We start from the raw sequence: 115343 nt of genomic DNA, 5'->3' as shown, positions 1-115343 counted from the left end.
GCGGCCTTGCCGACCTGGGCGTCGGACAGGAAGTCGGAGAGGAAGCCGAGGTCGATCTCGGCCACGGTGACGCCGGCATTGAAGCCGGAATGCGCCACCGAGATCGACATCATCGGCGTCCGGTCGGCGAACCAGGCCGGCGCATAGCTGACGCCGCGGGCGACGGTGTCGGTGAAGCGCATGTCGCGGGAGAGGTCGGCATTGCCGCCGGTCGTGGTCGACTGGCGCGAGACGCGCAGCACCTCGCGTCCCTCGCCGTTGAGTTGGAACAGCTGGTTGACGACCGAGACCTGGTGCAGCAGCGCGGCGTAGTCGGCGCGGCGTTTCTCCAGCGTGTCCTGGCTCGCCCGCGTCACCCAGCTGATCTGCCGCTCGAGCTCGGAGATCGACTGCTCGATCCGCCTTGCGGCTCCTTGCGCCTTGTCCTCGAGCCCGTCGGTCAGCTGGGTCTTGGTGGCGCGATAGGAGATCCAGGTCTCCATCGCGCCGTTGACGGCGAGCACGAACACGACGAGGCCGACGAGGGAGACGACGTATTTGGCGAACAGGCCCTCGCGCAGAAACCGTGTCTTGTCTTTCGCTCCCGCCATCGGATCCTCTCGCACCGTCCTCGACGCCGGCGCTACGGGCCGTACGGGCCCGGCTGCCCTTCTACCATAATTTGCGCCGATGGACCGTCCCGGACCGGCGGACCGGCCGGCGTGGTTACCCGTTATGGACGCCGGCGGAGGCCGAAATGGTGGTGAATTGTCGCAGCCTCATCCGTTCGGATGAAGCGGCGGCCGGGGAAGCCGATGTAAGGGACTGGCGTGGAGTCCAGCAATTTGGTCCGCCAATCATCGATTGTTAAAGAGCTGCCGCAGCACGTCGTTCATCGGCTGGCTGTCCTGCTGCGCCACCGCCGGGTCATCCTGGGCCGGGGGGCGGGAGAGGCCTGCGGCACCGGGTTGGTCGGCGTTGCCGGCAGGCTTCGGCTGCGGCTGGTGCCCGTCGCGGTGCCGGCGTTGGCGCCCGTGCCGCTGGAAAGCCCTTGCTGGATCAGGTTTCCGATCGCTTCGCCCAAGGGACCGCCGAGCAGATTGTTCTGTCCCGGCTGCTGGGTCTGCGGATTGGCATTGCCGGGAGCGGCACTGCTGCCACCCGGCGCGGCGGTCGCCCCGCCGAGGCCGAGATTACCGAGGCTGCCCAGAATATTGCCGAGTCCGGCGCCGTCGGGACCGAACAAGCCCTTGCCCATCTCGCGCAGCTTGGCGTAGGCGGCGTCCGGATTGTCCAGCATGCCGGCCATGTCAGGGTAGATCCGCGGCTGCGACCAAGCGCCGGTGATCATCACGGGGATGCCGAAGCCGACCGGCTCAGAGGCGCGGCCCTGGCCTTCGGTCGTCATCACCAGCTTGGGCTCGACACGAAAACCCATCATCTTGGTGTCGAGCGCGATGGTGCCGGCGCCGGTGACGCGCACCAGCGGTCCGATCAGATTGAGATCGGTCGTCACCGCCTGGCCCTTGTCGATCCGGAAGGACGCCGAGAGCTGCGACAGATCGGTGCTCTGTTCCTGGTTGCTGTTTTGGTTGTCCTGCCAGCCGGACAGCGTGCCCGACGTCAGCGAGCGGATCATCTGCGCGACGTTGATGCCCCGGATGGCGCCGTCCTGGAAATTGACGAAAGCCGTGCCCTGCATGTTCGCCATGAGCGCGCGCTGGCTTGGGCCGGCGCTGCGCAGCGCGAGCTTGGCCTGCAGCTTGCCGTCGATGCGGTCGAATTCGGCGAGGCCCTGGAGCAGCGGCAGCGCGCGCACGCCGACGAGATCGGAATGCATGGCAAAGCTCGGTGCGCCGGTGGTCGCGTCCAGGATCACTTCGCCCGAAACCTGGCCGCCATAGGCGCCGAGATTGGCGGTGCCCGCCTTCAGCACGCCGCCGGCGAGCTTCGCATCGAGCGCGAGCGGCGCGAAGCGCGCATCGCCGATCACGGCCTCGTTCGCGGAGATCCTGATTTGCGCGTCGACATAGTTGAGCCCGGACACGTCGATCGGCGCATTGCTCCAGGGTTGTCCCGACGCGCCGTCGGGCGTTTTCGCCAGCGGAATCGCCAGACGCTGGAAATCGAGATCGACCTTGACCAGCGGCTTGCTCGCGATGTCCACCGAGGCCCAGCCGTTGAAGGCGCCGTCGCCGAGCCGGCCGTTGACGCCGTTGATCATCACGACGTCGCCGTTCAGCCGCATCTCGGCATGACCGGTGAGCTGGGACTTCAGCACGTCGGGCATGTCGATGGCAAAATCCACGGGAACGGTCGGCCGGTCGATCGGCGGCGCGGGCGTCGTCGCCTTGATGTCGAACTTGGTCGGGTGCTCGCCGACGCGCGCGGTGCCGGTGATGTTGATCTTGCGGTCGCGGCCAACGATCGCGTCGGCATTGATGGCGCTGATGCGGCCCTCGACGCGATCGCGCACGCGTGCGAACGCGACCTCGCCGTCATTGACCTTGACGCGATCGATTCTCACGCCGTCGGCGCCGAGCGCGAGCGGCTTCGACGAGGCGCCGGCATTCGGCAGGCGCTCGCGCAGCAGCGGCTGGTAGAGCATGGGATGGGTGACGACGAGCTCGCTGATCTCAGGACGGCCCGACCACACGCTCGAGAGCGACATGTCGGCCTGTACGCGATCGACCGTGAGGCGCGTGATACCGCTGCGGTCCTTCGGGTCCTGCAGCGTGAGGTCGTTCAGCGTGACGTTCAGCGTCGGCCACAGGCTGATTTTGGTGCTGCCGTCGATCGACAGGCGATAGCCGGTCGCGCTCTCGACCCGCGACGCAATCGTCGAGGTCAGGAAGCCCGAGGGGATTCCGACCACCAGCAGGATTGCGATCACGATGATGACGGCGGCCACAGCCGCGCCGGCGAATTTCACTGCTCTCATGTCGACTTTCCAACGACGGACGAGCGGCATCGAATCCGGCAAAGTACCGTCCTTTGCATCCGTCCTTTGCGCCTGAGTTTATCCCCGGACGGGAAGCGGCTCCAAGCACGTAAAAATAGTCCGGGGGAGCTGCAAAGTTATGTGACTTATGACACACTTCCCCGGCGCGGTTTTACGCGATCCTGCTCTCGATGGTTCCAAGCGATTTGCCAAGGAGATTGGCCAGGTTCACTGGCCAAGGAAAGTTCACAAGGAAGTTGAAATGAGCAAGCAGGCCGAATTTGCGGTCATCCTGAAAATGAACGCGATGTTTGCGGATCTCGGCACTGACGAGCTCCAGCGGTTATCCAATCTCTGCCACACCCAGCATCTGGGTAACGGCGAGGTGCTGTTTCAGAAGGGCGATCCGGGCGACGCGCTGTTCGGCGTGCGCCGTGGCCAGGTCCGCATCGAGACCGGGGCCTCAGACGGCAGCCGGCTGACGCTGAATTTCATGGGCCCGGGGGATCTGTTCGGCGAGGTTGCGGTGCTGGACGGCCAGAGCCGCACCGCGGACGCGACCGCGGGCGAGGTCAGCGAATTGTTCGTGCTGCGGCGCGAAGATTTCCTTGCCTTCCTCGAGCGTGAGCCGAAGGTCGCGATCAAGATCATCGCACTGCTCTGCCAGCGCATCCGCTGGCAGAGCGAGCGCATGGAAGAATCCATGCTGCAGCCGCTGCCGGTGCGGCTGGCCCGGCGGCTCTGCGCGCTCGCGGCCGATTTCGGCTCCGAGGTGCACATCTCGCAGGAGCAACTCGGCGTGTTCGTCGGCGCCGCCCGCGAGAGCGTCAACCGCCAGCTTCAGGCTTGGCGCAAGGAAGCGATCCTCGATCTCCAGCGCGGCCGCATCCTGCTGCGGAACATGACCAAACTCACCGCGATCGCGCGGAACGAATAGGGTAGCAGCCGCGCTGCTTCCGCACGTATTGCAAAGCCAGCAACTTTGATGGCACGGGGCGACGGCATGCGGTCGCCCCGTCATCGTTGCCGAATCGACGGGTACCGTCTCGCTTCCGATTCTTACTCCGCCGCCGGATGCACGATGCTCTTCGGCGCTGGTAGCGCTCCCGCGGGCGCCGCGCCGACGGGCGGGGCCGCGTGGTGATCGCCGGTCTCGGCGTCCTCGCTGTGCACGACCAGGCGCTTGCCGAAGCGCCAGATCAGGGCGCCGAGGTCGTCCATCACCATGAACATCGCGGGCACGAACACCAGCGACAGGATGGTCGAGAAGATCAGGCCGCCGATCACCGCGAGGGCCATCGGCGAGCGGAACTCGCCGCCGGCGCCGACCGCGAGGGCGCTCGGCATCATGCCGGCGGCCATCGCAATCGTGGTCATCACGATCGGGCGGGCGCGCTTCATGCCGGCGTCGATCATCGCCTCGTCGCGCGGCTTGCCGGCGTGGATCGCTTCGATGGCGAACTCCACCAGCATGATCGCGTTCTTGGTGACGATGCCCATCAGCATCAGGATGCCGATCCAGACCGGCGTGGTGAGCTGCTTGCCGGTGACGAGCAGGGCCGCGATCGCGCCGCCGATCGAGAGCGGCAGCGAGAACAGGATGGTGATCGGCTGCAGGAAGGTGCCGAACAGCAGCACAAGCACCGCATAGACCATCATCAAGCCCGCCGTGATCGCGGTTGCGAAACCACTCGACAACTCGGCCAGGCTCTCGGCGTCACCCGAGGGATTCACCTTCACGCCCGGGGGCAGGCTCTTCTTCACCGGCAGATCGTCGATCATCTTCGTGGCATCGCCGAGCGCGGCGGAGCCGACGAGGTCGGCGGCGACGGTGGCCTGTCGCTCACGGTCGTAGCGGTTGATGCTGGTCGGACCCTGGTCGAGCTTGACATCGGCGATCACCGAGAGCGGCACGCCACCCTTCTCGCCGCGCTCGCCGAGCGGTACGCGCAGCTGTTCGAGCGTCTTGAGATTGCCACGCGCGGCATCCTCGAGCCTGCACGCGGATCGGCACCAGGCGGTCGCCGACATCGAACTTGGCGAGCGCGGGGCCGACGTCGCCGATGGTCGCGACGCGGATCGTCTGTGACAGACTCTCGGTCGAGACGCCGAGCCGCGCGGCGAGATCGGCGCGCGGCTCGACGCGCAGCTCCGGGCGCTCCAGCGAGGTTTCCGAGATCACATTGGAGATGATCGGAATCCGCTTCATCTGCGTCGCAAGTTCGCTCGCGACGTTGTTGACGATGTTGGCGTCGGCGCCGGTGACCACGAGAGCGATCGCGCGCAGCCCGTTTTCGTCGAGGAACCAGAAGCGGATGTCGGGAACGTTCTCCAGCTCCTTGCTGATCGAGAATTCGAGCTCGCGCTGGGTGATGTCCCGGTCGGCCTTGGGCACGTAGTTGATGATCAGGGCGGCGCGCCGGACTTCCTGGGTCCCCGGTGGAACGCGCCCGCCGTCGACGAAGATGCTCTTGACCTCGGGCCGCTTGCGCAGACGCGCGACGATGTCCTCGGTGACCTTTTCGGTATAAGCGAGCTGGGTGCCCGGCGGCAGTTCGAGGGCAAGCAGCGAGCGCGCGCTGTCCTGCGCCGGCAGGAAGCCCTGCGGCAGCAGCGTGATGCTCCAGATCGAGGCGGCGAAAACACCGAAGCCGATCAGCACCGTGATGAAGTAGTGTTTCACCGACCAGGCCACGATCCTGTGATAGGACCGCAACACGCGGCCGGGCGGCGGCTCCTCATGCGTATGGTGCTTGAGGAAGTAGGCGGCCAGCACCGGCGTGACGAAGCGCGCCGCGAGCAACGAGAAGAACACCTGCACCGACACGGTGATGCCGAACTGCTTGAAGAATTGTCCGGCGATGCCGGACATGAAGCTCGCGGGCGCGAAGATCGCGATGATGGTCAGCGAGATCGCGATGACGGCGAGGCCGATCTCGTCGGCGGCCTCGAGCGCGGCACGGTAGGGCGATTTGCCCATATTCATGTGCCGGACGATGTTCTCGATCTCGACGATGGCGTCGTCGACGAGGATACCCGTCGACAGCGTGATGGCGAGGAAGCTGACGAGGTTGAGCGAGAAGCCGAGGATGTCCATCGCCCAGAAGGCCGGGAAGATCGACAGCGGCAGCGAAATCGCGGCGATGATGGTGGCGCGCAAATCGCGCAGAAACAGCAGCACGATGACGACGGCGAGGATGGCGCCTTCGAACAGGGTCGAGATAGCCGCCTCGTAATTGCCCTTGGTGTATTCGACCGATGTGTCGATCACCTTGAGGTCGACGTCGGGATAGGCGGCCTTCAGTGCGGCGACGCGCTTCTCGACGGCCTCGGCGACCTTCACGTCGCTGGCGCCCTTGGAGCGCTTGATGCCCAGCGCGACGATCGGCTCGCCGTTGAAGCGGGCGAAGGTGCGGCGGTCGGCGATGGTGTCGGTGACGGTGCCGAGATCGTCGATCCGGACCTCGCCGCCGCCGAACAGCGGGATCATGGTGCCGGCGAGGTCGCTCAGCGTCTTGGCGCCGGCCAGCGTGCGGATCGCCTGGTCGTTCTTGCCGATCTCTGCGCGGCCGCCGGCGACGTCGACATTGGTGCCGCGCAGGCTCTGGCTGACGTTGACGGCGGTCAGCCCCATCGCCTGCAGGCGGTCGGGATCGAGCGAGACCAGGATCTCGCGCTCGACGCCGCCGATGCGCTCGACCTGGGCGACGCCGCGGACGCCCTGCAGCGCGCGCTTGACCACGTCGTCGACGAAATAGGAGAGCTGTTCCGGCGTCTTGCCGGGCGAGATCGCGGCATAGGTGACGATCGGCAGGCCGATGACGTCGACACGCTGGATCAGGGGCTCGGTGACGTTCTGCGGCAGGTTGGAGCGCACCCGCGTCACCGCGTCCTTGACGTCGTTGAGCGCGCGGTCGGTGTTGGTCTCCAGCGCGAACTGGATGGTGGTGACCGACAGGCCGTCGGTGATCTGCGAGGTGATGTGCCTGACGCCCTCGACGCCGGAGACCGCGTCTTCAACCGTCTTGGTGACCTGGGATTCGAGCTCGGCGGGCGCCGCGCCGAACTGCGACACCGCGACCGAGATCACGGGAATGTCGGCCGAGGGCAGCCGCGTCACCGCGAGCTTGGTGAAGGACACCCAGCCGAGGATCAGGAGGATGATGGAAAAGACGACCGACGGCAGCGGATTACGGATCGACCATGCCGAGATATTGAGAGCCATCAGCGTACCCGCGTGCGATCGAGTTCATCGGCGAACATGGTCTTGATCTGGTCGCCGTCATGGAGCGAAGAGCCGGCGTCGGCCACGACGATGTCGCCGACGGCGAGCCCTTCCAGAATTTCCGTTGCGCTGTCGGACGAGAGTCCGACCCGCACCTTGCGCGTCTCGATCGTGTTGCCCTTGACGACCTGCACCATGAGATGGTCGATCGCGGTCTTGGGAACCGCGACGCCGCAGCTTCGCTTGGCGTCGATGGAGGCGCGGGCAAACGTGCCTATCTTCAGCGATGGATTGTTGGTGACGCTGATGCGGACGCGGCCGAGCTGCGTGGCGCGGTCGATCTCCGGCGCAACCAGCCGGACCCGTCCGATCAGGTCAGGCGCGTCGTCGCGGCTGATGCGCACGGTCGCGCCGGGACTGAGCTTGGGCATGTGCACGGCGGGGACCTGGGCGTCGAGCTCGATCTCGTTGTTGACGGCGATACGGAACATCGGGCCGGCCTGCGGCGAGGCGGGCGCGCCCACGATGGTGCGAACTTCGGTGATGAGCCCCGGCGCAGGTGCCTTCAGTGAGACCGGGCCTTGCGGACCAGGCCGCTGCGGCTGGCCCGGGATCTGCGGCGGCGCCGTCAGGCGCGCCAGTTCCTGATTGTCGGTGACCATGGCGCCCTCTGTGACGAAGAGGTCGGTGACCCTGGAGCCTTCCTGGTCGGCGACGACCACGGCCTCGCGGCGCGGCACGAAAAAGCCGGTGACCCGCACCAGGTCGGAGAAGCAGGCATTGGTCGATTTCGTCACGATGACGAGCGCCTCGCCCGGCGTTTCCTTCGCCTCGGGGCGATGCCGATGCTCGAACAGATAATAGCCGACGCCGAGCGCAACGACGAACACTACGGTTCCGGCAGGCTTGAGATATTCGGAGACGTTCATCGCCGGATTGTCCTGGCCTGGCTCACGGCCATCCGCACGAGGCCTGCTGAGAGTGTTTCCCTGAAATGAAGCGGCGTCCCGCAAGGCTGCGGGACGCGCTCTGGCAGCAAGACTTTACACCACATCACGACTTGTCACTTCGATAGGATTGGGTCGTGCTTACTTCGATGCGGTGGTCTTGTTTTCCATGTTGACGACCTGCACGCGGCGATTGACCTCCGCCATCGGCTGGCTCGGGTCCTTCAGCTTGCTCTTGCCGTAGCCGACGGTGACCAGATCGGTCGCCGAGATGCTGTACTTGTCGACGAGGTAGCGCTTGATTGAATCCGCGCGGCGCTCGGACAAGTCCTGATTGTAGCCCTCGCCGCCGGCGGCGTCGGTGTGGCCGGCAACCACGAAGGTCGAGCCCTTCAGGTCGGGGCTGGTCAGCGCGCGGCCGAGCGCCTGCACCGAAGCCAGCGACTTGGCGCTGATATTGGCCGAGTTGTAGTCGAAGGTGATTTCGAGATCGATGTTCGGCTTGTCCTTGGCGGCCGAGGCGATCTCCTCGCGCTCGGTCGACGACAGCGAGCGCGTCGAACGGCCGCGCACGGACTGGATCAGCTTGGTCTCAACCGCGCTCGGCGCGGGATCGGCCTGCGGGGCAATCGAGAGGCCGCGGGTCAGCGGCTTCTTCGGCGGCGGCGCCAGCGCGCGGACGATCTCGTCCTCGGTGACGTTCTTGCTGTTGCCGTCGCCGGCGAATGCGGGAGAGGCCGGCAGCGACAGCGCGGCGCCGATGGCCATGATGGACAGGATTGCGGTAAGTCCTCTAGCAGCCGATCTCATTGCCAGTCCCTCCTGCGCAGCCGACCTGCGCGGTTCTAAAATTCCTGCAATAGGCCCCCCGAAAAGGCCGCCTGCGGCATCCGATTGTTAGTCTTCGCAGGGTCGCCGAGGGTTCGAGGCGTCGTCCGCCTCAATTCAAAAAATACTAACGTACTCCGTAGCTTGCAAATTCCTGAACGATGTTCGGGTCCATCGCCTTGGCATTGGCGATGTCGAGTGCGCCTTCCTGGGCCGAGCCGTTGCGCTGCTTGGCGATTCCTCGTCCGAACAGCGAGGAAGTCAGGCGCGGGTTGATCTTCAAAGCCGCATCGAAATCGGCAATGGCGTTCTTGACCGCGCCCGATTTCAGATTGACGAGCCCTCGGCTGTCCAGCGCATCGACGAAATTCGGTCGCAGCCGCAGGGCCTCGTTGCAATCCTTCAGGGCGCCCTGGAGGTCGCCGATCACGGTGCGGGTCCAGCAGCGGTTGTTGAGTGCCTCGACGTCCTTCGCGTTGATGCGGAGCGTGTCGTCGAAATCCTTGATGGCGAGGCTGTAGGCGCCCTTGCTGGCATAGACCTGGCCGCGCCGGTATAGCGCGTTCACGTCGTCCGGGTTGGCCGCGATCTTGGCTGTCAGGCCCTTGATGGTCGGGTCTTCCGACAGCGCTGCCGCGGTCGGCCCGCTATCCATGCTCGGAGCCGGGGCGGTCTCGGCCGGTTTCACCGGCGGTGGCGACGGGGGCAGGGCGGCCTCGATCTGCGGTTTCGGCGCCGGTGCCGGTGCGGGAGGAGGGATAGGCGCCGGTGCAGCCACCGTATCGGCCGGCTTCGGCGGAGGAGGCGGTGATGGCGGCGCGGGCGGTGCCGGAGGCGGGTTGTTGGCGACGACCGGCGGCGGGGGAGGCGGCTGCGTTGTCGCCGGTGGGCGCGATCCGCCGGCTCCCGGAATGAACGAGAAGTCTTCGGCGAGCGAGGAGGATATCCACGGCACTTGCTCGCCGCGGGAAGCGCGGGTGACGCCCATCTTGGTGCGGTTCAGCGTCTCCTCCGCCATCAGATCGGGGACGCGGATTTCCTTCAGAAGCTCCTGGACGAACAGGCTGTGGTCGCCGCCGGCGTCGGATACCACCGAAGCCAGCGCCGCCGAGTACATCACCAGCGTGCCATTAGGCGCGATCACCGGGGTCAGGCCGGCCGAGAAGCTGCGGAACCGGCGCTCGAACGGGTTGCGCCTGGAGGCGTCGATCAGCGCGATCTTGACGCCGGCGCCGCGGGTGTTGAGTTCGCCGAGCACGGTTTCGAGGCTGATGCCGTCGCGGCGCACGTCGGATTCGGTCCAGATCTGCGCATCGACCGGCAACATGTAGCTCTGGCGCGCCGACTGGATGCCGAAGCCGCTGAAGAACACCAGCGCCACCGAGCCCGGCTTGATCTTGCCGTAGAGCTTGTCGAAGGCGCGGCGCATGCCGTCGCCGGTCAGGTTTTCGCCGGTCTCGACGGAGAAGCCGTCGCGCTTGAGCTCGTCGGCGACGTCGCGGGCATCGTTGAGCGGTTCCTTCAGCGGGGCATCCGCATCAGGATATTTCGCATTGCCGATCACCAGCGCAAAACGGTCGCTGGCGGCCAGCGACGGCGCAGTCGGAACGAGCGAAACCAGCAAGGGCAGAAGAAAAAGGAAGCGAATTTTCATAATGAGCGCGGTCCAGCCAAAAAGGCGCCGTTACCAGCTTGCGCCGCGGCGACCTTAACTTACGCAATGTGCATTATCAAACCGGGGAAGTGGGGCGTCAACCGCTTGGAGATTCGGCGTTATCGCGACAATTGACCGCGATGCTCGGGAACGCTGCAAGGGGAATAAAAGAGGGATTGTCACTGTCGCGCTCGACACGATTGGGGTGGGTCTTGCGGCGGACTTGCGAGGGCCGCCAAATCTTGAGGCAGCTACGTTTTAGGGCCGTTATGGCGAATCCAGTGTGATAGGTCTCACATTTCGGCTCTGCCCTGGTCGCAACGCGCGGTGTTTGACCTTTCTGGCGGACAATGGCTTGGTGCGCGCGATCGTCCCGCAAGATCCAACTCAAGAAAAAGCAAGACCATGGGAAACGCCTACGAAATCTACGCCCTGCGCTATGCGACGATGACGCCGCGCACCCCCAGCATGAATTTCCTGGCGCCTGACCCGCATGACAGCGCGGCGCAGGACCTCGACTATTTCGTCTGGCTGATCCGCGGGCATGGCCGCGACATCCTGGTCGACACCGGCTTCAATGCCGAGGAAGCGAGCGCGCGGGCGCGCAAGCTGACGATGAATCCGGTCGACGCGCTGGAGCGCTTCGGCGTTGCGGCATCGAGCATTCGCGACATTATCGTGACGCATCTGCATTACGACCATGCCGGCAATCTCGACCGCTTCCCGAACGCGCGCTTCCATCTCCAGGAGCGCGAGATGGCCTACGCGACCGGGCGCTGCATGTGTTACGGACTGTTGCGACATCCGTTCTCGGTCGAGCACGTCACGCAGATGGTGCGCCATGTCTATGGCGAGCGTGTCACCTTCTATTCCGGCGACGGCGAGGTCGCGCCCGGCGTCACCGTGTACCGTGTCGGCGGCCATTCGGACGGTTTGCAGGTGGTCAAGGTCGAGACTGCGCGCGGGCCGGTGGTGCTGGCGTCCGATGCCGCGCATTACTACGCCAATCTGCAGCGGCGCAGCCCGTTTCCGATCGTCCTCAACATCGGCGACATGGCCCAGGGCTGGGAGACGATCGAGCGACTCGCCGGTCATCCCGATAGATTCATTCCCGGCCATGATCCGATCGTGACGGAGATCTATCCGCGCGCCAGCGACAAGGTCGACGCCTGGGCGCTGCACCTGCCGCCGTCGCGGTCGTTTGCGAAATGATGCGATAGCGTCATTCCGGGCTCGCCGCTTTGCGGCGCCCCGGAATGACAGCGGAGACTAATAAGCCTGCTTGGCGTCGGCCTCTTCGCTGGTCTGGATCAAATCGAGGCTGTCCTCGATCTTGCCGAGCAGAACCGTGAGCTGCTTGCGCTCTTGCGCGGACAGGCAGGCGAGGATCTCGTCTTCCCGCCGCAGCAATCGCGGGAACAGCTCCTCGTAGAGGGCGCGGCCCTTGGCCGTCAGTTGCAGGCGGAATTCGCGGCGGTCGGCCTCGTTCTCGACCCGCTCGATCAGCTTTTCGTGCAGCAGCGTCGTCACCGCGCGGCTGATGGTCGATTTGTGCGTGCGCGTGCATTGCGAGATGTATTGCGCACTGCAGGCATCGTTTCGGAAGCCGAGCGTGGCGATCACGCGCCAGGCCGGAATATCGAGGCCGTGGCGCTCCTGATATTCGACCGAGAGCGCGGCGCTCACCTCCGCGGCGAGCCGGTTGAGGCGGAACGGGACGAACTTGAACAGATCGAGCCGGGTTTTTTCTCGCGGCGATGCCTCGCGAGCCTGCCGTGTCTTCAGCGCGATGTCGCTGGATGTCCTCGCCAAGCAGAGCGCTCCGAATTCCCAGTTGACGGCCGGCCGGCTCCGGTCCAAAATAGTTGCACGTGAGACTATCTAGCAGATCAGTCTTCTTCTGACCAGAGCCGAGGTTAGTGTATGGCGCCCGCCAATACGGATCAGGCCAAAACCCAGTTCGGCTATCGCCGTCATCCCGACCAGGACCGAGCCGACCAAAATCCGGCGGAGCATCCGGTCGTGATCGTCGGGGCGGGTCCGGTCGGGCTGTCGCTGGCAATTGATCTTGCCCAGCGCGGCCAGCACGTCGTTCTTCTGGATGATGCCGACCGAATCGGCGAAGGCTCGCGCGCGATCTGCTTCTCGAAACGTTCGCTGGAATATTGGGACCGGCTCGGCGTCGGCGACCGCATGGTCGACAAGGGCGTAGTGTGGAGCGTCGGCCGCATCTTTCACGGCGATTCCCAGCTCTACCAGTTCAACCTGCTGCCGGAGGATGGTCACAAGCGGCCGGCCTTCATCAACCTTCAGCAATATTACGCCGAGGCCTATCTGGTCGACCGCATCGGCGATTTGCCCGCGATCGACCTGCGCTGGCGCAACAAGGTGACGGCGCTCGAGCAGCGCAACGACTCCGTTGCACTGACCATCGAGACGCCGGAGGGCGCCTATCGCCTGCACGCGCAATATGTCATCGCCTGCGACGGCGCACGCTCCTCGCTGCGGCAGATGGTTGGCGCCGAGTTCGCCGGCCAGGTGTTCGAGGACCAGTTCCTGATCGCCGACGTCAAGATGACCGCGGAGTTCCCGACAGAGCGCTGGTTCTGGTTCGATCCGCCGTTCCATGCGGGACGTTCGGCCCTGCTGCACCGGCAGCCCGACGACGTCTGGCGGATTGATCTCCAGCTCAATCGCTATGCCGATCCGGTCGTTGAGAAGAAACCCGAGAACGTGAGGCCGCGGATCGCACGCATGCTCGGCCACGACAAGTTCGAGTTCGAGTGGATCTCGCTCTACAAATTCCAGTGCCGACGGATGGACCGCTTCATCCACGGCCGCGTGATTTTCGCCGGCGATTCCGCGCATCAGGTCTCACCGTTCGGTGCGCGGGGCGCCAATTCGGGTCTTGAGGACGCCGAGAACCTGTCCTGGAAGCTCGATCGCGTGCTGCGCGGCAAGTCGCCCGCGAGCCTGCTCGAGAGCTACCACGTCGAGCGCAGCATGGCGGCCGACGAGAACATCCGCGAATCCACCCGCTCGACCGATTTCATGGCCCCGAACTCACACCAGGAGGCGCGGCTGCGCAAGGCCGTGCTGTCGTTGGCCAAGGAGACGGAGTTCGGCAAGCGCATGGTCAATGGCGGCAGGCTCTCGGTGCCGTGCAGCTATGACTCGCCACTGTCATCGCCCGATGCGGATGTGTGGTGCGGCGGACCGGCGCCGGGGCGTTCGATGCTCGATGCGCCGATTGCGGGCGAGAGCGCCTATTTGACGGATGAATTCAGCAAGGGCGGAACGGAGTTCACCTTGCTGTCGTTCAGCAATGGCGCGGTGATCGAGACGCCCGATGGCGTCAAGGATATCCGCATCGGCGGCGCGGGCGGACTGGCCGATCCCTCGGGCCTCGTCGCGAAGCGCTACGATGCCGAGCCCGGGGCAGCCTATCTGCTGCGGCCCGATGGCTACGTTGCGGCGCGCTTCCGTCATCTGACGCGCGAGCTGGTCGCGGCGGCGCTGTCGCGCGCCCGAGGCCTGAATTGAATGGCTTGAATTGAGGATCGGCATGCCGCTTTCCACCAACTCCAACTTCGCGCGACCTGACGACGCCTTTCGCGCCATCGTCGAAGCGCATCGCGGCCTGACCGATGAGCAGAGCGCGGATTTCGACGCGGCGCTGGTGCTGATCCTCGCCAACCATATCGGCGACCTCGACGTGCTCCGGGAGGCGATCGGGCTTGCAAAGCGCCGCATGATCGACGGCCAGCAGCAACAACAGCAACAACAATAACCTCGTGACCTAAGGATGAATTGATGGCGAAGAACTTCGCGTCCACCGGCGATCTCTCCGAGAAGAAAATCACCTTCTCCGAGATCGGCTCCGATCTCTACGCCTTCACCGCCGAGGGCGATCCGAACACGGCGATCATCGTCGGCGACGACGGCTGCCTTGTGTTCGATGCGCAGTCGACGCCGGCGATGGCCAACAAGGTGATCGAGCGCGTCCGCACCGTTACCGACAAGCCGATCAAATATGTCGTGCTGTCGCACTATCACGCCGTGCGCGTGCTCGGCGCCTCCGCCTACAAGGCACAGGGCATTGTGGCCTCGCAGGAGACCCATCGGCTGATCGCGGAGCGCGGCCAGCAGGATTGGGATTCCGAATATGGCCGCTTTCCCCGCCTGTTCCAGGATGCGGCCAGCATTCCGGGCCTGACCTGGCCGACTCTGACCTTCGAAGGCGAGATGTCGATCTATCTGGGCAAACGCGAAGTGCGCCTGATGCAGCTTGGCGCCGGCCACACCTCGGGCGACATCGTCGCCTGGGTGCCGGATGCCGAGGTCATGTTCTCCGGCGATCTCATCGAGTATCACTCGGCCTGCTATTGCGGCGACGCGCATTTGCGTGAATGGCCGCTGACGCTGAACGAAATCCGCAACTTCAATCCCAAGGCGATCGCGCCGGGTCGCGGCGATGCGCTGAAGGGCACAGCCACGGTGCGCGAAGCCATCGCGATGACGCGCGACTTCGTCACTTCGCTCTACGGCGCCGCCGAGATCTCCGTCGCCAGAGGCCGGACGCTGAAGGAAACGATGGCGGCGACGCGCGAAGTGATGGATCCGAAGTTCCACAGCTTCGCCATCTACGAGCACTGCCTGCCGTTCAACGTGTCGCGCGCCTATGACGAAGCGTCGGGGATCGACGATCCCGTGATCTGGACCGACAAGCGCGATCAGGAAATGTGGGCCGCCCTGCAAGGAGGAGGATAGTCATGAACATCAATACCTCGCCTGATCAGATCATCCGCAGTTCGGCGCAGGTCACGCCGGGCTACATGTCCGGCTTCGGCAACAGCTTCGAGACCGAGGCGCTGCCGGGCGCACTGCCGATCGGGCGCAACTCGCCGCAGCGCTGCGCCTACGGGCTTTATGCCGAGCAGCTGTCGGGCTCGCCCTTCACCGCGCCGCGCGGCAGCAACGAGCGCTCATGGCTCTACCGCATCCGTCCCTCGGTCAAGCACTCCGGCCGGTTCGAGAAGGCCGATGCCGGGCTGTGGCGTTCGGCGCCATGTCATGAATACGATTTGCCGATCGCGCAATTGCGCTGGGACCCGGCGCCGATTCCGAAGGAGGATACGACTTTCCTCCAGGGCGTGCAGACCATGACGACGGCAGGCGACGTCAATACGCAGGCCGGCATGGCCGCGCATGTCTATCTCATCACCAAGTCGATGGTGGACCAGCATTTCTACAATGCCGACGGCGAGCTGATGTTCGTGCTCCAGCAGGGAGACTTGCGCCTCGTCACCGAGTTCGGCCGCATCGACGCCGAGCCCGGCGAGATCGTGGTGATCCCGCGCGGCGTCAAATTCCGGGTCGAGATTCCGAACGGGCCGGCGCGCGGCTATCTTTGCGAAAACTATGGCGGTGCCTTCACGCTGCCGGAGCGCGGGCCGATCGGCGCCAATTGTCTGGCCAATGCGCGCGACTTCCTCACGCCGGTGGCCTATTACGAAGACAAGGATACGCCGACCGAGCTCTACGTGAAGTGGGGCGGCGCGCTGTTCAAGACGACGCTGCCGCACTCGCCGATCGACGTGGTCGCATGGCACGGCAATTACGCGCCTTACAAATACGATCTGCGCGCCTTCTCTCCGGTCGGTGCGATCGGCTTCGATCATCCCGATCCCTCGATCTTCACGGTGCTGACCTCGCCGTCGGAGACCGCGGGCACGGCGAACATCGACTTCGTGATTTTTCCGGAGCGCTGGATGGTCGCCGACAACACCTTCCGCCCGCCCTGGTACCACATGAACATCATGAGCGAGTTCATGGGCCTGATCTATGGCGTCTACGACGCCAAGCCGCAGGGCTTTGTCCCCGGTGGCGCGAGCTTGCACAATTGCATGCTGCCGCACGGCCCCGATCGTGACGCCTTCGAGCATGCCAGCAATGGTGAGCTGAAGCCGGTCAAGCTGACCGGCACGATGGCTTTCATGTTCGAGACCCGTTACGCGCAGCTCGTCACGGCGCATGCCGCCAAATCGTCCACGCTCCAGGACGATTACGCCGATTGCTGGAAGGGGCTGGAGAAGCGGTTCGACCCGAACCGGCCATAGATCCCTGTCGACTGATCTCCGTCATGCCCGGGCTTGTCCCGGGCATCCACGTGTTCAGGCAAAGAAAGATCGTGGATGGCCGGGACAAGTCCGGCCATGACGGTCTTATTCTCGGAGAATTCACGTGCCTCACCCCAACGATCCCAGCCTCCGCTCCTTCATCGACGTCGATGCCGCCTCCGACTTCCCGATCCAGAACCTGCCTTATGGCGTGTTCTCGACGGCGGCAAATCCGACGCCGCGCGTCGGCGTGGCGATCGGCGATCACGTGCTCGATCTCTGGGCGCTGGAGCAGGACTCGCGGCTCGATGTCGGTCCGCTAGGGGTGTTCTCGGGGCCCTCGCTCAATCCGTTCATGGCATTGGGCCCGAAGGTTTGGGCGAAGACGCGGACACGGATCAGCGAGCTATTGCGTCACGACCATCCGGAGCTGCGCGATAATGAAGAGCTGCGCAATTCGGCGTTGGTGCCGATGCGCGAGGCGAAGCTGCATCTGCCGTTCAACGTCTCCGGCTACACCGATTTCTACTCGTCGAAGGAACACGCCACCAATGTCGGCGTGATGTTCCGCGGCAAGGACAATGCGCTTCAGCCGAACTGGCTGCATATGCCGATCGCCTATAACGGCCGCGCCTCCACCGTCGTGGTGTCAGGCACGAAAGTGAAGCGGCCGCGCGGTCAGTTGAAGCCGCCGAACGTGGAGGTGCCGAGCTTCGCTCCGTGCAAACGGCTCGATTTCGAGCTGGAGATGGGCGTCGTGATCGGCCAGCCCTCGCCGATGGGCGGCATGCTCACGGAGCAACAAGCCGAGGAGATGATCTTCGGCTTCGTGCTGCTCAACGACTGGAGCGCGCGCGACATCCAGCAATGGGAATATGTGCCGCTCGGTCCGTTCCTCGCCAAGGCGTTCGCGACCTCGATCAGCCCCTGGGTGGTGACGCGCGAGGCGCTGGAGCCGTTCCGCCTTAAGGGGCCGGAGCAGGAGCCGGTGCCGCTCGACTATCTCAAGCAGGCGAGCTCCCAGAACTATGATGTCGAGCTCGATGTGTCATTGCGCCCTGGCGGCGCGAATGCGCCCACCAGCATCAGCCGCACCAACTTCAAATACATGTACTGGTCCTCGGTGCAGCAATTGATGCACCACGCCTCCAGCGGCTGTGCCATGAACGTCGGCGATCTCCTCGGCAGCGGCACGATCTCCGGCCCGGAGAAAAATCAGCGCGGCAGCCTGCTGGAGATCAGCTGGAACGGCACCGAGCCGGTCGAGCTTCCCGGCGGGGTCAAGCGTACGTTTTTGGAGGACGGCGACAGCCTCGTCATGCGTGGCGGGTGCCAGGGCAACGGCTATCGCATCGGGTTCGGCGAGGTCGAGGGGACTATTTTGCCGGCGGGGTAGGCCCTCGCTGCGCTCGCAATGACTGCGTGGAGAGAGTCTACCGCCTCTCGGGTGGTACATCGCGTATCCGCGCGCAATGCGCCGCGACATCCTCCACGCTGTATTTCAAATGCACGCGCTTGTCCGACGGCACCTGTTTCGTCGTGCATACGCCCGGCCGCCATTCCTGCATTGGCCGGATCGGGCGCGGCGCAAAGCCGCCACCGCAGTTCGGGCAGACGTTGGAGAGTTTTGTCTCCACGCAGTCCGCGCAGAACGTGCATTCGTAGGAGCAGATCCGCGCCTCCGTTGCCTCGGGCGGCAGATCGCGGTCGCAATATTCGCAGTTCGGTCGAAGCTGGAGGGCCATGGTTGAATCTCCGCAAGATGTCCTGATCATCGCAGACGACGTGTGGAGCGCGAAGGCCGTAGTTCCCTCGATTTCAGCCAGCCTTTAGATCCTTCAACGGCAGCCGCGAGCTCTCCTTCAGCCGGTCGAGCACGATCGACGAGCGCACATGCGCCACGCTCTGGTGCGGCATCAGCACATCGTTGACGAGGTTGGAGAGCCCCTTGAGGTCGCGCAGCACCGCCTTGAGCACGTAATCGGCGTCGCCCGTCAGGGAATAGGCCTCCTGGATCTCGTCGATGCGGTTGACCAGCGCGCGAAACCGCTTGGAATTGTCCGGCGAGTGGGTCGCGAGCCCCACCTGGATGAAGGCGATCACACCGAAGCCGAGCGCTTCGCTGGAGAGGTCGGCGTGGTACCCTGAGATCACCTTCTCCTCCTCCAGCCGCATCCGCCGCCGTGAGCACTGCGAGGCTGAGAGCCCTGCGATGTCGGCGAGCTCCTGGTTGGTGAGCCGGCCGTCATCCTGGAGCGCGGTCAAGATCTTGAGATCGAAGGCGTCTACCGAAATCATGCGTCATTTGTCCATTCAATGCACAGATCGTGCATAGGATAGCCCAAAAGCGCCCCATTTGCACGCTCCTTGCGCGCCCAATGAAGGATAGTTCATGGCTGCAGCAATTGGGAGAGCACCATGGGTCCGTTTCCGCACGATGCACCGCCGGCCACGATCACCGCCGACAATCCGATGGGCACCGACGGGTTCGAGTTCGTCGAATACGCCCATCCCAATCCAGAGGAGCTGCATGCGCTGTTCAAGCTGATGGGCTATGCGCCCGTCGCGCGCCACAAGAGCAAGCGGATCACGGTCTATCGCCAGGGCGACATCAACTATCTCGTCAACGAGGAGCCTGGCACTCACGGCTACGATTTCGTCGCCGCCCACGGCCCCTGCGCACCGTCGATGGCGTTCCGCGTGGTGGATGCGAAGGCGGCGTATGACCGCGCGATCTCGCTCGGCGCCGAGCCTGCCGATATTTCATCGGCGCAGAAGACGCTCGATGTGCCGGGGATCAAGGGCATCGGCGGCAGTCTGCTCTATTTCGTCGATCGCTATGGCGCCAAAGGTTCGGCCTACGATTCCGAGTTCGAATGGCTCGGTGCGCGCGATCCGCAGCCGGTCGGTGCTGGGCTGTTCTATCTCGATCACCTCACCCACAACGTCCATCGCGGCCGCATGGACGTGTGGACGGGCTTCTACCAAAAGCTTTTCAATTTCCGTCAGATCCGCTTCTTCGACATCGAGGGCCGCGCCTCCGGGCTGTTCTCGCGCGCGCTGACGAGCCCGGACGGCAAGATCCGGATTCCGATCAACGAGGACGCAGGCGATTCCGGCCAGATCGAGGAATATCTGAATATCTATCGCGGCGAAGGCATCCAGCACATCGCCTGCGGGTGCCGCGACATCTACGGCACGATCGAAGGCCTGCGTGCAGCCGGCTTGCCGTTCATGCCCTCGCCGCCAGAGACCTATTTCGAGCGGATCGACGCGCGCCTCCCCAAGCATGGCGAGGATCTCACCCGCCTGCAGAAGAACGGCATCCTGATCGACGGCGAAGGCGTGGTCGACGGCGGCCAGACCAAGGTGCTGCTGCAGATCTTCTCGGCGAACGCGATCGGCCCGATCTTCTTCGAGTTCATCCAGCGCAAGGGCGACGACGGCTTTGGCGAAGGCAACTTCAAGGCCTTGTTCGAATCGATCGAGGAGGACCAGATTCGGCGCGGGGTGCTGAAGGTGGATACGGCAGCTTAGGTCGCACTGCCGTAGAGTGGGCAAAGCGAAGCGTGCCCACCACGTCCTTCATAGCTTTGAAAAACGGTGGGCACGGCGCTTTGCGCCTTTGCCCACCCTACGCAATCCTTGCCGCAACTCGATCTATCGCTTCCACGCGTTCGTCAAAGCGCCGATCTCCGCTCCCTCCGACTCGCGCACCGACGACGGGGTTCGCGAGAACCTTGGGGCCGGCGCGGGTTGCTTCACGCCGTGGCGCTCGACGAAGACGTTGCGGGCGACCATGTGCGGATGCTCGGTCGCCTCAGACATGGTCAGCACCGGTGCGAAGCAGATGTCCGAGCCTTCCATGATCTTGCACCAGTCCTCGCGCGTCTTGCTCTTGAAGACGGCCTTCAACTTCTCCTTCAGCGCGGGCCAGGCCTTGGGGTCCATCTGCGCGTCGAAATCGGCATCGGTGAGACCCGCATGCTCGCGCAGCAGCGCGTAGAATTGCGGCTCGATCGAGCCGATCGAAACGAAATGGCCGCAGGCACATTCGTAGACGCCGTAGAAGTGAGCGCCGCCGTCCAGAAAGTTCCGGTTGCGGCCTTCGGTCCAGCGTCCCAGCGTTTTCATGTCGAAGAAGAACGACATCAGCGACGCCGCGCCGTCGCACATCGCGGCGTCGACGACCTGGCCCTTGCCGGACTTCTGCGCTTCGAGCAGCGCCGCGAGCACGCCGACGACGAGGTAGAGCGCGCCGCCGCCGAAATCGCCGACCAGATTGAGCGGCGGCACCGGGGCCTCCTTGGTGCCGATCGCGGCGAGCGCGCCGGTGATCGAGATGTAGTTGATGTCATGGCCTGCAGCGTTGGCGAGCGGGCCCTCCTGGCCCCAGCCGGTCATGCGGCCGTAGACGAGTTTTGGGTTGCGCGCGAGCACGACGTCAGGGCCGAGCCCAAGCCGCTCCATCACGCCGGGGCGAAAGCCCTCGACCAGCGCGTCGGCATTCGCAAGCAGGTCGAGCACCTGCGCGATCGCCGCCTTGTCCTTGAGGTCGAGCTCGATCACCTTGCGGCCGCGGCCCGCCACCGACTTCATGCTCTTCTTCGCGCCGACGCGGTCGAGCGTGACGACGTCGGCGCCCATGTCGGCCAGCATCATGCAGGCGAACGGGCCGGGTCCGATGCCGGCGAATTCGACGACACGGAACCCCGAAAGCGGGCCGGAGGTGCGGATGGAAGCGGTCTGGGCTGGTTTATCGAGCACGTTGTTGTTTCCTCGGGCCGCGGGCGTATGCCAGATGCTCTGGCAAATACCTCTGACGTTCCTCTGTGGGGCGAGTTAATTGGCTGATTAACTTTTCCCGCCTTCACGCCAGCGAGGCAAGCGCTTTTCATGCATGGGCGCATAATAAAAGCGGCGCGCATCGCTGCGCGCCGCGGAAGATTTGTGTTGAGACGCTAAGCCGAAACGTCAGCCGGCGGCGGTCACGGCGCGCTGCGCCATCACCTTGATGAGGTTGGCGCGGTATTCCGCCGTGCCGTGGATATCGGCCAGCAGGTTGCTCGCCGAAATGCTGACGCCATCGATCGCCGACGGCGACCAGTTCGCCTTCAGCGCCGCTTCGATCGCGGGCACCCGCATCACGCCGCTCTGCGAGGCGCCGGTGGCGGCAACACGAACCTCGCCTGACTTGGTCTTTGCGACGAAGACGCCGGTGAGCGCGAAGCGCGAGGCCGGATGCCGCATCTTCTCGTAGCCGGCCTTCTCCGGAACCGGGAACGACACGGCGGTGATGATTTCTCCGTCTTCGAGGGCCGTGGTGAACAGGCCCTTGAAGAAATCCTCTGCCGAGATCGACCGCTTGTTGGTCTTCACGGTGGCGCCGAGCGCGAGCAGGGCGGCGGGATAATCCGCGGCGGGATCGTTGTTGGCGATCGAGCCGCCGATGGTGCCGCGATAGCGCACCGCGGGGTCGCCGAGCACCGAGGTGAGATGGGCGATCGCGGGGATCGCCTTCTTCACGTCGGCATTCTGCATGATGTCGAAATAGGTCGTGCCGGCCTTGATGGTCAGCACGTCGCCCGAGAGCTCGACACCCTGCAGCTCCTTGATCTTGCCGAGGTCGATCACGTCGGAGGGGCTGGCGAGGCGCTGCTTCATCACCGGCAGCAGCGTCTGGCCGCCTGCGAGGAACTTTGCTTCGCTGCCCTTGGCGAACAGGCTGGCCGCTTCGTCGACGGAGGACGCGCGATGATAAGTGGTCTGGTACATCTTCCTGCTCCTCTCAAGCCGCGTGGATCGTGCGCCACACCCTGTCAGGGGTTGCGGGCATTTCCAGATTGTTCGTGCCGATCGCATCCGTGATCGCATTGATCACGGCCGCAGAGGCGCCGATCGCGCCGGCCTCACCGCAACCCTTGATGCCGAGCGGATTGCCCGGGCAGAGCGTCGTGGTGTGGGAGAGATTGAAGGACGGCACATCGTCGGCGCGGGGCATGGCGTAGTCCATGAACGAGGCCGTGACCGGCTGGCCGTTGGCGTCGTAGATCGCATGTTCCAGCAGCGCCTGCCCGATGCCTTGCACGAGGCCGCCATGAACCTGACCTTCCACGATCATCGGGTTGATCAGCCGGCCGAAATCATCGGCCGCGACGAAATTGACGAAGGAGGTCTTGCCGGTGCCGGGATCGACCTCGAGCTCGCAGATATACGTACCGGCCGGGAAGGTGAAGTTGGTCGGGTCGTAGAAAGCGCTTTCCTTCAGGCCCGGCTCCATCCCGTCAGGCAGATTGTGCGCGGTGTAGGCCGCGAGCGCGACCATCGGCAGTGCGATCGCCTTGTCGGTTCCCGTCACCTTGAACTCGCCATTCTCGATGACGATGTCGGCTTCGGAGGCTTCCAGCGCGTGTGCCGCAATCTTCTTGGCCTTGGATTCCATCTTCTCCATCGCCTTCAGGATCGCGGTGAGACCGACGGCCGCCGAGCGCGAGCCATAGGTGCCCATGCCGAACTGCACTTTGTCGGTGTCGCCATGGACGATCGAGACCTGGCTGATGGGAATGCCGAGGCGTTCCGAGACCAGTTGGCAGAAGGTGGTCTCGTGGCCCTGGCCGTGGCTGTGCGAGCCCGTGAGGATCTCGATGGTGCCGACCGGGTTGACGCGCACTTCGGCCGATTCCCACAGGCCGACGCCGGCGCCCAGGCTGCCGACGGCCTTCGACGGCGCGATGCCGCAGGCCTCGATATAGCAGGACACGCCGATGCCGCGCAGCTTGCCGTCGGCTTTCGCCTTGGCTTTGCGGGCAGCAAAGCCGGCATAGTCGATCGCCTTCATCGCGGCGTCGAGCGAGGCATTAAAGTCGCCGACGTCATAGGCCATGATCACGGGCGTCTGGTGCGGAAACTCAGTGATGAAGTTCTGCCGGCGCAGCGCGGTCGGATCGACCTTCAACTGCCGCGCCGCCGTCTCCATCAGGCGTTCGATCAGATAGCTCGCCTCGGGGCGGCCCGCACCGCGATAGGCGTCGACCGGCGTCGTGTTGGTGTAGACGCCGACCACCTCGGCATGGATTGCCGGGATGTTGTACTGGCCCGACAGCAGAGTCGCGTACAGGTAGGTCGGAACCGACGACGAGAACAGCGACATGTAGGCGCCGAAATTGGCGTAGGTCTTCACCTTCAGGCCCAGAATCTTGTTCTGGGCGTCGAACGCCATCTCGGCATGGGTCACATGGTCGCGGCCATGCGCGTCAGTGAGGAAGGCTTCGGTGCGGTCGCCGGTCCATTTGACGGGCCGGCCGACCTTCTTCGACGCCCACAGCGCCACCATCTCCTCGGGATAGATGAAGATTTTCGAGCCGAAGCCGCCGCCGACGTCGGGGGCGATCACGCGCAGCTTGTGCTCGGGGGCGATGTTGTAGAACGCCGAGAGCACGAGGCGGGCAACGTGCGGGTTCTGCGAGGTCGTGTAGAGCGTGAAGTGCTCTTCCGCCTCGTCGTAATCGGCGATCGCCGCGCGCGGCTCCATCGCGTTCGGCGCCAGGCGATTGTTGGTGACGTCGAGTTTCACGACATTGGCGGCCTTGGCAAAGGCGGCATCCGTCGCGCCTTCGTCGCCGATCACCCAGTCATAGACCTGGTTGCCGGGCGCCTCAGGGTGAAGCTGCGGCGCGCCGGCCTTGATCGCGGCGTGAACGTCGGCGACCGCAGGGAGCTCTTCATACTCGACGACGACCGCTTCGGCCGCATCGCGCGCCAAATTCTTGCTATCGGCGATCACGACCGCGACGGCCTGACCGACGAAACGCACCGTCTCCGGCGCCATCGCCGGCCATGCGCCCATCTTCATCGGGCTGCCGTCCTTGGAGGTGATGGCCCAGCCGCAGATGAGGTTGCCGACCTTGTCGTCGACGATCTGCTGGCCCGTGAGCACCGCGACCACGCCCGGCATCTTCAGCGCGGCGGACGAATCGATCTTCTTCACCTTGGCGTGGGCGTGCGGGCTGCGGATGAAATGGGCATGGGTCATGCCCTGCAGCTTGATGTCGTCGACGTAGCGGCCCTTGCCGGTAATGAAACGCTTGTCTTCCTTGCGCACGACTCGCGCGCCGATGCCTTCAACACCCATTGTCTGGTCCTCCCGACCGGAATTGTCTTGACCGCGCTTTCCCTCGAAAGCGGCAGCGGTTGTTCTTTTTCGAGGCGAGCCGCTTTACTCGGCCGCCTGCGAGACCTTCATGCGTCCGGCCGCGTCCAGCACGGCCTTGACGATGTTGTGGTAGCCGGTGCAGCGGCAGATATTGCCTTCGAGCTCCTGGCGGACGGTGGTCTCGTCGAGCTGGCCACCATGGCGGTGCACGATGTCGATCGCCGACATGATCATGCCCGGGGTGCAATAGCCGCACTGCAGGCCGTGATTGTCGCGGAAGGCGGCCTGCATCGGGTGCAGCTCGTCGCCCTTGGCGATGCCTTCGATGGTGGTGACGTTGGCGCCGTCGGCCTGGCCCGCCAGCATGGTGCAGGATTTCACCGCCTTGCCGTCCATGTGAACGACGCAGGCGCCGCACTGGCTGGTGTCGCAGCCGACATGGGTCCCGGTGAGGTTGAGGTGATCGCGCAGCAGGTGGACCAGCAGCGTGCGATCCTCGACATCGACAGCAACGGCCTTGCCGTTCACTGTCAGCTTGACTGTAGACACGGTGGAGTCCTCCCGGGATTGATTTTGATTGCTTCTAATTAGAGACAGCGACCCGGAACTTTGCAACTAGGATTTTGGTCGCCGCGGTCATTGAAAAGTCATTGATACCGCCGAGGGCGCCATGACATGCCGGTGGGATTGCCCGTCGGAACGACCACCGGTGGTGGGATGCCAGCGATCGGACCAGCCGGTAGGCCTTTGGCCGATGAACCCCTGGATTGCACGGGCCTGCCGAGTTTACTGCCCTTTATCCATTGTGCCCTAGTTTTGCGCATCCGGGCTTGGAGGCGGGCGCCCCCTGGCCACGGCTGAATAGAATAAATGGGGGTTGGGAATGTCCGGGCGTATCGCGTCGCCGTCGAAACGTACAATATTTCCGACTCTCCGGTTCCGCGCCAAGATCATTCTGGGCTTTGCCGTAGTGCTCGTGATCTCTGCCGGCAGCATGGCTTTCGCCTATTTCGGCTTCGAGCGGGTTTCGGCCGGGGTCGGGTCCTACCGCAGCAGCGTTTCGGAGGCTGACCTCGCCCGTAACATCGACCGCGAACTGCTGGCCTACCGCTCGGCCGTGAAATATTTCGTCGTCACCGGCAAGGAGGACGACGCCAAGGCGGCGCAGGACGCTCAGGCCAACCTGAAGAACGCCATCGACGAGGCCGTCAAGAGCGCCAAGCAGCCGGCGCGTCAGGATGGCCTCGACAAGCTCGCCAAGGAGTTCTCCAACTTCTCCTCGACGTTCGCAAAAGTCCTCCAGGCCAAGCGCGACAGCACGCTGCTGGTCCAGAACCAGCTCATGCGCAATGCCAACCTCTTGAAATACAAGCTCGACGACATCGGCAACAATGCCTCCGATTCCGAGGCCCAGGCGATCGAGTTCGGCACCAAGCAGGTCAACGCCCAGTTCCAGACCGCGAGCGCCGCGGCGACCAATTTCGTGCTGACGTCCGACCAGGCGATCGCGACCAGCGCGATGGCGCGGCTTAAATTCGTCGAGAACTCGCTCGGCGCGGTCTATTCCATGGACGACAAGATCGTCGCCGGGCTGAAGGACGCCAAGGCGCTGCTCGCCGCCTATCGCGAATCGCTGGAGAAGCTGATCGCAAACGCCAAGCTGGTCGATGGGCTCGTCACCGAGATGACCGGTTCGGCTGGTGCGATCCTCCAGGGCGCCACCGCCATGAAGGCGGACCTCGTCGCCGAGCAACAGCGGCTGGATTCCGAATCGGAAGCGACCATCGGGAAGACCGAGCAACTGGTGCTGATGCTGGCCTTTGGCGGTACGCTGCTCGGCGTGATCCTCGCCTTCCTGCTCGGCACTGGCATCTCGCGTCCGATGATCGCGATGTGCAAGGCGATGCGCGAGCTGGCCTCGGGTAATTTCGACGTCGTGCTGCCGGGATTGGGGCGCAAAGACGAGATCGGCGAGATGGCCGGCGCAGTCGAGGAGTTCAAGGTTCAGGCCGTCGCCAAGGCCGAGCGGGACGCTGCCGCCAGCGAAGCGCAGAACAAGGAGGCCAGCGCCGCGCGCCGCTCCGAGCTGATCCGCTTCGCCGATGATTTCGAGAGCGCCGTCGGTGCCATCGTTTCCAACGTCTCGGCCTCCGCCGTGCAGCTCGAATCGGCGGCCTCGACACTGACCCGTACCGCCGAGACCACGCAGAGCCTGTCGAGCCAGGTCGCCGACGTGTCCGAACAGGCGTCCAGCAACATGCAGTCGGTCGCGACCGCGACCGAAGAGCTCTCGGCCTCGGTCGAGGAGATCGGCCGCCAGGTTCGCGACTCCAGCCGCATTGCCGAAGCCGCCGTGGTGCAGGCCAAGGAGACCGATGGCCGCATCGGCAAGCTGTCGCACGCCGCCCAGCAGATCGGCGAAGTCGTCAAGCTCATCACCGCGATTGCCGAGCAGACCAATCTTCTGGCGCTCAACGCCACCATCGAGGCGGCGCGCGCAGGCGAAGCCGGTCGCGGCTTCGCTGTGGTCGCAAGCGAAGTGAAGTCGCTGGCGAGCCAGACTGCGAAGGCGACCGACGAGATCTCCTCGCACATCACCGGTATGCAGGGCGCCACCGCCGAATCGGTCGCCGCGATCAAGGAGATCGGCGCGACCATCGGCCAGATCTCGTCGATCTCGACCTCGATCGCCAGCGCTGTCGAGCAGCAGGGCGCGGCGACGCAGGAGATCGCGCGGAGTGTCCAGACCGTTGCGCAGGGTACCCAGACCGCGGCCACCGACATCGGCCAGGTCAACCGCGGCGCCGCCGAGACCGGCTCGGCCTCGGAGGAGGTCCTGAACTCGGCCAAGACCCTCTCCAGCGAGAGCACGCGCTTGCGTGCCGAGCTCGACCGCTTCATGGGCACGATTCGGGCGGCGTAATGCGCTGCGCCTGAAGTCGTTGCTGCTGCTTCCCGCTCCGCGGTCGTCCCGGATCTACCCTCCGCTCGTCCGGGACGACAGCGAAGAGGGTCTCCCCGCGTCACCTAACCGCAAGTTGCGGCGGCTAAATTTACCGCCGCTTATCCTTTGACCCTTACCGTGCGTACGAGTCGGGGAGCAGGCTGCTCCCAGGCTGCGCCTGGTTTTCCGCGAATGGAATGGGGTGGGGAATGTCCGCCAAGTCGAAGCCGAACAAATGGAAGCTGCTCACCTTGCGTTTTCGCGCAAAAATCATCCTCGGTTTCGTGGCGGTACTGGCCATCCTCGCCGTCAGCATGGCTTTCGCCTATTTCGGCTTCGAGCGAATCGCCGGCGCCGTGGCCTCCTACCGCACCAGCGTGGCCGAAGCTGACCTCGCGCGGACGGTCGATCGCGATCTGATCGCTTACCAGGGGCTGACCCGGGCCTACACGCTGACCGGCTCGGCGGATGACGAGATCGCGGCCAAGGCGGCGGAAGAGAATCTGAGGGGCGCCATCGCCAAGTCGACCACCGCGACCACCGGTGCGGCGCGCCGCGAACAGGTCGGCAAGCTGGATGCCGAATTCCAGCGGTTCACGAAGGTATTCAGCGAGATCATCACGCTGACGCGCGACAACAACAAGATCGCGGCCGACGAGCTCAATAGCGTCGGCAACAAGATCCGCTTCAAGTTCGACGATCTCGCCGATACCGCGGCACTCGCCGGCCTGGACTCGGTTCAGACCACGGCCAAGGACATTACCTCGCAATACCTCGCGGTCTCCACTTCGGTGAGCGCCTTCGTCGCCAAGCCGGAGCCGAAGACCGCCGACGGTGTAATCGCCCGCATCAAGTTTCTGGAGACCCTGCTGGTCTCGATCTATGCCAACGACCAGAAGATCACCGACCGTGTCACCGAGATCGGCAATCTGCTGAAGCAGTACCGCAGCTCCTTCTCGAAGCTGACCGAGAACGTCAAGGTCATCGTCAAGTTGAATGGCGAAATGACCAAGACGGCGTCATCTATCCTCAAGCTCTCGATCGAGCTGCGGTCGGATCTCACCGCCGATCAGCAGCGCATCGAAGCGAGCACCAATGCCACCATCAGCGATACCGAACATCTGATGCTGATGATGGCGCTCGGCGGTCTTGCCATCGGGGCTGTGCTCGCTCTGATGCTCGGCAACGGCATTTCGCGTCCGATGATCGCGATGTGCAAGGCGATGCGCGAGCTGGCCTCGGGTAATTTCGACGTCGTGCTGCCGGGTTTGGGGCGCAAGGACGAGATCGGCGAGATGGCCGGCGCGGTCGAGGAGTTCAAGGTTCAGGCCGTCGCCAAGGCCGAGCGGGACGCTGCCGCCAGCGAAGCGCAGAACAAGGAGGCCAGCGCCGCGCGCCGCTCCGAGCTGATCCGCTTCGCCGATGATTTCGAGAGCGCCGTCGGTGCCATCGTCTCCAACGTCTCGGCGTCGGCCGTGCAGCTCGAATCGGCGGCCTCGACACTGACCCGTACCGCCGAGACCACGCAGAGCCTGTCGAGCCAGGTCGCCGACGTGTCCGAACAGGCGTCCAGCAACATGCAGTCGGTCGCGACCGCGACCGAAGAGCTCTCGGCCTCGGTCGAGGAGATCGGCCGCCAGGTTCGCGACTCCAGCCGCATTGCCGAAGCCGCCGTGGTGCAGGCCAAGGAGACCGATGGCCGCATCGGCAAGCTGTCGCACGCCGCCCAGCAGATCGGCGAAGTCGTCAAGCTCATCACCGCGATTGCCGAGCAGACCAATCTTCTGGCGCTCAACGCCACTATCGAGGCGGCGCGCGCAGGCGAAGCCGGTCGCGGCTTCGCTGTGGTCGCAAGCGAAGTGAAGTCACTGGCGAGCCAGACTGCGAAGGCGACCGACGAGATCTCCTCGCACATCACCGGCATGCAGGGCGCCACCGCCGAATCGGTGGCCGCGATCAAGGAGATCGGCGCGACCATCGGCCAGATCTCGTCGATCTCGACCTCGATCGCCAGCGCTGTCGAGCAGCAGGGCGCGGCGACGCAGGAGATCGCGCGGAGTGTCCAGACCGTTGCGCAGGGTACCCAGACCGCGGCCACCGACATCGGCCAGGTCAACCGCGGTGCCGCCGAGACCGGCTCGGCCTCGGAGGAGGTCCTGAACTCGGCCAAAACCCTCTCCAGCGAGAGCACGCGCTTGCGTGCCGAGCTCGACCGCTTCATGGGCACGATTCGGGCGGCGTGAGCTCAGGCCAAGACTCATTCCCTACCGAAGGCCCGTTTCAGCTCCGTCTTCGCCCGTTCCAGCCGCGTGCGCTGCGCCTTTGGCAGCGTCTTGCCCGCGCGGTTGATGTAAAAGGTCAGCATTGACAGCGCCGAGCGGTAGGCGCCGGTCTTGCGGCGTGAGCTGCGCTCGGCCGAGTGCTTGAGCGAGACGGCGATCTTCCTCGCGCTGGTCAGCTTGAACACACCTTGCTTGAGGTCGAGCGCGTCGCTCTCCTTTGTCACGCGCTGCGACCAGCGCTTTGGCGCATCACGCTTCGTGCTCTTGGGGGCGTCGTGCTGCGACCTATGCTTGTCGTACGGCGCGCTGTCTTGTGTCCACCGCGCTTTTTCGAATGTGTCGTCTTTCTGACGTGAGCCATGCGTCAACTCCTTGCGGCTCGATGGAAAACAGGCGGCCTCCCGTGCCGTTCCTGGGGGAACCTGCCCTTGTCGCAGACGTTGTCGCAGGTGGCAGGCGGAATGCCGCACCCCGTGATCGGAACAACCCCGTCCACGTCATGTGACGCGGGGCCGTTTTCATTTGGTCAAACTCATAACGTGATAGAATTGCAGCAAAGCCCGGCGCTGAACTACGGATCTGACGTCTCGATGGCGGCTGTGGCCGATCGTATCATCGAGACCAGCATCCCTGCGCGGCTCGATGCGCTGCCGTGGAGCGGCTTTCATACCCGCGTCGTGCTGGCGCTTGGCATAACCTGGATTCTCGACGGGCTCGAGGTGACGCTGGCCGGTGCGCTCTCGGGCGCGCTGAAGCAGAGTTCCACGCTGCACTTCTCCAACCTCGATCTCGGTCTCGCCAACTCCGCCTATCTCGCCGGCGCCGTGCTTGGTGCGCTCGGCTTCGGCTGGCTCACCGACCGTATCGGCCGCAAGAAGTTGTTCTTCATCACGCTGGCGCTCTATCTGTCGGCAACGGCCGCGACGGCATTGTCGTGGAACGTCGCGAGCTACGCGCTGTTCCGCTTCCTCACCGGCGCCGGCATCGGCGGAGAATACACCGCGATCAACTCGACCATCCAGGAACTGGTGCCGGCGCGCTATCGCGGCTGGACCGATCTGGTCATCAACGGCAGCTTCTGGATCGGCGCGGCGATGGGCGCGGTGGCGGCCATCGTGCTGCTCGATCCCGGCGTGATCGGTCCCGATCTCGGTTGGCGGTTGGCCTATCTCATCGGCGCGAGCATCGGCCTCGTCGTGCTGCTGATGCGGATGTGGATTCCGGAAAGTCCGCGCTGGCTGATGATCCACGGCCATCCCGATCAGGCGCACGGGATCGTCGACGAGATCGAACGCTCGGTGATTGGGCACGATCAGGATGCAAGTGACGAACGCTTCGCCAAAATCCGCCTGAAGATGCGCGACCATACGCCGATCAGGGAGGTCGCGCACACGCTGTTCTCCGTCTATCGCAAGCGTGCGCTGGTCGGCCTCGTGCTGATGAGCGCGCAGGCGTTCTTCTACAACGCGATCTTCTTTACTTTCGCGCTGGTACTGACCGACTTCTACGGCATCAGCGCCGATCATGTCGGCTGGTATCTGCTCCCCTTTGCGGCCGGAAACTTCCTCGGCCCGCTGCTGCTCGGCCGCCTGTTCGATACGCTCGGTCGCCGCTTCATGATCATGCTCACCTATGGTGTGTCGGGCCTGCTGCTGGCGCTGTCGGGCTATCTGTTCTCGATTGGCGCGCTCAGCGCGCAGGGACAGACCATCGCATGGATGGTGATCTTCTTCTTTGCCTCGCCCGCCGCGAGCGCGGCCTATCTCACCGTCAGCGAGACCTTCCCTCTGGAAGTTCGTGCGCTGGCGATCGCGGTGTTCTATGCGGTGGGCACCGGTATCGGCGGCGTCGCGGGGCCCGCGCTGTTTGGCGTATTGATCGACACGGGATCACGCACCAGCGTGTTCGCCGGCTATCTGCTGGGGGCATTTTTGATGATCGCGGCCGCGATCGTGGCGTGGCGGTATGCCGTCGCGGCGGAACGAAAATCGCTCGAACAAATCGCGCGACCGCTCGCCTTTATGGAGTAAGCTCATGAAATCGGAACTGGCGGAAATGCCGATGGTCGACCAACAAGCCGGGCGCAATGACAATGAGAGGCCGGAATCGGTTCCGGTGCCGCATGCGCTGGTCCCGCATCTCCACGAGACCGCGATCCTACTCGACATCGACGGCACGCTGCTCGACCTGATGCCGACGCCGCGCGAGGTGTGGGTGCCGCCGGGCCTGTCAGAGACGCTGAGCCGGCTGACCGAACGCACGTCCGGCGCGCTGGCGATGGTCAGCGGCCGCTCGCTCAACGACATCGACCTGATCTTCGCGCCCGAGGTGTTTCGCGCGGTCGCAGGTCACGGCGCGGAGATGCGCCTGTCGGTGGGCAACGAGGTTGACGAGGTGAACGCGCCGCCGATGGACAAGGAGTTGAAGCGACGACTCGCGGCGGTCGCAAAGCTCAGCCCCGGGATCCTGCTCGAGGACAAGGGCTATTCGCTGGCGCTGCACTATCGCCTCGCGCCGCATGCGGAGAAGGCGATCTATGAAGCGGTCTCGCTGATACGTGCCGATCTGCCCAATGCGCCGATCGAGGTGCTGCCCGGCAAGTTCGTCTGCGAGATCAAGCATGCCGGTTTCACCAAGGCGACCGGCGTGCGCGAATTGATGAAGCATGAGCCGTTCAGGGGACGCCGCCCGATCTTCATCGGCGACGACGTCACCGACGAAACCGTGTTTGCGATCATGCCTGACATGAACGGCCTCTCCTTCTCGGTCGGCCGCCGCGCCATCGGCGTCAATGGCCACTTCGATGCGCCTAGCGATGTGCGCGCATTCCTGGCACGGCTGCTCGACGACACAAGGTTGGAATGAGGCGTCGTCACCCCGCAGCCATATTGTCGTTCGCGAAAGTTCCTGCCGGCGCGCAATTCCAGCTGCACATCTCGGGGCGGAAAAACCGCCTTTGTCGAGCAATATCGCCGGGTTCCCTCAATGGAAAACTGGTTCCAACGCGCGTGCCTGATTTTAGTTTCAATCGGTAGAAATGATGACAGGAACCATATTGATGAACGGCAGTTAAATGGGGTGGAATGAACAGGAGGGGACGACCTGTGAACTTGATCGTCGTTTCGAATCGAGTCGCGCGCGGTAAACCCAACGAGCCGATGACGGGCGGCTTGGCTGCGGCCTTGCTTCCCGTCGTGGAAAATTCAGGTGCGATCTGGGTGGGTTCCTCCGGCCGCGTGCGCGACGGCCATCAGAAAGAGCCGTTCGCCGAGATTGAAGCACTCGGCTCGGGCGCGATCGCGACGCTGGATCTGCCGGCGGCGCATTACGGCGGCTATTATGAAGGTTTCGCCAATTCGGCACTGTGGCCGGCGCTGCACTCGCGCAGCGATCTGATACGCGTCTCGCGCGACGACTATGTCAGCTATCGCGAGGTCAACGCGTTCATGGCACGCGCCTTGATGCGCTTCCGGAAAGACCAGACCGCGTTCTGGGTGCAGGACTATCATTTCCTGGCGCTCGGCGCGGAGTTGCGCAATCTCGGCGTCGATGATCCGATCGGCTTCTTCCTGCACACGCCTTGGCCCGTGGCTACGGTGATGCAGGGCGTGCCCAATCATCGCGAGCTGGTCACGGCGATGCTGGCGTATGATCTCCTTGGTTTCCAGACCGGCGAGGATTGCCAGAATTTTCTCGGCTATGCCGGCGGCGAACTTGGTCTCACCGTCGAGGATGGCGTCGTCATCTCGCAGAACGGCCGCACCCGTTGCGAAGTCTTCCCGATCGGCATCGATGCCGAGAAGTTTGCGCAATATGCCGCGAAGTCGGCCTCGCATCCGGACGTGTCGCGGTTGCGCCGCAGCCTGAACGGCGAACGGCTCGCGATCGGCGTCGACCGGCTCGACTATTCAAAGGGCCTCGTCAACCGTATCAGTGCGTTCGACCGGCTCTGGACCGAGCATCCGCAGTTCGCACGCAGCATCTCATTGCTCCAGATCGCCAACCCGTCGCGCGGCGCAATCGAGGCGTATGGCAATCTGCAGAACGACGTCGCCCGGCTCGTCAGCGACGTGAACGGCCGCCATGGCGAGGTCGACTGGACGCCGATCCGCTACCTCAACAAGGGTTTCAGCCAGGCCGTGCTCGCGGGGCTTTACCGCACCGCGCAGGTCGGCGTGGTGACGCCGCTGCATGACGGCATGAATCTGGTGGCCAAGGAATATGTCGCTGCGCAGAACCCGGCTGATCCCGGTGTGCTGGTTCTGTCGAAGTTCGCGGGCGCCGCCAACGAGCTTGACGCTGCGTTACTGGTCAATCCGCACGACATCGACGGAATGGCCCGCGCGATCGCGGTCGCCGCTGCGATGCCGCTGACCGAGCGCAAGATGCGCTGGGAAGCGATGATGAAGAAGCTGCGCGGCCACACCATCCAGCAATGGTCGGCGGATTTCATCGCGGAGCTGGAAAAGTGCCGGTCCGAGAAGGCCGCAGCAGCTCCGCTGGCCGGCCAGCCGCCGCAAGCACTGCGCTGGCTGAAGTCGGCGATTTCGGGTGTAAGGCTGATTTAGGTCCTTTCTCTCTTGCCCCGTTCTTACGGGGAGAGCGAGAACGAGATCCTCAATAGCAATAAGACACGCCGTCCAGGATCGCGCATTGCCGCTTGTTCGGTGCGTTCGGATCATCCAGTGGCACCATGCCCTTGCCCTGGCCGACCAACACGCCGGACCCGACATGCACCGAGCTCTTGTTGCCGATGATCACACTCTGATGCGGTGTCGAACTCGATCGCGTTCCGTCGGGCCAGAGAATGGCATCGCCCGAAAGCATCCCGCGCCTGCCGTCGTCGCAACTGACGTCGACGCCCTGCCGGGTGCAGACCTGCGCCAGCGCGGCCCCGGCGACGGCGGAGCAAAGAGCCGAAATCAAGCCCAGAGCAGCGATTGTCTTGCAGATGGTCACGGCGTCCCCGGTCGTGGTTGATGGCCTTCAGTGAATCGTCGCGCCATACCCGCCTCGGGTTCAGCCAAAGATCGGTTCCAGCGTCCCGACTTGCGTCATATATTCTCCTTAAAATACAAGATCTTACGGAAAATTCACCCGATTTCCCTGCGATCCCTTGCAAAATCACCGGCGCCCCTTCAAGAGAGGGCGCTCCGGAGAGATGGCCGAGTGGCTTAAGGCGCACGCTTGGAAAGCGTGTGTGCGGGAAACCGTACCGTGGGTTCGAATCCCACTCTCTCCGCCATCATGCTTCTGTTCAGCTTCGATCTTTCAGGCCGTCGGCACCGTTCCGCCATCAATGACATATTCGGTGCCTGTGATCGCACTGGCGCGTGGCGAAACGAGGAACGCGATGAGGTTGGCAACCTCGCGCGGGCTCGCCGGCCGACCGAGCGGGATGCCGCCGAGCCCCTGCATGACCATCGCTTTGCTGCTTTCGTAGTCCGTGCCCGCCTCCGCGGCGAGACGCTTGACGAAATGGACGGCAGCTTCGGTCTCGACCCAGCCTGGCGAAACGCGAACGACGCGGACTCCTTTGGAGTCACCTCCTTCGAGAGGCTCTTGCTGTAGGTGGAGAGTGCCGCCTTCGCGGCCGCATACGCGGTCGTCGATTGTGGAAGCGGCAGCTGATGTTGGATCGATGTCACATGGATGATGACGCCGGAGCCCTGCGCGATCATTGTTGGCAGCAGCGCGCGATCGAGCCGAACCGCCGGCATGAGGTTGAGATTCATCTCACGCTCCCATGCATCGTCGTCAATGACGGCAAAACCACCTGTCGGCGTGCTCGAACCGCCGACGACATTGACGACGATATCGATGCCGCCGAGCAGATCGAGAACGCCTTTGGCGACATTCGCACAGCCTTCGCCTGTGGTCAGATCTGCGGCAATGTAGCTGACGCCGGGCGCAGACGTCACCGGGACCGAGCGCGCCGTCGTCACGACGAGCGCGCCGGCCTGGTGCAGGATTTCGACAACCGCAGCGCCGACGCCTTTCGTGCCGCCCGTGACGAGAACACGACGGCCGCGCAGATCGAGGTCGAAATTCATGCCACGATCTCCAGATGGGCGATCTTGTCGCCTTCAAGAATGAAGCTGTAGCGCAGGTCGACCGGACTGCCGGGGAAGTTACCTGTGACGCGGCTCGTCACGATCGTCCTCTCCGTGTCCTCCACGACGGTAAAGGGCTCGCTGACATAGGTGTATTTGGTGGACGCTTCCGCCTTCCAGCGACGGATCGCCTCGCGGCCGGTGTGGGTCTTTCCCTCATCTTTCACGACGGCGCCCTCGGTGAAGCAATCCGCAATGCTGGCGCGCTCCGTGCGGTCGGCGGCAAAATAGGCGGCAATAGGCTGTGGCAAGGTGACGGACATGGAAACTTTCCTCATGGCGCGTGGGCCATCCCTGTGACGGCGTTGCACGGCATGAGAGCTCGTCCTAAACTTGCCAAATGGCAAGAACGGACGAAAAAGTAAGGTACTCACCCGAAGGTAAGCAGTCTTCCGGCTACACCCGCGAAACAGCGGCTGAAGGCGTTGAACAGGCATTGAAGCTGCTCGAAGGGCGATGGAAGCTGACCATTCTATTCCACCTTTTCGGTGGCAGGGTGCTGCGCTTCTCGGATCTCGAACGCGCCATCCCGGCGGTGTCCCAGAAGATGCTGATCCAACAATTGCGGCAGATGGAGCAGGGCGGCATCGTGCGCCGGATCGTCCACCATCAGGTGCCCCCAAAGGTTGAATACGCGCTGACGGATTGGGGGCAGGCGCTGTGCCCGGCGCTCGACGCGCTACTCACCTGGGCCGGACAGCGGAAGCCACCTGGCGTTACGAACGCGGACGGAAACGACAGGGACGGCGGATGACGCGCAGCGCGCCGCCTCACTTCACCAACCTCCACCTCCCATCCCCCGCACGCTTCAGCGCCGGATCGCTCACCTGCACCTGCTCCGCCAGAAAATCGATGAACGCGCGGACGCGCGCGGGCAGCGGTGCGGTGTGGCCGACATAGACGGCGTGGATGTCTTCGCGGTCGCCGGGATTGTAGTTTTGCAGCACAGGCACGAGGCGGCCGGCTTCGATGTCGGGGCCGATGTGGAAGAGGGCGAGGCGGGCAAGACCGACGCCGCCGAGGCAGAGGCGGCGAGCCGCTTCGCCGTCGCTCACGCGTGCGGCCGGCAACGGCACGGCTTCCTCGGAATGGTCGCCGGGCTTGAACGGCCAGCCGCGGATGCTGCGCGGAAAGGTCCAGCCGATGCCGCGGTGATCGGCGAGATCCGCCGGTGTCTTTGGCGTGCCCCAGCGCGCCAGATAAGCCGGTGCGCCGACCACGACCATGCGGCTACTGCCGAGCTTTCGCGCCACGAGTCGTGAGGCGCGCAATGGTCCGACGCGGATGGCGACATCGGCGCGCTCCTGCATCAGGTCGATGAGCGTGTCGGTCAGGACGAGATCGAGCGTGACGTCGGGATGCTGTTCGAGGAAGCGCGGGATCAGCGGCATCACATGCAGCATGCCGAAGGGGATGTTGCTGTTCACGGTGAGGCGGCCACGCGGCGCGGCGCCTGAAGCGGCTTCGCGCTCCGCTTCCTCCATCTCGGCGAGGATGCGCACCGCGCGCCGATAGAAGGCCTGGCCTTCCTCCGTCAGCGTGAGCTTACGCGTGGTGCGATTGATCAGCCGCGTGCCGAGCCGCGCCTCCAGCCGCGAGATCAGCTTGCTGACGCCCGACGGCGTCAGGCGCAGTTTTCGCGCGGCCGGGGTGAATCCGCCGAGATCGACGACGCGGACGAAGACGTCCATCTCGGCGGAGCGGTTGGTGTCGAGACGGGCCATGTTGAATTCACGTCACAAATGATTGGATTGCGGACATTCTAGTGGCTTTGCTGCGGCGCGGCTATCTGCGTGGCTCGTCTCATCCCTTGGAGCCACGCATGCCTCCCGCCGTCCTCGCCCTCACCGCCGGTGCCTTCGGCATCGGCACCACCGAGTTCATCATCATGGGCCTGCTGCTCCAGGTCGCCGCCGACATGCACGTCTCCGTCCCGGTCGCGGGCCTGCTCATCTCCGGCTATGCGCTCGGCGTGTTTGTCGGCGCTCCCGTGCTGACCCTGGCGACGCGGCGGATGCCGCGGAAGACCGTGCTGCTGGCGCTGATGGCGATCTTCACGCTGGGCAATGCCGCCTGCGCGCTGGCGCCGAACTACGAATTGCTGATGGCCGCGCGGGTGCTGACCTCGCTCGCTCACGGCACCTTCTTTGGCGTCGGCTCGGTGGTGGCCACCAGCCTCGTCGCGGAGGACAAGCGGGCCTCCGCCATTGCCACCATGTTCATCGGCCTGACGGTCGCAACCCTCCTCGGCGTACCCTTCGGCGCATGGTTCGGCCTGATGCTCGGCTGGCGCGCGGCTTTCTGGGCGGTGACGCTGATCGGCGTGGTCGCCTTTGCCGTGGTGGCCGCGTTCGTGCCCGGCCATGTCGGCAACGGTGACAAGCCGATCTCGCTCGCCGAAGAAGTGGCCGTGCTCGCCCGCCCGCAAGTCCTGCTTGGCCTCGCCATGACCGTGTTCGGCTTCGCCGGCCTGTTCGTCGTCTTCACCTACATCCAGCCGATCCTGACCCGCTTCACCGGTTTCTCGGAAGCTGCGGTGTCGCCGATCCTGCTGGTGTTCGGCGCAGGTCTTGCGATCGGCAATTTGGCCGGCGGCAAGCTTGCCGATCGCGGCCTTGCACGCGCCCTGATCGGCACGCTCGCGGCGCTCGCCATCGTGCTGCTTGGTCTTGCCGCCGTGCTGTCGGTCAAGATCGCAGCCGTCGCGCTGATCCTGCTGCTCGGCATTGCGGCCTTCGCGACGGTCGCGCCGCTCCAGCTTCGCGTGCTCGAAGCCGCAGGCCCCAGCGGCCGCACGCTGGCCTCCAGCCTCAACATTGCCGCGTTCAATCTCGGCAACGCGCTCGGTGCCTGGGCCGGCGGCGTCGCCATCGATCGTGGGTTCGGCCTCGCCACGCTGCCTCTGGTTGCGGCCGGCATCACAGCCATCGGCCTCGCGCTCGCGCTGTGGAGCCTTCAACTCGACCGGAGGCAGGCCGCCGTCGCTGCGTGCCCGGCGGAATAGCCGGCCGCGAATTTCGCCGGGGCACCGGCTGCCCGACAATTCGTCGCATTGGCGGCTGCCGCCAACGCGCCATGCAGAAACGCACCTGTACACGGTCGCGTGACCTTCATAACCTCCGCCGCGCAATTTCAGGAGATGCGACGTGGCGAAGAAGACGGCGACCAAGAAGAAAACTGCTTCGAAGAAAGCAGTGAAGACCTCGCGGAAGACGAGCACGGCCCGCAAGGGGGCTGTTGCGAAAGCGGCCCGGAAGACGGGCAAGCCCGCGGTGAAGAAGGCCGCAGCGCGAAAGCCGGCCGCGGCACGCCGCCCGAAGGGTCCGGCCTGGCAATGGTCGGCGGTGGAGACCGCGGCGGCGATCCGCTCCGGCGCAATCTCCGCGGTCGAAACCGTCGAAGCGCATCTCGAGCGGATGCGCACCGTCAATCCGAAGCTGAACGCGGTCGTCGTCGATCTCTCGGAGGAGGCTCTGGCCGCAGCGCATGCGGCCGACAAGCAGCGCGCCAAGGGCGGCGAACTCGGCTTGCTGCACGGCGTGCCCATCACCATCAAGGAGAACGTAGATTACGAGGGACGGCCGAATTTCAACGGCGTACCCGCCAACAAGGATTTCATTGCCCCCTCGGATTCGCCCGTCGTTCGTAACCTGAAGAAGGCCGGGGCGATCGTCATCGGCCTCACCAACACGCCGGAATTCTCCTTCCGCGGCTTCACCGACAATCCCCTGCACGGGCTGACGCTCAATCCCTGGGATCCGAACATCACCTGCGGCGGCTCATCCGGCGGCGCGGGTTCGGCGGTCGCCGCCGGCATCGGCACCATCGCGCATGGCAACGACATCGGCGGCTCGTTGCGCTGGCCGGCGCATTGCAATGGCGTTGCCACCATCAAGCCGACGCAGGGCCGCATTCCCGCCTTCAACGCCAGCGCAACGGCCGAGCGGCCGATGCTGGCGCATTTGATGTCGGCGCAGGGGCCGCTCGCCCGTCACGTTGCCGACGTCCGCCTCGCGCTGGAGGCGATGAGCCAGCGCGATCCGCGCGATCCATGGTGGGTGCCGGCGCCGCTGGTCGGACCGAAGCCGAAGGGACCGATCAAGGTCGCGCTGGCCAAGATCCCCGAGGACATGGACGTTGATCCGTCGGTGCGCGCGGCGCTGCGCCAGGCTGCCGATCATCTGGAGCGGTCCGGTTATCGCGTCAGCGAGGTCGACGTGCCCGATATCAACGGCGTCTGGCAGACCTGGTGCGACATCATCACCAACGAGACGGTGGTGATGCAGGAAGCCGGCATGCTGAAGGTCACCTCAGAAGACTTCCACAAGGCGTGGAGCGGCATGAAGAGCAAGGCCGATGTGCTCGACCTGCCGGCCTGGATGCGGGCCACCGCGGCGCGCAGCGGCCATATCCGCGCCTGGCAGCTGTTCTTCGAGGACTATCCGGTGGTGCTGGCGCCGACCACGGTGAAGCCGACGCCGGGGCCGCGCGACGACACCGTCAGCGCCGAGCGCGTGCAGGAGATTTTCTGGGGCGAGATCCGCTTCATCTCCGCGATCAACGTGCTGGGCCTGCCCGGCGCGGTGGTGCCGGTGGCCTTGCATGATGGCAAGCCGATCGGCGTGCAGCTCATCGCCGGGCGCTATCGCGAGGATCTTGCGCTCGATGCGGCGGCCGCGATCGAGAAGCGCGCCGGCGTGCTCAGCCATCGGCTCTGGGAGACGATGGACTGATCCAGCGTTCGAGGGCTTCGCGCGTTTGCGCGAGGCCCTCCTGGCTGGATTTGGTCGCCAAATGCGAGGCTGTGACCGCCTTCTCCAAATTGACTCAAATTTTAGCCAATTCATCAACAAGCATTAGGGTTACTTCCTCGATCTCTAAGCGAATTATTGTCCGCTTTACCACCCGCCTCTAACAGAGGGACGGCGGACAACGCACATGCCTCATACAGGCCAATAAGTGCGGCCCGCTCCACGCGGAGGTGGCACGATGCGCAACGAGACGATCGCTATTCACGCCGGCTACGAGCCCGAGGCCACCACGCACGCGGTTGCCGTACCGATCTACCAGACAGCGGCCTACGCCTTCGACAGCGCCGATCACGGCGCTGCGCTCTTCAATCTCGAGGCCGAAGGTTACCGTTACAGCCGCATCGCCAATCCGACCAGCGCGGTGCTGGAGAAACGCATCGCCCAGCTCGAAGGCGGCGTCGGCGCGCTCGCGGTTGCGACCGGGCAGGCGGCGCTGCATTTCTCCTTCGTCAACGTCGCCGATCACGGCGGCAACATCGTTTCCGTGCCGCAGCTCTACGGCACCACGCACACATTGCTCTCGCACATCCTGCCGCGACAGGGCATCCACGGCCGTTTCGCCGAGAGCGACCGGCCCGAAGCGATCGAGACGCTGATCGACGAGGACACCCGCGCCGTGTTCGCCGAGACCATCGGAAATCCCGCCGGCAATGTCTGCGACATCGAGGCGCTGGCGAAGATCGCCCATAAGCACGGAGTGCCGCTGATCGTCGACAACACGGTCGCAACGCCGATCCTGCTCAAGCCGTTCGACTACGGCGCTGACATCGCCGTGCATTCGCTGACCAAGTTCCTCGGCGGCCACGGCACCACGCTCGGCGGCGCCATCGTCGATTCCGGAAACTTTCCGTGGGCGAAATACGCGGATCGCTTCCCGGGCTACAACAAGCCGGACGCCTCCTATCACGGTCTTGTCTATGCCGAGCGTTTCGGCAAGACGGCCTATATCGAGCGCGCGCGCAGTATCTATCAGCGCACCATGGGATCGGTGCTGTCGCCGTTCAACGCCTTCCTGCTGCTGCAGGGCATCGAGACGGTGGCGCTGCGGATGGAGCGCCACTGCGAGAACGCCCGCAAGGTCGCAGAATTTCTGCGCAAGGATCCGCGCGTCGCCTGGGTCAACTACACCGGATTCCCGGACAGCCCGTATTATCCGCTGGTCCAGAAATATCTCGACGGCAACGCGTCCTCGCTGTTCACCTTCGGCATCAAGGGCGGCATGGAAGCCGGCAAGACCTTCTACGATGCGCTCAAGCTGATCACGCGCCTCGTCAACATCGGCGATGCCAAGTCGCTGGCCTGCCATCCGGCCTCGACCACGCATAGGCAGATGTCGGCGGAGCAGCAACGCGCTGCCGGTGTCCTGCCCGAGACGATTCGCCTCTCGATCGGCATCGAGCATTCCGCGGATATCATCGCAGACATCGACCAGGCACTGGAAAAGGCCTGTCCGTCGGCGCGCCTCCAGGCTGCGGAGTAGGCGGCTGTTGCGATGACGATCTTGATCGACAGGGATCAAGGTATTTCGAGCCCGGCGCTGGTGCCGGCCGAGGGCGATCTCGCGCGCGATCATGGCGGCGCGGATCTCAACATCGGCCTGATCAACAACATGCCGGATCCGGCATTGAAGGCGACCGAGCGGCAGTTCATGAAGCTGCTCCAGGCCGCCGCAGGCCCGCACCGCATCCGCTTCCACTGCTTCTCGCTGCCGTCGGTGAAGCGCTCGCCCGAAGCCAGGTGGCATGTCGAGAGCGAATATTCGGAGCTCACTGAACTCAGGCGCCACAAGTTCGACGGGCTCATCGTCACCGGCGCCGAGCCGGTCGCGCCCGAACTCGACCAGGAGCCGTATTGGCGCGATCTGACCGAGCTGATCGACTGGGCAAAGGTCAACACTCGTTCGACGATCTGGTCGTGCCTTGCCGCCCATGCGGCGGTGCTGCATCTCGACCGGATCGAACGGCGGCGGCTGCCCGCCAAATGCCACGGCATTTTCGATTGCGATACGGTCACGAACGATCCGCTGACGCGCGCCGCGCCCGCCCCGCTCAAGGTCTCGCATTCGCGCCTGAACGAGATCGCCGAGAGCGACCTCGACGCGGCCGGCTACCAGGTGCTGACGCGTTCGGCAAAGGCCGGCGTCGATATCTTCGTCCGGCAATATGCCAGCCGCTTCGTGTTCTTCCAGGGGCACCCGGAATATGACGCGCTGTCGCTCCAGCGTGAATATCTGCGCGACGTCGGCCGCTATCTCGCGCGCGAGCGCGACGATTATCCGCACCTTCCCGTGAGCTATTTTGACGCAGCGACGGAAGAGAAGCTGGTCCGATTCGAGAAGCAGGCGAGGCACCAGCGCCATCCGGCGCTCACCAACGACCTCCCTGCGCTGAATTTGCGCGCCGATATCGCGGCCGGCAGCGCGGCGGCGGCGCTATTTCGCAACTGGCTGCAATTTCTCGGCTCGGAGGCCGATGCGTCGGTGCTTGCGCGCTAGCCGTGGCGACGTTGGTTCCGTGTTAGGATTACCCAAGCGTTAAGCTTGCCTCAACCGGCGCGCGAATGTTTCAGTACAGAAATACGGAATCACAGGAAAAGCGGTCGTGTGGTCGGCACTTCAGGGACGCGTGAGCAATCGGCTGGCCCGGCATTTCAGGGCCGCGCCGCACCGGCTGCCTGCGCATGCGCCGATGGTGAGTTTCACCTTCGACGACGCCCCTGATAGCGCCGCGGGCGAGGGAGCCTTGCTCCTCGAAACGCATGGCGGCCGTGGCACGTATTATATTGCCGGCAGCCTGATCGACCAGCCTTCGGACCACTGGCACGGCCTCTCGAACGACGCCGTCGTCCGGCTCCACCGTGCCGGACACGAGATCGCCTGCCACACTTTCTCGCATCAGAGCGCGGTCGATCTCGACGAGGCCACGATGGCCCTCGAGATCGAGCGCAATCGCAATCATTTTCGCGACATCGATTCCTCGATCAAGCTGGAGAATTTCGCCTATCCGTATGGCCTCGCTTCGGTCTGGCGCAAGCCGCAGCTTGCCAAAACCTTCCGGTCGGCCCGCGGCATCCTTCCCGGCGTCAATCGCGACGTGATCGACCTCCAGTTCCTGCGGGCCGCGCCTTTGGTCAATTTCGAGATCGATGCCGCCGGCGTTGACAGGCATTTCGACGAGGCCGTCGCGAGCGGCGGATGGCTGATTTTCTACAGCCATGACGTCGTCGATGCGCCGAGCCCCTATGGCTGCACGCCGGCCCTGATGCGTCACGCGCTGGAAGCGGCTCAGCGACGTGGCATGCCGATCGTGACGGTTGCCGAAGCGCTGCGGCGAATCGGGGCGTAGCTTTCTGAACTCTCCTCGCAAGCGGGGAGAGGGAGAAGATGGTCTTGCCATGCCGGCGCGGTCATGCGACTGGCCTTGTGACGAATCTCCTGGCCCGGTCCGCCACCCCATGTCCCCTCCGTCCACCGCTCCGCTTCCTGCGCCGTCCAACGGCCGCGATGCGTTGTCGGTGCTGCATTCGGTGTTCGGCCTGCCGGGGTTCCGCGGTGCGCAGGGCGAGATCATCCGGCATGTCACGAATGGCGGCAATTGCCTGGTCCTGATGCCGACCGGCGGCGGCAAGTCGCTGTGCTACCAACTTCCCTCACTGCTGCGCGAAGGCTGCGGCATCGTGGTGTCGCCGTTGATCGCGCTGATGCGCGACCAGGTCGCGGGCCTGCTCGAGGCCGGCGTCAATGCCGCGGCGCTGAACTCGTCGCTGACGCTGCAGGAAGCCTCCGACATCGAGCGGCGCCTGATCGCTGGCGATCTCGACCTGCTTTATGTCGCGCCGGAACGGCTGGTGACGCCGCGCTGCCTGTCGATGCTGGCGCAGGCCAAGGTGGCGCTGTTCGCGATCGACGAGGCGCATTGCGTCTCGCAATGGGGCCACGACTTCCGGCCCGAATATGTCGGCCTCTCCGTCATCGCCGAGCGCTTTCCAAATGTCCCGCGCATCGCGCTGACCGCGACCGCTGATGATTTGACGCGTAAGGAGATCGTCGAGCGGCTTCAGCTTGGCGGCTCCCCGCAATTCGTCTCCAGCTTCGACCGGCCCAACATCCGTTACGAGATCGTCGACAAGCGCAACGCGGTGTCGCAGCTCAAGGAGTTCATCCGGGAACGGCATGCGGGCGATGCCGGCGTGGTCTATTGCCTGTCGCGCAATCGCGTCGAGGAAGTCGCTGCCGCACTCGCGGATGCCGGCATCGCGGCGCTGCCCTACCACGCCGGGCTCGACAGCAGCGTGCGCTCGCGCAACCAGGACCGCTTCCTCAACGAGGACGGCATCGTCATCGTCGCCACCATCGCCTTCGGCATGGGCATCGACAAGCCCGACGTGCGCTTTGTCGCGCATCTCGACCTGCCCAAGAGCATCGAGGCCTATTACCAGGAGACGGGGCGCGCCGGCCGCGACGGCAAGCCCTCCGCGGCGTGGATGGCCTACGGTCTCTCCGACATCGTGCAGCAGCGCCGCATGATCGACGAATCCACTGCGTCCGACGAATTCAAACGCGTCTCGATCGGCAAGCTCGATGCGCTGGTCGGGCTCGCCGAAACCGCGCAGTGCCGGCGCAAGCGGCTGCTCGGCTATTTCGGCGAGCCCCTCGAGGGCGCAAACTGCGGCAATTGCGACAATTGCCTGACGCCGCCGCAGATGCGCGACGGCAAGGTGCTCGCGCAAAAGCTGCTCTCCTGCGCCTATCGCACCGGGCAGCGGTTCGGTGCGATGCACCTGATCGACGTGCTGATCGGACGCCTGACCGAGAAGGTCACGCAGTTCGGCCACGACAAGCTGTCGGTGTTCGGCATCGGCCGCGAGCTCAATGAGAAGCAGTGGCGCACGGTATTGCGGCAATTGGTGGCGATGGGCCATCTGCAGAGCGACAGCGAAGCGTTCGGTGCGCTGAAGCTGACGGATTCCGCGCGCGGGGTGCTGCGCGGCGAGACAGAGGTCTGGCTGCGCGAGGAAGCCCCTGGCACCCGCGTTCGTTCAAGCCGCGCCAAATCCCGCCGCGGCGATCTCGCGCCCGCCGCCAACGCGCCGCAGGGCGACGTCGATCCCGAGCTGCGTGCGCGGCTGCGGTCCTGGCGCTCGGACATCGCGCGCGAACGCGGCGTTCCGGCCTATGTGGTGTTGCACGATGCCACCATCGACGGCATCGTCCGGGCCTGGCCGACGACGCTGGATGAGTTGCGCAACGTGCCGGGCATTGGCGACAAGAAGCTCGAGCATTACGGCGACGAACTGCTGCAGATCGTCAGGACGCGGTAGCGGCGCGCCGATTTCTCCACGCCGTCATCCCGGACAAGCGGAGCGCAGATCCGGGATCCATAGCCACACGCCGGTGTGGTTACGGAAGCTGGACACCACGAGTCTTCGCCAAATGCGATCCTGTGGTTATGGATCCCGGGCTCGCGACTTCGTCGCGCCCCGGGACGACACCGGTGTGTGAGGCGCGCGCTCAGCTCTCAGCCATTCCGGAACGCATAACCGTAGCCGTTCAGCGCCGGCGCACCGCCGAGATGCGCGTAGAGAATCTTTGCGCCCTTCTCGAAATGGCCCTTCTGGGTCAGGTCGATCAGCCCCTGCATCGATTTGCCTTCATAGACGGGGTCCGTGATCATCGCCTCCAGCCGTGCAGTGAGGCGGATCGCCTCCTTGGTCTCCTCCGACGGTACGCCATAGGCGGGATAGGCGTAATCCTCGATCAGCACGACGTCGTCTGCAACGATGTCCTGGCCGAGCTCGACCAGCTTTGCCGTGTTCTGCGCAATCGAGAGTACCTGCGCTTTCGTCTGCGCCGGCGTGAACGAGGCATCGATGCCAATCACCTTTCGCGCGCGGCCGTCGGCCGCAAAGCCGACCAGCATGCCGGCATGGGTCGAGCCGGTGACGGTGCAGACGATGATGTAGTCGAATTTGAAGCCGAGCTCGGCTTCCTGCTTGCGCACTTCCTCGGCGAAGCCGACATAGCCGAGCCCGCCATATTTGTGCACGGAGGCGCCGGCGGGAATAGCGTAAGGCTTGCCGCCCTCCGCCTTCACGTCTTCGACCGCCTGCTCCCAGCTCTTGCGGATGCCGATGTCGAAGCCGTCGTCGACCAGGCGCACGTCGGCGCCCATGATGCGCGAGAGCATGATGTTGCCGACGCGGTCATAGACGGCGTCCTCGTGCGGCACCCAGGCTTCCTGCACCAGGCGGCACTTCATGCCGATCTTGGCGGCAACGGCAGCGATCATGCGGGTGTGGTTGGACTGCACGCCGCCGATCGACACCAGCGTGTCGGCGTTGGAGGCGATCGCGTCGGGAATGATGTATTCGAGCTTGCGCAGCTTGTTGCCGCCATAGGCGAGGCCGGAATTGCAGTCCTCGCGCTTGGCATAGATCTCGACATTGCCGCCGAGATGCTTCGACAGCCGCTCCAGCTTCTCGATGGGCGTCGGGCCGAAGGTCAGCGGATAGCGCGCGAATTTGTCCAGTATCATGGGGCACCCCGATTGGCGTTGCATTCTGGGACTTGGCTAGCATTGCTCTCGCAGGAGGTGCTCTCGAATATTGCGCCGATATTGCACGTCATCTTGCGGGAAATGAGCCATATGATAATGTTTCTTCCGGGAAACTGCTGATTTTAGGAAGATTCATTCATGTCGACCCGGCTCGACCGTATCGACCTCAAGATATTGAGATTGCTGCAAAATAACGGCCGGCTCAGCAACGCCGAGCTGGCCGAAACCGTCGCCATCAGCCCCGCTACCTGCCATCGCCGCACCCAGCGCCTGTTCGAGGACGGCTTCATCGCCGCCGTCCGGGCGATGGTGGCGCCGAAGAAGGTGGCCAAGGGCACGCTGGTGATGGTGGGCGTCGTGCTCGACCGCTCCACCCCGGAGAGCTTTGCCACCTTTGAGCAGGCGATCGCCCGGCTGAAATTCGTGCTCGACTGCCATCTCGTCGCCGGCGATTTCGACTATTTCCTCAAGATCCGTGTCGGCGACATGGAGGATTTCAACCGCATCCACGGCGAGCAGCTGATCGCGCTGCCCGGCGTGCGCCAGACCCGCACCTTTTTCGTGATGAAAGAAGTGGTCGACAACGCGCCGCTGGAATTCTGAGCCGTAGCTATTGATGCGCAATTCGCATCATGAGAGATATCGTCCGATGCAGCCGCTTCCCTTCCGTCCGCACGATCCCGCCACGCCGGCCTACCGGCGCGGCTGGGTCGACGAGGCCGTCGCCGCGATCGAGGCCGACCAGTGCCGTACGGCCGACACCCATCTGATCCGGCTGTTCGTGCCGGCGCTATCAGGCATCGACCTTTATCTGAAGGACGAGATCCACGCATCCGACCGGCAGCCTGAAGCATCGGCTGGCCCGCTCGCTGTTCCTCTATGCGCTCTGTAACGGACACATCCGCGAGGGCACGCCCGTTGTGGAGGCGTCGTCGGGATCGACCGCGGTGTCGGAAGCCTATTTCGCGGAGATGATCGGCGTTCCCTTCTACGCCGTCATGCCGCGTACAACGTCGGCGGAGAAGATCGCCGCGATCAAGCATTATGGCGGCAACTGCCATCTGATCGACGACGGTCGCGCGCTCTATGCAGAGGCTGCCACGCTCGCGGCCCGGCTGGGCGGTCACTACATGGACCAGTTCACCTTCGCCGAGCGCGCCACCGACTGGCGCGGCAACAACAACATCGCCGAATCGATCTTCTCGCAATTGAAGGGCGAGCGGCGCCCGCTGCCGGACTGGATCGTGATGGGCGCGGGCACCGGCGGCACCTCGGCCACGATCGGCCGCTACCTGCGCTACCGCCAGTATCCGACCCGGCTGTGCGTTGCGGATGTCGAGAACTCCGCCTTTTTCGACTGCTTCCGCTCGCAGGACCGCTCCCATGTTTGCGAGCGCCCTTCGCTGATCGAAGGTGTCGGCCGCCCCCGCTGCGAGCCGTCCTTCGTGCCGGGCGTGGTCGATCGCATGATGAAGATCCCGGATGCGGCGACGATTGCGGCGATGAACGTGCTGTCGCGCCGGCTGCGCCGCGCGGTCGGCGGTTCGACCGGCACCAACTTCCTGGCGTTGTGCCGACTGGCCTCGGAGATGCTCAAGGCCAATATGACGGGATCGCTGGTGACGCTGATCTGCGATTCCGGCGAGCGCTACCGGCAAACCTATTATGAACCCGCCTGGCTCGCCGCGCGCGGTCTCGATCCGGCGCCGTTCGAGGCGGCGCTGACGTCGTTCCTCGATACGGGACAGCCCTTGGCACTCACGGTCGAAGACGTCGTCAATCCGCAGAGCGCACGAAGCGTTGAGGCCTGATAGCTGACGTCTCCGTGCGGATTCGCAAAATGGCACGGTCGTCACGGCAACTTCACTTGCCATGCGCACGGGCGCGGGCGACCTTTTGTCTTCTCAACGAGGAGACCTCCACCGTGCGCCTTCCCATTCTCGATCCGAAAGATCTGAGCGCCGAACAGAAACCGCTCTATGACGACATGCGAGCCGGCATCACGGACCACTTCAAGGGCTTCGTGAACATGCGCGACGACGGCGCGCTGCTCGGCCCCTGGAATCCCTGGATCCGCGAGCCGCGTTTCGGAAAGCCGGTTTGGGAGCTGGTCAAGGCGATCGCGTCGAACCCGCTGCTGCCCGCGCCTGTGCGCGAGGTCGCGATCCTCGTCACCGGCTCGCATTTCCGCTCGGGCTATGAGCTCTACGCCCATGTGCTTGTCGCCGAGCAACGGGGCCTCTCCGACGAAAAACTCGCGACCATCGTCGCCGGCCAGCGGCCGGTGGATCTCACCAGGCAAGAGGCGATCGCTTATGACATGGCGTCCGCACTGGTGAGCGGCGGCGTGCTGCCGGAGCTGACCTGGCGGGCCGCGGTCAAGGAATTTGGCGAGCACGGCGCGGCCGAGCTGTCTTATCTCGTTGGGGTCTATTGCATGGTTTCGGTCACGCTCAACACCTTCGACGTGCCGGTGCCGGATTAGTTGCGCACGGCGTAGAGCGGTGTCCGCAACGTTACCTGATACGACGGCTTCGGCGCCCACGCGATCTGGGCGGTGATGCCGAACAGGCGGTTGTCGTTGTCGTCCATGCGGTCGAGGTCGAGCCGCAGGATCGGCTGGGTGAAGGACTCCGCCAGCGTCCGGCCGGCGATCTGTGCGCCGCCGAACGACTGCACGCCAAGGCGTCCGGTGAATTTCCAGTTGCTCGGCCATTGGTAATAGCCGCCGGCATAGAGGATCGTGTTCGGTTTGATGCTGGCGAGCTGGCTGGCGATGTCGGTATAAGTATATTGCACACCGGCAAGCCAGCCGCGGGTCTCGTCCTCGTCCAGCGCGTAGTCGAATTCCAGGATACTGTTGAACGTCGTCGTCATGCCCTGCTCGGTCGGCACCGACTGCGTCAGGGTCGATTGCAGCGTGATGGTCGGAATCTTGCCGCCGTTCTGCTGATAGAGGTCGGCCTGCACGCCGATGTTCCAGCTGGTGATGTCGAACGTCGACCAGCCGCTGCCGATATCGGTCGTCGAGCCGGATATGCCGCCATAGAGCGAGACGCGATCACTGACGTCGACGGTCAGCGGCAGATCAATTGCGATCGATTTTGCCGCGGGCAGGCCACCCGGCAGCGTGGCGCCGCGTCGCGCTGTCAGGGCTTCGAACGCCGCCGACAATGACGTGTTACCGAAACCGAGCCCGAGCGTGCCTGCCGGAATCGTCGCATAGGTCGTGCGCAGATCGAGGTAGATGTTCGGCACAGTCGGCTTCGCCGGTGCGCCCCCATCGTCGACGGCAAAGGCGGCGCCCGCCGACAACGTCAGACAAAACAGTCCGATCGCAGTCGCGCGCAAAGCCTGAAGATGCGATGGGCCGTGATGGGACACGTGACAATCCGACGCGTGACGATTTGATGGCGGAACGGTGGCTAGATGGGACTTGATCGCACTTGCGGTCAAGCACTATCGCGTAGGCGATGGACTGCAGGGACGCGCGCGGTTACCCTGTCGTGATCGCACTGACACACGAACCGGCCAGAGTGAAGGCCGGACATTGGAAGGACATCAGCCCATGAACACGTCACGCCGCATCCTGCTCGCTGGTCTGGCTGGGCTCGCTGTTGCTCCGACCGCCGTGGCTGCTGCCGTGCCGTCTTCCGAGCCTGGCGACGTGACGGTCGCCGAGGAGCGCTTCGCGCGCACGATCGCTGCAGCGCATGCGCCCGACGTCACGTGCGCGCGGCAGGCGGAGCGGTATGCGGACGCGCACTGGCCGGAATATGTCGTGGCAGCCAGGGCTGTCCTCGACGCGCGCGTCTGATTCGCGCTTTTACCTCTCCACCGCCCGCCGCACCTGTTCGCCGATCTGCGACAGCACGAGCTGCGCCTGCGGCAGGATCGCGCCCATGGCGTGGAAGTTGTGGACCATGCCGTCATGGCAGACGTGCTCGACCGCGACGCCCGCGGCGAGCAGCTTGCGGGCATAGGCATTGCCCTCGTCGCGCATCGGATCGAATTCGGCGGTGTGGATGATCGCAGTCGGCAGGCCGGCAAGCCGCGTCGCTCGCAAGGGCGAGATGCGGGGATCGGCGGCATCGATGCCTTCAGGCAGATAGTCGGCGAGATCCGCCTCGATCGTGGCGCGATCGATCAGATGGCCCTCGGCAAAGGTCTCGCGCGACGGCGAGGTCTCCTCGAAATCCAGCACCGGGCAGATCAGGCACTGCGCGACAATGGAGAGGCCGGCGCTCTGCGCCGCCTCCTGACACACGATCGCGGCGAGCGTGGCGCCGGCGGAATCGCCGCCGACCACCAGACGCCCGGCATCGATGCCGAGCGACGGAGCTTGCCGCGCCACCCATTCGGTGGCTGCGATCGCATCGTCGGCGGCCGCCGGAAATTTGTGCTCGGGCGCGAGCCGATAGTCGACCGAGACAAGGCGGCAGCCGGTCACATGCGCCAGCGCCGCGGCAATGCGGTCGTGCGTGGCGATGCTGCCGGCAACGAGACCGCCGCCATGAAAGAACACAAAGCCCGGTGCACGCTCGCCGGCAGACGCGGGTGAATAGAGCCGATAAGGCAGCTCGCCGCCGGGACCGGGCAGGATGCCGTCGGACGCCGTCACATCTCCCGCATCAGCGCGCGCAAACTGCATCAGCTTCGCGAGCGATTGCCGCCGCGCCTCCACACTCGGCCGACTCCGTGCCTGCGGCGCAGCCGCAGCCATCATGGTCAACAAACGCTTTGCGAGCGGATCGAGCGGCATGGACCTTTCCTCATCCCACGAGCCGAGAGGGTAACTCAGCATCGCTCCGCAGGAAATCCTTTAGAAATTGGGAGAATAGTGCCCGGATAATTTCCAAGGGAGGCCGGTCGTGGCCAACATCGCAAAACCCATCGCATATTCGCCGAGCTGGACCTTCTTCGAGGGCAAGTGGCACGACGGCAACGTCCCGATCATGGGGCCGCGCACGCATGCGGCCTGGCTCGGCTCCGTCGTGTTCGACGGTGCGCGCGCGTTCGAAGGCGTTGCGCCCGATCTCGACCGTCACGTCGCCCGCGCCAATCAATCCGCGATCAACTTCGGCCTGAAGCCGGTGGTCGATGCCGGCACCTGGCTCACGCTCGCAAACGAAGGCATTGCGCGTTTCGCAGCGAATGCCGAGCTCTACGTCCGTCCGATGTACTGGGCGCAGAACGGCTCGGGCGGCGGCGTGCTGTTCGACCCCGAGACCACCAATTGGTGCCTGTGCATCTACGAGGCGCCGATGCCGAAGCCCGTCGGCAATGCGATTACGCTGTCGCCGTTCCGCAGGCCCACCGCCGAATGCGCGCCCGTCGACGCCAAGGCGGCCTGCCTCTATCCGAACAATTCCCGTGCGCTTTCGGAGGCAGCTTCCCGCGGCTTCCAGAATGCGCTGATGCTCGACATGCTCGGCAACGTTGCCGAGTTCGGCAATTCAAACGTGTTCATGGCCAGGGACGGCGTGGTCTTCACGCCGGTGCCGAACGGCACCTTCCTCAACGGCATCACGCGCCAGCGCGTCATCAATCTCCTGCGCGGCGATGGCGTCACCGTGGTCGAGACAACGCTGCGCTATGCGGACTTCGTTGCCGCCGACGAGATCTTCTCGACCGGCAATTTTGCGAAAGTGGCGCCGGTCATCCGCATCGACGAGCGCGAGCTGAAACCGGGTCCGTTCTACACCAAAGCGCGAAAACTCTATTGGGAGTTTGCGCATGCGGTGAAGCTGGCGGCGTAGACGAAGCCCTCCATCGCTACGAGCACCTTCGCGCCTGGTGCTCCGCTGTCATCGCCCGACTTGATCGGGCGATCCAGTATTCCAGAGATGTTCATGGTCTATGGAGAAGCCGCGGCGTACTGGATGCCCCGCCTTCGCGTGGCATGACAGCTACCTCCTGGCCGCAAGCGGGCGCGCCGGCGCTGCCGAAACTCCCTACTCGTCCTTCTTCGACATCTTCTCGAGGCGTTCCTGCATGTCCTTCATCTGCTGGCGCAGATCGTCGATGTTGGTGTCCTTGGCCGCCTCAGCGCTCGCATCGGGCTCGGTTTCCGAGATCGCCGTCGCCGGACGGCCCGCGGTGGGGACAAACGGCTTGAACATCGAGAAGGTCTGCTGGAACAGCTCCATGTTGCGGCGGACCTGTTCTTCCAGCGGAGCAAACGGGGTTCCGGAAAGTGAAGTGGCGATCTGCTTGCGGAACTTCTCCTGCTCCTGGGTCAGCGACGCGATGGCCTGCTCCAGATATTTCGGCACCACCATCTGCATGCTGTCGCCGTAGAAGCGGATCAGCTGGCGCAGGAAGGTGGTTGGCAGCAGGTTCTGGCCGGCCTTGTTCTCCTGCTCGAAGATGATCTGGGCGAGCACGGAGCGGGTGATGTCGTCGCCGGTCTTGGCGTCGTAGACCAGGAAATCTTCGCCGTCCTTGACCATGGAGGCAAGGTCTTCCAGCGTCACGTAGGTGCTCGTTCCGGTGTTATAGAGCCGGCGGTTCGCGTATTTCTTGATGGTGGTGGGTTGGTCTGATTTCGCCATGGGCTCTCACTTGCAAACGCTGAGAACGGGAACCTGCCGGGCTATGCCGCAGGGCGGGAAGAGTACGCAACGCAACAAAATAAGCATTTTCAACGGGCTCACGCTACCGTTTTGTGCGCCACGGTTAATTGCGCAGCAAAAACGTGCTTGCGAAATCGCCAAGAACGCTATTTTGAATGCGGTGCGGCATGAATTCGGTCATCCAACAATTGACATGCCGCAACGACGTTAACAGGATGCCGTCCGAGACTGGCGAGCCGTTTCCCCAGCCCCGTCTGCCCCATTCAACCTCTCAGGAGATGCCCATGTCAGACGATGTCGTCATCGTCAGCGCCGCCCGCACCCCGGTCGGAAGCTTCAACGGAGCGTTCGCGACCCTTCCCGCCCACGATCTCGGCGCCATCGCCATCAAGGCCGCGCTGGAGCGCGGCGGCATCGAGCCCGGCCGGGTCTCGGAAGTCATCATGGGCCAGATTCTGACCGCTGCTCAGGGCCAGAACCCGGCCCGCCAGGCCTCGATCGGCGCCGGTATTCCGGTGGAGAGTCCGGCCTGGGGCGTCAACCAGCTTTGCGGCTCGGGTCTGCGGACGGTCGCGCTCGGTTATCAGGCGCTGCTCAACGGCGATTCCGAAATCGTCGTTGCCGGTGGTCAGGAATCCATGAGCATGGCTCCGCACGCCCAGTATCTGCGCGGCGGCGTCAAGATGGGCCCGGTCGAGTTCGTCGACACCATGATCAAGGACGGATTGTGGGATGCCTTCAACGGCTACCACATGGGCAACACCGCCGAGAACGTCGCCCGGCAGTGGCAGATCACCCGCGCTCAGCAGGACGAGTTCGCGGTCGCCTCGCAGCAGAAGGCCGAGGCCGCGCAGAAGGCCGGCAAGTTCAGCGACGAGATCGTCCCCGTCACCATCAAGACCCGCAAGGGCGACATCGTCGTCAGCGCCGACGAATATCCGCGCCATGGCGCAACGATCGAGGCGATGGCGAAGCTGAAGCCCGCCTTCGAAAAGGAAGGCACGGTCACCGCGGGTTCGGCCTCCGGCATCAATGACGGCGCCGCCGCCGTAGTGCTGATGACCGCCAAGCAGGCCGCCAAGGAAGGCAAGAAGCCGCTCGCGCGCATCGTCTCGTGGGCGCAGGCCGGCGTCGATCCGAAGATCATGGGCTCGGGCCCGATCCCGGCCTCGCGCGCCGCGCTGAAGAAGGCCGGCTGGAGCGTCGGCGATCTCGATCTGATCGAGGCCAACGAGGCCTTCGCGGCGCAGGCCTGCGCCGTCAATAAGGACCTTGGCTGGGACACCGCCAAGGTCAACGTCAACGGCGGCGCGATCGCGATCGGCCATCCTGTCGGTGCGTCCGGCGCGCGCGTGCTGGTGACGCTGCTGCACGAGATGCAGAAGCGCGATTCAAAGAAGGGCCTCGCCACGCTGTGCATCGGCGGCGGCATGGGTATCGCGATGTGTCTGGCGCGTGACTGAGCAAAGCTGACGCGCAACTGACGGGTGCGCTGCACACGTCAGTGAGTGCGTTGCACGCGACTAAAAAGGCGGCGGTTGCAAATCAAATATTCTTCGCAACCGTATCGGCCTCGACTAAAGAGAAACGCCCGGCTCAATGCCGGGCGTTTTGTTCTTGATGTCCGTCAAACGTCCCCCATAATCCGCAGCTAAAAACAAAACCCAGAAGCGTCCGAAGAGTCCAAGGGAAGGAATACGAAATGGCACGTGTTGCATTGGTGACGGGTGGTACGCGGGGCATCGGGGCTGCGATCAGCAAGGCGCTGAAGGCGTCCGGCTACAAGGTCGCGGCGAGCTATGCCGGCAACGATGCGGCGGCGGAGAAGTTCAAGGCCGAGACCGGCATCGCCGCCTACAAATGGGACGTCAGCAGTTTCGATGCCTGCGCCGAGGGCGTGAAGAAGGTCGAGGCCGAGGTCGGTCCAATCGACGTGCTCGTCAACAATGCCGGCATCACCAAGGACGGCGCCTTCCACAAGATGAGCCTCGAGCAATGGAACGCCGTGATCGGCACCAATCTCGGCTCGCTGTTCAACATGTCGCGCCAGGTCATCGAAGGCATGCGCGGACGCAAGTTCGGCCGCATCATCAACATCTCCTCGATCAACGGACAGAAGGGCCAGTTCGGCCAGGTGAACTATTCCGCCGCCAAGGCCGGCGAGATCGGCTTCACCAAGGCATTGGCGCTGGAGAACGCCAAGGCCGGCGTCACCGTGAATGCGATCTGCCCGGGCTACATCAATACCGAGATGGTGCAGGCGGTGCCGAAGGACGTGCTGGAAAAGGCCATCCTGCCGCTGATCCCGATCGGTCGTCTCGGCGAGCCCGAGGAAATCGCGCGCGCGGTCGTGTTCCTCGCCGCCGACGAGGCCGGCGCCATCACCGGCTCGACGCTGACCGTCAACGGCGGCCAGTACATGGTGTGATGCGATCGCATCACGTTAGCCACCAATCTCGGTGACGCCGTCATGCCCGGGCTTGTCCCGGGCATCCACGTCTTTACAACGTGCCCGACAAGAATGTGGATGGCCGGGCACAGGCAAGCGGAAGCGACGCCGTCCTTCGGACGGACTATGTCCGGCCATAGCGAGAGTATTTGGCCGATGACTCCCCGCACCGCGACGCTGATCGGATTGACCGCCATCCTGATGTGGTCGCTGTTGTCAGTAATGACGGTGGCGACCGGAAAGATCCCCGCGTTCCAGCTTGCCGCGATGACCTTCGCGATCGGTGGCCTTGTCGGTCTCCTCACCTGGATCGGCCGCGGCGAGGCGGCGAAAAGCCTGCGCCAGCCGCTTGTCGTCTGGGCGGTCGGTGTCGGCGGCCTGTTCGGCTATCACGCGCTGTATTTCCTCGCGCTGCGTTTCGCGCCGCCGGCCGAAGCCGGTTTGCTCAACTACCTCTGGCCGCTGTTGATCGTGCTGTTCTCGTCGTTCCTGCCGGGCGAACGGCTGGCCGCGCATCACGTCATCGGCGCCGTGCTCGGTCTTGTCGGCACCGTGCTGCTGTTCGCCGGCAACACCAGCGGCTTCGCGCCGGGAGCGGTGCCGGGGTTGATCGCGGCTTTCATCGCCGCCTTCGTCTGGGCGATTTATTCAGTGCTGTCGCGCCGGCTCAAGGCGGTGCCGACCGATGCGGTTGCGGGGTTTTGCCTTGCGACCGCCGTGCTGGCCGCGCTGATGCATGGCTTGCTTGAAACCACGGTCTGGCCCGAGACCACCCTGCATTGGCTTTCCGTGATTGCTCTCGGCATTGGCCCCGTCGGTGCCGCCTTCTACGCCTGGGACATCGGCATGAAGCGCGGCGACATCCGCGTGCTCGGCGCTGCCTCCTATGCAACGCCGCTACTCTCGACCGGTTTCCTCATCGCCGCCGGCTTCGCCAAGGCCAGCGCCAACATCGCCATCGCCGCGGTGCTGATCGCCGGCGGCGGACTGATCGCGGCGAAGGATATGGTGTTGCGGAAAAGGTAACGACTTGCCTACGGCGCCCAGCCCTTCGGTGCCAGCTCGAACTTCGCGAATTCGAACGCCGGCGCCACGGTGCAGCCGACCAGCGTCCACTCGCCCGTCGTCTCCGCCATCTGCCAGGCATTCGCCGGCACGATTCCCTGCGGTCGTTCGCCGCCCAGCAGGTCGGTGCCAAGCCGCACCTCGTGCTGGGAGCAGCCGTCATGCGCGATGCGCAGCGTCAGCGGGCTGCCGGCATAATAGTGCCAGGTCTCGACCGCATCGATCCGGTGCCAGTGCGAACGCTCGCCGCGCGCGAGCAGGAAGTAAATCAGGGTCGAGCGCGACCGGCCGTTGGTGTCGCTGGTCTGGTCGCGAAACGTCTCGCGGTAATGTCCGCCTTCGGGATGCGGGCGGAGTTCGAGGTGTGCGATGATCTCGGCTGCGGTCGGCATCGATCCCCGTCAGGATTTGTTTTTGCGCTCGCGCAGTTCGCCGAACACCGCGGCGGAATCCGCGCCCTTCATGTGTAGCCTGGCTGCGACCTCGGGCGCATCAGCCCGCAGGAACACGTTTGCTCGCTTCTCGTCACCAAGCAGTGAGGGAATCGTGGGCCTGTTCTCGGCCCGCAGCTTCGCGACTTCCACAGCGCGCGCCTGCAGCGCCGCATTGTCGGGATCGACCGTGAGCGCGAACTTGACGTTCGACGCCGTGTATTCGTGACCGCAATAGAGCTTGAAGTCGTCGGGCAGCGCCCGCAGCTTCAACAGCGAGTCCCACATCATCGGATAATCGCCTTCGAACACGCGGCCGCAGCCGATCGAGAACAGCGTGTCGGCGGCGAACAGCGTCTTCTCGTTGTCGAACACGTAGGAGATGTGGTCGAGCGTGTGGCCGGGTGTCTCCACGACGCGCGCGAGCAGATTGCCGATCTTGACCACGTCAGCATTGGCGACGCGCAAGTCGACGTTGGCGATCTTCGTCGTCTTGTCATGCGGCGCGACGACGCGGCAATTGTACGTCTTCTTGAGCTCGGCGACGCCCCCGACATGATCGCCATGATGATGGGTGATCAGGATGTCGGTGAGCTGCCAGCCCTCGCGCTCCAGCGCCTTCAGGATGGGGCCGGCCTCAGGCGCGTCGATCGACGCCGTCGCCTTGGTTTCCACATCGTGGATCAGATAACCGAAATTGTCGTTTAAACAGGTGAAAGTACGAATTTCGGCAGCCATGTCATCTCCATCGGGCTCAGCCCCGTCAGACAAATATGGCGCTAACGTTGCGCAGGCAATGCAATATTCCGCGCGCGGCGTCGCCCCCGTGCATGTTACATTGCCGCCATGACCATCGACGTCGTTGACCTCCGCGAGTTCTATTCCCGCCGCCTCGGGATCGTGGCGCGGCAAATGATCAATCGCGGCATCAGGGAACGCTGGCCGAATGCCGAGGGCCAGCGCGTGCTCGGTATCGGCTATCCGACGCCCTATCTCGGCTTGTTCCGCGAAGATGCGGAGCGCTGCATCGCCTTCATGCCGGCGGCTCAGGGCGTTCTGAAATGGCCGACGGGACGGCCGGCGCTGGCCTCGCTGGTCGATGAATTCTCGCTGCCGCTTCCCGACGCCGCGGTCGACCGCATCCTGCTCGTCCATGCGCTGGAGATGTCGGACGATCCGGCCGCGCTCTTGCGCGAGGTGTGGCGCGTGCTGTCGCCGTCCGGCCGCGTCATCGCGGTGATCCCGAACCGACGCGGGGTGTGGACCCGCAGCGACAACACGCCGTTCGGTCACGGCCGGCCCTATTCCCGCTCGCAGATCACGGACCTGTTGCGCCAGACCTGGTTCACTCCGACCTCATGGGGCGAGGCGCTGTTCATGCCGCCCTATGCCGGCGGATGGGTGCTGAAATCGGCGCAGATGTGGGAGCGCGCCGGCGCGGCGCTGTCGCTGCCCTTTGCGGGCGTGCACATCGTCGAGGCTTCCAAGCAGGTCTATCGCGCGATCCCAGCCAAGCGCGAGCGGGCGCGATTGATTCCCGCGCTGACCAAGCCGGTGCTGGTACCGTCCTCAACGACGGTCGGGCGCCACTGAAAACAAAACGTCCCGGCGAGGCCGGGACGTTTGCGGTCGATGAAATCAGAAGAAGCGCGGCGGTCTATTCGCCGGGGGCGACTTCGTCGCTCGAGCCGGCGGGAGCGGCTTCGCGCTCGGGACGCGGGCCGTGCGGCCGGCGGCGCCGGCGCGGGAAGCGTTCGCCACCGGCGCCGCCCTCGAAGCCGCCCGGGCCGCCGTTCACCTGCGGCTGCGGGCCGGTGATGAAGGATGGCAGGCGATCGACGCTGCCGGTGTCGGCAACGACGGGCTGGGGCTGGTTCAGCGGCTGCGGCGGCTGGTATTGCGGCTGCGGAATATGATCGCGTTCGCGATGTTCGCGCGGCTGCTGGTTGTCGCGCTGATATCGTGGTTGGTTGTCACGCTGCTGATGATCGCGCTGGCCGTCACGGACGAAGGGTTGTTGCTGCTGTGGCGGCGGCTGCGGGACGAATCCCGGCTCCTGGCCGAAGTTCGAAAAATTCTCGCCGTCGTCCTCGCCGTCGTCACCGCTGGTGCTGCTGATCGGCTCGTCGCCGCGGGGCTGCTGGTTCTGGCGGAACTGTTCCTGGGCCGTCGCGATCAGGCGGAAATAATGCTCGGCGTGCTGGTAGTAGTTCTCGGCTGCCACGGGGTCGCCGGAGGAGCGCGCATCGCGCGCGAGCTGAAGATACTTTTCAGCGATGTGCGAGGCGGTGCCGCGGATCTTGATGTCGGGCCCGTTGGACTCGTAGACCCGGGTCATCGGGTTCTGGCCGCGCCGGTTATTATTATTGTTGTTGTTATTATTGTTGCGGTTGCGCATCCGCTGCTTGTTTTGACCGTTTCTCATGTCCTGCCTTTAATTCCAGCCCTAAAGGTTGCACGCATTACTGATTGCTGAGAGTGACCTGATGACAATGGTTCACATCCCTCGCGCGCACCGCGCACGAGAAGCGGCTTGAACCCTGCCGATGTTCGTCGACCGCCGCGTTCAACAAGGACGCGTTCCCCACCCGCCAGCAGTTATTGCCAGCGAACCCATTCACATTGCCTGCCAAAACAAGCCCTGGTTTCTTGCGTTAGTCTTCGCGCGCAATATCAGGCTTTCGTTCACTTTGCGGTCGGAAAGCAGCGCACCTCAATGGGCCATCGCGCTTAACAGGACCTGCGGCTTGGAACCTAAAATCAGTGAAGCTCTCGCTTGAGCCCGGCTTTCGCCCGTAAGTCTACGGGGCCGACACTGATGTGCTGGAGGGAAGGTAGTCGTTCCCAGGGGATATTCCAAGAGGTTTTTGCAGGCCAATCCGGCTTTTATGGGGGCATTTTTCGGGCCGAAACCGCCCGCGGAATGCCTGCCAGATCCGCCCTGGGCGGCCTGTCCACGGCTAACCCGGCGGCCGTCATCAAGGCCTCGATATTCCGGGCCTGGCCGTGTCCGGCCTCGACGATCAGAGCCCCGCCGGGCGCGAGCCGTTCGGCCGCCTGCGGGATCAACGCGCGATAGGCGTCATAGCCGTCATTGCCGCCGTCGAGCGCCAGATGCGGATCATGCTCGCGCACCTCGATGCTCAAGGTCGGAATTTCCCCAGAGGGAATGTAGGGCGGGTTCGATACGATGAGATCGAACGGGCCATGCAGCGTCGCGGCATAGGAGCAGGCCACGAACGCCGAGCGGCCGGCGAGGCCGAGAGAGGCGGCATTGCCTTTCGCGGTTTTGAGCGCGGTAAGGCTGAGATCGGTGCCGACGCCAAAGGCGCCGGGAATTTCATGCAGCAGCGCGAGCAGGATTGCGCCGGATCCGGTGCCGATGTCGGCGATGCGCGGCGGGTGAGGTGTCATCCGTTCGCGAAAAATCTCGAGTGCGAGCTCGACCACGGTCTCGGTATCGGGACGCGGGACCAAGGTTGCTTCCGAGAGCCGGAACGGCAGGCCCCAGAACTCCCGGACGCCGAGAATCCGCGCCACCGGCTCACCGGCGATGCGGCGTTGCGCGTGCTGCGCGAGACGCGACGCCTCGGCCTCAGTGAGGAGCCGGGTGGCCTGTGCAATCAGGCCGGTGAGGTCGAGGCCGACCGCCGCGCCGAGCAGGATGCGGGCATCGAGCTCGGCTTCGTCGAGCTGCGCGGTCTTCAGCTGCGCCGCCAGCGCGCGACGCGCGCGCTCGATCGAGAGTCCCGTGAAGCGAATGCTCACGCGCCCATCACGCTGCAACACCCTGAGCGGCGAGTTGCGCCGCCTGGTGCTCAGTGGTCAATGCGTCGATCAATTCGCCGAGCGCTTCGCCGGCGATCACCTGCGGCAGCTTGTAGAGCGTCAAATTGATGCGGTGGTCGGTGACGCGCCCTTGCGGGAAATTGTAGGTGCGAATGCGCTCGCTGCGGTCGCCGGAGCCGACCTTCTCCTTGCGCTCGGCCGAGCGCACGGCATCGAGGCGCTGCTGCTCGGCATCGTAGATGCGCGAACGCAGGATGTTCATGGCGGATGCGCGGTTCTTGTGCTGCGAGCGGCTGTCCTGCATCATCACCACGATCCCGGTCGGGATGTGGGTGATGCGGATCGCCGATTCGGTCTTGTTGACGTGCTGGCCGCCGGCGCCCTGCGCGCGCATGGTCTCGATGCGCAGATCGTCGTTCTTGATCTCGACGTCGACCTCCTCGACCTCCGGCATCACGGCCACCGTTGCCGCCGAGGTGTGGATGCGTCCCTGCGTCTCGGTGTCGGGCACGCGTTGTACGCGGTGCACGCCGGATTCGAATTTCAGTTTCGAGAACGCGCCGCGGCCCTGCACCTCCGCGATGATTTCCTTGTAGCCGCCGACGGTGCCTTCGCTGGCCGAGATCACCTCGACCTTCCAGCCCTGCAAGGCAGCGAAGCGCTCGTACATCCGGAACAGGTCGCCGGCGAACAGCGAGGCCTCGTCGCCGCCGGTGCCGGCGCGGATTTCCAGCACCACGTTGCGGTCATCCATGGCGTCCTTGGGCAGCAGCGCGACGCGGATCTTTTGGACGAGTTCCTCGATCTTCGGATGGAGCTCGTCGCGCTCGGCTTCCGCCATGCTGCGCATCTCGGCATCCGTCGTGCTGTCGGCGATCAGCGCCTCGGTGTCGGCGAGTTCCTTGACCGCGGATCGGTAAGTCTTCACCGCCTCGATCAGCGGTGTGATCTCGGCAAGCTCGCGCGTGACCTGCACGTACCGTTCGGAGGAGAGCTGGCTAAGCGATTCGGCCTCGAGCGAGGCGTGGTGCGCGAGCAGGACGTCCAGTTTGGTTTCGGGGAGTGACGACATCGGTTTGGTCTCAAAAAAGCCGAGGGAAGCAGGGCGGCGAAGACGAGCGGACAGGCCCGCTACAACGCCAGGCCTTCGGCCTCGGCAAATTCCGTCAGCTTCTGCCGGATCGAGACGCTGCCGGAGGGCGCATCCAGCAGCGGGTCGAGCATCGCCTCGGCCTTTTTCGCGTCGAGGTCGATGACCATCGCCTTGACCGGGCCGAGCGCGGTCGCCGACAGCGACAGCGAGCGATAGCCCATCGCGATCAAAGCGAGCGCGCCGATCGGCTTCGAGGCCATCTCGCCGCAGAGCGACAACGATTTCTTCGCGGCGTTGGACTTGCGGGCGATCTCGCGCAGCACGCGCAGGATCGGCGCCGACATGGTGTCGAAGCGCTCGGAGACCTTGGCGTTGCCGCGATCGACCGCGAACAGGAACTGGAACAGGTCGTTGGAGCCGACCGAGATGAAGTCGACTTTCTTCAGAAGCTCGTCGAGCTGGTAGAGCAAAGCGGGCACCTCGACCATGGTGCCGATGTCGATTCTTTCAGGCAGCGTGTGGCCGTGCTGGCGCAGATAAGTGAGCTCGCGCTCGACCAGCGCCTTCGCCGAGTCGAACTCGGCGACCTCCGAGATCATCGGAAACATGATGCGTAGCGCGCGGCCGCCGCCGGCACGCAGCAGCGCGCGGATCTGGCCGCGCAAAAGGCCCGGACGGTCGAGCCCGAGCCGGATCGCGCGCCAGCCGAGCGCGGGGTTTTCCTCGATCACGGCTTCCATATAGGGCAGCGCCTTGTCGCCGCCGATATCGAGCGTGCGGAAGGTGACCGGCTTGGGGCCGGCGGCATCCAGCACGGCGCGATACAGCGCGAGCTGGTCGCTGGTGCGCGGCAGGCTCTGGCCGACCATGAATTGCAGCTCGGTGCGGAACAGGCCGATGCCGGCGCTACCGGTGTCCTCGATATGCGGCAGGTCGATGGCGAGACCTGCGTTGATCATCAGTTCGACCTTCTGGCCGTCCCTGGTGACGCAGGGACGGTCGCGCAGCGCCAGATATTGCGCCTGGCGGCGAGCGCGGAAGCGCACGCGTTCGGCGAAGGCCGCCTCGACTTCCTGCGAAGGGCGCACGTAGATCATGCCGGACGTGCCGTCGACGATGACGGCGTCGCCGGGATCGGCGATGCCAGGCGCGTTCGGCACTTCCCCGACCGCGGGGATGCCGAGCGCGCGCGCCACGATCGAAACGTGGGAGTTGGCGGTGCCTTCCTCCAGGATGATGCCGCGCAGGCGCTTGCGGTCGTAGTCGAGCAGCGCCGCCGGGCCCATCGCGCGCGCGATGACGATGGCATTGTCGGGCAATTGTTCGCGTGACGGTGCGTGATCCTGCCCGACCAGCTGCCGCATCAGGCGGTAGCCGAGATCCTCGAGATCGTGCAGCCGGTCGCGCAGATAAGGATCTGTCGAGCGCAGCATACGCGCGCGGGTGTCGGACTGCACGCGCTCGACGGCGGCTTCCGCGGTGAGGCCGGTAGCGACCGCCTCGTGCAGCTTGTGCGACCAGCCCTGGTCGTTGGCGAACATGCGGTAGGCTTCCAGCACCTCGCGGTGCTCGCCGCCCTCGGCGACGTCGCCGCGCTCCAGCATGCGGTCGAGATCGGCGCGCAGCTTGGCGAGCGCTGTATCGAGCCGCTTGATTTCCTTCGGCAGGTCCTCGGCGATGTAGTCCTTGATGACGACGCGCGGCTCGTGCAGCACGACATGGCCGAGCGCGATGCCTTCCGACAGGATCGCGCCGACCTTTTGCGCGGAATGGCGCGCGGCGGGCTCCTGGCCCGGCTGGGCCAGTGCGGACAATTCGCCGGAGGCAATCAGCTCCGCCAGCACCATCGCGGTGGTCTGCAGCGCCTCGAGCTCTTCCTCGACATAATTGCGCTTGGCGCGGTTCTGCACCACCAGCACGCCGAGCGTGTTGCCGGCGCGCAGCACCGGCACGCCGAGGAAGGAGTGATAGATCTCTTCGCCGGTCTCGGGGCGGAACGAGAAGGCCGGGTGGCTCTGCGCATCGCTCAGATTGAGCGGCGTCGCCTCGCTGGCGACGAGGCCGACCAGGCCCTCATGGGCGGTCAGTACGGTATGGTGTACAGCCTCGCGGTTGAGGCCTTCGGTGGCGTAGAGCTCGAGCGTGTTGTCGACGCGCAGCACATAGACCGAGCACACCTCGGCCACCATGTTGGCGGCGATCAGCACCACGATCTTGTCCAGCCGCTCCTGGGCCGAGACCTGCTCCGCCATGGTTTCGCGGAGCCGTCTCAACAAGACGCGGGGACCTCCCGACGCGCTCCGCATGAACCGTCAATCTCCTCCGTCTGCCGGGCCCGGCGGTATCAGCCGGCGGCTGGCCCAAAATCCCAGAAAAACAACCAAATTGTCTGTCCGGCGCAGGCGCAAACGACCGCTTGCACCGAATCAGCAGCCTGAACTGGGACACAGTCTGCGGCAGCCCACCCTGTTCGCCGTATAGCGAATTGGGGCTTGTTTTGCCAAGCAAAACGCCTGCCAGACGCGAAGGTGTGTACACCTTCGCGTTTGCTGCGGCCGCTAAGAGAAAATTAGTCCTGGCATGGTCCGGAAAAGCGCGAAGCGGTTCTCCGGAAAGACCATGGTCAGGCAAGAACCTGACGCGCGACGACGGTCGCGCTTCAGGCCTGATCGAGGCCGTAGAGCGTATGCAGCGTGCGCACCGCGAGTTCTGTATAGGCGGTGTCGATCAAAACCGAGAATTTGATCTCGGAGGTTGTAATGGCCCGGATGTTGATATTCCGTCCCGCGAGGGCCGAGAATGCCTGGGCGGCGACGCCGGCATGGCTGCGCATACCGCTGCCGATCACCGAAATCTTGGCGCAATCGGTGGCGGTATCGAGCCGGACATAGCCGATCTTGGCCTTGGCGGCGGTGATCGTGTCCTTGGCGCGGGTAAAGTCAGCGGCCGGCACCGTGAAGGTCAGGTCGGTGGTCTTGCCGTCCTCGGACACGTTCTGGACGATCATGTCGACGTTGATATTGGCATCCGCCAGCGGGCCGAAGATCGAGGCGGCGACGCCCGGCTTGTCCTCGATCTGGCGCACCGAGATCTGGGCCTCGTCCTTCGAAAAGGCGATACCGGTGACGACGTGGCTTTCCATGATCTCCTCCTCGCTGCAGATCAGCGTGCCGGGCGGCTGGTTGGCATGCGGATCGATATCCTCGGGCTTGTCGAAGCTCGATCGGACGAAGATCGGCATGTTGTGGACCATGCCGAGTTCCACCGAGCGGACCTGGAGCACTTTGGCGCCCTGGGAGGCCAGTTCCAGCATGTCCTCGAATGCGATCTTGTCGAGCCGCTTGGCCTTCGGCACGATTCGCGGGTCGGTGGTGTAGACACCGTCGACGTCGGTGTAGATGTCGCAGCGATCCGCCTTGACGGCGGCGGCGATCGCCACGGCCGAGGTGTCGGAGCCGCCGCGGCCGAGCGTGGTGATGCGGTTGGTTTCAGGGTTGATGCCCTGGAAGCCGGCGATGACAGCGACTTCCTTGCGATCCTGAAAACGCTTGATGATCTCGCTGCCGTCGATGTTCTCGATCCGGGCCGAGGCATGGGCGTCGCTGGTCTTGATCGGGATCTGCCAGCCCTGCCAGGAGCGGGCCTGGATGCCCATGCTCTGGAGCACGATAGCCAGAAGCCCCGAGGTCACCTGTTCGCCGGAGGCGACGACGGCGTCGTATTCGCGCGCGTCGTGCATCGGCGAGGCCTCGGTGCACCAGGCCACCAGCTCGTTGGTCTTTCCGGACATCGCCGAGACGACCACGGCCACTTCATGGCCGGCGTCGACCTCACGCTTCACATGGCGTGCGACGTTGCGGATACGTTCGATGTTGGCGACGGATGTGCCGCCGAATTTCATCACGAGGCGGCTCATGACGACGCGTGCATTCCTTCATAAGGATCAGTATGGTGACCCGCACCGGACGGGTGCCTGCGGACACCGACCGCGCGTATACATAGCGGCGGGGCCGGGGGCAAGCGGGTTCCTGCGGGGCCGGTTGTGGGGTAATGGGTTAACCGGGATCATGGCGCGCTATATCGACGAGATTCTTCAGCCCGGCGAGAAGGTGCTGTATTCGACCAATGCGCACTGGATTTTCTATTTCCCGGCGATCGTGGCCTGGGTCGTGGCCTTGGCGTTCTTCGTCGCGTCCCGGCAAACCATCGTCGAGGGGCTCGTGCTGCTCTGTCTCGTCGCCTCGGGCCTTGCGGCTCTGGCCGCGCTGTACTGGACCGTGAAGGGCTGGTTCCATCGCTTCACCACCGAGACCGACGTCACCAACCTCAGGGTTGTGCACAAGACCGGCTTCATCAAGCGCCGCACCTTCGAGATGGCGCTGGACAAGGTCGAGAGCGTCGACGTCGACCAGTCGATTCTTGGACGTATTCTCAACTATGGCGACGTGACGATCCGGGGTGTGGGCGAGGGGATCGAGAAAATCACCACCATCGCCTCGCCGCTCGCCTTCCGCAGTTCGATCACCACGCGGTAGGACCGCGCGTAACCATGAGCATGCAGCAAAATACTTCCACACCCGCAAGCCCTCAGCCCGGCTCGACCGTCGACGCCGCCGAGATCGCGAAATTCTCAAAACTCTCGGCCGAGTGGTGGGACCCCACCGGCAAGATGGCCCCGCTGCACCGGATCAACCCGCTGCGGCTCGGCTACATCCGTGACGCCGCCTGCCGCAAGTTCGAGCGTAACGTGCGCAGCCTGAACAGTCTCGGCGGCCTGCGCGTGCTCGATATCGGCTGCGGTGCCGGCCTGCTGTGCGAGCCGCTGTCCCGGCTCGGCGCGCAGGTCATCGGCGTCGATCCGTCGGCGAGCAACATTGCGGCGGCGAAGCTGCATGCCGACAAGGGCCATCTGGCGATCGACTACCGCTGCACCACGGTGGAGGAGATCGACCCGCGCGAGCGCTTCGACATCGTGCTGGCGATGGAAGTGGTCGAGCACGTGGTCGATGTCGGCGTCTTCCTGAAACGCTGCGCGGCAATGCTGAAGCCGAACGGGTTGATGGTGGTCTCGACGCTGAACCGGAACTGGAAGAGCTTCGCGCTCGCCATCGTCGGCGCCGAATACGTCCTGCGCTGGCTGCCGCGCGGCACCCACGAATGGAACAAGTTCGTCACCCCCGACGAGCTGACGAAATACCTCCTCGACAACCGCCTCGTCATCACCGAGCAGACCGGCGTCGTCTACAGCCCGTTCGCCGACAAATGGGCGCTCTCGTCCGATATGGACGTGAACTACATGGTGGTGGCGGAAGGGATGGTGTGAGGGCGTCGTGAGTCAGGCGCGAACTCGTACCCCTCGGACGGTGTCGTCCCTGCGAACGCAGGGACCCATAACCACAGGCCTCAATCGTTAGCCGAGACAGGCCGAGCATGTACTACGTCTACATCCTCGCCAGCCGCCGTCACGGAACGCTCTATATCGGGATCACCAATTCGCTCCAGAAGCGCCTGGAAGAACATCGAACCGGCAAAGGCTCGAAGTTCGTCAAACGCTACGGCGTGCACCGCCTCGTCTACACCGAAGCTTTCGAGCGGGTGGATGAGGCAATTGCCCGCGAAAAGCAGCTCAAGCGCTGGAAGCGCGACTGGAAGATCGAACTCATCGAGGCGAGAATCTGGAGTGGCGTGATCTGAGCGACTTGCTGGTTTGATGGCGTGATGCTGCCAAGCAAATGCCGTCGTCCCTGCGAACGCAGGGACCCATACCGCGGAATCCATCGGTGGCGGATGGTGTCGGATGCGCGGGTTCGCGGCCTTCGCCAAACTGCTCCCTGGGGTTATGGGTCCCTGCGTTCGCAGGGACGACAGCGGAGATTATGGCGAGAGCATCGCTCCCATGACATCCGCGTGGTTGACCGCGCTGGTCCCAGCTTGCAGGTTGCTCCGACTTTTCCTGCATAAACCACCGCCACCCCCCATGTTCACCGTCGCCAGCCTCTGGATCCCCTTCACCGTCATTGCCGCGCTCGGCCAGGTCGCGCGCAATGCGATGCAGCGGTCGTTGACGAAGCCGCTGGGGACCTGGGGCGCGACCAACATCCGCTTCTTGTTCGGCTTTCCGTTCTCGCTGCTGTTTCTAGGCGTGGTGCTGATTGCGACCGGCGATCATCTCAACGCGCCGCCGACCGTGTTCTGGCCGTGGCTGCTGCTGGGGGCACTTAGCCAGATCGTCGCGACCGGGTTGATGCTGCTCGCGATGAACGACCGCTCCTTCGTGGTGACGACGGCGTATCTCAAGACCGAGGCGATCCAGACCGCGATCTTCGGTTTCGTCTTTCTCGGCGATCACCTGACCTGGCTGAAGGTGCTGGCGATCGTGATTGCCACTGTCGGCGTCGTTATCACCGCGTTGCGGCCTGGCGGCGAGAAGAGCTTTGCCGAGTTGAAGCCGACCATCACCGGTCTCGTCGCGGCCGCGGCATTCGCGCTGTCTGCCGTCGGGTTTCGCGGCGCGATCATCAACGTTCCCGGCGTCTCCTTCGTGACCGCGGCGTCGTTCACGCTGGTGCTCGGCCTGTTCGTGCAGACGCTGATCCTGACGGTCTATCTGCTCTGGCGGGCGCCAAAAGTGCTGCAGGCGATTTTGGGACTGTGGAAGCCGTCGCTGCTTGCGGGCTTCATGGGCGCCTTCGCCTCGCAATTCTGGTTCCTGGCGTTCGCGCTGACGGCCGCCGCCAATGTCCGCACGCTCGCACTGATCGAAGTGCTGTTCGCGCAGGCCGTGGCGTACTACTCGTTCAAGCAGCCGATCGCGGCGCGCGAGATTCTTGGCATCGCGCTGATTGTTGTGGGCGTGGCGGTGTTGGTCGGGGCCTAGTTGCGGTCTTCCGGCAAGGTCGGCAGCGGCGACACCTCGATGCCCTCGTCGATCAGCGACTTCGCCTCGTCGGGCGAGGCCTCGCCGTAGATCGGGCGATGCTCCTTGTCGCCGTAATGCATCGCGCGGGCTTCGTTCGCGAACTTCTCGCCGACATTGTCGGCATTCTTCACGATGTGGTCGCGCAGTTCCTTCAGCTTGGTGCGAAGCTCGCGCTCCTGCGCCATCAGGAGTGAGGTCGGTCCGGACGGCATCGCCTCGGGCGCAGGCGTGGCGGCAGGCTCGGGCGGCGGGGTTGCGGGTCCGCGTCCCTTCTTGCCGACGATGCGCGGCGCCATGATCGCCTTGTCGACCTTGGCCGAGCCGCAGAGCGGGCAGGTCACCAGCTTGCGCTTCACCTGCGAATCGTAGGCCGACGAGCTCTGGAACCAGCTTTCAAATTCGTGACTCCGGTCGCAGCGGAGCGTGTAGCGGATCATGCCGATCCCCGCACGAGGTGCAGATGGTCCTTGGGGTCGGCCACGCCGAAGCGGCGGCCGTGCTGGAGCGAGGGGATGGCGCGGCGCGCGGTCTCGACCTTGGCCGGGTCGATCCTGGCCATGATGATGCCGGGCTCGACATCACCCTCGGCGAGGATCTCGCCCCAGGGATCGATGATCAGGGAGTGACCAAACGTCTCGCGCTTGTTCTCGTGAGTGCCTGCCTGCGCCGCCGCGAACACGAAGCAGCCGGTCTCGATGGCGCGCGCGCGCAGCAGGATGTGCCAGTGCGCTTCGCCGGTCTTGCGGGTGAAGGCGGAGGGCACCGTGAGGAAGGACGCTCCGCTCTCGGCCAGCGCGCGGTACAGCGCGGGGAAGCGGACGTCGTAACAGATCGTCAAGCCCACGCGGCCCCAGGGCAGGTCGGAGATCACCGCGGTCTCGCCCGGCTGGTAGTTGGCGGATTCGCGATAGCTCTCGCCGTCCGGCAGCACGATGTCGAACATATGGATCTTGTCGTAGCTCGCGAGCACGTTGCCCTCGGGCCCGATCAGGAAGGAGCGGTTCACCGCCTTTTCTTCCGAGAACCTTAGCGCCAGCGAGCCGACATGGATGTGGATCTTCAGCTCGGCCGCGAGCGCGCGATACGCCTTCAGCGAGGCGTCGTCCGCTTCGCTCTGGAGGTGCTCGAACAGCGCCGTGCGGTTGAGCTGCATCATGTTGCTGACTTCGGGCGTCTGCACGTAGTCGGCGCCATTGGCCGCGGCCTGCCGGATCAGCTGGGTGGCCTGCGCGAGGCTCGGCCCCGGCAGCAGGCCCGTGCGCAGCTGGATCATGGCCGCAGTGAAGGTACGATCCTGAGCTTGATCCTGGCTCATGATATCGCCTTCACGCTCTCGAGCATCGCATCGAGCTTGCCCTCGCGGTCGAGCGCGTAGAGGTCGTCGCAGCCGCCGACATGGGTGCCGCCGATCCAGATCTGCGGGAAGGTCGACCCTTCGCCGGCGCGGTCGTACATCTCGTCGCGCCAGGACGGGTTCTTGGCGACGTCGAACTCGGCGAAAGTCGCCTTCTTCCGGGTCAGCAGCGATTTGGCGGCGGAACAATAGCCGCAGCCGGGCCTCGTGTAGATCTCGACAGCAGCGGTCATGTTGGCTGGCGCTCTCATGTCATGAATTCATTGAATTATATGGGACTTCACCTGATCTCCACAACCCGGGCAAAGACGAGCACGTCGACCTGGGCCGCCTTGGCCCGGAGCAATGCCCGTGCGCAGGCATCCAGCGTCGCGCCCGAGGTCAGGACATCGTCGACCAGGATGATGTGGCGGCCATGGATCTCGGCCTGACGGTCGGGAGATACCTGGAATGCGCCCTGCACATTGGTGGCGCGCTGGGCCCGCGACAGGCCGATCTGCTGCTCGGTGGCGCGCACCCGGCGCAGCACCTCGCCGCGCACCTCGACCCCGCTCTGCCGGCCGATGGTGCGCGCCAGCGCCCCGGACTGGTTGTAGCGGCGGCGCCAGGCCCGCCGCCAATGCAGCGGCACCGGGACCAGCATGTCGGCGCCGGTGAGCAGTTCGCCGCCCGCGCGCGCCATCCAGCGGCCCATGGCAGGCGCCAGATCGGTGCGGTCCTGGTATTTCAGCGCATGCACCAGCGTGCGCGCGACGTCGTCATAGCGAACCGCCGCGCGCGCCCGCTGGTAAGCCGGCGGGTTCGCGATCGCCTCCATCGACAACATGTCGGGGCCGGGGTCATAAACGAAGGGAATGCCGAGCCGCGGGCAATAGGGCCGCTCGATGAACGACAGCCGCGCCCAGCAGGCTGCGCACACGCCCTCGCCATCAACCGGCTCGCGGCAGGACACGCACAGCGTCGGCAGCGCGATGTCGAGCGCCAGCCGTGCCGCGCGCGACAGCAGGTGGCGGCCGGCGCCGAGCGCGCCGCGCAGATAGCTCGAAATGAAGCGTGATGCCTCAACGTCCATCGGCCTGCTGCGCGTTAGTGAGCACGGGTCGGAAGAAGGATCGCTCATAACGGCGGAAGCAGCGCGTTTCCTTTGCGAAGGCGATCGCCTTCTGGACGTCCGGATCTTCGGCGCTGTCTTTCCGATATTGCTCGTAGGCCGCGAAGCTCGGGAAGCTGAACATCGCCAGCGCGACGTCGCTCGCCCCTTCCGAGGGCAGGAAGTACCCGTGGTGGATGCCGCCGAATCTAGGCAGTAGTTCCAGCCACATCCTGCCGTAAGCCTCGAATTCGGCGAGCTTGTCCGGCGGGACCTCGTATCGCAGATAACAAGTGACCATCCTCGGATACTCCGGCGCGCCGCGCACCATGGGGAAGCTAGCGCCACACGCAGTGGATTGCCAGAACCGCCGTGATCGGCGTAACCAGCGGCATGGCTTCGACCCCTCAAACCCCGCCCGCCCTGTTCGACCGCGCATTGCTGCATGCGCGGCAACAGCGTGCGCAGGCGCAGGGTGGGGTGACATTCCTGCTCGATCGGGTTGCCGAGGACATGACCGACCGGCTCGCCGCGGTGATGCGCGAGTTTCACGCAGCGGCTGATCTGTGGACGCCAGGCGAAGGGCTCGCCGGGCTGCGCTCGCGGCTTCCTGCCATCGAGCGGATCGCGCTCGATCCGGCGGGCGCCGAGAAGCTGCCCTTCGCGCCCGACAGCCTCGATCTCGTCGTCTCCGGGCTGGCGCTGCAATTCGTCAACGACCTGCCGGGGGTGTTCGCGCAAATCCGCCGCGCATTGAAGCCGGATGGGCTGCTGCTGGCCGCGATGATCGGCGGCGACAGCCTGACTGAGCTGCGCCAGGCCTTTGCCGCCGCTGAAGCCGAATGCGAGGGCGGCGTGTCGCCGCGGGTGGCGCCGTTCGCTGATCTCAGAGACATCGGCACACTGCTGCAGCGGGCGGGCTTTGCGCTACCGGTCACGGACGTCGACCGCGTCGTGGTCCGCTATGGCAATGCGTTCGCGTTGATGCAGGATCTCCGCCGCATGGGTGCGGCCAACGTGCTGATCGAGCGGCGCCGCACGCCGAGCCGGCGCGCGACACTGCTGCGCATGGCCGAAATCTACGCCGAGCGCTTTGCCGATGCGGACGGCCGCATCCGTGCGACCTTCGACATCATCTGGCTGTCCGGCTGGGCGCCGCATGCGAGCCAGCAGCAGCCGCTGAAGCCGGGATCGGCAAAAGCCAGTCTGGCGGAGGCGGTGAGGAAGGCGCGAGAGACGTAGGCTCTCTCCTCCGTCATGGCCGGGCTTGACCCGGCCATCCACGTCTTTCAGCTCGGCACGAAGATCGTGGATGCCCGGGACAAACCCGGGCATGACGCCGAGAGAGTGGCGATCCCTTCGCTCTCACATCAACAGATCAATCAAATGCGGGATCAGCGGAATGTCCGCCGGCGGCATCGGGTAGTCGCGCAGCTTGTTGGCGCGGACCCAGGCGAGGGTCTGGCCTTCGCGCGGTGTCACCTGGCCCTCCCAGCGCCTGCAAATATAGAGCGGCATCAGCAGGTGAAACGTCTCGTAGCCGTAGCTCGCAAATGTCAGGGGCGCCAGGCACGGTTCGGCAACGGTGATGCCGAGCTCCTCCTGCAATTCGCGGATCAGGCTCTGCTCCGGCCGCTCGCCGGGCTCGCACTTGCCGCCGGGAAACTCCCAAAGGCCTGCCAGCGTCTTGCCCTCGGGGCGCTGTGCGATCAGGACACGCTTGTCGGCGTCGACCAGCGCGCAGGCCACCACCAGTGTCAGCTTGAGATCGGCCATCGGCTTTCCGTTACGACCTGTAATCCCCGTTGATCGCAATATATTCCTTGGTGAGGTCGCAGGTCAGCACGCGGTCGCGGCCCTTGCCGAGGCCGAGCGAGACCTTGATCGCGATCTCCGGCGCCTTCATCGCTTCCGACACCTGCGCCTCGTCATAGGACGGGTCGCGCGCGCCGCTCTTGGCGACACGGATGCCGTTGAAGGAGATCGACAGCTTGTCGCGATCGGCCGGCTCACCGGCCTTGCCGACCGCCATTACCACGCGGCCCCAATTGGCGTCTTCGCCGGCGATCGCGGTCTTCACTAGCGGCGAGTTGGCGATCGACATCGCGATCTTGCGCGCGGAGGCCTTGGTCTTGGCGCCTTCGACGGTGATGTCGACCAGCTTGCGCGCGCCTTCGCCGTCGCGGGCGACCTGCTCGGAAAGATTGGCGAGCACCTGGTTGAAGGCTTTGACGAATGCCTTCAGCCGGGGATCGCTGGCGCGGCTGATCTTCGGTGCACCATGTTCGGCGGCAGCGCCCGTCGCGAAGGCCAGCAGCGTGTCCGAGGTCGAGGTGTCGCCGTCGATCGTCACCGCGTTGAAGGTGTCCTCGACCCCGGCCTTGAGCAGGGCTTGAAGCGCTGCGGGCGCGATCGGCGCATCGGTGAAGATAAAGGACAGCATCGTCGCCATGTCGGGGGCGATCATGCCGGCACCCTTGGCCATGCCGTTGATGGTGACCTTGGCTTTGCCGAGCTTGACGGTGGCGGTCGCGACCTTCGGGAAGGTGTCGGTGGTCATGATCGCCTTGGCCGCGGCAAGATAATCGCCGGCCTCGGCGGTCTCGGCCAGACGGCCCAGCACGCCGTCGAACTTGGTTGCATCCAGCGGCTCGCCGATCACGCCGGTCGACGCCAGGAAGATTTCGCTTTCGTTGCAGCCGACGGCCTTGGCCGCAATCTTCGCGGTCAGCGCGGTGGAGGCGCGGCCGGTCTTGCCGGTGAAGGCATTGGCATTGCCGGAATTGACGACGAGGGCGCGCGCCTTGCCGCCCTTCAACTTGGCGCGGCACCATTCCACCGGCGCGGACGGGCATTTCGACTTGGTGAAGACGCCGGCGACCGCGGTGCCCTTGTCCATCACCGCCAGCAGCACGTCGGTGCGGTTCTTGTAACGGATGCCGGCCTCTGCCGTCGCGAGACGAACGCCCGCGATGGTGGGCATGTCGGGAACAGATTTGGGGGCGAGGGGAGAGACGGCTGAGGACATCGTTGGGCGCGCCTTGATGGGGTCTGAATATGCAGATGGCCGGGCTTTTGCCCGGCCATTGCGACGTTAAATACTATTGGCGTCCGCGAAGTGACAGCGAATTCTTACTTCTTCGCCGGCGGCGCCATCTTGCTGTCGGATGGCTTTGCATCCGAAGGCTTGGCCGGGTCGGCCGGTTTGGCATCAGGCTTGGCGTCCGCCGCCGGCTTGTCCATCCGCTCGACCTTGGCTTCCGCGCGCAGCTTGGCGACGTAGTCGGCCTGGGCCTTGCGGGTGACGTACTGCTCGATCTGGGGCTTGACCTGCTCGAAGTCCGGCGCCTTGCGATTGCGCTTTTCCTCGACCTTGATGATGTGCCAGCCGAACTGCGACTTCACGGGATCGGAGATCTTGCCCGGCTCCATCGCGAAGGCCACGGCCGAGAATTCCGGCACCATCTGCTCCTTGGTGAAGAAGCCGAGGTCGCCGCCATCGGCCGAACCCGGATCCTTGGACTTCTTCTTGGCGAGCTCGGCGAAATCGGCGCCCTTGTCGAGCTCCGCCTTCACCGCCTTGGCCTCGTCCTCGGTCTCGACCAGGATGTGGCGCGCGCGCACTTCCTGCTCGCCGGTGATCTGCTTGGAAGCCTCCTCGTAGACCTTCTTCATGGCGTCGGGGGTGGTGGCGGCCTTGCCTTCCTGGGCCAGCAAATTGTCCATCAGCAGGCGGTTGCGGGCGAATGCCAGGCGCTTCTTGAACTCCTCGCTGTCGGCGACCTTCTTGTCCTCGGCAGCCTTGGAGACGATCTTCATGTCGATCAGGAACGACAGCACGTTCTCGTCCTTGGTCGCCGGGTCCATCTGGGCGAGGCTCGGCCCGAGTTCCTCTTCGGCCATGGCGACGTCGCTCTTCTTGATTTCCGCGCCATTGACCTTCGCCAGCACCGGATCGTCGGCAGCCCGGCCGGGACCCGCGATCAGCGCCAGCGCAAGGCAGCCCACGAGGGCGGTGGCGAGGCCGAAGCGCAGGCCGGCTTTGGTTACCGGGAACGAGGTGGTCATGGAAAATCCTTTTGTTGAAGCAGGGGGCTGCTCGAAGCGGGCGGACACTCGCCCAATTCAGGGGGCTTGGCAACGCGAAAAGTCTGTCAAAATGATGAATTAGCCGCAATGCGGCTGCCGTTGACAAGGCCCTGACCGGGCCATATCTCTGCCCGGTCGCGACCATGGCGATAGCGTTTATTTTGCTGCGTTTTTGGCCGTTGAACCCAGGCTTGCCCAATTCCCACCCATATGGCGGATGACCCCCGCAGTCCGGGCTCTGGCGCCAGCAGGCGTCACGGTGAGTTGATAGGCAGGCGGGTGACAACTTCTTGGCTGCAATGCGGTTGAATCGCGAACACAGGAACAAGGCATGATCGGCGCGCTCGCCCGCAAGTTTTCGGCTCCGCCAACGACCGGCGGGTGAAGGGATATCAGTCCCGCGTCAACGCGATCAACGCGCTGGAGCCGGAGGTCTCGAAACTCTCCGACGAGGCGCTCAAGGCCCGCACCGCCGAGTTCAAGCAGCAGCTCGCCGAGGGCAAGACGCTCGACGACCTGCTGGTGCCCGCCTTCGCCACCGTGCGCGAGGCCGCCAAGCGCACGCTCGGCCAGCGCCATTTCGACGTTCAGCTGATCGGCGGCATGGTGCTGCACGAGGGCGACATCGCCGAGATGAAGACCGGCGAAGGCAAGACGCTGGTCGCAACGCTCGCGGTCTATCTCAACGCGCTCGCCGGCAAGGGCATCCACGTCGTCACCGTCAACGACTACCTCGCCCGCCGCGACTCCGGCTGGATGGGTCAGATCTACGGCTTCCTCGGTCTGACCACCGGCGTCATCGTTCATGGCCTCGACGATGCCGAGCGCAAGGCGGCCTATGCCTGCGACATCACCTACGGCACCAACAACGAATACGGCTTCGACTATCTGCGCGACAACATGAAGTACCGGCTCGAAGACATGGTCCAGCGGCCGCACTTCTATGCCATCGTCGACGAAGTCGACTCCATCCTGATCGACGAAGCCCGTACGCCGCTGATCATCTCCGGCCCGCTCGACGATCGCTCGGACTTCTACAACACCATCGACTCGTTCCTGCCCAAGCTCGACAAGACCGACTACGACGTCGACGAGAAGCAGCGCACGGTGACGCTCACCGAAGCCGGCATGGAGAAGATCGAGGGCCTGCTGCGCGATGCCGGCCAGCTCAAGGGCGAGTCGCTCTACGACGTCGAGAACGTCTCCGTCGTGCACCACATCAACCAGGCGCTGCGCGCCCACACGCTGTTTACCCGCGACAAGGACTACATCGTCCGCGACGACGAGGTCGTGATCATCGACGAGTTCACCGGCCGCATGATGGCCGGCCGGCGCTATTCCGAAGGCCTGCACCAGGCGCTGGAAGCCAAGGAGCATGTCCAGGTCCAGCCGGAAAACCAGACGCTGGCTTCGATCACCTTCCAGAACTATTTCCGGATGTACGAAAAGCTCGCCGGCATGACCGGCACGGCGCTGACCGAAGCCGACGAACTGTTCGACATCTACAAGCTCGAGGTCGTGGAGATCCCGACCAACGTGCCGGTGGGCCGCCTCGACGAGGACGACGAGGTCTATCGCACCCAGAACGAGAAATACGCTGCGATCCTGGCTGAGATCGAGCGCGCCAATGCGCGGCTGCAGCCGGTGCTGGTCGGCACCGCCTCGATCGAAAAGTCGGAGGTGATTGCCGAGTACCTCAAGAAGCACGGCTACCGGCAGATCGATTTCGGCAGCGAAAATTCGATGCAGAAACTGTACGCCGCGGCGCGCGCCAACAAGCCGGCGAAGCTGTTTGCAGTGCTGAACGCGCGATTCCACGAGCAGGAAGCCTACATCGTCGCCGAAGCCGGCGTTCCCGGTGCGATCACGATCGCGACCAACATGGCGGGCCGCGGTACCGACATCAAGCTCGGCGGCTCGGCTCGAGATGCGCATCCAGCAGGAGACTGCCGGCATCACTGACGAGGCCGAGAAGGCCAGGAAGATCGAGCAGATCAAGGCCGACATCGAGCATTTCCGTGAGATCGTGCTGAAGGCCGAGGAAGAGGTCGAGATCGAGCCGGCGAAGGGCAGCAAGCCCGCCAAGACCGTGAAGAAGCCCGGCGGCCTCTACATCATGGGCTCCGAGCGCCACGAATCCCGCCGCATCGACAACCAGCTCCGTGGCCGTTCCGGCCGTCAGGGCGATCCCGGCCGCTCGAAGTTCTTCCTGTCGCTGGAAGACGATCTGATGCGCATCTTCGGCTCGGACCGTCTCGACAGCATGCTGCAGCGTCTCGGCCTGAAGGAAGGCGAGGCGATCATCCATCCCTGGATCAACAAGGCGCTGGAGAAGGCGCAGCAGAAGGTCGAGGCGCGCAACTTCGACATCCGCAAGAACCTGCTCAAGTTCGACAACGTCCAGAACGACCAGCGCAAGGTGATCTTCGATCAGCGCGTCGACCTGATGAAGGACGAGAGCGTCGTCGAAACGGTCACCGACATGCGCCATGCCTTCATCGATGACCTCGTCGCCAAGCACGTGCCCGAGCATGCCTATGCCGAGCAGTGGGACGTCGCCGGTCTCAAGGACGAGCTGACGCGCGTGCTCGGCCTCGACCTGCCCGTGGACGAATGGGCCAAGGAAGAGGGCATCGCCGACGAGGAGCTGCTGACCCGCATCGAGACCAAGGCGGACGAGCACATGGCGGCCAAGGTCGCGCAATGGGGTCCCGACGTGATGCGTTACGTCGAGAAGACCATTCTGCTCCAGACGCTGGACCATCTCTGGCGCGAGCATCTGGTCATGCTCGACCATCTGCGTCAGGTCATCGGCCTGCGCGGCTACGGCCAGCGCGACCCCTTGCAGGAGTACAAGACCGAGGCCTTCAATCTCTTCCAGGAGATGAGCGCGCATCTGCGCGAGGCCGTCACGGCGCAACTGATGCGCGTCGAGATCGTCCCGCCCGAGCAGGAAGCACCGGTGTTGCCGCCGATGGAAGCGCACAAGTTCGATCCGAACACCGGCGAAGACGAAATGGCCATCGCCAACGTCTCGCTCGCGCCGCAGGCTACCGACGCGGCGCTGCGCGATCCGAACAACCCCGCCAGCTGGGGCAAGATCGGCCGCAACGAGGACTGCCCATGCGGCAGTGGCAAGAAGTACAAGCACTGCCACGGGCGGTACGCGTAAGCATCGCGTGCAAATCGACGGGTCCAGGCGACAGCGCGAACAGCTCTGATCGCCCGGACGATGACCCAGCTCCGTGGTCTGACGCGGAACCGTACGCATCTCACTGTGTTGTCGACGTCGTAAGTTTGCGCGGCGGTCCTGGATCGCTGCTCGCAAGAAGATGCGATGGCCCCGGTCGGGAGCCGAGTTCAGAAATGCAGGTAGGGACGGCTCAACGTGGGTGATGGCGCCACAAGTCGGGCGATAGGCATGATCGCGCTGGATGATGGATCCGGGTTCGCCGGGCTCAAGACTGCTTCATGACAGCGTGGGACAATCTGCCGCCATCACGGTCTGCGATCCTCGACGCACATGACCTTGCGGATTTTTCGGATGACGGAGGGTTCGACGAACTCACGTCGTTTACGGCTGCTCTCTGTCAAGTGCCGATATGCCTGGTGAGCATCGTAGGCGACACGACGCAGCGTTTCCTGGCGAAACAGGGCCTCGACGTCAGCGAAACGCCCCGTGAAACGTCGTTCTGCGCGCATGCCATGCTGGGGTCCGATCTCATGATCGTGTCGGATGCGACCCAGGATCCGCGGTTCGCGGACAATCCTCTGGTGACGGGAGAGCCGTTCATCAGGTTTTATGCCGGCGCTCCGCTCGTGACCGACGAAGGATTTCCCCTCGGCTCGCTGTGCGTCATCGATCGTGTTCCCAGGGCGGGCCTGACGCCGCTGCAGGAGCAGGGTCTCCGCGCCATGGCCTCCCAGGTCATGGCCGCCCTGGGATCTCGAAAGACGACGAAGATCCAGCAGACCAACGAGGCCGTTGCAAAGCAGGCGCTGTCGGAGACCGAGCAGAAGTTTCGCATCCTCGCCGACACGATGCCGCAGATGGTGTGGTCGACGCTGCCCGATGGGCACCACGATTACTACAATGCGAGGTGGTACGAATTCACGGGCGTTCCCGAGGGCTCCACCGACGGAGAGGGTTGGAACGGCATGTTCCATCCCGATGATCAGGACGAGGCCTGGGAGCGGTGGCGGCATTCACTGAGGACCGGCGAGCCTTACGAGATCGAATACCGTTTGAGGAATGCCGAGGGCAAATACCGGTGGACCCTGGGACGGGCGCTGCCCATCCGCGATGCCGAGGGTCACATCACCCGCTGGTTCGGAACCTGCACCGACATCCATGAGCAGAAATTGCTGATGGAGCAGCGGGAGATGGTCAGTCAGGAGCTGAGCCATCGAATCAAGAACATCTTCTCGGTCATCAATGGGCTGATCGGCCTGACGACACGCGCGCATCCCCAGCTCAAGGAGCTGGCGAACGAGCTTCGTGCGCGTATCATGTCGCTCGGAAAGGCCCACGATTTCGTGCGACCTCACAGCGCTAGGTCCCAGCCGAGCGCAACCCAGGCGACGCTCCAGGGTCTGCTGGAAAAGCTCCTGTCGGCCTATCAATCTGGGACGCGCCGCGTGCGCATCTCGGGTGATGATTTCCGCATCGACGACCGCTCTGCCACGCCGCTCGCCCTGATCTTTCACGAGCTCGCGACCAACTCCGCAAAGTACGGCGCGCTATCGGCCCATGACGGATGCGTCGTCATCGAGATCGGCGAATCGCCCGATCACGTCATCATCGAATGGAGGGAGAGCGGCGGTCCGAAGATAGAGCGTGTCCCCAACGTGGAAGGATTTGGTTCGAAGTTGATCGAACTCAGCATTTCAAATCAGCTGGGGGAAGGATTTCCAACTCCTGGAATCCGGGTGGTCTGGAGGTCGTGGCCGCTATTCCAAAGAATTCGATCAACCGACCATCGTCCGGAACAGCGTGACTTCCGGAGAACTGAAATCATCCTTGCTGCCGGACGCGTGGTGAATGGCGGTCAAGATCGCGTCGTCGCTGAACGGCTTTCGGATGAAGCCGATTGCCGTGTCCGCCTTGGGCGAGATCTGCGTGGGATTCGCCGTGACGTAAAAGATCTTGATCCCGTACCTCTGCGAGAGATCCAGTGCGATTTGCGGTCCGGTCGGACCGTCGCGCAGATTGACGTCCACCAGGGCGATTTGCGCCTTTGGCCCCGCCTCGAGAGCTTCTTCGCGATCCGCCGCAATCGCGGCGACGCGATAGCCCGCATCTTCGATGATCCGCGCGATATCGGTCGCGACGAAGATCTCGTCTTCAACAATCAGCACTGTGGATGACATTTGCGAACCGGCCGTTGCTCAAATCGGACTCGAACAGGGCTAGATGAACGAGCAGAAATCAACCCGCAGTTCGGAATTTTGTTCCGGGGCATGAACGCGGCGAGCAGCCTGGTCGCCGTCTGCTGGGCGGCAATCGCTCAATTCGAGCTGTCGATCAAGCTCTCCAGCAACCGCTTCAGCTCACTCGTCGACTTGTCGCCGTAGCTCTCCAGGATGTGCTCCTCCTGGTCCGCGGCGAGTAAATTGAGCTTCTTGCTCAGAACCTTGCCGCGGTCGGAGATGAACATCAGCACCTTGCGGCGGTCGTTCGGATCCTGCACGCGATAGACCAGCGTGTCGGAGACCATGCGGTCTATCATCTTGGTCAGCGTCGGATGATTGAGCAGCACCGCGTCGGCCAGTTCGCCCATCGAATGGCCGTTGCCATCCGACAGCACCTTGAGGATGCGCCACTGCTCGACGGGAACGCCCTCCTTGCTCAACCTCAGTTCGAGCTGTCGGTTGATCTCCCGGTTGGCTTGCGCAAGCAGGTAGGCGAGGTGTTCGGTGATCGGAGAGTTCGATTTTGCCACGGCTAAGACTTCGTCTTGACCCGAATGAGTGAATGTCTTGCAATCAATGCTGCATCTATATGCACTTCAATTCTTGAATATTCAATATTTTCAAAATAGGATCATTGCCTAACAAAAGGGCGGAAGCCGCGGCCGCCTGCTCATTGTGCTTTCAGGTCTGGTACCGGACAGGAGTTGGCGTGCGCGCGACGGTAAACTTCCCGGCTCGAGGCGGTCCGGCGTTGCCGCCGTCCATGCTGTTCAGGAATCTGTCGTCGTCGGCAGCGGATTTCGACCTGTCGCCAATCGATGCGCATTTCATGAAGCGCCGCGGCGCGCGCAACAAGCTCCGCATCGGCAATTTCCTCACCTTTACCGGCTCCCCGGAATCTGGGGCCCGACCTCCACCAACAGCGCGATGCTGGCGGTCGCCGAGATCAACAAGCGCGGTGGCATCCTCGGCCGCGAGCTGGAGCTGTCGATCTACGATTCCGGCGGGCCGATCGACGAGGTCGTGCGACGCGCCGAGCAGGCCATCGCCTTCGATGAGGTCGATCTCATCATGGGCTCGCATATCAGCGCCGTCCGCGTCGCGCTGCGCAAGGTCACGGGCAACCGCATCCCCTACATCTACACGCCGGTCTATGAAGGTGGCGAGCGCACGCCGGGCGTGATGGCGATCGGCGAGACGCCGCGCTGGCAGAGCCGCCCCGCGATCCACTGGCTCGCCGACGTCAAGAAGGCGGCGCGCTGGTATCTGATCGGCAGTGACTACGTCTGGCCCTGGCAGTCGCATCGTTCGGTCAAGCGCTACATCAAGGAAGCCGGCGGTCAGGTCGTCGGCGAGGAGTTCGTCCCCGTCGGCGAAGACAATCACGAGGCGCATCTGTCGCGCATCCGTGCCGCCAAGCCGGACGTGGTGCTGATCTCGCTGATCGGCACCGACAGCATCACCTTCAATCGCGCCTTCGCGGAGGCGGGTCTCGCCACGTCGACGTTGCGGCTCGCGGGCGCGATGGACGAGACCGTGCTGCTCGGCATCGGCGCGGACAACACCGCGAACCTGTTCTGCGCCTCCGGTTATTTCAACGGCATGGCCTCGCGCGCCAATGACGAGTTCCTCGGCGCCTATTATTCCATGTTCGGTCCGCATGCCCCGCCGGTCGGCTCGGTCGGCGAGTCCAATTACGAAGGGTTGCGCTTCCTGGAGTCGGTCGCCAATCGCGCCGGTTCGCTGGGGTTGCGTCCGCTGCTGAAGGCGGCGCGCAACACCGTCTACACGGCCGCCCGTGGCCCCGTGACCCTGCGCGACGGCCGCGCCGAGATGCCGATGTACCTGGCTGAAGCCGACGGTCTCGACTTCAAGCTCGTCAAGACGCTCTGAGAGGCGGCCGCGCATCCGTGGCGGCCGATTTGCGAAATAATACTTGAAAAGGAAAATATTTCCGTCTGTAATATCGACGCGAAGCCGATTGGCCCGCGCTGTGCAAGCGCGACCGGGAGGCTCGTCCAAAGCCAGGGATCAAGAAGCCTCAAGGAGAGCGCCGTGACCGTTGCCCTTCCCACGCCAGCCCAATTGCGCACCGTCGCCGAGCAGTGCGGCCTCGCGCTGTCCGATGAAGACGTCACCTCGTTTCGCGGCCTGATGCAGGGCTCGATCGACGCCTACAATCTCGTCGGGGCGATGCCGGACGAAGTGCCGGAGGTCAAATACCCGCGTACGCCGGGCTATCGGCCCTCGCCGGAGGAGAACCCGCGCAACGCCTGGTATCGCAAGTCGACGGTGAAGGGCGCGGCGAGCGGCAAGCTCAAGGGCAAGACCGTCGCGCTGAAAGACAACATCATGCTCGCAGGCGTGCCCATGATGAACGGCTCGGCCACGCTGGAGGGCTACGTCCCCGATTTCGACGCCACCATCGTCACCCGCATGCTCGATGCCGGCGCCGAGATTGCCGGCAAGACCCACTGCGAATCCTTCTGCATGTCCGGGGGCAGCCACACCAACGCGGTCGGCGCGGTGCATAATCCGCACAAGATGGGCTATTCGGCCGGCGGTTCGTCCTCCGGCAGCGGCGTCGTCGTCGCGCTCGGCGAGGTCGACATGGCGATCGGCGGCGACCAGGGCGGCTCGATCCGGATGCCGTCGTCGTTCTGCGGCACCTACGGCATGAAGCCGACCTGGGGCCTCGTCCCCTACACCGGCATCATGCCGATCGAGGTCTTCGTCGATCACACCGGCCCGATGACCGCCAATGTTGCCGACAACGCGCTGCTGCTCGAAGTGCTGGCCGGCGATGACGGCTACGACCCCCGCATCAAGGCGCCCAAGGTCGAGGAGTACACCAAGGCGCTCGGCCAGGGCGTCAAGGGCATGAAGATCGGCATCCTCAAGGAGGGCTTCGAGCAGGCGACCGCCGAGTCCGCCGTCAATGAAAGCGTGCGCGAGGCGGCCAAGCGCTTTAGGGATCTCGGCGCCACCGTCGAGACCGTGTCGATCCCGATGCATCTCGTGGGACCTGCGATCTGGACGCCGATCGGCACCGAGGGCATGACCCAGACCATGATGTATGGCGACGGCTATGGCCTCTCCCGGTCCGACCTCTATTCCACGTCGCTGATGGATTTCCATCGCGGCTGGCGGCGGCAGGCGGATTCGCTGTCGGAGACGACGAAGCTGTTCCTGCTGCTCGGCACCTACATCAACAATACCTTCGGTCCCCGCTACTATGGCAAGGCGCTCAACATCTCGCGCCGCCTGACCGCAGCCTATGACAAGGCCTTCGGCGAATACGATCTGCTGCTGCTGCCGACCACGCCGATGAAGGCGACCAAGCTGCCGGAGCCGACAGCCAGTCGCGAGGACTACGTCGCCCGGGCGCTCGAGATGATCTCCAACACCGCGCCGTTCGACATCACCCATCATCCCGCGATGTCGCTGCCCTGCGGCATGGTCGATGGCCTGCCCGTTGGGATGATGCTGGTCGGCCGCATGTTCGAGGAATCCACCATCTACCGCGCCGCGCATGCCTTCGAACAGGTCGGCGACTGGAAGAAGATGTGAGCGAAGAATCAATGCAGACGGACGGAACACCATCATATGGCTAACGCGTTCGTCGCGGCGTTCGAGATCCTGAGCTTCGGCGCGATCATCGTCCTGATCGTGCTCGGGCTTGGGATCATCGCCAGCATGATGGGAATCTTCAACTTCGCGCAGGGCGAATTCGTCCTGCTCGGGGCCTACATCACCTATCTCGCCTACGCCAAGGGCCTGCCGATCTGGACCGGCATGGTCGCGGCGCCCTTCGTGGTCGGCGCGCTCGGCTTCGCGCTGGAGGCGCTGATCATCCGCCGCTTCTACGCCGCGCCGATCGTGGCGATGCTGGGCACCTATGCGCTCGGGCTCATCATCCGCGAGGCCGTGCGCGGGCTGATCGGTGGCTTCTATCTCACCGTGCCGGAGCCGATCGGTGGCTCCATCGATATCGGCGCCATGCACATCTCGGCCTGGCGCTTCACCATCATCGTCATCACGCTGCTGGTGATGGCCGGCTGCTACCTCCTGCTGTCGCGTACGAGCTTCGGCCTGCGCATGCGCGCCACGCTGGAGAATCCGTCGCTGGCGCGCGCCTCGGGCATCTCCACGCCCCTGATGTACGGCGCCACCTTCGCGTTCGGTTCGGCGCTCGCCGGTCTTGCCGGCGCGCTGATCGTGCCGGTGTTCAGCCTCTACGCCGATCTCGGCCTGCGCTTCCTGATCCAGGGCTTCGTCGCGGTCATGGTCGGCGGCGTCGGCTCTTTCATCGGACCGGTCGCGGGTGCCGGCGTCATCGGCACGCTCAGCGCCGCGCTGCCGTGGGTGATGGCGCCCGTCGTCGCCGACGTTCTCGTCTTCGTTCTCGCCATTGTCTTCATCAAATTCCGGCCACAGGGCCTCATCGCTGGAAAAGGGGTTTAAGTATGTTTGCTGATCGTACCAATCTCACGCGCCGTCGTTTCCTTTCCAATTTCGCCTTTGCGACCGGCGCGGTCGCGACCGGCGTCGGCAGCTGGGTGATTCCGGCGCCCTGGGCCAACGCGGCGGCAGGCCCGATCAAGGTCGGCATCGCCACCGACCTCACCGGCCCGATCGCCTATGCCGGCACGGCCGACGCCAATGTCGCGAAGATGCTGGTCAAGCAGATGAACGATGCCGGCGGCCTGCTCGGCCGCCCGCTCGAGCTCTACATCGAGGACACCGCGTCGAACGAATCCGTCGCGGTCGGCAACGTGCGCAAGCTGATCCAGCGCGACAAGGTCGACATGGTGCTGGGCGGCATCACCTCCTCGATGCGCAACGCCATCAAGGATCCGATCGTTTCGCGTGGCAAGACGCTCTACATCTATCCGCAGCTCTACGAAGGCAAGGAGTGCACGCCCTATCTGTTCTGCACCGGACCGACGCCGGCGCAGCAGTGCGACGAATTCATTCCCTGGCTGATCAAGAACGGCGGCAAGAAGTTCGCGCTGCCGAGCGCCAACTATGTCTGGCCGCATACGCTCAACGTCTACGCCCGCAAGGTGATCGAGGCGAACGGCGGCGAGGTCGTGTTCGAGGAATACTATCCGCTCGACCAGGTCGACTTCTCCTCGACCGTCAACCGCATCATCTCCAACAAGGTCGACGTCGTCTTCAACACCGTCATTCCGCCGGGCGTCGGTCCGTTCTTCAAGCAGCTTTATGAAGCGGGCTTCCTCAAGAACGGCGGCCGCCTTGCCTGCGTCTACTATGACGAGAACACCCTCAACATCAATCAGGCCGCGGAGATCGAAGGCCTCGCAAGCTGCCTCGATTATTTCAAGGTGCTGACCAAGGAGAACCCGTTCGACGCCAAGATTCAGGCGGCCTACGAGAAGGACTTTCCGGGCAACTTCCTGTTCGCCGCCGGCAGCGCCGCGACCGGCACCTATCGCGGCCTGAAGCTGTGGGAAGCCGCCGTCAAGGAAGCCGGCAAGGTCGATCGCGACTCGGTTGCCGCTGCGCTCGACCATGCCAAGATCGCGGAAGGCCCGGGTGGACCGGCCGAGATGGTCCCGGGCAAGCGCCACTGCAAAATGAAGATGTACACCGCGGTCGCCAAGGCCGGGAACTACGAGATCGTCGGACGCAGCAACGGGCTCGTCGATCCCAAGGAATGCTAAGGAGCAATGCTAAGGTGGAATGCTGAAGCCGATGACTGTGGTAAGAGAGGCCATCGCCGCCGACGCGAGCGGCGAAGCGGACGGTGCGATGGCTGAAGGTGCAGCGGCAGGACAGGCTCCCTCGGGACGAAAGATCCTGCCGATCGTCGAGGGCGTCGTGCTCGTCGCGGCGCTGTTCGCGCCGCTGGTGCTGCAGGACTATCTCACGGTATTCGCGACCCGCGTGATCATCCTCGCGTTGTTCGCGCTGTCGTTCGACCTGGTCTGGGGCTATGCCGGCATCATGAGCTTCGGCCAGGCCCTGTTCTTCGGCTCGGCCGGCTATGGGGTCGCGCTGCTGGCGCGCGACCTCGACATCACCAACATCTTCCTGGTGCTGCCGGCAGGCACGCTGATCGGTCTCGCCTTCGCGCTGCTGCTCGGCGGCTTCCTGCTGCTGGGCCGGCATCCCTCCAGCGTGATCTTCGTGTCGCTCGGCACGCTCACCGGCTCCTACGCGGCCGATCGGCTCGCGCGCGGCTGGTACTATCTCGGCGGCCAGAACGGCATTCCCTCGATCGCGCCGATGACGCTCGGCGGCTACGAATTCACCGAAGGGCCACCCTTCTATTATCTCGTGCTCGGAATCCTCGTCGTCGTCTACCTGCTCTGCCGCTTCCTGGTGCGCTCGCAATTCGGTCTGGCGCTGGCCGGCCTGCGCGAGAACGAGCAGCGCATCGCCTTCTTCGGCTACAAGGTCCAGCATCTCAAGGCGATCATCTTCACCATCGGCGGCGCCGTCGCCGGACTTGCCGGCAGCCTCTATGCGTTCCACGAAGGTTTCGTCTGGCCCAACATGGTCGGCGTCGTGGTCTCGACCCAGGTCGTGCTCTACGTGCTGTTCGGCGGCTCCGGCACGCTGATCGGGGCCGTGATCGGCGCCATCATCGTCGAAGGCGTCAGCTTCTGGCTGTCGGATAATTACCGCGACATCTGGCCGATCATTTTGGGACTTCTGCTCCTGCTGGTGATCCTGTTCCGCCCGCTCGGCCTGATCAGCTTCCTGCTCGGCGAGCGCGAACGGGTCGGCAGCTTCGGTGCCACGCCCAAGGAGAAGTCAAAGGAGAAGCGCAATGCCGCTCCTTGAAGCCGCGGGCATCAAGAAAATCTTCGGCAAGCTCACCGCGCTCGACGGCGCCGCGCTCACCGTCGGCGAGAACGAGTTCCACGGCCTGATCGGCCCGAACGGCTCCGGCAAGAGCACGCTGATGAAGTGCATCGCCGGCGCCGAGGTGCCGACGCAGGGCAAGGTCTCCTTCGTCAACACCGACATCACCACGTTCACGCCGACCGAGCGTGCGCGTGCCGGCATGAGCCTGAAATTCCAGATCACGAGCGTGCTGCCGACCCTGACGCTCTACGACAACATCCTGCTCGCGCTGCAGGCGCAGTCCTCGCTGCTCGACCTCGTGTTCTCGCGCACGCGCGGTGCGCTGCATGAGCAGGTCATGACCATGCTGACGCAATTCCGTCTCGTCGACCGCGCCTTCGACGCGGCAGCGGCCCTGTCGCACGGCCAGCAGCAATGGCTGGAGATCGCGATGGCGCTCGCCGGCAAGCCGAAGCTTCTGCTGCTGGACGAGCCGACCGGCGGCATGAGCCTGGAGGAGCGCCGTGTTACCGGCGAGTTGCTCCAGCCGATCAAGCAGCACTGCTCGCTCGTCATCGTCGAGCACGACCTCGATTTCATCCGCGACATCTGCGATCGCCTCACCGTGCTCGACCAGGGCAAGGTGCTGGCCTCAGGCACGGTGTCGGAGATCCAGGCCAACAAGGCCGTCCAGGAGATTTATCTGCGCCGTGCCTGAATTTTTGGACATCAAGCATCTCGACGCCGGCTACGGCCGCAGCCAGGTCCTGTTCGACGTCAACCTCGGCATTCCCTGGCGCGGCGGCGTCGCCGTGCTCGGCCGCAACGGTGCCGGCAAGACCACGCTGATGAAGACCATCGTCGGCGAGCTACCCGCGTGGAAAGGCGAGATCGCCTTCGACGGCCGCGACATCAGCCGCCGCGCCACCCAGGAGCGTGTCCGCGCCGGCATCGGCTACGTTCCGCAGGAGCATTCGGTGTTCGCGCGCCTGTCGGTGCGCGACAATCTCGCCGTCGGCTCGCTCGCGAGCAAGAAGGCCGACGCCGTCGACCACGTGCTGAGCATCTTCCCTAAGCTCGGCCAGCGCCTCGACCAGCCCGCCGGCACACTCTCCGGCGGCGAGCGCAAGATGCTCGCCATCGGCCGCGCCATGTTGGGCGATCCGAAGCTGTTGTTGCTCGACGAGCCCACCGAAGGCGTCTGGATCGGCGTGATCGAGGAGATCACCGAGCGCCTGATCGATCTCGCCAAGAACATCGCGGTGATCATCGTCGAGCAGCACCTCGATCTGGCGCTGCGCGTCGCCGACTACGCTTATGTGCTGGACCGCGGACGGGTGGCGCTGCAGGGGCAGGCGGGCGAGGTGAGGGACAATCCGGAGCTGGTGCGATATCTGGCGCCGTAAGATGCGGCGCGGCTGAAGCGCGCCGGCCTTACTCCGATCTCAACTGTCATGCCCCGCGAAGGCGGGGCATCCAGTACGCCGCGGCTTCTGGGTTCATTACGACCGTCTCCGGAATACTGGATTCCCCGCTTTCGCGGGGAATGACGGCGGAGGGTGGAGCAACATCCCCTGCCATCATCTTCAACTGTCAAACAGCCATGATCTCGCGATCCCGCGGCGCGATCTGCGCCCGGACTTTGCTTCGCTCGCACGCCCTTCAAGCTGGAAGGGCGCAGGGAAGGCCGGGTACCGGCTGGCACCCGCGAGCCCCTGTGCATGGATGCGTAGGTAGACGCTCACAGGGGAACAACAGGTGCAGCCCGATAACCGGCCTTCCCTGCGCGATGGTTTGACGGCTTATGTCGCGCTCTCCCCGGGGAGCGATGCACTCTTGCCCCCGTCGCCTCGCAGATCGCTGATATGCGCGGCCCGGTCGGACCCCACACATCACCGCGGAGACTTGACGCCAGCCTGCGGGCGCCAGGACCACACGATTTTGCCGTACGCGAGCAGGTTTTCGTCCATGCGCCCGCTGATCGCTCACGGGGACTACCCGCCCTGCGACCGCCCTTGGCGCCAACGCCGCCCGCGTCCACCGCAACCCACCCCACGAACCGTGACGATCGCGACCCGCCCCTTCCGGAGGGATGAGATGCGCGGAGGATAGGGGTGTTTCGGTGTTCGGGTAAAGAGAATTATTTTTATCCGAAGGGATTGAAATCGCTGAAATGGGGTGTTTCGCCCGACGGCTTGCGTGCGGCCTCATGCCTGAAGCTGAATTTCACTCGCTTCATAACCTGCGCTTCTCAAACTGAGATTGGTCGTCATCGTGTTCTCCCTCTTCGCGAAAATCGATGTCGCTCCGAGCCGGTCCGACAAAGATGCGGGCTTCCTGCGATTGCATCGATAGGTCTTGCCGCTGGAAAGAACGCTCTCGCCTCAAGCTCAAATATTTCGCTCGCGTAGCGTCTGCCTTTGCGGGGGAGGATATATCGAGCGGCGCTAATCGATGTTCGACCCTTCACTCGCTTCCTTGAAGGATATGGTGCCATCCATCATCGCGGCACGAAGACGCGCAATCTCAGATGACACAGGTAGGCCGTTGATCTGTATTTCGTTATCGATCTGTAGCCGACGCAATAGCGAATTCAACTCGGTCACTATATGTTCACGCAATTTTGCCTGAGCCCAACGAAATGTTAGTATTCTGTAGAGATGGGCAATCTCCGTCCAGTTTTCGCCTCCGTAGTCGCGCCTCGGCCACCCCCACACTTGGGTCGCCCGCGCCTCCGACACTTCTGTCGTGCGTCTAAAGTCACTGAAATCGAACGTTTGGTTGACTTTTCCCTGTTCGAGATCACGTCGCCAAAACTCTGGAGCGATGCGGTCACTGGTTCTCAGAGTTCTTAGTATCCGCTTGTAGGCTCTATAGCCGCCGAGCTCGTCTGGAATTGAAATTCTCCAGGTATTTTGCGACGCCGCCACCAGTAAACTGCGCTGCCAATACTCTCGGTCTTTACGTGGGACAAATTGAACTACAATCCATGGAAGTTGAATAAGACGTTCTAAAGTCGCTGATTGTAACTCGAATTGACCGTTGTCGTCAGGGATGATCTCGTAGAGGCTTCGCCCGTGCCAAGCCAACCTCTGGGCTATCTCTTGGACAGCGCCAGCGACAATCTCGCCAAGGGAGTATTGCTCGTATGCCTGAACAGAATGGAGTAGAGCTATGGTCTTCGGGTTATCTTCAGTTTTGCCAGCGAGTACTACTCGGTAATTGTCGGCTTCTCTGCTGCGGAGGGGCATCACACCAAGGTGAACATCATCTGTAAACATGTGGCTGGCTAAGCCGTCCTCGCGTCGGAGGCTGCTAAAGTGAGTTGCTAATCTTCCTTGAGTAATACGGCGCGCAATCATCGCGATGTCCAATCTAAGATCAGTTTAACCGATTTATCCGTCTTCTTCGCGAGTTATGGCTCGGTGAAGATCTCTTCTTCTAGGAGATTTGAATTTACTCTCGTCGGAGCGTCTTCGAATTAGCTTTTCAATGAATACGTCGATGCCATCATAAAAAGGAGCCATTCCAGCTTTGGCGAAGACTCTGACCAAGGGACTCTCGTGCTCGACCTTGGCGTAACGGTTTGCATAGACCGTTTCCCGATCCACGCCGTGAAGCGCCGAAAGAGCGTTGGATACTTTTTGCTTCCAGGACATTCGGATGAGGCTTCTGTGGGCCAATTCGAACGGCGCTTCGGTTATTGCGAGAATTACGCCAAGAAAGCCCAATATGTCGTGGGATTCGGCGGCCTTTCTATCCAGATAGTCAGTCCAAAGATGCGCAACCTTTTGCGAAAGAGCCGCGTTACGATGAAACTCAGAAAATAGGATACAATAGCCGCTCAATTCCATTAGATCTAATATGGGCGAGACGGCGATTTTAGCGTCGTTAGTCGCTCGCCAATCGGAAGCCTCGATCTTCTTGGATAATCTTTCGTATTGCAGCAAAGCTCCATAGAAAATTCCCGGAAATAGTGCGCTCACTGCTTCTGTTTCATTTTCCACGAATGCAGATAGCAATTCTTCCCCAACCCCGTGCAGGAACTGGCCCGCAAAATCTGGATAGCTATCCGGTCGGTCGGTTGCGCTCAAGGTCGCGCCGAGAGTAGCCATTTCTCGGACTACTTGCTTTCTCCGTTCCTTGACTGCCTGCTTCAGCTCATCGAAGTCGATCTGCTTCCAGCTCAGACCTTCGATGCGCCGTGGGCTGCTGAGATCATTCCACCTGTTCTGCAATTTCGAGAAGCCATGAAGGAGTTTCTGCCAATATTCGGCCTCGCGCGAAAGCAGCGCTGCCTTTATCCAAAAAAGATTCTTATCGGTGGCGGTCGAAAGCCAGCTTTTCCATAGAGACTGAGATTCATAGACGAGAGCAGTCAACGAGGGCTTCATGGCCTCGACTGCTGACCGGCGAACTAGCTCACTTACGTACCAATCGGGGCTTAACTTGGCTCCTTCCGACCGACGCTCAAACTCTATTCGCGGGTAAAGCCATTCAAGTTGAATCAATGCGTATTTCGGCAAGCCAGACTGATAGATTTTAGTTGGTTCATTCCAGCGAATGCGAGAAATGGCTTGGTCAATTGATGCGCTGTCGTTTCGTTCAATGAATTGTAGGTACGCAAGGAACATATTTATCTGGCACGAAGCTATAGCGTCGGCCAGTGCCAGCTGTTCAAGCGGCTCTTTGGTGTCTTTCGGTGCCTCCCTGAATGTGGAGCAAGAACACTGGTCCGCTAGTTCGGCGACGCGACGGAACGCAGCTGCGACTTCATCATCCGACGCAAGAGTTTGCACGTAGTGGTCGATGTAAACGAGGAGATTGCGGACGAGGGCTTCGCGTCCGGCCGAGAAGTTTATTTGAATGCACGTGTAAACTATCGGAAAGATGCTGGACTCGATCCATTCTGCATCGCTAACTGATTTTGGATCGAGCTTTCCAGCTGTTTGGTGCGCGATTGAAGTAGCGCTGTCCGTGGAGCGGTACCAGTCAGTATGGATATAACGAACGGGGTACCAGCGGCTTTGTGTTGGAATCTTCTTCTTACAAAGTTGATAGTCGGACAGTAGGCCAATTAAGTTTCTACAAAAAACTAGGAACGCCTCTCCATTTAGCTGCGTCTCCTTCGAGGTCATATCGGCCAGAGCCGCGATCGTCTCGATGGCGCGCTTCGCCTCCGTCGAGGCGTGGTTTTGAAAAGATGCGTCACTCCACCTAAAATGCCCGGCCACACACCGCATATACGAGCGATGAATCCGGTCCAGCAATTCGTTTAGTAGAGTAGTCGGATCAAATAGATTGAACGCTCGGGCTCCCAAATTCACAAAACCGATTACGGATACTCCGGCCCCTAACCCCAAAAACAGGAGAGCTGTTCGAACCGGTGGCAGACCAGCCGCTCTAAAAGCAAGAAGCACTAGGCTTAGGTAGGTAAGTAGCGCCAGAAAGCGCATATAGACGTTTCCGACGTGGTCCTTCGAGAACAAGTTTCGAATACTGCTTGGGACTCGTGAGTAGATGGCACCAGCGATTGCCGTGGTCGCGGCGTAGTAGAGGCCGATCAGAACGCCTCCTGTTGCCGCAACACCGCTCAATAAGTTGGTGTAGGCGTCGCTCGTAATCTGCAACATTGAAATTTGAAGAAAGTCGTCAAGCGGTCTGCCTAACATTTGCATTCCGACCGCTATAATCACAGCGAGTACGACCTGGCCCAATGTAGAGCTAGTGAGTCGTAGAAAAGTTACAGATTGTCTTTGATCGTCCGCCAACCGGCTCCTGAGCCCGAAGAGGGAGCGGTGCGAGACAAATGTCAGGTAGTGCAGGCGGGCTCGCAACCTCCAAAAGGCTTTTGAGCGGCTTAATAAGAGGAATAGATTGTCGAGCAATGATGTTACCAATCAGCTGGGAGCAACTTTGAGGAGCGTCTCGTAAGGATACAACCAAATCTGCCGTGGAGCGAGCTATCAAGAGCCAGGTTTGCTCCTATTGGTGCTGATAAGCCGAGATGAAGGTGAACACGCGCGTCGTTGAGATCGAAACTGCGTTGCAGCCAGCAGGATTTAAAGTTTCGCCGTACGCTAACCGGCCAGCGAATTCCAGATCATGTCTCACAGCGCGCTCATATCAATTCCGTCACCCTGAGGTGCTCGCCTCTTCGGCGAGCCTTGAAGGATGCACGGCCGCGCCGGCAGCCGGGCTGTCGCCCTTCGAGGGCCGCTGAAGAAGCGGCCACCTCAGGGTGACGGTCGAGCAGTGTCGTATGCGATCCGACCAGCATCCAGTACGCCGCAGCTTCTCGGTTCAATCACATTTGTCTCTGGAATACTGGATTGCCCGCCTGCGCGGGCGATGACAGCTGAGTACGCGGCGGGAGCGAAAGTCGTGGTGCCTACTTCACCGCCCCAAACCGGCTCTCGAACGAGTTCGACGACACCACCGGTGCGGCGCCCATGATCTGGGTTGCTTCACCGGCGCCGTCCGACACCGACGGCTTCAGCGCGGGGCGCGTCGCGGCGAGCCGCGTATCGGGCTTCGTCGGCTCGACCGGCTTGGCTGCAACGGCCGACTTCGGCGCATCCTTCGCTGCATCCCTGGACTTGTCATGGCCCGGTACGAACCGGGTCACCGCGGCCTTCAGCCGCGATGCTGCGGTAGCCGGCGTCGTCGACGTGGTGGCCGGAGCGACGGATGCGGTGGCTTGCGGTGGCGGTGTGGTCGCCGTGGTCTCGGCGGAGCCCATGCCCATCTTGCGGCCGAGATTCGAGAAGAAACCGGATTTCTCGGCCGGTGCGGCATTGGCCACGCGCGTATTGGCGGCGGGCGCGCTGACGGCGACGACCGGCTCTTCCTGCGGTGCAGGCGCGGACGCCACGCTGTCGAGATTGGGCTTCGGCGGATTGACATGTCCGGGGATCGTGCCCGGCGCCTTCGCCATCGCCAGCATCTGCAAGGTGGTGCCTTCGGCGCCTTCGGACAGACCTGTCGATCCCTCCGGAATCTTCGCGGCGAAAATCTTGTTCATGCCGCCGTCGATACCGGTGTTCATGCGCGCCACCGGCGTGCCCTTGGCGACCAGCTTGGCGTAGGCGGCCTCGTCCTGCTGCTGCTTCTCACGCACGGCCGCGACGATGTCGTCGGGGATCACATAGGCCGGGCACTTGGCCGAGGCGTCGAACACGGGGTCGCGCTTGGCGTCGGGCGGCTTGGCCGCGTCGAACACGTATTTGCGCTCGCAGAAATCGACCTTCGGCTCCTGCCGCGTCACCTCGAAATGATCATAGCCTTCCTTGATCATCTTCCAGAACGGCATGTTCGGATTGTTCCGGTGCCTGGCCATGTTCACCGGCGTCATCTTGAACGGATAGGCCTGCAGCTGGAACGCCTTCTGGCCGCCGAAGAACGACTCGCGGCCGAGCGAATAGATTTCCGCGATCTGCTCGTCGGTCATGGCGTAGCAACCGCGCGACGAACAATCGCCATGCACCATCAGCTGCGAACCGGTGCGGCCCAACGCCTTGTCGAACGCGTTCGGATAGCCGGTGTTGAACGAGAGATAATAGGCCGATTGCGGATTCATCTGGCCCGGATTGATCGAGTAGAATCCCTCCGGCGCCTGGCGATCGCCTTCGCGCACCTTCGGCCCGAGGTCGCCCGACCAGCGGCAGATCGGATAGGTCTTGAGCAGCGCGAACTGGCCGTTGCGAGTCTGCTTCCAGACCTCGAGCTCGGCCTCCTGCTTGAACAGGCGCACCAGGATCGGCGATTGCAGGTCCATGTTCTTCTCGACCATCGCGGCGAGAAGCTTTGGCGGCACCGGCTGGTTGGCCTTGGCGTTGGTCGCGAGCGAAACCTGGTCGGTGTCGCAGCCGGCCAGCAGAACACTGGCCGTCATCAGCGCAACCGAAGCCAAGAGCGCGCGAGCAAGCGAACGAGAAATCAAGATGGACCCCACACCGTCCCGGGCAAGCAGCGCGAACCCCGATTTGGAGAGTGGCCCGACCGGACATCCGGACCCGTCGTGACGGGCGTTTTCGAGGCCACACTCCAGCGCTTATGCCCTGAAGCCATTGATTAAAATTCTAACCTCTGGGTCATGTGGTCGCAACCCGAGCGGGGATCACGAGCCCGTTGGCCCAGTGGCATGGTCAACAGAGACTAAATGGACGCGACTTCAGGCTTTACTTGGGCCTTTGGGCCCAGAGGGACTGAGATCGCTGATTTGGGCAAAAAAAGGGTTAACGCGGGGTTACCGGGGCGGCTCTTCACCTCTTCGGCTTGCGGGGGAGGGAGCGCACCGCCCTTGCGGCATCCGAAATGGGGCGAATCAGCCCAGTTTGCGGCCGATATCGAGGAATTTCTGCCGCCGCTGCTTGCGGATGGCGTCGCCGTCGACTCCACGGAGCTCGTCGAAAGCCTTGGCGATGGCGTCGCCCGTGGTGGCGATCATGGCGGCGGCATCGCGGTGGGCGCCGCCGACCGGCTCCTTCAGGATGCTGTCGATCACTCCGAACCGGAGCATGTCCTGGGCGGTGATCTTCATGTTGTTGGCGGCTTCCTGCGCCTTGCTGCCGTCGCGCCAGAGGATCGAGGACGCCGCCTCCGGCGAGATCACGCTGTAGATCGCATGCTCCAGCATCAGGACCCTGTTGGCGGTGGTGATGGCGATGGCGCCGCCCGACATGCCCTCGCCGGTGATGATGGCGACGTTCGGCACGGTCAGCGCCATGCAGGCATCGGTCGAGCGCGCGATCGCCTCGGCCTGGCCGCGCTCTTCCGCGCCGATCCCGGGATAGGCGCCGGCGGAATCGGCCAGCGACAGCACCGGCAGGCCGAATCGCTCGGCCATCTCCATCAGCCGCACGCATTTGCGGTAACCTTCCGGCCGCGCCATGCCAAAGTTGTGCTTGATGCGGCTCTCGGTGGAATCGCCCTTTTCCTGGCCCATCACGCAGATGGCCTCGCCGCGGAAGCGGCCGAAGCCGGCGACCAGCGCCTCGTCCTCGCCGAACTTGCGGTCACCGGCGAGCGGGGTGAATTCGGTGATCAGGCCCTTGATGAAATCGTTGAAATGCGGCCGCTGCGGATGCCGCGCCACCAGCGTCTTCTGCCACGGCGTCAGGTTCGCATAGAGGTCGGCCAGCGCCTGCGCCGCCTTGTCCTCGATCCGCCCGATCTCCTCGCCGATGTCGCTGCCGGAGGCAGCCAACGTGCGCAGCTCGTCGAGCTTGGAATCGAGCTCGGCGACCGGCTTTTCGAAGTCGAGATAGCTGCGCATCGGGTCTGGCATCAACTCAATATAGGGGGACGGGGCTCGAGAGCGAAGCGAGGTTGAGATCGCGGAAAGAAGTGTAGCTTCTTCAATGAGTTGGCTTGTGGGCTGTTGGTAAGTGGGCCAAATCATGCGGGAGGCCACGGCTCTTTCTGCGGAGATGTGGCCGAAGTCAAGGCGGTTTCACGGGAGAACTATTTCTCCGCCAGCGGGTGCAGGTCCCGCACCAAGCTCTTCAGCCGCTCCTCGACCACATGGGTATAGATCTGCGTCGTCGAGATGTCGGTGTGGCCGAGCAGGGTCTGCACGATGCGCAGATCGGCGCCGTTGTGCAGGAGGTGGCTGGCGAAGGCGTGCCGCAGCACGTGCGGGGACACCAGCCGGGCCTGCAGCCCGGAGGCGACCGCAAGCTCCTTGAGGTCGCGGGCGAAATGCTGCCGCGTCAGGTGTCCGCTCTCGCCGAAGGAGGGGAACAGCCATTTCGAGGCGGCGAGGCTGTTCTTCTTATCGGCTTTTGCCGCCTCCGTTGCGGCAAGATAATCCGCCATCGCCTGCCGCGAGGCCTCGTTGAGCGGCACCAGGCGTTCCTTGTCGCCCTTGCCGCGCACCACGATCATGCGGGCATCGCGCTTGGCCGCCGTGCGCGGCAGCGCCACCAGCTCGGAGACGCGCAGGCCCGTGGCGTAGAGCACCTCGAGCAGGCAATAGAGCCGCAAAGCGCGCAGGCGCTGCGCGGGCGAGGCCTCCGCAGCCTCGCTCAATTCCCTGGCGCGGCTGAGCATGCGGTCGACATCCGCGATTGACAGCACTTTCGGCAGGCCGCGGCCGCGCTTGGGGCCGGACAGGATCGCGGCGGGATCCTCATTGCGAATGCGCTCGTTGAGGAGAAAGCGGTAGAGATGCCGCATCGCCGACAGCCGCCGCGCGACGCTGGTGGATTTGAAGCCGCGCGTGTCGAGATCGGCGAGATAGTCGCGCAGCGTCTGCGTCTGCGCCTCCGCGAATGTATGTCCGCTGCGGCCGAGAAACTCGGAGAAATCGGTGAGGTCGCGGCGATAGGCATCGAGCGTATTGGGCCCGGCGCCCTGTTCCGCCGCGAGCATGTCCAGGAACAGGCCGGTGAGTTTTGCATCTGAGGGCTTTGCACGCATGCCCGGGAAGCTAGCCCCTATTTCTTGAGAAACTTATCCGGCGGGATCGTCACCGTCATTTCCCGCGACTTCGGGCTGACGAAGTTCGCCAGCGCGAAGACCACGCCATAGACGATGCCGGCGATCACGGCGACGACCGTCAGGAAGCGGAACAGGCTGGGCATCGTGCAGGGTCTCGGTCAGGCTCTTGGCGGGCAAATAAACCAATGAAATCATCCAACATGTTCGCCGTTTCGTGGCAAGAGTCCTCTGGCGAGGCCCCCTGCGGGGTCGTATAGGTGGCGAAAGGATGCCGCCTTTGGCGGCAGGTTGAGCGAGATCCAGAGCGAGTTTCATGTCCGACGCCGCGTTGCCGATCCAAGCTTCGCCCGAGGCCGACATCCTGTCGGCGCTCGGGTCGCGCTCGATCGTGCTCGTCGGCATGATGGGGGTGGGAAAATCCACCATCGGCCGCCGCCTGGCGCTCAGGCTCAAGCTGCCTTTCGTCGATGCCGACACCGAGATCGAGGCGGCGGCCGGCATGACCATACCGGAAATTTTCGAGCATCACGGCGAGCCGCATTTCCGCGACGGCGAGGCCCGGGTGATCGCGCGCCTGCTCGACGGTGGGCCGATCGTGCTGGCGACCGGCGGTGGCGCCTTCATGCGCGAGGAGACACGCAGCCGCATCGCGGCGAAGGCCGTCTCGGTCTGGCTCAAGGCCGATCACGACGTCATCATGCGCCGCGTGCGACGCCGCGCCGACCGCCCGCTGCTACAGACCGCCGATCCCGAAGGCACCGTCGCCCGCCTGCTCACCGAGCGCGAGCCGGTCTATGGCAAGGCTGACCTCACCATCGCCTCGCGCGACGTGCCGCATGACAAGATCGTCGAGGAGTGCATCGAGATTCTGCACGCCCATCTGTGCGGCGAGCAGGCCGCCCAACCACCTGCCGACGTCGCGAGTGCCGTACGATGACTGCGCCCATAAGACATTCCGACCCCGTCAACGTCGACGTCGCGCTCGGCGACCGCGCCTATGACATCGTCATCGGCCGCGGGGTCTTGGCTTCGCTCGGCGAGCGGGTCGCTGCCTTGCGCCCCGGCGTCCGCACCGCCATCGTCACCGATCGCACCGTCGCAAAGCATTGGCTCGAGCCCGCCGAAGCGTCGCTCGCAGCCAGCGGCATCCCGACCTCGCGAATCGTCGTCGAGGAAGGCGAGATCTCCAAGACCTATGCCGGCCTGGAAAAGGTCAGCGAGGCCCTGATCGCCGCCAGGATCGAGCGCAACGATCTCGTCATCGCGCTCGGCGGCGGCGTGGTCGGCGATCTCGCCGGCTTTGCGGCGGCGATCCTGCGCCGCGGCGTCGATTTCGTGCAGGTGCCGACCTCGCTGCTGGCGCAGGTCGATTCCTCCGTCGGCGGCAAGACCGGCATCAACTCGCCGCAGGGCAAGAACCTTCTTGGCGTCTTCCACCAGCCGGTGCTGGTCATCGCCGACACCGCCGTGCTCGATACACTGTCGCCGCGGCAATTCCGCGCCGGCTATGCCGAGGTCGCCAAATACGGCGTGCTCGGCGATGAGGCCTTCTTCACCTGGCTGGAAAAGAACCACGCTGACATCTTCAAGGGCGGTCCGGGCCGGGAGCATGCGATCGCGACCTCCTGCCGCGCCAAGGCCGGCGTGGTCTCGCGCGACGAGCGCGAGACCGGTGAGCGCGCGCTGCTCAACCTCGGCCACACCTTCGGCCACGCGTTGGAAGCCGCGACCGGCTTCTCCGATCGCCTGTTTCACGGCGAGGGCGTCGCCATCGGCATGACGCTGGCGGCGCAGTTCTCGGCTAGGCTCGGCATGATCGGCGAGCTTGAGGCGGAGCGCGTCGAACGTCACCTCATCGAAGCCGGACTGCCGACGCGCCTGCAGGACATCGCGGGCTTTTCGCAGGAAGGGCTTGCGGATGCCGACGCGCTGATGGCGCTGATGGCGCAGGACAAGAAGGTCAAGCGCGGCAAGCTCACCTTCATCCTGCTGGAGGCCGTCGGCCGCGCCGTCATCGCAAAGGACGTGGAGCCGGCGCCGGTGCGCGATTTCCTGCAAGAGAAGCTCGCGCAGAAGCTCTGACGCGCAGTTGAACCGATTTCTGTTGAGTGGTGCATGGACTGGCTCGGCTTCACCATCGTCATTCTCTGCCTGCTGGTCTCGGGCTTCTTTGCCGCGAGCGAAACCGCGCTGACCGGCGCCTCGCGCGCCAGCATGCTGCGGCTCTCCAAGCAGGGTAACCGCGATGCCGACGTGGTCTCGGAGCTGCTCGACATGCGCGAACGCCTGATCGGCGCGCTGCTGCTCGGCAACAACATCGCCAACATCAGCGCGTCCGCGCTGGCGACGTCCATCTTCACCGCCTGGTTCGGCGATGTCGGCGTGCTCTATGCGACCGGCTTGATGACCGCCCTGGTCGTGATCTTCGCGGAGGTGCTGCCCAAGACCATCGCCATCAACGCACCGGACCGCATGGCGCTCGCGGTTGCGCGTCCGATGCGGTTGACGATGTACGTGCTGGGTCCGCTGCTCAAGATCGTCGAAGTCATCGTCCGGCTGTTGATGCGGCTGTTTGGTTTGGCCGGCGAGCACCAGGCCATCCTGTCGCCGACCGAGCGCCTGCGCGGCGCGGTCGATCTGCTGCACCATGAAGGCAAGTTCGAGAAGCAGGACCGCGACATGCTCGGCGGCCTGCTGGACCTGCGCGAGCTCCAGGTCTCCGACGTCATGATCCATCGCACCGAGATGATCATGATCAACGCCGACCTGCCGGCGGAGGAACTGGTGCGCGAGGTCCTGGCGACCGAATACACCCGCATCCCGCTCTGGCGCGAGAAGCCGGAAAACATCATCGGCGTGCTCCACGCCAAGGATCTCTTGCGCGCGATCCGCGCCGCCGACGGCGACACCTCCCGCATCGACGTCTCCACCATCGCGCTGCCGCCCTGGTTCGTGCCGGAAATGCGGCCCGTGTCCGAGCAGCTCAAGGCGTTCCGGCGCCGAAAGACCCATTTCGCGCTCGTCGTCGACGAATACGGCGAGGTTGAAGGCCTGGTGACGCTGGAAGACATTCTGGAAGAGATCGTCGGCGACATTTCCGATGAGCACGACGTCGTGGTTGCCGGCGTGCGCGCGCAGCCGGACGGCTCGGTCGTGGTCGACGGCTCGGTGCCGATCCGCGATCTCAATCGCGCCATGGACTGGCGCCTGCCTGATGAAGAGGCAACCACGGTTGCCGGCCTCGTCATTCACGAGGCGCGCTCGATCCCCGATCGCGGCCAGAGTTTCACCTTCCACGGCTTCCGCTTCCGCGTCCTGCGCCGCGAACGCAACCGCATCACCGCGCTCCGTATTTCACCGGTGCCGCGCGAGGCGGAGACGGAAGGGGCGAGGCCGAAGCGGGCCGGGACGTCGTTTTGACTCTTAACCCTCCCCTGGAGGGGGAGCTAAGTCCCGCCTTCCCCGGGCGCCTGCGCATGGATCGCGAGGGCGTGAACGCTGCCGGACAGTTCCGCAGCCAGTGCCGAATTTATCATGCGGTGGCGATCGACCCGGCTCTTCCCTTCGAAGGCTCGAGACACGATATACAAGCGAAAGTGCGTCTCGCCGCTCGGTCGGTGGCCGGCATGGCCCTCATGCAAATGAGACTCGTCGACGACCTCGATGCTGTCAGGCGTGAAAGCTTCCTGCAACTTGTTGCTGATAACGTCTCTGGTAGCCATGTGAGCCTCCCTCGCGCGCTTTCGCAGTCCGTCAGCAGCTAATTGCAATGTCAAGACTTGAAGGTTTTTGCATTGCGTAGTCAAAGTTGGTCATGCCGATCGATTCATCAAAGTTCTTCGACTCCATCCGCGTCAAGCCGAAAGGCAAGCAGGCGGAAGTGAAGCCGCGCGACACCGTGGTCAATTGCGAATGGACCGGGTGTCAGAACAAGGGCGCCCATCGCGCGCCCAAGGGCCGCGAGAATTCGCGCGAGTACTGGCATTTTTGCCTGAACCACGTGCGCGAGTACAATCAGAACTACAATTTCTTCTCCGGCATGAACGCCGACGCCGTCGCGCGCTACCAGAAGGATGCGCTGACCGGCCACCGTCCGACCTGGAAGATGGGCGCCAATGGGGGCGTCAAGAAGGGCGCCGAAGCCGAGATCGACGGCGCCTTCGATCCGTTCAGCATGTTCCAGGAGCTCAACGGCCGCACCGGCTGGCGCGCCGGCCCGCAGGCCGCGCCCAAGCCCGAGACGCGCAAGATCATGAATGCCGAGCGCAAGGCGCTCCAGGTCATGGGGCTCGGCCCCAGCGCCACGCTCGCCGACGTCAAGAGCAAGTACAAGGCGCTGGTGAAGCAGCACCATCCCGACGCCAATGGCGGTGATCGCTCCACCGAAGATCGGCTGATCGAGATCATCAAGGCGTATAATTATCTGAAGACGGTGGTGCGGGAGGCCTAGGGTCTCACCGCGCATCCATTGGATGCCGCCCGCTCGTAAGCGGACGGCACTTTCAATGTTACCTTACCCGACAGACACGGACATGCTTGACGACGCGGCGTCCATGATGACCGCGCGTGACGACGGTGCGTACGGTGCAGACCCTTCGCGGAGCGTAATGATAGCGCGCGTTCACGACGTCCCCGGCAACCGATGCGCTTGGGATAGGGTGAGCCGGCAGCGCATTGGCGGGTGCTGCGAGTGACGACAGGGCGAGCAGCGTTCCTGCAGCGAGGGCGTAGGAGAGCTTCTTCATTATCATTCCTTTTCTTGTGTGCCCCTGATGACCTTCGTGGGGGCGAGCGTGAATGCCCGGCCGGCGCCATTGTTCCGGCGTTCCGCTGAGTCGTTAGGTCGCATGTGCGAAAAGCCGGCCCGATCCGACGAGCGTGCATCGCCCGTCCGCATTCAATCTGCGGGCATCGCGCCCACGTAGGACGAACTCGGCCGGATCAACCTTCCCGTCCGCTGCTGCTCGCGCGCATGGGCGGTCCAGCCCGCCGCGCGCGCCACCGCGAAGATCGGCGTGAAGGCCTGCCTTGGAATGGCCAGCGCATCGAGCAGGATCGCGGTGAAGAATTCCACATTGGTCTCCAGCGGCCGCTCCGGATTCTTCCTGCGCAACGCGCTGCGGATATAGGCCTCGACCTCGCCGGCGAAGGGCAGGTCGGCTCCATCAGAGGCGAGCGCCTCGATCGCGGTCTTGAGCACATCGGCGCGCGGATCGCGCACGCGGTAGACTCGATGGCCAAAGCCCATCATCCGCTCGCCGCGTGCCAGCGCCGCATCCACCCAGGGCTGGATGCGCTCGCGCGAGCCGATGGCGTCGAGCATTTCCAGCACCGGCTCCGGCGCGCCGCCATGCAGCGGCCCCGTGAGCGCGCAATAGCCGGCGGTCACGGCCGCGAACAGATCGGCCTGCGTCGAGGCCACCACGCGCGCGGTGAAGGTCGAGGCATTCATGCCGTGGTCGCTGGCGGTGACGAGATAGGCGTCGAGCGCGGTCACCTCGCGTGTTTCGGGCGCGCGACCGTGGAGCATGCGCAGCGTGTCTGCGGCATGGCTCAAGTCAGGATCGGGCGCGACCGGATCGAGACCCCTGGCGCGGCGAACCAGCGCGCCCACGATCACCGGAAACGCGCCGACGATCGTCGCTTCGTGCGCAAGGTCGTGCTCGCCGCGAAGTCCGGCGACCGCTGCGCGAAATCCGTCGACAATGCCCATGCTGCCGGCCGCCGCCAGCAGCTCCGGCAGGCGGGCGAAGGCGCGCGCACGAGCTGCACCCAGGCTGGCCCGCACGTCGGCTTCGCTCAGCGTGGTCTTGCTGGCGCCGTTCCAGAGCCGGGCGGTAACGCCCTCGAAGCTCGATGTGGCGGCGAGGCGTCCGACATGCTCGCCGGCGATGATCAGCTCGCCCCGCTCGCCGTCGACATGGCTGAGCACGGTCTCGGCGGCGGCAACGCCGTCCAGCCCGGTCTGGCTTTTGGTGAGGTGGATGTTCATGGCCCAATCTCCTTTGCAGGACAGGAAATTCGGGCGTCTCGACAGATTGATCAATCTTGATTACATAAATCAATATGAAAAATTCCAGTGAGCTCTACCTCTCAGCGCGGGAGGCCGCGGCCGAACTCGCGATCTCGCCGGCGACCCTCTACGCCTATGTCAGCCGTGGCCTGATCCGCTCCGAGCCGACGCCGGACTCGCGCAAGAACCGCTACCGCGCCGAGGACGTCCGCGCCCTGAAGGAGCGCCGGGTGCCGTCGCCGGAGCCGCGCGGCCTGCGCAGCTTCGATGCCGACCTGCCGGTGATGGACACGGAGATCTCGACCATCACCGAGGACGGCGCGATCTATCGCGGCGTCAACTGCGTCGATCTCGCCGAGAACGATACGCTGGAGCACACCGCGACGCTGCTCTGGGATGTCTCCGGCGCCGATCCCTTCGCGCCGGACAATCAGCCCGAGATCTCCGACGAGATGCGCGCGATCACGCAAGCCGCGCGCCGCGCCGCGCCGATCGACCGCGCCATCGCCGTGCTGGCGCTTGCCGCGAGCGCCGATCCCCGTGCCTTCACCCGCGCGCACGACGGCCGCGCGATGGTCGGCGGACGCATCGTCCGGCTGCTGGTGGCGACCATGCTCAACGCCGAGCCATCGCCGTCACCGCTGCACCAGCAGATCGCGACGGCCTGGGCGCCGGATAACAGGCATGCGGGCGACCTCATCCGCCGCGCACTGGTGCTGCTCGCCGATCACGAATTGAATGCCTCGACTTTCACCGCGCGTTGCGCGGCTTCCACAGGCCTCAATCTTTATGACTCCGTGATCGCAGGCCTCGCCGCGCTGAAAGGTCCAAAACACGGCGGCGCCGGCGTGCTGGCCTCGCAACTCGTCAAGACGCTGGTTGATCGCGACGTCGAGCCGCTGGTGCGCGAGCGTGTCGCGCTCGGCGAGCGTTTCGCCGGCTTCGGTCACGGCGTCTACAAGCGCGGCGACCCCCGCGCGCAATCGCTGCTCAACGCGCTTTCCCGCGCCGGCGCGCCACGAAAGTTCACGCGGGAAGTGCCGGAGCGGATCGTCGAGGCGACCGGCGAGCTCGTCAACATCGACTACGCGCTCGCGGTGCTCGTGCACGCCCTGCGCCTGCCGGCGGGCAGCGAGCTCGCGTTGTTCGCCATGGCCCGCAGCGTCGGCTGGATCGCCCATGCCAGCGAGCAATTGCAGTTCGGCAAGCTGATCAGGCCGCGGGCAAGGTATGTGGGGCCAGCGGCAGGGCGAAGGGCTGGGAGTGCTGCGTCGCAGATTTGAGCATCTGGTTCACCCGCCGCCGCCCGTCTTTGCCGAACCAGGACCCGGCTACGCGGCGCGGACCGTGATGAGGAAACGGTCGACCTCGCTCTTGAGTCTGTTGCTTTCCATCGACAGCGACTGGGCCGCCGAGAGCACCTGCGTCGAAGCCGAGCCGGTTTCGGTCGCGCCGCGCTGAACATCGCTGATGTTTGATGATACGAGTTGAGTCCCCTGCGATGCTTGCTGAATGTTGCGCGAGATCTCCTGCGTCGCCGCGCCCTGCTCCTCAACGGCGGCTGCGATGGTGGAGGACACTTCGGAAAGCTGCTCGATCGTGCCTGAGATTTCGGTAATGGCGTGCACCGATTCCTGCGTGGCGGTCTGGATGCCGGAGATCTGCTGGCCGATCTCACCAGTTGCCTTGGCGGTCTGTTCCGCGAGCGCTTTCACTTCCGACGCCACCACGGCAAAGCCGCGGCCGGCCTCACCGGCACGAGCCGCTTCGATCGTCGCATTGAGTGCGAGCAAATTGGTCTGTCCGGCGATGGTATTGATCAGCTCGACGACGTCGCCGATCCTGGCAGCGGCCTGCGAAAGCGCGCCGACCTTTTCGGTGGTGGTCCTGGCCTGATCGACGGCCTGGGACGCCATCCGGGCGGAGGCCTGCACCTGCCGGCTGATCTCGGTCACGGACGAGGACAGTTCTTCCGTGGCGGAAGCGACCGATTGCACGTTGGTGGATGCTTCCTCGGAAGCTGAAGCGACGGTCGTCGCCAGATCCTGGGCATGCTCGGCCGTCGTGGTCAGCGTTCCGGCCGATGCTTCGAGTTCGGTCGAAGCCGACGAAACCGTCTTCACGATCTCACCGATGGCGGCCTCGAATTCGCCGGCCAGCCGGTGCATGTCCGCCTTCCGCTGCTCTGCCTGCCGCCGCTCGACTTCCGCCTGCTCGGCGCGCAGTCGTTCCGCCTCGATCATGTTCGTCTTGAAGACATCGACCGCACCGGCCATCTCGCCGATCTCGTCGTGCTGCCCCATTCCGGGGATGACGATCTTCATGTCACCCTTGGCCAGCCGGACCATCGCCTGCACCATTGCCGCGATCGCCTTGGTGACGGAGCGGGCGATCGTGAGGGAAAGACCCGATACGACGACAATCGCGAGCGCCAGCGCGATCAGCATCCAGCGCTTCACGGCCGACATCGTTTCGGCCTCCTGAGCTTGAGCGCCGTCTTGACGCCGCCGAATATCCTGCTCGATGGCTTCGAAGACAGGCTCGATCTTCCCGTACTCCTTCGACATCGCCGCGGCATTGCGTGCGGATTCCGCTGTGCTCTCCGCCCAAGCCGCGAAGTCGCTTCTGTAGGTCTGCAGCCTGGCTGCTATTTCGGCCTTCGTGGCCGGAGCAAGATTGGAATCGGCGACCGCCTTGCCGAAATCGCTCGCAGTCTTCTGAAACGAATCGATGTAGGCCTTGTCCCGACGCAGCATGAAGTCCTTCTCGTGACGACGCATCGTCAGCATGCCGTTTCCGAGAGCCGCGTTGTCGACCTCTTTGAGTCGGGCTTCAATGGCGTGTACCGAGGCGCGCAACGTTCCGGTCAATCCGAGCTTCTCGTTCAGGCCGATCCTCGTCTCGGTCTGCACCAACGCGGAAAATTGCTTATCGTACTCGCTAAATCCTGACTTCAGCGTATCGACCTTATCGGCGAGACCGCCAAACCCGTCGGTTCGGATCATCGTGCCGAGCCGGTCCATATCTCCCCTGATCGATGCGCTCACGGTCGCGTGGCGCTTCACGGAGGCCTCGTCCCTCCGCAGCATGAAGTCCTTTTCCGCTCGGCGCGCATCCAGCATGTCGCGCGCGAGCCTTTCATTCAGGTTCGACAAGACCCGTGCACCGTCTGCGATTTTGCGGGACGCTTCTTGAGACGCGGCTCCGGTCAAATAGATCGCACCGAACGCCCCCAATCCGAGCAGGCCGATGAGTCCGATCAGGAGGATCTTGTGACTCAGACGAAAGGAGAAATGCCCCATGGTTGCGGCCCCGCTAAATATCACGCAAAAATTGCGACAAATCGTCGCGAGCGTTAAACTACGGGAGACCACAAAAGGAAATGTAAAGACGGCTATCGCTTTTCAGCAAAGCAGGGATCTCGTCGGAATGACCTCTGCAGACATTTTCGGCGGAGGTCGCTCCGCAGTTTGTCTCCAGATAGCCGCTGTGTTGCCTGGAGCGTCGTGAGACCGAGCCGCTTGCAACGGCACAATCACCCCCGCGGCTTCACCGCAGCAACGGCGCGGCCATTCCTCCGGCGATAGATCCACACCGCCGCGCTCAGCACGATCGCGGCGGCGACCACACTGAGCATCCAGATGTGCTTGCCGATGTGCTCGTGGTGCGGCAGCCCGGCATATTCGTGCAGGGCCGTCACCGCCAGCACCCCTGGCAGCACATGCGCGGGCGCCCAGACCAATATCGCCGGGATATTGATCGCATAAAACCGCGCCGGCGGCATCCCGAGCGCCCCGGCGGTCACGGGAACGAAGGCACGGATCGGCGGCACGAAGCGGGCGAAGAACACGGCCCAGGTGCCGAAGCGGTTGAAGAAGCTCTCGCTCTGCTCGACCACGTGCGGATAATTGGTCAGCGGCCAGGTGTTGAGGATTTCGCGCTGCTGCCGGTGCCCGATCCAGTAGGCCGAGCCGTCACCCAGCACCGCGCCGAGCGCGGCGGCCAGCAGCACCCACTGAAGCTTCAGCTCCCCGCCCGGAATCAGGGCGCTCAGCGCCAGGATGATGGTCGAGCCGGGGATCACCGATCCCACCACCGGAACGGCTTCGAGAAGCGCGGCCAGGAACAAGGTCAGATAGGCCAGCCACGGATGGGCCGAAACGAAGGATATGAGGGGATCGAGAAAGGACGTCACATCGTCTCTATGTTGGCGGCGGGCATGGGGCCTCAGACCCTACATAAGTAAGGAGCGGCGGTAAAAGTGCCATCCGCGCCGGCAGATCGCGCCGCGGGGCGCGAAATTCGAGCGTGATTCGCAGGGCAGCCTTCCAAAAATCGCGTTCCTTACCTATCTCAATGAAAAGACAACGGAACTTTGATTGGGGGGCGGGCTTCTGCCAGCCACTTGTCTCTGATAGGTTGGTTTTCAGCACCCAGCCGCAGCCAACGTGCGAATAACCGGTTTCGGGACCGCCCGGGACCTCGGAGGATTGATGACGACCGCCGCCATGTCCAAAGTTGAGGAAGTTTCCGGTCTGCCCGACATGAAGGTGTCGGTGCGCCAGGTGTTCGGGATCGACAGCGATCTCGAAGTGCCGGCCTATTCCGCAGTCGATCCTCATGTGCCCGAAGTCGATTCCGACTACCGCTTCGACCGTGCCACCACGCTTGCCATTCTCGCCGGTTTCGCCCGCAACCGCCGCGTGATGGTGACCGGCTATCACGGCACCGGCAAGTCCACCCATATCGAGCAGGTCGCGGCGCGCCTGAACTGGCCCTGCGTGCGCGTCAATCTCGACAGCCATATCAGCCGCATCGACCTCGTCGGCAAGGACTCGATCGTGGTCCGCGACGGCAAGCAGGTCACCGAATTCCGCGATGGCATTTTGCCGTGGGCGCTGCAGCACAACGTCGCGCTGGTGTTCGACGAATACGATGCCGGCCGCCCGGACGTGATGTTCGTGATCCAGCGTGTGCTCGAGGTCTCGGGCCGCCTGACGCTGCTCGACCAGAACAAGGTGATCAAGCCGCACCCGTCGTTCCGCCTATTCGCGACAGCCAACACGGTCGGCCTCGGCGACACCTCGGGCCTCTATCATGGCACCCAGCAGATCAACCAGGGCCAGATGGACCGCTGGTCGATCGTCACCACGCTGAACTATCTCAGCCATGACGAGGAAGTGGAGATCGTGCTGGCCAAGGCCAAGCACTATCGCACCAGCGAGGGCCGCGACATCGTCAACAAGATGGTGCGTCTTGCCGATCTCACCCGCAACGCCTTCGCCAATGGCGACCTGTCGACCGTGATGAGCCCGCGCACGGTGATCACCTGGGCCGAGAACGCCGACATCTTCGGCGATATCGGCTTCGCGTTCCGCGTCACCTTCCTCAACAAGTGCGACGAGCTCGAGCGTCCGCTGGTCGCCGAATTCTATCAGCGCTGCTTCAACGCGGAACTGCCGGAATCCTCGGTGAATGTGGCGCTGAGCTGATCTCTCTCGGTATGTCGTCCCGGCGAAAGCCGGGACCCATACCGCGTGATGTCTCAATAGAACGACGCCGGTAGTTTCTTCTAACCCAACGACGGCCTGCGGTTATGGGTCCCGGCTTTCGCCGGGACGACGGATACGGTGAAATGACCACCTCCAACTCCAAGTTCCGCAATACCAAGGAAGCCCCGACCGAGCCGTTCAAGCGATCGGTCGCGGCCTGCCTGAAAGCGATCGCGAAGTCGCCCGAGCTCGATGTGAGTTTTGCCGCCGAGCGGCCGGGCCTTGCGCCTGGCAAGGCGCGGCTGCCGGAGCCGGCGCGCAAGATGACCAAGCGCGACGCCGCGATCGTGCGCGGCCACGCCGACTCCATCGCGCTCAAGCTCGCCTGTCACGATGCAAAGCTGCATCGCAAGCTGATGCCCGGCAATCCGCAGGCGCGCGGCGTGTTCGAGGCGGTGGAGCAGGCCCGGGTCGAGGCGATCGGCGCGCGCCGCATGGCCGGCGTTGCCAAGAACCTCACCGCGATGCTCGACGACCATTTCCATCGCGGCAAGTTCGACGAGATCACCGACCGCGCCGACGCGCCGCTCGCCGATGCGCTGGCGATGCTGGTGCGCGAGCGCCTCACCGGCCTCGCGCCGCCGACGGCTGCAAAAAGGTGGTCGATCTCTGGCGGCCGATCCTCGAAGACAAGATCGGCAAGCGGCTCGACCGGCTCGACACCCTGGTCGAGGACCAGACCAGGTTCGGCGATGCCGTGCATGATCTCTTGACGGCGCTCGAGCTCGGCGACGAACGCAACGCCGACAGCGAAGACAATGAGGACAACGACGAGAACCAGGACGGGGACAACGACCAGTCCGGCGCGGAAGGGTCGCCCGATTCCGACGCCGCCCAGGAGATGAGCGCGGACCAGGCGCAGGCTTCATCAGAGGAGATGAGCGACAGCGCGATGGAAAGCGCGCAGGCCTCGACCTCCGACACCTTCGACGACGGCGAGCTCGGCGACGACGAGACGCCCGGCGAGGCGACGCGTCCGAACTCGCACGGCAAGAACGAGCCGCGCGGGCCGGAATACCACGCCTTCGCGCCGAAATTCGACGAGGTGATCGCCGCCGAGGACCTCTGTGACCATGACGAGCTGGAGCGCCTGCGCGCCTATCTCGACAAGCAGCTCGCGCATCTGCAGGGCATCGTCGCCCGCCTCGCCAACCGGCTGCAGCGCAAGCTGATGGCGCAGCAGAACCGCGCCTGGGACTTCGATCTCGAAGAGGGCATCCTCGATCCGGCGCGGCTGTCGCGTGTGGTGACCGATCCGCATCATCCGCTGTCCTTCATGCACGAGAAGGAAGCGACCTTCCGCGACACCGTGGTGACGCTGCTGCTCGACAATTCCGGCTCGATGCGCGGACGCCCCATTACGGTGGCCGCGACCTGCGCCGACATCCTCGCGCGCACGCTGGAGCGCTGCGGCGTCAAGGTCGAGATTCTCGGCTTCACCACCCGCGCCTGGAAGGGCGGGCAGTCGCGCGAGGCGTGGCTTGCCGCGGGCAAGCCGGCCAATCCCGGCCGCCTCAACGACCTCCGCCACATCATCTACAAGTCGGCCGATGCCCCCTGGCGCCGTGCGCGAAAGAACCTCGGCCTGATGATGCGCGAGGGCCTGCTGAAGGAGAACATCGACGGCGAGGCGCTCGACTGGGCGCACAAGCGCCTGCTCGGCCGTCCCGAGCAGCGCAAGATCCTGATGATGATCTCCGACGGTGCGCCGGTCGACGATTCCACGCTGTCGGTCAATGCCGGCAACTATCTCGAGCGGCACCTGCGCCACATCATCGAGGAGATCGAGACCCGCTCGCCGGTCGAGCTGATCGCGATCGGCATCGGCCATGACGTGACGCGCTATTATCGCCGCGCGGTGACGATCGTGGACGCCGAAGAACTCGGCGGCGCCATCACCGAGAAGCTCGCCGAGCTGTTCAGCGAGACCAACACCGCGCCGATGCAACCGGCCGGCCGCCCGCGACGCAAACTGCATTCGTGAGCACGCGATCGTCCCGCCGCAGCTTCCTTGGCCACGCGGCGGCGGGATTTTCCACTCTCGCACTTTCTCGATGGGCGCAAGCGCAGCCTGCGACCATGCCGCCGCCGCCGCGCGGACCGGTGCCGCCGCCCGAGCACAGCGTCACCGAGCCGGTTGCGATCGAGGTCAACGCACGGCCAATCTCTTCGTTCGAGCCGCGCGATCGCTCGCGCGTGCGTTTCGGCTCACTGCAATATCGTAGCGGCCTGGTGCTCACCTCGCCCTATCGCGGCTTCGGCGGCCTGTCCGGCATCCGGCTCGATGCCAAGGGCGAGCGCTTCCTCGCGATCTCCGACCAGGGCGGCTGGTTCACCGGGACCATCCGCTATTCCGGCGGCAGGATGGTCGGGCTCGACGACGTCGAGGCCGCGCCGGTGCTGGGCCCCGAGGGCCGGCCGATCACGGAAAAGCGCCTGTGGTACGATACCGAGTCGCTCGCGCGCGACGGCTCGACCGTTTATGTCGGGCTCGAGCGCGTCAACCAGATCATGCGCTTCGATTTCGCCAAAGGCGGCACGCGCGCCCGCGGCGAGGTGATCCCGTCGCCGGCGGCGATACGCAAGCTGCCGACCAACAAGGGGCTCGAAGCTCTCGTCTTGGTCCCGAAAGGCCACCCGCTGGCGGGCTCGCTGATCGCGCTGTCGGAGGGCGGCTTCGATGCCGACGGCAATCTGATCGGGTTTCTGATCGGCGGTCCCACGCCCGGCCAATTCAGCATCCGCCGCACCGACAAGCAGCTCATCAGTGACGCGGTGCTGCTGCCGTCGGGCGAACTGCTCATCCTCGAGCCGCAAATTCTCCTGGTTCACCGGCATCAACATCCGCATCCGGTCGATTCCCCTGAAATCGATCGCGCCGGGCGCGCTGGTGGACGGCCCCGTTCTGTTCAACGCCGATCTCGGCCATGAGGTCGACAACATGGAAGGCATCGACGCACACGTCACGCCGGAGGGTGAGACCGTGCTGACGCTGGTCTCGGACGACAATTTCTCGCTGCTCCAGCGCACGCTGCTGCTGCAGTTCACGCTGGTGGAGTAGGTTTTTCCCAACTCCCCCGGTCATTGCGAGCGCAGCGAAGCAATCCAGATCTTTCTGCGGAGGGACTCTGGATTGCTTCGCTGCGCTCGCAATGACGAGTGGAGACAGCCGGGCTCTTCCGGGCCTGCAATGCATCCCCCCATTCCCGCCGCGCGGCTGGCATTCCCGTGTCTCCTCACTACACTCCCTCCATTGCCCCTCTCATCCTCCGGAACCCCCGCATGAGCGCCCTGTTTTCCCCGATCAAGCTGCGCGGCCTGACCTTGAAGAACCGTCTCGTGGTGTCGCCGATGTGCCAGTATTCGGCCGAGGACGGCGTCCCGACCGACTGGCATTTCACCCACATCAACAACCTCGCGCTGTCGGGCGCCGCGATGTTCTGCATCGAGGCGACCCATGTCGAGGCGATCGGCCGCATCACGCCGGGCTGCCTCGGGCTCTACAGCGACGCCGCCGAGGCCGCGCTGAAGCAGATCCTCGCCTCGGTGCGCAAGCATTCCTCCACCGCGATCGCGATGCAGCTCGCCCATGCCGGCCGCAAGGCGTCCAGCGCGCGGCCCTGGGACGGCGGCCAGCTCATTCCCGTGAGTGAAGGCGGCTGGCAGACGGTGGCGCCGTCGGCGCTGCCGCACAAGGACGGCGAGGCCGCGCCGCTGGCGCTCGATGCCGCGGGCCTGACGCGGATCCGCGACGCCTTCGTCGACAGCGCCAGGCGTGCCGCGCGGCTCGGCATCGACGCGATCGAGCTGCATGGCGCGCACGGCTATCTCTTGCACCAGTTCCTGTCGCCGATCTCGAACAAGCGCACCGATGAATATGGCGGTTCGCTCGAGAACCGCATGCGCTTCCCGCTGGAAGTGTACGACGCGGTGCGCGCGGTGTTCCCGCACGAGCGGCCGGTCGGCATGAGGGTGTCGTCGACCGACTGGGTCGAGGGCGGCTGGGACCTGGCGCAGACCATTGAATTCTCCAAGGCGCTGAAGGCGCGCGGCGTCGACTGGATCGATGCCTCCTCCGGCGGCGTCTCGCCGCTGCAGAAGATCACGCTCGGTCCCGGCTACCAGGTGCAGTTTGCCGACGCCATCAAGCGCGAGACCGGATTGCCGACCATCGCCGTCGGCCTGATCACCGAAGGCAAGCACGCCGAGGAGATCGTCGCATCCGGCAAGGCCGACATGGTCGCGCTCGCCCGCGGCATGCTCTACGACCCGCGCTGGGGCTGGCACGCCGCAGCCGAGGTCGGCGGCGAGGTCGAAGCCCCGCCGCAATACTGGCGCTCGCAGCCCTCGACGCAGAAGGCGCTGTTCGGCAAGACGACGTTCGGGGCGAGGTAGGGGGCGCGCAGCGCATCTGCTGCATGTGGCGCGAGGCTCGCGCCACATGCTCCGTCATTGCGAGCGCAGCGAAGCAATCCAGGATCCCTCCGCGCAAACACTCTGGATTGCTTCGCTGCGCTCGCAATGACGATGGGGAGGCAGGCGTGCGTTACACGCTCAGGTCGCGTTTCCTGCTGGGTCAAGCACCATAAAGGTCCGCTTCCCCTCACGCATCCGTAAATCCCCTTAGCTTCCACGCCCCGCAAAACTGGCCTAACCTTCGTGCACGCGCGGCAACACGGAGGCTGGCCATGCGGTTTCGGGTTC

The 115343-nt window shown here is 64.2% G+C and carries 91 protein-coding genes, 1 tRNA gene and 11 pseudogenes (2 of these 103 running past the window's edge); 54 read left to right on the top strand and 49 right to left on the bottom strand.

Annotated elements, in window-relative coordinates; translation table 11 throughout:
• Both ACQ86E_RS12360 and ACQ86E_RS12355 read right to left on the bottom strand, forming a co-directional pair.
• Positions 1-590, bottom strand: partial view of an adenylate/guanylate cyclase domain-containing protein gene (locus ACQ86E_RS12360; RefSeq protein ID WP_431205615.1) — the beginning only. Its footprint begins 1858 nt before the window's first position; only the first 590 of its 2448 coding nucleotides appear in the window; its start codon is at positions 588-590; its stop codon lies off the left edge, out of view.
• A gap of 246 nt (positions 591-836) precedes the next feature.
• Positions 837-2920: pseudogene (locus ACQ86E_RS12355) on the bottom strand (AsmA family protein).
• Positions 2921-3182: 262 nt separating this feature from the next.
• On the opposite strand from ACQ86E_RS12355, the gene ACQ86E_RS12350 reads away from it, so the two are divergent.
• On the top strand, positions 3183-3857 hold the full coding sequence (locus ACQ86E_RS12350) for a Crp/Fnr family transcriptional regulator (RefSeq protein WP_431205614.1): 675 nt from the start codon (positions 3183-3185) through the stop codon (positions 3855-3857).
• A 122-nt stretch (positions 3858-3979) separates the two neighbouring features.
• Here the strand turns inward: ACQ86E_RS12350 and ACQ86E_RS12345 are convergent.
• The 4 genes and pseudogenes from ACQ86E_RS12345 to ACQ86E_RS12330 all read right to left on the bottom strand — a co-directional run bounded on the left by ACQ86E_RS12345 (position 3980) and on the right by ACQ86E_RS12330 (position 10574).
• Positions 3980-7145, bottom strand: a pseudogene (locus ACQ86E_RS12345) (efflux RND transporter permease subunit).
• Positions 7145-8074, bottom strand: coding sequence for an efflux RND transporter periplasmic adaptor subunit (locus ACQ86E_RS12340; RefSeq protein WP_431205613.1), 930 nt, complete (start codon positions 8072-8074; stop codon positions 7145-7147). The pseudogene ACQ86E_RS12345 and the gene ACQ86E_RS12340 overlap by 1 nt, the downstream one beginning before the upstream one ends.
• A gap of 159 nt (positions 8075-8233) precedes the next feature.
• Positions 8234-8902, bottom strand: coding sequence for an OmpA family protein (locus ACQ86E_RS12335; protein ID WP_431205612.1), 669 nt, complete (start codon positions 8900-8902; stop codon positions 8234-8236).
• A gap of 145 nt (positions 8903-9047) precedes the next feature.
• The gene (locus ACQ86E_RS12330; protein WP_431205611.1) at positions 9048-10574 is read right to left on the bottom strand and encodes a caspase family protein; all 1527 of its coding nucleotides are present in this window, start codon (positions 10572-10574) and stop codon (positions 9048-9050) included.
• 405 nt (positions 10575-10979) lie between these two features.
• On the opposite strand from ACQ86E_RS12330, the gene ACQ86E_RS12325 reads away from it, so the two are divergent.
• Positions 10980-11786 carry an N-acyl homoserine lactonase family protein gene (locus ACQ86E_RS12325; protein ID WP_431205610.1) on the top strand — a complete coding sequence of 269 codons (807 nt, stop codon included), beginning with the start codon at positions 10980-10982 and terminating at the stop codon, positions 11784-11786.
• 57 nt (positions 11787-11843) lie between these two features.
• On the opposite strand, the gene ACQ86E_RS12320 is transcribed toward ACQ86E_RS12325, so the two are convergent.
• Positions 11844-12386 carry a MarR family winged helix-turn-helix transcriptional regulator gene (locus ACQ86E_RS12320; RefSeq protein WP_431205609.1) on the bottom strand — a complete coding sequence of 181 codons (543 nt, stop codon included), beginning with the start codon at positions 12384-12386 and terminating at the stop codon, positions 11844-11846.
• Between the two features lie 111 nt (positions 12387-12497).
• On the opposite strand from ACQ86E_RS12320, the gene ACQ86E_RS12315 reads away from it, so the two are divergent.
• From ACQ86E_RS12315 to fahA, 5 genes are all read left to right on the top strand, one after another.
• Positions 12498-14117: an FAD-dependent oxidoreductase gene (locus ACQ86E_RS12315; protein ID WP_431205608.1), complete on the top strand. Its 1620-nt coding sequence runs from the start codon at positions 12498-12500 to the stop codon at positions 14115-14117.
• Between the two features lie 22 nt (positions 14118-14139).
• Positions 14140-14364: a DUF2783 domain-containing protein gene (locus ACQ86E_RS12310; protein ID WP_375311583.1), complete on the top strand. Its 225-nt coding sequence runs from the start codon at positions 14140-14142 to the stop codon at positions 14362-14364.
• A 23-nt stretch (positions 14365-14387) separates the two neighbouring features.
• Positions 14388-15344, top strand: coding sequence for an MBL fold metallo-hydrolase (locus ACQ86E_RS12305; RefSeq protein ID WP_431205607.1), 957 nt, complete (start codon positions 14388-14390; stop codon positions 15342-15344).
• A 2-nt stretch (positions 15345-15346) separates the two neighbouring features.
• A complete protein-coding gene (gene hmgA / locus ACQ86E_RS12300) occupies positions 15347-16693 on the top strand; it encodes a homogentisate 1,2-dioxygenase (RefSeq protein WP_431205606.1) in 1347 nt (448 codons plus the stop codon).
• 124 nt (positions 16694-16817) lie between these two features.
• Positions 16818-18089 (top strand): fumarylacetoacetase, encoded by a 1272-nt coding sequence (gene fahA, locus ACQ86E_RS12295; protein ID WP_431205605.1) that lies wholly within the window; start codon positions 16818-16820, stop codon positions 18087-18089.
• A gap of 37 nt (positions 18090-18126) precedes the next feature.
• On the opposite strand, the gene ACQ86E_RS12290 is transcribed toward fahA, so the two are convergent.
• The gene (locus tag ACQ86E_RS12290; protein ID WP_431205604.1) at positions 18127-18438 is read right to left on the bottom strand and encodes a DUF1272 domain-containing protein; all 312 of its coding nucleotides are present in this window, start codon (positions 18436-18438) and stop codon (positions 18127-18129) included.
• A gap of 73 nt (positions 18439-18511) precedes the next feature.
• Positions 18512-18991: an Lrp/AsnC family transcriptional regulator gene (locus ACQ86E_RS12285; RefSeq protein ID WP_162006083.1), complete on the bottom strand. Its 480-nt coding sequence runs from the start codon at positions 18989-18991 to the stop codon at positions 18512-18514.
• A gap of 120 nt (positions 18992-19111) precedes the next feature.
• On the opposite strand from ACQ86E_RS12285, the gene hppD reads away from it, so the two are divergent.
• On the top strand, positions 19112-20230 hold the full coding sequence (hppD, locus tag ACQ86E_RS12280) for a 4-hydroxyphenylpyruvate dioxygenase (protein WP_431205603.1): 1119 nt from the start codon (positions 19112-19114) through the stop codon (positions 20228-20230).
• Positions 20231-20353: 123 nt separating this feature from the next.
• Here hppD and ACQ86E_RS12275 read toward each other — a convergent pair whose 3' ends face one another.
• From ACQ86E_RS12275 to ACQ86E_RS12260, 4 genes are all read right to left on the bottom strand, one after another.
• Positions 20354-21460 carry a CaiB/BaiF CoA transferase family protein gene (locus tag ACQ86E_RS12275; protein ID WP_431205602.1) on the bottom strand — a complete coding sequence of 369 codons (1107 nt, stop codon included), beginning with the start codon at positions 21458-21460 and terminating at the stop codon, positions 20354-20356.
• A gap of 207 nt (positions 21461-21667) precedes the next feature.
• The gene (locus ACQ86E_RS12270) at positions 21668-22468 is read right to left on the bottom strand and encodes an FAD binding domain-containing protein (RefSeq protein ID WP_431205601.1); all 801 of its coding nucleotides are present in this window, start codon (positions 22466-22468) and stop codon (positions 21668-21670) included.
• Positions 22469-22481: 13 nt separating this feature from the next.
• Positions 22482-24824 carry a xanthine dehydrogenase family protein molybdopterin-binding subunit gene (locus ACQ86E_RS12265; RefSeq protein WP_431205600.1) on the bottom strand — a complete coding sequence of 781 codons (2343 nt, stop codon included), beginning with the start codon at positions 24822-24824 and terminating at the stop codon, positions 22482-22484.
• Between the two features lie 84 nt (positions 24825-24908).
• The gene (locus ACQ86E_RS12260; RefSeq protein WP_431205599.1) at positions 24909-25394 is read right to left on the bottom strand and encodes a (2Fe-2S)-binding protein; all 486 of its coding nucleotides are present in this window, start codon (positions 25392-25394) and stop codon (positions 24909-24911) included.
• Positions 25395-25728: 334 nt separating this feature from the next.
• On the opposite strand from ACQ86E_RS12260, the gene ACQ86E_RS12255 reads away from it, so the two are divergent.
• Entirely contained in the window at positions 25729-27768 is a 2040-nt protein-coding gene (locus ACQ86E_RS12255; RefSeq protein ID WP_431205598.1) for a methyl-accepting chemotaxis protein, read from the top strand.
• Positions 27769-27998: 230 nt separating this feature from the next.
• Positions 27999-30032 carry a methyl-accepting chemotaxis protein gene (locus ACQ86E_RS12250; RefSeq protein WP_431205597.1) on the top strand — a complete coding sequence of 678 codons (2034 nt, stop codon included), beginning with the start codon at positions 27999-28001 and terminating at the stop codon, positions 30030-30032.
• 14 nt (positions 30033-30046) lie between these two features.
• Here ACQ86E_RS12250 and ACQ86E_RS12245 read toward each other — a convergent pair.
• Positions 30047-30432: pseudogene (locus tag ACQ86E_RS12245) on the bottom strand (DUF3175 domain-containing protein).
• A gap of 181 nt (positions 30433-30613) precedes the next feature.
• Between ACQ86E_RS12245 and ACQ86E_RS12240 the strand changes: the two are divergent.
• From ACQ86E_RS12240 to ACQ86E_RS12230, 3 genes are all read left to right on the top strand, one after another.
• The gene (locus tag ACQ86E_RS12240; RefSeq protein ID WP_431206457.1) at positions 30614-32101 is read left to right on the top strand and encodes an MFS transporter; all 1488 of its coding nucleotides are present in this window, start codon (positions 30614-30616) and stop codon (positions 32099-32101) included.
• 4 nt (positions 32102-32105) lie between these two features.
• On the top strand, positions 32106-32936 hold the full coding sequence (gene otsB, locus ACQ86E_RS12235; RefSeq protein ID WP_431205596.1) for a trehalose-phosphatase: 831 nt from the start codon (positions 32106-32108) through the stop codon (positions 32934-32936).
• A 239-nt stretch (positions 32937-33175) separates the two neighbouring features.
• Entirely contained in the window at positions 33176-34639 is a 1464-nt protein-coding gene (locus ACQ86E_RS12230) for a trehalose-6-phosphate synthase (protein ID WP_431205595.1), read from the top strand.
• 49 nt (positions 34640-34688) lie between these two features.
• On the opposite strand, the gene ACQ86E_RS12225 is transcribed toward ACQ86E_RS12230, so the two are convergent.
• Positions 34689-35030 (bottom strand): hypothetical protein, encoded by a 342-nt coding sequence (locus ACQ86E_RS12225; RefSeq protein WP_431205594.1) that lies wholly within the window; start codon positions 35028-35030, stop codon positions 34689-34691.
• A 196-nt stretch (positions 35031-35226) separates the two neighbouring features.
• Between ACQ86E_RS12225 and ACQ86E_RS12220 the strand changes: the two genes are divergently transcribed.
• Positions 35227-35316: transfer RNA gene (locus ACQ86E_RS12220), tRNA-Ser, on the top strand.
• A gap of 26 nt (positions 35317-35342) precedes the next feature.
• On the opposite strand, the pseudogene ACQ86E_RS12215 reads toward ACQ86E_RS12220, so the two are convergent.
• Both ACQ86E_RS12215 and ACQ86E_RS12210 read right to left on the bottom strand, forming a co-directional pair.
• Positions 35343-36124: pseudogene (locus ACQ86E_RS12215) on the bottom strand (SDR family oxidoreductase).
• Complete coding sequence (locus ACQ86E_RS12210; RefSeq protein WP_431205593.1) at positions 36121-36447, bottom strand: nuclear transport factor 2 family protein; 327 nt, start codon at positions 36445-36447, stop codon at positions 36121-36123. The pseudogene ACQ86E_RS12215 and the gene ACQ86E_RS12210 overlap by 4 nt, the downstream one beginning before the upstream one ends.
• Before the next feature lie 77 nt (positions 36448-36524).
• On the opposite strand from ACQ86E_RS12210, the gene ACQ86E_RS12205 reads away from it, so the two are divergent.
• Positions 36525-36938 carry a winged helix-turn-helix transcriptional regulator gene (locus ACQ86E_RS12205; RefSeq protein ID WP_431205592.1) on the top strand — a complete coding sequence of 138 codons (414 nt, stop codon included), beginning with the start codon at positions 36525-36527 and terminating at the stop codon, positions 36936-36938.
• Positions 36939-36954: 16 nt separating this feature from the next.
• Here the strand turns inward: ACQ86E_RS12205 and ACQ86E_RS12200 are convergent, their stop codons facing one another.
• On the bottom strand, positions 36955-37908 hold the full coding sequence (locus ACQ86E_RS12200) for a LysR family transcriptional regulator (protein ID WP_431205591.1): 954 nt from the start codon (positions 37906-37908) through the stop codon (positions 36955-36957).
• A gap of 98 nt (positions 37909-38006) precedes the next feature.
• Between ACQ86E_RS12200 and ACQ86E_RS12195 the strand changes: the two genes are divergently transcribed.
• The 6 genes from ACQ86E_RS12195 (at position 38007) to recQ (ending at position 46314) form a co-directional block, all read left to right on the top strand.
• On the top strand, positions 38007-39188 hold the full coding sequence (locus ACQ86E_RS12195) for an MFS transporter (protein ID WP_431205590.1): 1182 nt from the start codon (positions 38007-38009) through the stop codon (positions 39186-39188).
• Between the two features lie 142 nt (positions 39189-39330).
• The gene (locus ACQ86E_RS12190; protein WP_431205589.1) at positions 39331-40917 is read left to right on the top strand and encodes an amidase family protein; all 1587 of its coding nucleotides are present in this window, start codon (positions 39331-39333) and stop codon (positions 40915-40917) included.
• Between the two features lie 256 nt (positions 40918-41173).
• Positions 41174-42475, top strand: coding sequence for an O-acetylhomoserine aminocarboxypropyltransferase/cysteine synthase family protein (locus ACQ86E_RS12185; protein WP_431205588.1), 1302 nt, complete (start codon positions 41174-41176; stop codon positions 42473-42475).
• Positions 42476-42487: 12 nt separating this feature from the next.
• Complete coding sequence (gene metA / locus ACQ86E_RS12180) at positions 42488-43489, top strand: homoserine O-succinyltransferase MetA (protein ID WP_431205587.1); 1002 nt, start codon at positions 42488-42490, stop codon at positions 43487-43489.
• Positions 43490-43595: 106 nt separating this feature from the next.
• The gene (locus ACQ86E_RS12175; protein ID WP_431205586.1) at positions 43596-44339 is read left to right on the top strand and encodes a polysaccharide deacetylase family protein; all 744 of its coding nucleotides are present in this window, start codon (positions 43596-43598) and stop codon (positions 44337-44339) included.
• Positions 44340-44448: 109 nt separating this feature from the next.
• Positions 44449-46314, top strand: a complete 1866-nt coding sequence (recQ, locus tag ACQ86E_RS12170; protein WP_431205585.1) for a DNA helicase RecQ — start codon at positions 44449-44451, stop codon at positions 46312-46314.
• Positions 46315-46511: 197 nt separating this feature from the next.
• Here recQ and ACQ86E_RS12165 read toward each other — a convergent pair whose 3' ends face one another.
• On the bottom strand, positions 46512-47525 hold the full coding sequence (locus ACQ86E_RS12165; RefSeq protein WP_431206456.1) for a 1-aminocyclopropane-1-carboxylate deaminase: 1014 nt from the start codon (positions 47523-47525) through the stop codon (positions 46512-46514).
• A 162-nt stretch (positions 47526-47687) separates the two neighbouring features.
• Between ACQ86E_RS12165 and ACQ86E_RS12160 the strand changes: the two genes are divergently transcribed.
• The 3 genes and pseudogenes from ACQ86E_RS12160 (at position 47688) to ACQ86E_RS12150 (ending at position 50034) form a co-directional block, all read left to right on the top strand.
• Positions 47688-48152 (top strand): Lrp/AsnC family transcriptional regulator, encoded by a 465-nt coding sequence (locus ACQ86E_RS12160; protein ID WP_431205584.1) that lies wholly within the window; start codon positions 47688-47690, stop codon positions 48150-48152.
• A 46-nt stretch (positions 48153-48198) separates the two neighbouring features.
• Positions 48199-49360: pseudogene (locus tag ACQ86E_RS12155) on the top strand (PLP-dependent cysteine synthase family protein).
• 113 nt (positions 49361-49473) lie between these two features.
• Entirely contained in the window at positions 49474-50034 is a 561-nt protein-coding gene (locus ACQ86E_RS12150) for a carboxymuconolactone decarboxylase family protein (RefSeq protein ID WP_375311553.1), read from the top strand.
• Here ACQ86E_RS12150 and ACQ86E_RS12145 read toward each other — a convergent pair.
• Positions 50031-50900: a hypothetical protein gene (locus ACQ86E_RS12145; protein WP_431206455.1), complete on the bottom strand. Its 870-nt coding sequence runs from the start codon at positions 50898-50900 to the stop codon at positions 50031-50033. The genes ACQ86E_RS12150 and ACQ86E_RS12145 overlap by 4 nt on opposite strands.
• A gap of 217 nt (positions 50901-51117) precedes the next feature.
• On the opposite strand from ACQ86E_RS12145, the gene ACQ86E_RS12140 reads away from it, so the two are divergent.
• A complete protein-coding gene (locus ACQ86E_RS12140; RefSeq protein ID WP_431205583.1) occupies positions 51118-51366 on the top strand; it encodes a hypothetical protein in 249 nt (82 codons plus the stop codon).
• 9 nt (positions 51367-51375) lie between these two features.
• On the opposite strand, the gene ACQ86E_RS12135 is transcribed toward ACQ86E_RS12140, so the two are convergent.
• A complete protein-coding gene (locus ACQ86E_RS12135) occupies positions 51376-52311 on the bottom strand; it encodes an alpha/beta hydrolase fold domain-containing protein (protein ID WP_431205582.1) in 936 nt (311 codons plus the stop codon).
• Positions 52312-52420: 109 nt separating this feature from the next.
• Here ACQ86E_RS12135 and ACQ86E_RS12130 point away from each other — a divergent pair, with 109 nt between their 5' ends.
• Entirely contained in the window at positions 52421-53308 is an 888-nt protein-coding gene (locus ACQ86E_RS12130; RefSeq protein ID WP_431205581.1) for a branched-chain amino acid aminotransferase, read from the top strand.
• A 195-nt stretch (positions 53309-53503) separates the two neighbouring features.
• On the opposite strand, the gene phaR is transcribed toward ACQ86E_RS12130, so the two are convergent.
• Positions 53504-54103 carry a polyhydroxyalkanoate synthesis repressor PhaR gene (phaR, locus tag ACQ86E_RS12125; RefSeq protein WP_431205580.1) on the bottom strand — a complete coding sequence of 200 codons (600 nt, stop codon included), beginning with the start codon at positions 54101-54103 and terminating at the stop codon, positions 53504-53506.
• A gap of 305 nt (positions 54104-54408) precedes the next feature.
• On the opposite strand from phaR, the gene ACQ86E_RS12120 reads away from it, so the two are divergent.
• The 3 genes from ACQ86E_RS12120 to yddG all read left to right on the top strand — a co-directional run bounded on the left by ACQ86E_RS12120 (position 54409) and on the right by yddG (position 57599).
• A complete protein-coding gene (locus tag ACQ86E_RS12120; protein ID WP_431205579.1) occupies positions 54409-55587 on the top strand; it encodes an acetyl-CoA C-acetyltransferase in 1179 nt (392 codons plus the stop codon).
• Between the two features lie 239 nt (positions 55588-55826).
• Positions 55827-56552, top strand: a complete 726-nt coding sequence (phbB, locus tag ACQ86E_RS12115) for an acetoacetyl-CoA reductase (protein ID WP_431205578.1) — start codon at positions 55827-55829, stop codon at positions 56550-56552.
• A gap of 177 nt (positions 56553-56729) precedes the next feature.
• On the top strand, positions 56730-57599 hold the full coding sequence (yddG, locus tag ACQ86E_RS12110) for an aromatic amino acid exporter YddG (RefSeq protein WP_431205577.1): 870 nt from the start codon (positions 56730-56732) through the stop codon (positions 57597-57599).
• A gap of 8 nt (positions 57600-57607) precedes the next feature.
• On the opposite strand, the gene ACQ86E_RS12105 is transcribed toward yddG, so the two are convergent.
• Both ACQ86E_RS12105 and gloB read right to left on the bottom strand, forming a co-directional pair.
• A complete protein-coding gene (locus ACQ86E_RS12105; protein ID WP_431205576.1) occupies positions 57608-58030 on the bottom strand; it encodes a cupin domain-containing protein in 423 nt (140 codons plus the stop codon).
• A gap of 9 nt (positions 58031-58039) precedes the next feature.
• The gene (gloB, locus tag ACQ86E_RS12100; protein WP_431205575.1) at positions 58040-58807 is read right to left on the bottom strand and encodes a hydroxyacylglutathione hydrolase; all 768 of its coding nucleotides are present in this window, start codon (positions 58805-58807) and stop codon (positions 58040-58042) included.
• A gap of 108 nt (positions 58808-58915) precedes the next feature.
• Between gloB and ACQ86E_RS12095 the strand changes: the two genes are divergently transcribed.
• Entirely contained in the window at positions 58916-59662 is a 747-nt protein-coding gene (locus ACQ86E_RS12095; protein ID WP_431205574.1) for a class I SAM-dependent methyltransferase, read from the top strand.
• Between the two features lie 64 nt (positions 59663-59726).
• Here the strand turns inward: ACQ86E_RS12095 and ACQ86E_RS12090 are convergent, their stop codons facing one another.
• The 5 genes from ACQ86E_RS12090 to ACQ86E_RS12070 form a co-directional block, all read right to left on the bottom strand.
• Complete coding sequence (locus ACQ86E_RS12090; protein ID WP_431205573.1) at positions 59727-60494, bottom strand: DUF4167 domain-containing protein; 768 nt, start codon at positions 60492-60494, stop codon at positions 59727-59729.
• A 461-nt stretch (positions 60495-60955) separates the two neighbouring features.
• A complete protein-coding gene (gene prmC, locus ACQ86E_RS12085) occupies positions 60956-61837 on the bottom strand; it encodes a peptide chain release factor N(5)-glutamine methyltransferase (RefSeq protein WP_431205572.1) in 882 nt (293 codons plus the stop codon).
• A gap of 7 nt (positions 61838-61844) precedes the next feature.
• On the bottom strand, positions 61845-62930 hold the full coding sequence (prfA, locus tag ACQ86E_RS12080; protein ID WP_431205571.1) for a peptide chain release factor 1: 1086 nt from the start codon (positions 62928-62930) through the stop codon (positions 61845-61847).
• 59 nt (positions 62931-62989) lie between these two features.
• Positions 62990-65257: a phosphoenolpyruvate--protein phosphotransferase gene (gene ptsP / locus ACQ86E_RS12075; protein WP_431205570.1), complete on the bottom strand. Its 2268-nt coding sequence runs from the start codon at positions 65255-65257 to the stop codon at positions 62990-62992.
• A 353-nt stretch (positions 65258-65610) separates the two neighbouring features.
• A complete protein-coding gene (locus ACQ86E_RS12070; RefSeq protein WP_431205569.1) occupies positions 65611-66867 on the bottom strand; it encodes an aspartate kinase in 1257 nt (418 codons plus the stop codon).
• 151 nt (positions 66868-67018) lie between these two features.
• Between ACQ86E_RS12070 and ACQ86E_RS12065 the strand changes: the two genes are divergently transcribed.
• The 4 genes and pseudogenes from ACQ86E_RS12065 (at position 67019) to ACQ86E_RS12050 (ending at position 69828) form a co-directional block, all read left to right on the top strand.
• The gene (locus ACQ86E_RS12065; RefSeq protein ID WP_014439218.1) at positions 67019-67486 is read left to right on the top strand and encodes a PH domain-containing protein; all 468 of its coding nucleotides are present in this window, start codon (positions 67019-67021) and stop codon (positions 67484-67486) included.
• A gap of 14 nt (positions 67487-67500) precedes the next feature.
• Positions 67501-68274 (top strand): bifunctional 2-polyprenyl-6-hydroxyphenol methylase/3-demethylubiquinol 3-O-methyltransferase UbiG, encoded by a 774-nt coding sequence (ubiG, locus tag ACQ86E_RS12060; protein WP_431205568.1) that lies wholly within the window; start codon positions 67501-67503, stop codon positions 68272-68274.
• A 107-nt stretch (positions 68275-68381) separates the two neighbouring features.
• Positions 68382-68662, top strand: a pseudogene (locus ACQ86E_RS12055) (GIY-YIG nuclease family protein).
• A gap of 266 nt (positions 68663-68928) precedes the next feature.
• The gene (locus ACQ86E_RS12050) at positions 68929-69828 is read left to right on the top strand and encodes an EamA family transporter (protein WP_431205567.1); all 900 of its coding nucleotides are present in this window, start codon (positions 68929-68931) and stop codon (positions 69826-69828) included.
• On the opposite strand, the gene ACQ86E_RS12045 is transcribed toward ACQ86E_RS12050, so the two are convergent.
• Genes ACQ86E_RS12045 through ACQ86E_RS12025 form a run of 5 tightly spaced genes read right to left on the bottom strand, consistent with a single transcriptional unit; the run spans position 69825 to position 72615 of the window.
• A complete protein-coding gene (locus ACQ86E_RS12045; RefSeq protein WP_431205566.1) occupies positions 69825-70307 on the bottom strand; it encodes a DUF1178 family protein in 483 nt (160 codons plus the stop codon). The two genes, ACQ86E_RS12050 and ACQ86E_RS12045, sit on opposite strands and share 4 nt — an antisense overlap.
• Positions 70304-71185, bottom strand: a complete 882-nt coding sequence (locus ACQ86E_RS12040) for a carbon-nitrogen hydrolase family protein (protein ID WP_431205565.1) — start codon at positions 71183-71185, stop codon at positions 70304-70306. The genes ACQ86E_RS12045 and ACQ86E_RS12040 overlap by 4 nt, the downstream gene beginning before the upstream one ends.
• Positions 71182-71457: a glutaredoxin 3 gene (gene grxC / locus ACQ86E_RS12035; RefSeq protein ID WP_014439224.1), complete on the bottom strand. Its 276-nt coding sequence runs from the start codon at positions 71455-71457 to the stop codon at positions 71182-71184. Before grxC ends, ACQ86E_RS12040 begins: the two co-directional genes overlap by 4 nt.
• A gap of 47 nt (positions 71458-71504) precedes the next feature.
• Positions 71505-72296, bottom strand: a complete 792-nt coding sequence (locus ACQ86E_RS12030) for a ComF family protein (protein ID WP_431205564.1) — start codon at positions 72294-72296, stop codon at positions 71505-71507.
• Positions 72286-72615 (bottom strand): NIPSNAP family protein, encoded by a 330-nt coding sequence (locus ACQ86E_RS12025; RefSeq protein ID WP_431206454.1) that lies wholly within the window; start codon positions 72613-72615, stop codon positions 72286-72288. Before ACQ86E_RS12025 ends, ACQ86E_RS12030 begins: the two co-directional genes overlap by 11 nt.
• Positions 72616-72707: 92 nt before the next feature.
• On the opposite strand from ACQ86E_RS12025, the gene ACQ86E_RS12020 reads away from it, so the two are divergent.
• Positions 72708-73556, top strand: a complete 849-nt coding sequence (locus ACQ86E_RS12020; RefSeq protein ID WP_431206453.1) for a methyltransferase domain-containing protein — start codon at positions 72708-72710, stop codon at positions 73554-73556.
• Between the two features lie 123 nt (positions 73557-73679).
• Here ACQ86E_RS12020 and mutT read toward each other — a convergent pair whose 3' ends face one another.
• From mutT to ACQ86E_RS12005, 3 genes are all read right to left on the bottom strand, one after another.
• Positions 73680-74090, bottom strand: a complete 411-nt coding sequence (mutT, locus tag ACQ86E_RS12015; protein ID WP_431205563.1) for an 8-oxo-dGTP diphosphatase MutT — start codon at positions 74088-74090, stop codon at positions 73680-73682.
• A gap of 10 nt (positions 74091-74100) precedes the next feature.
• Positions 74101-75342 carry a bifunctional glutamate N-acetyltransferase/amino-acid acetyltransferase ArgJ gene (gene argJ / locus ACQ86E_RS12010; protein ID WP_431205562.1) on the bottom strand — a complete coding sequence of 414 codons (1242 nt, stop codon included), beginning with the start codon at positions 75340-75342 and terminating at the stop codon, positions 74101-74103.
• A gap of 104 nt (positions 75343-75446) precedes the next feature.
• Complete coding sequence (locus tag ACQ86E_RS12005) at positions 75447-76382, bottom strand: peptidylprolyl isomerase (protein WP_431205561.1); 936 nt, start codon at positions 76380-76382, stop codon at positions 75447-75449.
• Between the two features lie 352 nt (positions 76383-76734).
• Here ACQ86E_RS12005 and secA point away from each other — a divergent pair.
• Positions 76735-79575 (top strand): annotated as a pseudogene (gene secA / locus ACQ86E_RS12000) (preprotein translocase subunit SecA).
• Positions 79576-79874: 299 nt separating this feature from the next.
• A pseudogene (locus tag ACQ86E_RS11995) lies at positions 79875-81050 on the top strand (PAS domain-containing protein); the annotation flags it as partial.
• Positions 81051-81371: 321 nt separating this feature from the next.
• Here the strand turns inward: ACQ86E_RS11995 and ACQ86E_RS11990 are convergent.
• Both ACQ86E_RS11990 and ACQ86E_RS11985 read right to left on the bottom strand, forming a co-directional pair.
• Positions 81372-81773 (bottom strand): response regulator, encoded by a 402-nt coding sequence (locus tag ACQ86E_RS11990; RefSeq protein WP_431206452.1) that lies wholly within the window; start codon positions 81771-81773, stop codon positions 81372-81374.
• Positions 81774-81910: 137 nt separating this feature from the next.
• A complete protein-coding gene (locus tag ACQ86E_RS11985) occupies positions 81911-82345 on the bottom strand; it encodes a MarR family winged helix-turn-helix transcriptional regulator (protein WP_431205560.1) in 435 nt (144 codons plus the stop codon).
• 179 nt (positions 82346-82524) lie between these two features.
• On the opposite strand from ACQ86E_RS11985, the pseudogene ACQ86E_RS11980 reads away from it, so the two are divergent.
• The 7 genes and pseudogenes from ACQ86E_RS11980 to ACQ86E_RS11950 all read left to right on the top strand — a co-directional run bounded on the left by ACQ86E_RS11980 (position 82525) and on the right by ACQ86E_RS11950 (position 90037).
• A pseudogene (locus ACQ86E_RS11980) lies at positions 82525-83708 on the top strand (substrate-binding domain-containing protein).
• Between the two features lie 162 nt (positions 83709-83870).
• Complete coding sequence (locus ACQ86E_RS11975) at positions 83871-85385, top strand: amidase (RefSeq protein WP_431205559.1); 1515 nt, start codon at positions 83871-83873, stop codon at positions 85383-85385.
• Positions 85386-85421: 36 nt separating this feature from the next.
• Positions 85422-86279, top strand: a complete 858-nt coding sequence (locus tag ACQ86E_RS11970) for a branched-chain amino acid ABC transporter permease (protein ID WP_431205558.1) — start codon at positions 85422-85424, stop codon at positions 86277-86279.
• A gap of 2 nt (positions 86280-86281) precedes the next feature.
• The gene (locus ACQ86E_RS11965; RefSeq protein WP_431205557.1) at positions 86282-87502 is read left to right on the top strand and encodes a substrate-binding protein; all 1221 of its coding nucleotides are present in this window, start codon (positions 86282-86284) and stop codon (positions 87500-87502) included.
• Between the two features lie 19 nt (positions 87503-87521).
• A complete protein-coding gene (locus ACQ86E_RS11960; RefSeq protein WP_431205556.1) occupies positions 87522-88628 on the top strand; it encodes a branched-chain amino acid ABC transporter permease in 1107 nt (368 codons plus the stop codon).
• Entirely contained in the window at positions 88615-89349 is a 735-nt protein-coding gene (locus ACQ86E_RS11955; RefSeq protein WP_431205555.1) for an ABC transporter ATP-binding protein, read from the top strand. The genes ACQ86E_RS11960 and ACQ86E_RS11955 overlap by 14 nt, the downstream gene beginning before the upstream one ends.
• Positions 89342-90037: an ABC transporter ATP-binding protein gene (locus ACQ86E_RS11950; protein WP_431205554.1), complete on the top strand. Its 696-nt coding sequence runs from the start codon at positions 89342-89344 to the stop codon at positions 90035-90037. The genes ACQ86E_RS11955 and ACQ86E_RS11950 overlap by 8 nt, the downstream gene beginning before the upstream one ends.
• A gap of 1041 nt (positions 90038-91078) precedes the next feature.
• On the opposite strand, the gene ACQ86E_RS11945 is transcribed toward ACQ86E_RS11950, so the two are convergent.
• From ACQ86E_RS11945 to ACQ86E_RS11920, 6 genes are all read right to left on the bottom strand, one after another.
• Positions 91079-92005 carry a hypothetical protein gene (locus ACQ86E_RS11945; protein WP_431205553.1) on the bottom strand — a complete coding sequence of 309 codons (927 nt, stop codon included), beginning with the start codon at positions 92003-92005 and terminating at the stop codon, positions 91079-91081.
• Between the two features lie 21 nt (positions 92006-92026).
• Positions 92027-94303: a hypothetical protein gene (locus tag ACQ86E_RS11940; protein ID WP_431205552.1), complete on the bottom strand. Its 2277-nt coding sequence runs from the start codon at positions 94301-94303 to the stop codon at positions 92027-92029.
• Positions 94304-95022: 719 nt separating this feature from the next.
• Positions 95023-96525 carry a L,D-transpeptidase family protein gene (locus ACQ86E_RS11935; RefSeq protein WP_431205551.1) on the bottom strand — a complete coding sequence of 501 codons (1503 nt, stop codon included), beginning with the start codon at positions 96523-96525 and terminating at the stop codon, positions 95023-95025.
• A 432-nt stretch (positions 96526-96957) separates the two neighbouring features.
• Entirely contained in the window at positions 96958-97920 is a 963-nt protein-coding gene (locus ACQ86E_RS11930) for an acetyl-CoA carboxylase carboxyltransferase subunit alpha (protein WP_431205550.1), read from the bottom strand.
• Between the two features lie 176 nt (positions 97921-98096).
• Complete coding sequence (xerD, locus tag ACQ86E_RS11925) at positions 98097-99053, bottom strand: site-specific tyrosine recombinase XerD (RefSeq protein WP_431205549.1); 957 nt, start codon at positions 99051-99053, stop codon at positions 98097-98099.
• Positions 99054-99070: 17 nt separating this feature from the next.
• Positions 99071-99217: a hypothetical protein gene (locus ACQ86E_RS11920; protein WP_014439243.1), complete on the bottom strand. Its 147-nt coding sequence runs from the start codon at positions 99215-99217 to the stop codon at positions 99071-99073.
• 170 nt (positions 99218-99387) lie between these two features.
• On the opposite strand from ACQ86E_RS11920, the gene ACQ86E_RS11915 reads away from it, so the two are divergent.
• From ACQ86E_RS11915 to ACQ86E_RS11905, 3 genes are read left to right on the top strand one after another with little or no spacing between them, the layout of a single operon-like run.
• Positions 99388-100011: a shikimate kinase gene (locus ACQ86E_RS11915; protein WP_431205548.1), complete on the top strand. Its 624-nt coding sequence runs from the start codon at positions 99388-99390 to the stop codon at positions 100009-100011.
• Positions 100008-101156 (top strand): 3-dehydroquinate synthase, encoded by a 1149-nt coding sequence (aroB, locus tag ACQ86E_RS11910; protein ID WP_431205547.1) that lies wholly within the window; start codon positions 100008-100010, stop codon positions 101154-101156. The genes ACQ86E_RS11915 and aroB overlap by 4 nt, the downstream gene beginning before the upstream one ends.
• A gap of 33 nt (positions 101157-101189) precedes the next feature.
• The gene (locus tag ACQ86E_RS11905) at positions 101190-102494 is read left to right on the top strand and encodes an HlyC/CorC family transporter (RefSeq protein ID WP_431205546.1); all 1305 of its coding nucleotides are present in this window, start codon (positions 101190-101192) and stop codon (positions 102492-102494) included.
• Between the two features lie 26 nt (positions 102495-102520).
• Here the strand turns inward: ACQ86E_RS11905 and ACQ86E_RS11900 are convergent, their stop codons facing one another.
• Positions 102521-102796, bottom strand: a complete 276-nt coding sequence (locus ACQ86E_RS11900; protein WP_431205545.1) for a BolA family protein — start codon at positions 102794-102796, stop codon at positions 102521-102523.
• Between the two features lie 92 nt (positions 102797-102888).
• Here ACQ86E_RS11900 and ACQ86E_RS11895 point away from each other — a divergent pair, with 92 nt between their 5' ends.
• The gene (locus ACQ86E_RS11895; RefSeq protein ID WP_431205544.1) at positions 102889-103524 is read left to right on the top strand and encodes a J domain-containing protein; all 636 of its coding nucleotides are present in this window, start codon (positions 102889-102891) and stop codon (positions 103522-103524) included.
• Between the two features lie 447 nt (positions 103525-103971).
• On the opposite strand, the gene ACQ86E_RS11890 is transcribed toward ACQ86E_RS11895, so the two are convergent.
• Positions 103972-105066 carry a citrate synthase/methylcitrate synthase gene (locus ACQ86E_RS11890; protein WP_431205543.1) on the bottom strand — a complete coding sequence of 365 codons (1095 nt, stop codon included), beginning with the start codon at positions 105064-105066 and terminating at the stop codon, positions 103972-103974.
• Between the two features lie 74 nt (positions 105067-105140).
• On the opposite strand from ACQ86E_RS11890, the gene ACQ86E_RS11885 reads away from it, so the two are divergent.
• Entirely contained in the window at positions 105141-106370 is a 1230-nt protein-coding gene (locus ACQ86E_RS11885) for a citrate/2-methylcitrate synthase (RefSeq protein ID WP_431205542.1), read from the top strand.
• Positions 106371-106418: 48 nt separating this feature from the next.
• On the opposite strand, the gene ACQ86E_RS11880 is transcribed toward ACQ86E_RS11885, so the two are convergent.
• Positions 106419-108389, bottom strand: a complete 1971-nt coding sequence (locus ACQ86E_RS11880) for a methyl-accepting chemotaxis protein (protein WP_431205541.1) — start codon at positions 108387-108389, stop codon at positions 106419-106421.
• 233 nt (positions 108390-108622) lie between these two features.
• A complete protein-coding gene (locus tag ACQ86E_RS11875; protein WP_431205540.1) occupies positions 108623-109282 on the bottom strand; it encodes a DedA family protein in 660 nt (219 codons plus the stop codon).
• A 313-nt stretch (positions 109283-109595) separates the two neighbouring features.
• Between ACQ86E_RS11875 and cobS the strand changes: the two genes are divergently transcribed.
• The 5 genes and pseudogenes from cobS to ACQ86E_RS11850 all read left to right on the top strand — a co-directional run.
• Positions 109596-110579, top strand: a complete 984-nt coding sequence (cobS, locus tag ACQ86E_RS11870) for a cobaltochelatase subunit CobS (protein WP_431205539.1) — start codon at positions 109596-109598, stop codon at positions 110577-110579.
• Between the two features lie 143 nt (positions 110580-110722).
• A pseudogene (cobT, locus tag ACQ86E_RS11865) lies at positions 110723-112623 on the top strand (cobaltochelatase subunit CobT).
• A pseudogene (locus ACQ86E_RS11860) lies at positions 112620-113700 on the top strand (esterase-like activity of phytase family protein). The pseudogenes cobT and ACQ86E_RS11860 overlap by 4 nt, the downstream one beginning before the upstream one ends.
• A gap of 221 nt (positions 113701-113921) precedes the next feature.
• The gene (locus ACQ86E_RS11855; protein WP_431205538.1) at positions 113922-115034 is read left to right on the top strand and encodes an NADH:flavin oxidoreductase/NADH oxidase; all 1113 of its coding nucleotides are present in this window, start codon (positions 113922-113924) and stop codon (positions 115032-115034) included.
• Positions 115035-115327: 293 nt separating this feature from the next.
• Positions 115328-115343, top strand: partial view of a hypothetical protein gene (locus tag ACQ86E_RS11850; protein WP_431205537.1) — the beginning only. 392 nt of this gene lie beyond the right edge of the window; 16 of the gene's 408 nt are visible here — the first part of the coding sequence; the start codon lies at positions 115328-115330; its stop codon lies beyond the right edge, outside the window.

Origin of the sequence: Bradyrhizobium betae (assembly GCF_050632175.1) — a bacterium.
Classification (GTDB): Bacteria; Pseudomonadota; Alphaproteobacteria; order Rhizobiales; family Xanthobacteraceae; genus Bradyrhizobium; species Bradyrhizobium betae_B.
This window is presented reverse-complemented; position numbering and strand designations above follow the sequence as displayed.

Bases quoted from the DNA above. Each gene is read 5' to 3' on its own strand.
- ACQ86E_RS12350 (WP_431205614.1), top strand. From the start codon at position 3,183: ATGAGCAAGCAGGCCGAATTTGCGGTCATCCTGAAAATGAACGCGATG.
- ACQ86E_RS12340 (WP_431205613.1), bottom strand. From the start codon at position 8,074: ATGAACGTCTCCGAATATCTCAAGCCTGCCGGAACCGTAGTGTTCGTC.
- ACQ86E_RS12335 (WP_431205612.1), bottom strand. From the start codon at position 8,902: ATGAGATCGGCTGCTAGAGGACTTACCGCAATCCTGTCCATCATGGCC.
- ACQ86E_RS12330 (WP_431205611.1), bottom strand. From the start codon at position 10,574: ATGAAAATTCGCTTCCTTTTTCTTCTGCCCTTGCTGGTTTCGCTCGTT.
- ACQ86E_RS12325 (WP_431205610.1), top strand. From the start codon at position 10,980: ATGGGAAACGCCTACGAAATCTACGCCCTGCGCTATGCGACGATGACG.
- ACQ86E_RS12315 (WP_431205608.1), top strand. From the start codon at position 12,498: ATGGCGCCCGCCAATACGGATCAGGCCAAAACCCAGTTCGGCTATCGC.
- ACQ86E_RS12310 (WP_375311583.1), top strand. From the start codon at position 14,140: ATGCCGCTTTCCACCAACTCCAACTTCGCGCGACCTGACGACGCCTTT.
- ACQ86E_RS12305 (WP_431205607.1), top strand. From the start codon at position 14,388: ATGGCGAAGAACTTCGCGTCCACCGGCGATCTCTCCGAGAAGAAAATC.
- hmgA (WP_431205606.1), top strand. From the start codon at position 15,347: ATGAACATCAATACCTCGCCTGATCAGATCATCCGCAGTTCGGCGCAG.
- ACQ86E_RS12290 (WP_431205604.1), bottom strand. From the start codon at position 18,438: ATGGCCCTCCAGCTTCGACCGAACTGCGAATATTGCGACCGCGATCTG.
- ACQ86E_RS12285 (WP_162006083.1), bottom strand. From the start codon at position 18,991: ATGATTTCGGTAGACGCCTTCGATCTCAAGATCTTGACCGCGCTCCAG.
- hppD (WP_431205603.1), top strand. From the start codon at position 19,112: ATGGGTCCGTTTCCGCACGATGCACCGCCGGCCACGATCACCGCCGAC.
- ACQ86E_RS12270 (WP_431205601.1), bottom strand. From the start codon at position 22,468: ATGTACCAGACCACTTATCATCGCGCGTCCTCCGTCGACGAAGCGGCC.
- ACQ86E_RS12265 (WP_431205600.1), bottom strand. From the start codon at position 24,824: ATGGGTGTTGAAGGCATCGGCGCGCGAGTCGTGCGCAAGGAAGACAAG.
- ACQ86E_RS12255 (WP_431205598.1), top strand. From the start codon at position 25,729: ATGTCCGGGCGTATCGCGTCGCCGTCGAAACGTACAATATTTCCGACT.
- ACQ86E_RS12250 (WP_431205597.1), top strand. From the start codon at position 27,999: ATGTCCGCCAAGTCGAAGCCGAACAAATGGAAGCTGCTCACCTTGCGT.
- otsB (WP_431205596.1), top strand. From the start codon at position 32,106: ATGAAATCGGAACTGGCGGAAATGCCGATGGTCGACCAACAAGCCGGG.
- ACQ86E_RS12210 (WP_431205593.1), bottom strand. From the start codon at position 36,447: ATGTCCGTCACCTTGCCACAGCCTATTGCCGCCTATTTTGCCGCCGAC.
- ACQ86E_RS12205 (WP_431205592.1), top strand. From the start codon at position 36,525: ATGGCAAGAACGGACGAAAAAGTAAGGTACTCACCCGAAGGTAAGCAG.
- ACQ86E_RS12200 (WP_431205591.1), bottom strand. From the start codon at position 37,908: ATGGCCCGTCTCGACACCAACCGCTCCGCCGAGATGGACGTCTTCGTC.
- ACQ86E_RS12195 (WP_431205590.1), top strand. From the start codon at position 38,007: ATGCCTCCCGCCGTCCTCGCCCTCACCGCCGGTGCCTTCGGCATCGGC.
- ACQ86E_RS12185 (WP_431205588.1), top strand. From the start codon at position 41,174: ATGCGCAACGAGACGATCGCTATTCACGCCGGCTACGAGCCCGAGGCC.
- metA (WP_431205587.1), top strand. From the start codon at position 42,488: ATGACGATCTTGATCGACAGGGATCAAGGTATTTCGAGCCCGGCGCTG.
- recQ (WP_431205585.1), top strand. From the start codon at position 44,449: ATGTCCCCTCCGTCCACCGCTCCGCTTCCTGCGCCGTCCAACGGCCGC.
- ACQ86E_RS12160 (WP_431205584.1), top strand. From the start codon at position 47,688: ATGTCGACCCGGCTCGACCGTATCGACCTCAAGATATTGAGATTGCTG.
- ACQ86E_RS12140 (WP_431205583.1), top strand. From the start codon at position 51,118: ATGAACACGTCACGCCGCATCCTGCTCGCTGGTCTGGCTGGGCTCGCT.
- ACQ86E_RS12135 (WP_431205582.1), bottom strand. From the start codon at position 52,311: ATGCCGCTCGATCCGCTCGCAAAGCGTTTGTTGACCATGATGGCTGCG.
- phaR (WP_431205580.1), bottom strand. From the start codon at position 54,103: ATGGCGAAATCAGACCAACCCACCACCATCAAGAAATACGCGAACCGC.
- ACQ86E_RS12120 (WP_431205579.1), top strand. From the start codon at position 54,409: ATGTCAGACGATGTCGTCATCGTCAGCGCCGCCCGCACCCCGGTCGGA.
- phbB (WP_431205578.1), top strand. From the start codon at position 55,827: ATGGCACGTGTTGCATTGGTGACGGGTGGTACGCGGGGCATCGGGGCT.
- yddG (WP_431205577.1), top strand. From the start codon at position 56,730: ATGACTCCCCGCACCGCGACGCTGATCGGATTGACCGCCATCCTGATG.
- ACQ86E_RS12105 (WP_431205576.1), bottom strand. From the start codon at position 58,030: ATGCCGACCGCAGCCGAGATCATCGCACACCTCGAACTCCGCCCGCAT.
- gloB (WP_431205575.1), bottom strand. From the start codon at position 58,807: ATGGCTGCCGAAATTCGTACTTTCACCTGTTTAAACGACAATTTCGGT.
- ACQ86E_RS12095 (WP_431205574.1), top strand. From the start codon at position 58,916: ATGACCATCGACGTCGTTGACCTCCGCGAGTTCTATTCCCGCCGCCTC.
- ACQ86E_RS12090 (WP_431205573.1), bottom strand. From the start codon at position 60,494: ATGAGAAACGGTCAAAACAAGCAGCGGATGCGCAACCGCAACAATAAT.
- prfA (WP_431205571.1), bottom strand. From the start codon at position 62,930: ATGTCGTCACTCCCCGAAACCAAACTGGACGTCCTGCTCGCGCACCAC.
- ptsP (WP_431205570.1), bottom strand. From the start codon at position 65,257: ATGCGGAGCGCGTCGGGAGGTCCCCGCGTCTTGTTGAGACGGCTCCGC.
- ACQ86E_RS12070 (WP_431205569.1), bottom strand. From the start codon at position 66,867: ATGAGCCGCCTCGTGATGAAATTCGGCGGCACATCCGTCGCCAACATC.
- ACQ86E_RS12065 (WP_014439218.1), top strand. From the start codon at position 67,019: ATGGCGCGCTATATCGACGAGATTCTTCAGCCCGGCGAGAAGGTGCTG.
- ubiG (WP_431205568.1), top strand. From the start codon at position 67,501: ATGAGCATGCAGCAAAATACTTCCACACCCGCAAGCCCTCAGCCCGGC.
- ACQ86E_RS12050 (WP_431205567.1), top strand. From the start codon at position 68,929: ATGTTCACCGTCGCCAGCCTCTGGATCCCCTTCACCGTCATTGCCGCG.
- ACQ86E_RS12045 (WP_431205566.1), bottom strand. From the start codon at position 70,307: ATGATCCGCTACACGCTCCGCTGCGACCGGAGTCACGAATTTGAAAGC.
- ACQ86E_RS12040 (WP_431205565.1), bottom strand. From the start codon at position 71,185: ATGAGCCAGGATCAAGCTCAGGATCGTACCTTCACTGCGGCCATGATC.
- grxC (WP_014439224.1), bottom strand. From the start codon at position 71,457: ATGACCGCTGCTGTCGAGATCTACACGAGGCCCGGCTGCGGCTATTGT.
- ACQ86E_RS12030 (WP_431205564.1), bottom strand. From the start codon at position 72,296: ATGGACGTTGAGGCATCACGCTTCATTTCGAGCTATCTGCGCGGCGCG.
- ACQ86E_RS12025 (WP_431206454.1), bottom strand. From the start codon at position 72,615: ATGGTCACTTGTTATCTGCGATACGAGGTCCCGCCGGACAAGCTCGCC.
- ACQ86E_RS12020 (WP_431206453.1), top strand. From the start codon at position 72,708: ATGGCTTCGACCCCTCAAACCCCGCCCGCCCTGTTCGACCGCGCATTG.
- mutT (WP_431205563.1), bottom strand. From the start codon at position 74,090: ATGGCCGATCTCAAGCTGACACTGGTGGTGGCCTGCGCGCTGGTCGAC.
- argJ (WP_431205562.1), bottom strand. From the start codon at position 75,342: ATGTCCTCAGCCGTCTCTCCCCTCGCCCCCAAATCTGTTCCCGACATG.
- ACQ86E_RS12005 (WP_431205561.1), bottom strand. From the start codon at position 76,382: ATGACCACCTCGTTCCCGGTAACCAAAGCCGGCCTGCGCTTCGGCCTC.
- ACQ86E_RS11990 (WP_431206452.1), bottom strand. From the start codon at position 81,773: ATGTCATCCACAGTGCTGATTGTTGAAGACGAGATCTTCGTCGCGACC.
- ACQ86E_RS11970 (WP_431205558.1), top strand. From the start codon at position 85,422: ATGGCTAACGCGTTCGTCGCGGCGTTCGAGATCCTGAGCTTCGGCGCG.
- ACQ86E_RS11965 (WP_431205557.1), top strand. From the start codon at position 86,282: ATGTTTGCTGATCGTACCAATCTCACGCGCCGTCGTTTCCTTTCCAAT.
- ACQ86E_RS11960 (WP_431205556.1), top strand. From the start codon at position 87,522: ATGCTGAAGCCGATGACTGTGGTAAGAGAGGCCATCGCCGCCGACGCG.
- ACQ86E_RS11955 (WP_431205555.1), top strand. From the start codon at position 88,615: ATGCCGCTCCTTGAAGCCGCGGGCATCAAGAAAATCTTCGGCAAGCTC.
- ACQ86E_RS11940 (WP_431205552.1), bottom strand. From the start codon at position 94,303: ATGTTAGGCAGACCGCTTGACGACTTTCTTCAAATTTCAATGTTGCAG.
- ACQ86E_RS11935 (WP_431205551.1), bottom strand. From the start codon at position 96,525: ATGACGGCCAGTGTTCTGCTGGCCGGCTGCGACACCGACCAGGTTTCG.
- ACQ86E_RS11930 (WP_431205550.1), bottom strand. From the start codon at position 97,920: ATGCCAGACCCGATGCGCAGCTATCTCGACTTCGAAAAGCCGGTCGCC.
- xerD (WP_431205549.1), bottom strand. From the start codon at position 99,053: ATGCGTGCAAAGCCCTCAGATGCAAAACTCACCGGCCTGTTCCTGGAC.
- ACQ86E_RS11920 (WP_014439243.1), bottom strand. From the start codon at position 99,217: ATGCCCAGCCTGTTCCGCTTCCTGACGGTCGTCGCCGTGATCGCCGGC.
- ACQ86E_RS11915 (WP_431205548.1), top strand. From the start codon at position 99,388: ATGTCCGACGCCGCGTTGCCGATCCAAGCTTCGCCCGAGGCCGACATC.
- aroB (WP_431205547.1), top strand. From the start codon at position 100,008: ATGACTGCGCCCATAAGACATTCCGACCCCGTCAACGTCGACGTCGCG.
- ACQ86E_RS11905 (WP_431205546.1), top strand. From the start codon at position 101,190: ATGGACTGGCTCGGCTTCACCATCGTCATTCTCTGCCTGCTGGTCTCG.
- ACQ86E_RS11900 (WP_431205545.1), bottom strand. From the start codon at position 102,796: ATGGCTACCAGAGACGTTATCAGCAACAAGTTGCAGGAAGCTTTCACG.
- ACQ86E_RS11895 (WP_431205544.1), top strand. From the start codon at position 102,889: ATGCCGATCGATTCATCAAAGTTCTTCGACTCCATCCGCGTCAAGCCG.
- ACQ86E_RS11890 (WP_431205543.1), bottom strand. From the start codon at position 105,066: ATGAACATCCACCTCACCAAAAGCCAGACCGGGCTGGACGGCGTTGCC.
- ACQ86E_RS11885 (WP_431205542.1), top strand. From the start codon at position 105,141: ATGAAAAATTCCAGTGAGCTCTACCTCTCAGCGCGGGAGGCCGCGGCC.
- ACQ86E_RS11880 (WP_431205541.1), bottom strand. From the start codon at position 108,389: ATGGGGCATTTCTCCTTTCGTCTGAGTCACAAGATCCTCCTGATCGGA.
- cobS (WP_431205539.1), top strand. From the start codon at position 109,596: ATGTCCAAAGTTGAGGAAGTTTCCGGTCTGCCCGACATGAAGGTGTCG.
- ACQ86E_RS11855 (WP_431205538.1), top strand. From the start codon at position 113,922: ATGAGCGCCCTGTTTTCCCCGATCAAGCTGCGCGGCCTGACCTTGAAG.